The sequence below is a fragment of the Paenibacillus sp. FSL R10-2736 genome, from assembly GCF_038000245.1.
Taxonomy (GTDB): domain Bacteria; phylum Bacillota; class Bacilli; order Paenibacillales; family Paenibacillaceae; genus Paenibacillus_AQ; species Paenibacillus_AQ phytohabitans.
In genome coordinates this window covers 4,322,624-4,437,966 of record NZ_JBBOBN010000001.1, presented here as the reverse complement: position 1 = coordinate 4,437,966, position 115,343 = coordinate 4,322,624, and the positions used below count along the sequence as shown (strand labels likewise).

Sequence of the window (115,343 nt, the reverse complement as noted above, 5' to 3'; positions counted from 1 at the left end):
CCGCAAGGTTGCACAGAGAGTTGCCGAGGTTGCGGCGAACCGTGGACTTCCCCGCGCACAGATTGCCCTTGCCTGGCTGCTGCACAAGGAGGAGGTTACCGCTCCGGTCATCGGTTCGACCCGCATCAGCCAGCTTGAAGATTCGGTTTCGGCATTGTCTGTTCAATTGACACCTGAAGAAATCACAAGCCTGGAAGAACTTTATATCCCTCATCCAGTGATCTAAATAGCCTGAAGTTGTAATAAGAATGTGATTCTCCTATATAAAAAAGAAGAAGGGCGCCGGAGCTGCGCCCTTTTTTCCTGTTTGTAACATTTTTAACGCGACAGCTCTGCAAAAGCATGTTATTCTATAATCAATTACCGACAGACAGTCGGTCGGTACAACTTAAGGAGAACTAAACCATGAGAATTGTAAAAGAAGCCGAAATACGCAGAAATGAAATTCTTGACGCAGCGGAAGAGCTTTTCGGCCAGAAGGGCTTTGACGGAACCAGCACGGGCGATATTCTGGGCAAGGTCGGGATTGCACGGGGGACGCTATATTATCACTTCAAGTCCAAGGAGGATATTATGGATGCGCTGATTGAACGGACGAATGCCAATATTCTGGGGGCTGCGCAGCACATTGCCGCTGACAAGAGCATACCTGTCATTGACCGGATTCTCCGCGTGGTTATGGCATTGAACATTAGCGGCGGAAACGGAAGCAGCACGGAAATCATGGAGCATATCCACAAGCCGCAGAACGCGCTTATGCATCAGAAGATTCAAAAAGCGATCATCAGCGGTGTTCCGCCGATCCTGACACCGATTATCTGCGAAGGCATTGAGCAGGGAATATTCAACACCCAGTACCCCTATGAATGTATGGAAATGGTTGTGATCTATGCGAACACGATTTTTGATGATGACATGGTTGAAATGACGGATGAGGTACGCATGTCACGGGTACTGGCGTTTATTTCGAATGTAGAAAGGCTGCTCGGGGCCGAAAGCGGAAGTCTGATGAGCGTAATGCAGATGTTCGGTAACGGAGAGGAAGCCAGAGATGAAGACGGCGAATAGATCCGGCAAAGGGTTCAGTAAATTTCTGCTGCTCTGGTCAGGGCAGCTGATTTCAGCAATAGGAAGCGGGCTTACCTCGTTCGGGCTGGGGATTTATATTTTTCAGCAGACCGGTCAGGCATCCGCCATGGCACTGGTAACTTTGCTGGCGTTTATGCCTTCGCTGCTGTTGAGTCCGCTAGCGGGGGTGCTGGCGGACCGCTATGACCGCAGGCTGCTGATGGTACTGGGCGACAGTCTTTCCGCAACAGGACTTATTTTCATTCTAATCTGTTTACTGAACGGAGAAGCGCAGCTGTGGCAGATTTGTATAGGAGTGACTATTAGCTCGGTGTTCTCCTCGCTGCTTGATCCGGCTTACAAGGCTACGGTTACGGATCTGCTCAGCGAGGAGCAATACACGAAGGCTAGCGGTTTAGTTCAGGTGGCCGGTTCGGCCAAATATCTGATTTCGCCTGTCATCGCCGGATTTCTGCTCGTGGTTTCAGATGTGAAGCTGCTGCTGATCATCGACATCTGCACATTTTTCGTAACTGTTGCTGTAACACTTGCTGTACGCAGCGGTCTTTCCCCGAAGAGCTCCGGGCAGGCACAACCCTTTATCCGTGAATTCAAAGACGGCTGGAGAGCTGTTTCCGGTAACCGGGGCGTGCTCGTGCTTGTGGTTATGACCTCTGTAATGACATTTTTTATTGGTTTCATTGAGACCCTGTCCATGCCGATGATCCTGACTTTTTCGGACAGTGCGGTATTAGGTACGCTTGAGACTATTATTGCTTCGGGGATGCTTGTGTCGAGTGTGATCATAGGAATGCTGCCGATGAAGAAGGGGTTTGTCAAAATCCTGTCAGTGTCGCTCTTTTGCTCGGGAATAAGTATGGCGGCTTTCGGACTCCGTGAGAATATTGTGCTGCTTGGCATTTCAGGATTTCTCTTTTTTGCCATGCTGCCATTCACGAACACAGCCCTGGATTATCTGGTCCGCACCAACATCGATAATTCCATTCAGGGAAGAGCCTGGTCACTGATTGGACTGGTGTCACAACTCGGGTTTGTCGCCGCTTATTCGCTATCCGGTGTGCTGGCAGATTATGTGTTCACTCCATTGCTGGTTACAGGCGGAGTGCTTGCAGGCAGTGTGGGGAAGGTCATCGGCACAGGCAGCGGACGGGGCATGGGACTGCTTATTATTATCGCAGGGCTGCTGTTAAGCTTAGCCTCGCTCATCATTTATCATTTGAAATCAATTAGAAGCCTTGAGAACAGAGGTGACATATGTACTACCGAATAATCCGCAATGATATTCTCAAAAGCAAGGGGATTACACTGACAACGATGATCTTTGTGGCTGCCGCAGCGATGCTGGTTTCTCTGTCTGCCATCCTTGTCGTCAATCTGTCCGGAGCAATTGATACGCTGATGAAGCAGGCCGGAACACCGCATTTCATGCAGATGCATTCCGGTGAACTGGATAAGCCGCGGTTTACCGCCTTTGCCGAGCAGAACAGCAAGGTTGACGAATTTCAGGTGCTCGATTTCCTCAATGTTGAAGGTACGCGGATTGTAATTGACGGCCAATCGCTTGCGGACAGCGTTCAGGATAACGGCTTCAGCACGCAAAGCGGGAAATTTGATTATCTGCTGGACCTGGACGGGAACGTGATTACGGCATCTGACGGTGAGGTCTATGTTCCGGTTACCTATATGAAGGATGGAACCGCGAAGGTTGGGAGTACAATCACAGTTGCCGGCAAGAATTTCACCGTAGCAGGGTTTCTGCGTGATTCACAGATGAATTCACTGCTCGCCTCGTCCAAGAGATTCCTTGTTAGCCCGCATGATTATGCAGAAATTAAGGATTCAGGAAGCACGGAATATCTGATTGAGTTCAGACTCAAGGACTTGTCCACGCTAGGCGCATTTGAAACAGATTACACCGCAGCAGGTCTTGAAGCCAACGGACCGACCATTACCTATCCGCTATTCAAAATGCTTAATGCCATATCCGACGGACTCATGATTGCAGTCATCCTGCTGGCAAGCGTCCTGGTGGTTGTTATTGCATTTATGTGTATACGCTTTACGCTCCTTGCAACCATAGAAAGTGATTACCGCGAGATCGGTGTGATGAAAGCCATCGGATTACGTGTTTCTGACCTGAAGAAAATCTATCTTGCGAAATACGCAGGTGTGGCGGCGCTGGGCAGTATTCTCGGATTTGCGCTTTCGTTCGTATTCAGAGGTCTGCTGCTTGAGAATATCAGGTTATACATGGGGGAGAGTGAGAACTCTGCGCTTGCCTTAGGCTGCGGAGCTATCGGTGTAGTGCTTGTATTCCTTGCGGTTGTCGGCTATGTGAATAAGGTATTGAAGCGTTTCCGGAAGATTTCCGCTGCTGAAGCCATCCGCTTCGGCACTTCACAGGATCACCCCGCGGGATCGAAACGTTTCAATCTGAGCGGCAGCCGGCTGCTGAACACGAATGTTTTTCTCGGCGTCAAGGATGTCCTGTCCAGGAAAAGCCTGTATGGCACAATGCTCGCTGTACTCGTGATCTCTGCATTTATTATGATTGTTCCCCAGAACCTCTACAACACGATTGCCTCCAAAAGCTTCATCACCTACATGGGAATCGGAGACAGTGATCTGCGCCTGGATATTCAGCAGACCGGCCATATTGCTGAGAAGGCGGCAGATATTGCACAGGTCATGGAGCAAGATGCAGCCATCTCCCGGTATGCAGTGCTGACCACGCAGGCTCTCCATGTGAAGCTGGAGGATGGATCAGAAGAACGGTTGAAGGTTGAGCTCGGCGATCATTCGGTCTTCCCGGTGGCTTATTCCCAAGGAAACGGACCGGCTGCCGGGCATGAAATTGCCCTCTCTGCTGTGAACGCGGATGAACTGGGCAAGAAGCCCGGCGATGCTCTTACCCTGATGATCGACGGGGAGCCCCGGGAGCTCACGGTAAGCGGCATTTATTCGGATGTGACCAATGGCGGGAAAACGGCCAAGGCAATGTTCACTACGAAATCAGCTGAGGTTATGTGGTCCGTTATTTATGCGGAGCTGACGGATTCATCGCTAACCGGCAGCAAGGTAACCGAATATGCGGACCGCTTCAATTATGCGAAGGTGTCAGGCATTGATGAATTTGTTACGCAGACCTTCGGCTCTACCATCAGCTCGGTGGGTAGGGCCTCATGGATTGCCATTGCAGTGATGCTGTTTATAAATGTACTGATTACGCTGTTGTTTATGCGGATGCTTGTGGCTAAGGACCGGCATTCGATTGCCGTCATGAAGTCACTCGGGTTTATAAATTCGGATCTGACTGTACAGTATTTCACACGTTCGGTATTTGTACTCCTTATCGGGATGGTTCTCGGCACACTGCTGGCAAACACGCTCGGGCAGGTACTTGCGGGTGTATTGATATCCTCATTTGGAGCTTCATCGTTCAAGTTCGTGATCAATCCGCTTTCGGCGTATGTGCTAATTCCGCTGATGATGGCAGGTTCAGTGCTGATTGCCACGATTACCGGTACAGCCGGAACAGGACGAATTCAAATATCCGGGAATATTAAGGAGTAGATCATGGAGATGAAGAAGATGATTACCGGCATAAATATAACCAAACATTACGGCAACGGTGCTGACAAGCGCAGGGTTCTGGATGGAGTGTCAATCGATATTGAAGAAGGGGAATTCGTCTCGGTTATGGGACCTTCGGGCTCGGGTAAGTCGACACTGATGTTTGCACTGAGCGGAATGGAGCGGATTGACGGCGGTCAGGTTACTTTTGAAGGCAGGGAGCTGGGGAAACTCGCGGAGAATGAGCTTGCTGACCTGCGCAGAACGGGAATGGGCTTTGTCTTTCAGCAGCCGACATTGATGAAGAACTTGAACATCCTGGATAATATTATTCTTCCGTCCATGCGTGACAACCGGCGTAATGCCGCAGGCATTACAGAGAAAGCTAGACAGCTTATGCAGAAGGTGGGGATTGCGGAGCTGGCGAAGCGGGATATTACGCAGGCTTCGGGAGGGCAGCTTCAGCGTGCGGGGATATGCCGCGCATTGATGAGCAGCCCGGGCATTATTTTTGCTGACGAGCCGACCGGTGCGCTTAACCAGGCAGCGGCTCAGGGCATAATGAACCTGCTGTCTGAAATTAACGCGGAAGGTACTGCGGTCATGCTGGTCACTCATGATGCAACGATTGCTGCGAGGACGGAGCGGATTATGTTCATGTGTGACGGCAGAATCGTCAGCGAGATGCGTCTGCCGAAATATAGCGGCAAGGACATAGAGGGCCGGGTGGAGATGATTACGGCTAAGATGCGGGAGATCGGGATTTAACGATTGCAAATGAACGATTAGGGAGGGCTGGACGTATTATATTTATTTGCAGACACCAATGAAGAGGTGAGAGAACATGCTGACGATTACACATTTTACGAAGAGCTATAAGGGCGGGAAGAAGGCGGTAGATGACTTAAGCTTAGTGGTCGAACGGGGCGATATCTATGGCTTCATCGGACACAACGGGGCGGGCAAAACAACGACCATCCGCGCTGTAGTAGGTGTTCTTGATTTTGAAGAAGGGGAAATAGAAATTGATGGAATCTCCATTAAAAAAGATCCGGTAGCCTGCAAGGCGAATATTGCCTATATTCCGGATAACCCCGATCTGTACGATCATCTTACCGGCATTCAGTATTTGAATTTCATCGGGGATCTATTTCGAGTATCCAAGGCCAACCGTGAGCGGCTTATTCAAAAATACAGCGATGCCTTTCAGCTTACGGCTAATCTGGGCGATATGATCTCCTCGTATTCTCACGGGATGAAGCAGAAGCTTGCGATTATCTCTGCGCTTGTTCATGAGCCGAAGCTGCTGGTGCTGGATGAACCTTTTGTAGGGCTGGATCCCAAAGCTGCGCATACGCTGAAAACCATCATGGCTGAGCTATGCAGCAGCGGCGGGGCGATCTTCTTCTCGACGCATGTGCTGGATACGGCAGAGAAGATTTGTAATAAGATCGCGATCATTAAGGCAGGCCAGCTCATTGCTCATGGCAGCACTGAAGAGGTGAAGGGCAAGAACAGCCTTGAGGAAGTATTCATGGAGCTGATCGACAATGATTAATATCTGGAGATTGACGAAGCTGCAGCTGATGTCCACCTTCGGCCTGAATAAAGCGCTGCATACGAAAGACCCTGCAGAGAGACGCAAGGCGCTGCTGCTCAGCATAACGATTATGGCCGGTGTGCTTATGATTGGGGCGTTCTCCTTCAGCTACAGCTTCCTGATGGCGATGGCATTTGAAGAGCTGGGGCGGATGGATCTGCTGCTGGCGATTATGATGGCCGTTACCTCGATTGTCGGGTTCTTCACCACGGTCTATAAGGCAAGCGGGGTATTATTCAGCTATAAGGATTATGATATGATCATGTCGCTGCCGGTGAAGACGAGTCATGTGGTGGCGAGCCGTGTGCTTCAGCTGTATGTGATGAATCTGTTTTTTACACTGCTGGTTATGCTGCCTGCGGGTGCGGTGTATGCGACACAAGTGAATCCGGGAGTGCTGTTTTATCTGTTCTTTCTAATGACGCTCTTATTCATCACCTTGCTGCCGATTATAGCGGCAACGATCATTGGCGCACTCATCAGCTGGGTGTCTTCAAGATTTAGAGCAAGTAAAATGATTAGTGTGGTGTTCACTTTCGCCGTCCTTATTCTTTTCATGCTGGGTTCATTTAATCTTGATGGAGACCAGCAGGAGCTTGCTGATATGGGAGCAGGGCTGGGTGATGCGATCTTTAAGCTGTATCCCCTAGCGTCCGTGTATGTCGATGCGGTCTGCTCGTACCGTATAAGTTCCTTGATCTTCTTCATTGCCCTGTCTGTCCTTGCATTTGTACTCTTCTCCGCCGTGCTGGCAACCCGGTACAAAGCCATTCACACGGGTCTTATGACCAGCCATGCAGGCAGCAGGTATACGATGAAGCCGTTGCAGGCGAATTCTGCTTTTAAAGCGTTGTATCACAAAGAGCTGCGCCGCTATTTCAGCTCAGCTAATTATGTGCTGAACACAGGCATCGGTATGGTTCTATTGCTGGTTATGTCGGTTTCCTTATTGTTCGTCAGCTCGGAGAAGCTTGGCGTCCTGCTTGATATTCCCCAGCTATCCGAGTATTTGAGCACGCTGAGTCCGCTTGTGGTTTCTTTATTTGTGGTTCTGAGCTGCACTACGGCGAGTTCGATTTCGCTTGAAGGGAACCATTTGTGGATTTTACAAAGCTCGCCCGTCTCTAAACCCGCCATTATACTCAGCAAAGTAGCTGTGAATCTCACCATTACGCTACCGGTCATTGCCGTGAGCTGGGTGCTGCTTATCTATACACTGCAGGCCGGATGGATGGAAAGTATATTAATGCTTGTGATCCCAATGATCTACGCTTGTTATTCTGCCATGCTGGGCGTGATTGTGAACCTGAAGCTGCCTAAGCTGGACTGGACAAGTGAGGTAACGGCGATCAAGCAGAGCGCAGCGGTGCTGGTATCGATGATTCTGGGGTTCATCAGTCTGGTTGTTCCGGCCGCGCTGTTCATGCTGCTTCGTTCGGTGAATGGAAATCTCATATTACTGGGCTATGGAATCCTTATGGCCGTGGTCTGCGCCGGAATGTACAGATATATACAGGTTAGCGGGGAGCGGTTGTTTCTGAGGTTGTAGCCATTGTTGTCTTGAGCAGGATCAACGTGAGCACTTGGGTGGACGCTGCGCGAACGGACTGTTGTTCCAATCGCTGTTGTCCCCAGATTTTATTGATTCTCCTTAGCGGTGAAAATCCGGGGACTGCTGATGCTTCCGAAGCGAGCTTTCCTACGGAAAGCTTTCAGGCGACCGCTGCCGCTTTTCCACAATCATTCCGTCCTCTCCGCTGTTTAAGCGGGAAACGATTTTATACAAAAGAAACCACTCTTAAAATAGGATTAAACCTTTCAAAGAAGTGGTTTCTTTGTGCTATCTATGACAATAGCTCACCAAGACTAAACGGAATGCTATAGTACTCTATTAAGGTTTGGTGCCGCAGGCCATAAAAAATAGCATCATCGCATGCGCATCCGGGGAATGGTCGAATTGTTCATAGGCTCTGTTCAATTCCTCATACTCATATTCCGTAATGATCCCTTTCTTATAGAACCCGGTGAACCGGTTAATATCAAATTGACGTTTGAAGCCTTCTATACCATGCAGATCGCTATGCTGGAGGATGGCATCCATATCTACATCTGTATAGCCGGAGCCGGATAACAGGCGCGGCAGGCTTCGGCCGATATTGCGGTTACCGCCTCTTGAAGCCTGCTGCTGGGCCAGCTTTTGGATAATAGCAGGCATAATCCCGATTTCAGGCTCGATTGCCCCGAAGACACCGTCGTCCACATCAATAATGACCAATTTGCCACCTGGTTTGAGGACACGTCTAAGCTCTGCTGCTGCCTGCTGCGGGTTATGTAGATGAAGAAAGATTAAACGGGCAATAACAAAATCGTATTGATTGTCGGGCAGTCCAGTCTCATACACCGAAGCATGGGCGAAGGTAAGCCGTGATTCGGGGATGTGGCTTAACCTGAGCTTAGCCTCTTCTAGTAAAGCATCATCAATATCAAGGGCTGTGATTTCACTGTGCGGGAAGTGCTCCAGCAATTGGGCGGTAACGAATCCCGGACCTGCACCGGCCTCCAGAACCTTCATCCCGTCTGCCAATCCGAATTGCTGCAAGGTGCGGTACTCTTTGTTCCAGCCCATCAAAGCCTGTTCCTGCAGGCGCAGCAGTTCTGATTCTGCCCCGTTACTGACATTCTGGAAATTATACGTGGAGTTACGTGCGTTCATAGCTATTGCCTCCCAATCGGCTATTTGTAAAAGTTTGGATTTGATGATTTTACCATTTCGTTCGTTTGAGTTAAACTCCGCTCTAGGAGCTTATTTAAAAACGCCCGATCTTCGCTTTGACCTGCGCAAGCAGAGGTGCAGCTATGGCTCTTGCCTTCCGGGCACCTTCACTCAGGATCGCATCGATCTGCGCTGGCGCTGCCATTAATTCATTGTATTTCTTCTGGGGTTCCTCCAGAGCAGCATTGATCACCTGGAACAGCTCCTGCTTGGCCTCCCCCCAGCTAATGCCGCTTAGATATTGCTTCCTGAAATCCTGTACTTGAGCGGGAGCCGCAAACTCTTTGTACAGCAAGAAAATATTAGACGTATCCGGGTCTTTCGGCTCCTGGGGAGGCGTAGAGTCCGTTTTGATTTTGCTGATCAGCTTCTTCAGGTTTTCTGGTGTTTCGAACAGCGGAATCGTATTATTGTAGCTTTTGCTCATCTTCCGCCCGTCCAGCCCTGGAATCACGGATGTGTTCTCATCGACCCTATAATCAGGGAGCTTGAAGGTATCTCCATAAACCCGGTTAAAGCCCTCGGCAATATCTCTGGCGATCTCCACATGCTGAATCTGGTCCTTACCGACAGGGACCTTGTCAGACTGGAACAGCAGAATGTCCGCAGCCATCAGCACCGGATAAGTGAACAGGCCCATATTGACTCCTGCATCTGCATCCACGCCTAATTGAATATTTTGTTCATGAATGGCTTTGTACGCATGGGCACGGTTCATTAGACCTTTGGACGTCAGACAAGATAGAATCCAGTGAAGCTCGAAGATCTCCGGCACATCAGATTGCCGATAAAAGACTACCCGCTCCGGGTCCAGTCCCAGTGCCAGCCATGTAGCTGCGATACCGTAAGACAGATCACGAAACTCGTCTCTGTCCTGAATGAAAGTTAATCCATGATAGTCAGCGATAAAATAAAGTGCAGTACAATCACCGGCCCCGGCGAGTTGCAGTGCAGGCTTGATCGCACCGATGTAATTCCCCAGATGGACTTTGCCGGTAGGCTTAATTCCGGTTAATACAATTTCCTTACTCATGTTATCCCTCCGTTTATGTAATCAAAAAGGGGTCCTCTCATCCTGAAAAGGACGAGAGAACCCCGTGGTACCACCTTAATTAGCCCGAATTGTGATCCGGACCCGCTTGAACGTATCGCGACACTGCTAAGTGCCCTGAATACGCGTCTCTTGTAACGATGAGACCTTCGCCAAAGCCTACTTCCTGAAGGTTCGGTTTGGATGCTCAGAAGCCCACTTCGGCATAATCCCTACACTGATTCGCAGCAATCATCAGCTCTCTGGAGTATTCGTTATGCGTACTCTCTTCGTCATTGCAAAGTTGTATACTATTGTATTACTGTATTTTTACAATACTTTATGGGGATTGTCAATTGGTAGTTAAAACAGGTTAGGGAGTGAGTCAATGCGGACAGTACGTGCAAAGCTGGAGGATTATACGAGTAAGTACCTGAAGCTGTGGGATTTTTACGGCGTTATTCAGGTTATCCGGAAGGGCGAAGTGCTTTTCGAGAGGGCCTGCGGTTATGCGAGTCTGGAGTTCGGGATTAAAAATGATATGTATTCCTGCTTCTCTCTCGCCTCCATGTCCAAACAATTTACGGCTTTTGCAGTTATGCTGCTGCATGACAGGAAGATGCTGGATGTTGATGCAGCAGCACAGCTATATCTACCTGCAGATCTGAAAATTGATGAGTCTATTACCGTACATCATTTATTGTCACACACATCCGGTTTATATAATTTTTATAATTTTGAGAATGATTTTTTCGGCGGATATAACAGAATGAATTACTCACAGACGGAGTACTTCCAGCAGTATATCAACAAGAAGCCCACAAAGCCGGCGGGTACAGAATATGATTATAATAACTCCAACTATAATTTGTTGGCTTGGATTATTGAGCATGTCACTGGAGAGAGGTACGGGGATTTCATTCAAAAGCATCTCTTTCTGCCCTTAAATATGCTTAATACTACTGTCGATGACGGCTGTGTAGCGATTGCGAACAGATCCAGCAATTATGCCAAGGATTTCGCCGAAACGGTCAAAAGTCCATATTATAACGAGAAGTTCAGCATTGGTGCAGGCGGGATTGTTTCGAACTGCGAAGATCTGCATAAATGGTATGCCTGTCTGCGGGACCGGAAGCTTCTGACGCCGGAGGCATATACCCGGTTTTTGAGCGAGAATGATAACAACTACTGCTATGGACTGGAGCATCACCATCTGTACGGCCAAGACAGATATGCCCATGGCGGCGATCACCTCGGGGTCAGCACCTATATGCAGAATTATTTTGCTGAAGACATTTGTATTATTATTTTGTCTAACAACGAAGCAATTAATCAGTACCGGCTAGGCAATACAATCTCAGATATTCTGCATAATGTTGAGGTGAAGGCTCCGGTTCGGCATACTGAGCTTCACCTCAGTGAGCGTAGCCTTCGCATGTATTGCGGAACGTACCTGGAAGACAAAATCCAGATTGAATTCATTAACGGAAAATTATATTTCACGAGATTCTCCGGCAATTTTCATATTGAGCTCTATCCAGTAGGTGAGGGAGAATTTGTCCAAAGATATTATGACCAGACCCATCCCTACAGGATCGCAGAGAACGAACTTGGTGAGATGACTTTTTTCGGGCACACCAGGATTACCTCTTGATATTGCCGCGGCGTCAAGTGATACGATAGCTATGAGATCTCAGAGAGGAGAGCGAATGAACAGATCTGTATTCGGATTACGGCAGTGCTGTGGAAGATGGATATCCCGATCAAAGAAATAAAGTCAGTGATTATTGCGAATTCAGTAGCCGGGCTCAGCAAAGTCATAGTGAATAAACTGAATTCTATCAGGAAGCAAAGGGAAGAGATAGGGGTTGTTGAACGGCAGTTAAACCGGGTCCTGGAATACCTTGAGCGGCAGAACGAAGGCAAGCTGGACCTGGATAATATTCTTACCGAGATCAATTATCGCAAAGTAAGAAGTACCGTTCGGATCGCGGAAGGCTCTGCCTCGAAGAGCATATCCGTAACGATCATCCGGAGGGCAGCGGCAACCTGTATGATCTTAACCTTCTGGAGCCGGTAAAGGCGAAATAAGTGTAAACAGGCGGGCTTCCTTAGTGAAGTTCTGCCTGTTCGCGTCCAAGCACTTACATGCAATATGTCATGGTAGAATGATGTAATTCAATGTAATGTTTGGAAGTGAATTAAAGAGGAAATGGCGAGGGGGCGAGGCATGGGTATTGAATTTAAGAAGGTGAGCAGTTTTCAACGGGGAATATTGTTTGAATTATTGAAAGATGCCTATGCCTTTGATTGCCGGTATGAGCAAAGCTGCCTTGCTGAATGGCGGGAATTTGATAACTTTTTCTTTGACAATCCGCCGATTGCAGATAAATACGGGTTCATCACAACGCTGCACGATGAAGCTGTCGGCTTCGTTTCCTGGGACCCGAGGAACCTGCCTGAGGTTGCGGAAATCGGCCATAACTGCATTGCTTCAGCCCACAAAGGTAAAGGTTACAGTAAAATGCAGCTGCAAGAAGCCGTTCATAGAATCATCCAAAATGAAGTCCGGAAAATTATTGTAACAACAAATGATGATCTGGTTCCTGCCCGGCGGATGTATGAGAGTATCGGATTCACCATGTATCAGACAAGGCCGAATCAACATATTGCAGGGATGGTCGGCGAACACTTGGATTATGTATATTTTGTATAAAATCTGGAGGTACATAGGATGAAAGTTACTTTAAGTAAAGCGGTAGCGGAAGATGCGGCAGTGATTCATGAAATGCAAACCCGGGCATTCCTGCCCTTGCTCGAGAAATATCAGGATCATCATACAAACCCTGCTAATGAGACTGTAGACAGTACGGTAGAACGGATCAACCAGGCTCATGCAGACAATTACATCATCCGGTATTCCGGGGAGGCAGTTGGTGCGATTAGAGTGGTCCGAAAAGAGAATGCCGTATTTCGTGTCGGACGGATATTTATCCAGCCGGAATACCAGGGTCTGGGCATAGCCCAGCGGGTGTTTGCCTTGATCGAGCAGATCTATTCCGAAGCTAAAGTCTGGGAGCTGGATACCGTAATGCAAGAGGAAAGAAACTGCTACTTGTATGAGAAGCTAGGTTACAGAAGAACAGGTGAGACCAAAGAGATCAATGACAAGCTGACTTTGTGCTTTTATGAAAAAAAGCTTGTTTAAGGTTCACATCGTAAAACTATAAAATGCTGTATATATTGCAACTTTGATTCATAAATACCTAAGTATTCGAGAGGATTGTTGTATGAAATGCAGGAATTGTCTCTTTCAGCGGCTTGGAGGAGGCGGAATGCTGCATTCCGTACAACAATTTTCGATTATGGACGTTTTTGGGAGGAGGATGTTGTATTTTGTGCAGGATTGTAAATAGTAAGAGATATAGACAAGTGCTTGACAAGCGGAATAATAAAAAGTAAAGTGAGAATATAAATTATCTTAACTTAAAGATAATATTCAACCTAATATCTTAAAGTAAAGATAAAATATTAATCTAGGCTAATCAAATTTAATTAGGAGTGAATTTAAATGAACAAACAAACTATGGGCATTCATCATATCACCGCAATTGTCGGCCATCCGCAGGAAAATATGGATTTTTATGCAGGTGTGCTGGGACTCCGGCTGGTTAAGCAAACGGTCAATTTCGACGATCCGGGGACATATCACTTCTACTTCGGCAACAATGGCGGCAAGCCGGGGACGATTATTACTTTCTTCCCTTGGGCAGATGCATATCAGGGTAAAATTGGCGGGGGGCAGGTCGGCGTTACTTCATATGTGATTCCGGTAGGGGCGATGGCTTTCTGGAGAGAAAGACTGACGAAGTTCAAGGTTGCTTTTACCGAAATGGAGCGGTTTGGCGAGCAGTACCTGGAATTCGATGATCCCCACGGTCTTCATCTCGAACTGGTGGAACGGGAGGCCGGAGAACGTAACGAATGGACCTTCGGCGGGGTAACTCAGGAGGTTGCGATCAAGGGCTTCGGTGGTGCGACACTGCTGTCCACACATCCGGAGCAGACTGCTGAGCTGCTGGAGAAGGTGATGGGACTTACATTCGCAGGACAAGAAGGCGATATCGCCCGTTACCATTCCACTGCGGACATCGGAAATGTGGTTGAACTCAAGGTAACTGCGGTGCAGCGCGGCGAAATGGGTGTCGGCACCGTGCATCATATTGCGTGGAGAGCGAAGGACGATCAGGATCAGCTTGAATGGCAGGATTATGTGCATGATAATGGATATGGGGTAACGCCAGTTCAGGACCGGAATTACTTCAATGCTATTTACTTCAGAGAGCATGGGGAGATCCTGTTTGAGATCGCCACTGATCCTCCGGGCTTCGCCCATGACGAAACGCCGGAAACGATGGGCAGCCACCTGATGCTGCCGGCACAATATGAGCCGCACAGAGAACAGCTTGAGCAGGTATTGCTGCCTTTTACCGTAAGAGCAGTAGATTAACCGACTTTCAGAGAAGAGGGGATGCTAAGATGATTTCAATTGATCCACTGCAGAATAGCGAGCGGGATAATTATAAGCTTCTGACCGGGAGTATTATCCCGCGGCCGATTGCTTTTGTGACGACGATGTCGGGAGAGGGGATATTGAATGGTGCGCCGTTCAGCTACTTCAATATTGTTTCCTCCAACCCGCCGATGATCTCCATTTCGATTCAGCATGCTGCGGGCAAGTCCAAGGATACGGCGCGGAATATTATGCAGATGAAGGAGTTTGTCGTTCATATTGTGGATCAGCAGAATGTCGGGCAGGTAAATATCACCGCAGCGCCCCTGCCACCGGACCAGAGTGAAGTTGCTTTAGCCGAACTGACGCCTGTAGATAGCCTGCAGATTACTGTTCCGGGGGTTAAGGAAGCGAAGGTGCGGATGGAATGTACACTTGAGCATTGCCTGGAGCTGCCTAATAATGACCTGATTATCGGCAGGATTGTACAGTTTCATATCGATGAGGATATTTATAATCAGGGGAGAATTGATCCGGTACAGCTGGGAGCGGTAAGCCGCCTGGCAGGGAATAATTATGCGGGGATTGGTGAGGTTTTTACCATAGAGCGCCCGGTTTAAGGCTGTGCTGGTAAACAGGCAGCCGTAGGAAGTCTGTTATACTCAGTTTCTTATATCTGAACAACAAAACCCTGGCGCAAGCGCCAGGGTTAATTATGTATCGGGAAGTATTGCATACAAAGAAGTAATATGTTAATGTTAAAGAACTGTTGACTTTTTTAAAAAAAGAACGGAGGTAATGCATCTTACTTATATTTTAATTATAGCAAATGGACATCCGGTTTGTCAACCCGCCAGTTTGGGATTATTGCAGCGGGGAGGATAAGGAATATCATTCAAGAAAAGGGAGTGGTCGGGTGATGGAGAAGATTAGCAGCTGGGAGCAGGAACAGGAGTGGCTGGAGCAGGTAAAAGAAAAGCTGAAATTGGGGATCGCAAACCTGGAGCCGGAGGTTGGCCGGCTAAAGGAGCAGGCAACAGATATCCGCAAAAGATTCTGGGAAGAGGTAACGGTGAATACCAGCACCCAGGAAGACTTCGAAGAGAGCTTCTTCACCATAACTCAGCAGGATGCCGTCTTATCTGAGCGGGAACGCAGCCACGCGCGGAAGCTGCAGCAGTGGAAGAATATGAAGCGGCTGCTGCCGTCCCCTTATTTTGGGCGGATTGATTTTCATGAGGATGGGCAGAGTGCTGAAGAACAGGTCTATATCGGGGTCTCCTCCTTCGTCGATACAGACGGACTGAGCTTTGTGGTCTATGACTGGCGCACTCCAATTGCGAGCCTGTACTATGACTATCCGCCGGGAAAAGCAGCCTTCGACACACCGGGAGGACGGATCAGCGGAACAATGAGTCTGAAGCGGCAGTACCAGATCCGTAACGGCCAGCTTCAGCATCTGTTCGATGCGAATGTAACGATCGGCGACGAATTGCTGCAGCAGGTGCTCGGCAAGGGTGCGGATGCCCAAATGAAAAGTATCGTGGCAACCATCCAGGCGGAGCAGAATGCGATCATCCGCAACGATAACAGCCAGATGCTCATTGTGCAGGGAGCGGCCGGCAGCGGCAAAACATCAGCAGCACTGCAGCGTGTAGCTTACCTGCTGTATAAACACCGCGAGCGGCTATCGGCGGATCAGATCGTGCTGTTCTCACCTAACCCGATGTTCAACAGCTATGTGTCTACTGTTCTTCCCGAACTGGGTGAAGAGAATATGCAGCAGACGACCTTTCAGGAATATCTGGAAACTTGGCTAAGTCCGGAATTCCGGCTTGAAGATCCGTTTGATCAGATTGAATATGTATTGACCGGGGAGCAGGACGGGGGTTATGGGTCCCGTCTTCAGGCCGTTGAATATAAGGCATCGGAAGCCTTCCTCCGGGCACTTCAGGGCTATTCGCAGTGGCTGAAGCAAGAGGGCATGCTGTTTAACGACATTTGTTTCCGGGACCGCGTGCTGATCTCAGGAGAGCAGATCAAGACCAGGCTGTATAGCTATGATCCATCGATTCGACTTCCGAACCGCGTCACCCTGGTGCAGAAATGGCTGCTGGAAGAGCTGGCCAGACTGCAAAAGGAAGAGCAGGGAGCGTCCTGGGTACAGGAGGAGATGAATTACCTCGATAATGAGCAATACGCTAAGGTATACGGCATGCTGCACAGAGAGAAAGGGGTGTTTGACTTTGCCGAGAAATACCTCCGGCTTCAGGAAATGCTGGTGCACAAGCGCGAGCTGGATGAGAGTGATTTTGATTACGCCGAACGGGAGGAAGAGCTGCTGGGCCAGATGATCGTGAAGGAGCAGTTCAGACCTCTGAGACGGGGAATCAAGCGGTTCACATTTATCGACATGAGCGGGTTATACCGCCAGCTGTTCACTGATGAACGGGCCTACAGGGAAATGACAGGTGAAGCGGAGGTGCCGGAGCTTTGGCCGGAGATCTGTGCGCAGACGAAGGAGAAGCTGAGCGGGCAGGAACTCTTTTATGAAGATGCGACACCCTATCTGTATTTAAAAGAGCTGATCGAAGGCGTCCGGACGAACACGCAGGTGCGGCATATTTTCGTTGATGAGGGCCAGGACTACTCCATGTTCCAGTATGAGTTTCTCAAAAAGCTGTTTCCCCGCGCCCGTATGACGGTTCTTGGTGATTTCGGCCAGGCGATCTTCACCCAGGCGACGAATCTGTCAGGTGAGAGTTCACCGCTGGTTCAGCTGTATGGAGAGGCGGAGACTACGCAGTATCAGCTGGTCCGGAGCTACCGTTCAACTTATGAGATCGTGGAGTTCACGAAGCCGCTGTTGCCCGGCGGTGAGGCGATTGTCCCTTTTGAGCGGAGAGGCAGAAAGCCTGTTCTAACTAAGCTGGAGAGCCATGAGATGAAGGCGGAACGCATAGTGAAAGATCTTGCCACGCTTCAGGCGGAAGGGTACACTTCAATTGCCGTGATTACGAAGACTGCGGCTGAGAGTATAGAAGCTTATAAGAAGTTGACCGCCGGAGGCGCCGCTGAGCTGCGGCTGATCACGAAGAACACGCCTACTTTCGAGAAAGGGGTACTGGTGATTCCTGCTTATCTGGCCAAAGGCGTGGAGTTCGACGCTGTGCTGATCTACGATGCTTCTACGCAAACGTATCAGAGAGAGAACGAGCGGAAGCTTTTTTATACCGCATGTACACGGGCGATGCATGTGCTTCAGCTGTACACGACGGGGGAATGGACGCCTTTCATCCGGGAGGTAGACCCGGCATTGTATGAACTGGCGGAGCGCTAAGCGCAGGTTATACCCTGAGATTTCTTGAAAGGAGTGGATGCATGCTTATTTCCAGTCATTTGAACAAGTATAAACAGACGATTCTTGAGCTCCCGGAAGATAAAATGCTGTCCAAAGCGGAATTGCTGGCCAGTGACTTGCTCATGAAGCGCAGCGGCCTGCTTGAAATGTATTATGCTCCGCACAACGAGTATGTCAATCCTGCTGCCAAAGTAGTGATTATCGGAATTACACCCGGATGGACACAAATGAGAATAGCGCTGCAGGCAGCCAAAGCCGGCCTTAAGACCGGACTCTCCGATGAGGCAGTGTGCAGGCTGGCGAAGGAAGCGGCCGGCTTTGCCGGAACAATGAGAACCCATCTAATTGACATGCTGGACGCGCTTGAACTGCACCGATATCTGGGTACCGGATCTTGCGGAGATTTGTTTCAGGATCAGCATGAGCTGCTGCACACCACTTCTCTGCTGCGGTTTCCGGTTTTTGTGGCGGGGAATAATTATAACGGAACCCATCCCAGTCTGCTGACCAATCCTTTTCTGAACCAGACTGCCTTACGCTCATTGCAAGATGAACTCAGTCTCATGAATCAGCCGTTAATCATTCCTCTGGGCAAAAATGTAGAGCAGGTGCTTCAGCGGCTGGTAGCGGACGGGATGCTGGATGCACGAGACTGTCTGTGGGGATTCCCTCATCCTTCCGGCGCCAACGGACATCGACATAAGCAGTTTGCCAGCCAGCAGGAGTCCATGCGAAATAAGATTCGTGCGCTTAGCGGTAAATGAAGAACGCTTTGAATGCCATATCATAGAGAAAATATGAACAGTAACCGACCGGCTGCGCAGCAGCTGGTTTTTTTGATATTGACAATTTCACAACGTTACACTAGACTGTAACCGATACAGTTGACTGTAACTGATGTTTCATTAAGAAGGGTGATTTTATGAATACGTATACCGCGAAGCAATTGGCCGAAGTACTGCAAAGCGAAGATCCGCAAATGAATTTACGGACAGTCAGGTACTACACACAGATTGGTATGCTTCCGCCGCTCGAGCTGGTTGGCAACAAGCGGGCGTATACGGACAATCATCTGCATTATTTACGCGCCATTCTGGTATTGTCCAAGGGCGGCGACACACTCTCCTCGGCTCAAGAGAAATTAGCGGATCTGGGGATGGATGAAGTGATTAAGATTGGTGAGAATCTGCGTTTGTATCAGTCAGACCAGATGATCCAGAACGAAATACTTGTTGTCAATGAAGATGTGATTCTCTCGGTGAGTCCGCGTATCCCGCCAGCGTTGAAAGAAAAGATGATCGAAACCGTCAACCGGTTACTTAAGGAGGAGGGACACTCATGATACAAGTCCGCTATGCCAAATCTGCAATTGAAAATGAAGAAGGCATGAATCATCTCTGGCTTCAGATTGCTCCGCTGGGTTCAGTCCAGAATGTCCGGGTGCAGATTACTCTGCCGGCAGGATTTCACCGGACGCGTAATCTAAATGGTGCCGACGAAGACAACGCCGGGGTGATATCGGTTCTTGAGCCGCTGGCCGCAACGGATCTGTTCCTCGAAATTTATACACTGGAGCCAATCCCCTGCGGGATGCACTATATTACTGTTGAACTGTCATACAAAGACTGTGGAGGATCGGTCACCGGTATCAGACAGACGATCCCGCTTAGGGTCGTATCTGATGAAGAGTCCGGAGATATTCATACCGATGAGGAAGTGGTGCGCAGAATTAAAGAACTGCATCTGCTGCCAGGCAACGGTCAGATGAACGAGAATAATGAGTACCCCCCGGTCAAGCTGATCAGGATTGACTCCAGTACTGTATCCGAATGGGAGAAGAAGTACCGCGTCGAAGGGGCAATTGAATAGTACCGTATTTTTGGAAATCCTGCCCATCATGGCTAAGAAAAGAAGAGCCAGCGGACAAATGACCGCTGGCTGGAAAACCAATACACCCGTTAGGGGATTAGAACGAACTGGATAAGCGCAGAGGGGAAGCGGAATTAGTTGGATTTCCTCCACTTGCTGATGAACGAATGGCAGCATCTAAACCAACAGTTGGAAAAACAACACTTAAATCTGCCCATTTCATCCACAGTAGCGAAAATTAACTAGATTAGATGCTGTTTTTCCACTTGCTTACGTATATCCCGCGGAACTGGGCTAATTAAGATACCTTTATCCACTTGTTTGCCGCTGAAGAGGTAATTCAGGGGTAAAAGTGCACCAGATTCTGGTGGGGGTGGGCTGTTGCACTTAAGCGGCAGCTCTTAAGGATTCATACTGTTCCACAGCGCCTGGAAAGCGCCGGATTCGACCTCGAAGAATACCGGAGCATTGCCGTAGCGTACCAGTCCCTGGCCGAACAGGGTCAGCTCCACCCGGGCCTTGTCATCCAACTGAAGGTAGATGATCTTGCGGTCTTCGCTGTCATAGATGCCTTGCTCCGTCAGCGGCTCTGCTGCCAGTGGTTTGGCGGCATTAAGTGCGCTCAGGAAGCCATCCAGCGCGGCACCCTCCGGCAGCGGCAGGTACTGCTGCTGGCCGTTATTCCAGCTGCTGAAGCTCTCCCACTGGGCGGAGGCAATGCGGCCTTCCAGATTCAGCTTGCCGAACAGATCAGCGCCGCTGCTTACAGTAATACCATTCGTGTGTTCATACAGCTCCGCATATACCTGGCCGTCAATCTCCGTATAGGACATCACCAGGAATCCGGAATCGTATCCCTTTACGGCATAGATATCCGCTTCGCCAATATTGGAGGCCAGCTCGATATACTCATCCTTGCCGCTCCATTCATCAATGCCGCCGGTCGTCCGGCCCAGCTTCTCGCCGCGCAGTGCTGCAGCATCGGCCGCATCGATACGGGTCGCCGCTTGAGTATAGATATTGCCCTTATATACGACAAGGGCGATCATATCTGCTGAAACACCGGAGCTTTTATCCGGCAGCTCTATCTTGGGAATGACGATGCTGGCGGAAGTACCCGCAGCAGGTGTGCCCGGGTCTACCTGAGCCACTTGACCCGGGGAGGCCGTTCCATTCAGCTGCTGCATAATGCTTGGTCCGGCTAAGCCGATTCCGGCGGCGAGCAGCACACTTGCTGCCACATAGACCATTTTACGCGGACGGCGTTTCTGCTCCATTTTATCGGTTAATCCTTGTTTCATGGTTTCACTGGATTTCATTGAATTCACCGCTTTCTTATAGTTTGTGCGAAATTCTTCTTCCTTCACTCCGGTTCCGCTCCTTCCAGCTCCAGTTTTAACAGCTGACGTCCCCGTTGAAGTCTCATCTTCACGGCAGACTCGCTGATTTGCAGAATCCTGCTGATTTCCTGGATGGGGTAATCCTCGTAATAATACAGATGGATCACCGTTTTATACTTTACCGGCATCGCCAGCACAAGCTGCAGGATCGCCATATCCTCGGGGGTGTCGGCCGCAACCGGCTCAGTGCCCTCCAGCTTGACTTCGCGCTTGCGCCAGCCTCTGCCCAGCAGATTTTTACAATGATTGGTGATTACCCGGATCAGCCATGCCTTCTGATGTTCGTCATCCTTAAATGCGGGAGCTTTCTCCATCAGCTTGATGAAGGTATCCTGCGTGGCTTCTTCGGCATCCTGGCGGCTGCCCAGATGGATCAGGGCAATCCGGAACAGCATATCTGAGTAGACCTCGTAACTTTGTATCACATGATTGCCCGGCCGGGTCATGGGTTGCTGCATGAGGTTATGCCCTCCTTTACCTATAACACCCTTAAGGACGGCATTTGGTCACATTTTGTTTCCGCAAAATTTATTTGGGCTGCATTACCGGCCCTTGAGTGAAATTGAACAGGGGATGGGGAAGTCCTAAGACTTCCCCATCCCCTGTGTTAGCGGTCATATGAAGCGGCAATACGTTCAGCCGCTTATCTGTTCCAGGATGCTCTTCCTACTCCGGGGTTCCTTGGGTCACCCCATGCACATAAGTCTGCCATGGGGAATCCAGCGCTCCCTGACCCGGGTTATATGTGAAGAAGTATTCCACGGTATCACCCTGCTGAAGGTTATTTACCGCGTAGGTGTAGTTGCCGTTGCCTGTGGAGGTCATGGCCACGTTCTGTTGTCCGCCGTTATTGATTTTGTAATGCAGATCGGCGAAGGTTGCACCGTTCACATAGAACAGCAGGTTATTGCCTGTTTTCTTCAGGCCGCGCACCTGATCGCCGATTACAATTACAGTTGCAGGCGGGGGCACCACGGTGATCGTGCTGGTGGCTGTTTTGTTGCCATCTGCCGTTGTGGCCGTAACGGTTGCTGTACCCGGGGCAAGACCGGTTACGAGACCATTCTGGTTCACGGAGGCAGTACTGCTGTTCGATACGCTCCAGACAACCTGTTTATTAGTTGCACCAGACGGCGCCACATTGGCAGTTAACTGGACGCTCTGTCCGGCCTGCACCTGGGCGCTGGAAGGAGTTACGGAGACACCGCTAACCGGAACGCTGCCCGGGTTGCCGGGGTTTCCGCCGCCGCTGCCTTCCTTGTAGACCCGTACATAATCTACCTGCATCGTTGCCGGGATATCAGACGGAGCGGGGGAGAGCCCGCCGTCAAAATGTCCGCCGACCGCCAGATTCATAATCAGATAGAAGGGCTGGTCGAAGGGAGCATTCGGATTGTTCGGTGCTGCTACAGAATACCATTGCTCTCTGTTGACCTTGAAGAAGAATTTGCCGTCCACATACCATTTCACATTGTCTTCTTCCCAGACCATGGAATAGACGTGATAATCGTTCGCGAAGGTCTGCCCCTCAGGGAAGTGATATTCACCGGCAATATACCGGTTCACAGGCCATTGTCCGCCGAAATGTACGGCGCCGCTGGTCGTGCCGGGAAGCCGTCCCTTGGCTTCCATAATATCGATTTCACCGGATGCGGCCCATGCCCCGTAAGCAGCGTCTTCCGGAAGCATCCATAGTGCAGGCCAGATCCCATTGCCTGTAGGCAGCTTAGCGCGGATGTCCACCCGTCCGTACTGGAAGGACAGATGATCCTTGGTGTTGATTTTGCCGGAGGAATATTGCGCATACCGGCTCGGGTCCTGCGGGAAGGACTTCGGATCGTTCTTGGCTCTAATGTTCAGTTGTCCATTCTGGACGAATACATTCTCTGTGCTGTTCGTATAATGCTGCAGCTCCGCATTGCCCCAACCCCAGCTATTGGGGTCATTAGTGATATAGTATCCCTGTTCATAATTCCACTTGCCGGTGTCGAGCGCTGTCCCGCTGAACTCATCCTGCCAGAGGAGGTTCATCCCGGCCACAGCCGGGTCTGTTGGTGTTCCCAGCGTAATATCTTCCTGGTCGCTTTCATCGGGACGCGGGGCATTGGGATTACCAGTGAAGGTGTAATAGACATAATTGCTGCCGACATTTCCGCCCTGCTGCCCGTTCAGCGGGTACCCGATGCGGATTTCCATATTCACTTGGATCGGCTGGAACCACAGGCCATAGATGTAATCGGCCCAGTAGCCCCACTGGTTGGCAGCGGACATATTATTATAGCCGTTACCGGCATAGACGAATCCGCTCTGGCCGGAATTGCTCAGATCCACCCACTGGCCGCCCGCCTTGATCTGATAGACGAATTTGCCAAGCTCGCTGCCAACCGGTGCGCCTCCGTCTATTTTAGGGAGAGGGAAGCCGATGGAGCCGTTGTTATCCGCTGTGTAAGCCGTACCGTCATATGCCGATAGGACATATGAATTCCGGACCGGCTGATTGAAGGTAATCGTATAGATAAGACTGGCCGAAGAGGTCTTGGAGGCCAGCTTGACGTTGATGGATTCGGTAACGGTGAACCAGTACCCGCCGCTGCCATCGGTGAACTGGCCGAAGTTGCTGTCATAGATCCAGCCGCTGGCTGCGTTATTATCAATATCAATCCATGTGCTGCTGTTTACAGGCTTCACGTACACTTTCAGATCATCAGCCACAGCTTCATAAGTTAAAGCCGGATCATTATTGAAGGTAGGGTAAGTAAAGCCTGCGCTGCCTGTAAAGCCTGCTGTAATCTGCGGCCCTTGTGTAGGCGCCATAGCCGAGATGGTTGTTGTGTTCAGGTTCTGAAAGGCCAGTGTGTAGTTCAGGGTAACCCCGCTATTAGCCTTGGAGTAGAGCTGAATTTCGGTTGTAGCGGAGAGCGTGAACCAGTAGCCGTTCATCCCGCCGTCGCTCCAGTGCCCCCAGTTCTGGTTGTAGACATAGCCGCCTGCGCTGTCGATGTCTATCCAGTTGCCGCTTACTTTGACTTTGACGCCTACATCATCCGACACATCATTCCAGGTGGCAGAGCCTCCGTTGAACACTGGCATGACGAAGCCGTAGCTCGCTTGTCCAACCCCAGATTTGGAGATGACGGGACCGTCTGCTGCTGAAAAATAGGTCATGGAGCTAACAGTGACGCCTGCTGCTGCTGCTGTCTGAATTCTCGAAGCAGGTACCAGGCCGATGCCGGCCAGCATCACCAAGCTCAGGAACAAACATAATACCTTCTGTTTAAATCCGATATCCGTTAGGTGAAGTCGCTTCATACTTGCCCTCCTTTAATTAAATGGTAGTGAAGGTAACCGCTTACATGTGAGAGAACATCTTTATTCTATCGAATCTATTATCGCGCTTAAAGGGACAATCCTTTTTGTTATGACCCAATTTTTTGGCTTTTGCTTTATAGGCAGACGCTATTGCGCCTACAGTTCAGAACTCAAGAAGTGAGTGTATTCAACATTGAAGCAATTGATGGAGTTCTGTTCTAAGTGAATATTCAGTGATAGCTGTATAACGTGCAATTAAAAACAGTGAAAAGGAATGCGTGACTCTTATAACTGTAGTCTATACAACTAAATCTGCCCGGATAGGTGAGAACCAAGACAAGTGGAGGTTTTAATTGTACAAAATACAGCTAAACGGATAACTGGTAGCAAATCAGCCATTTTAGTTGTACGAAGTACAATTAAGCCGCCTACCGTCTACCGTCTATGCTCATGTACCATAACGATAATCGTGGCACGGCAAACCCTCTGCAAGTATTTTGCCAGCGTGGTTTTCGATGGTCTAAATCTGACACTGTATTGGTGGACTTATTTAGTGGAGTCTTGCTCGATTTGCAGCCCGCTGTCCCGGTAATCTTCTTCCCGTTCCAGCTTCCGGCGGATCAGCTGCCGGTATTCCGTGGGCTGCATATGCATCACATCCCGGAAGGCCCGTGTGAAGCTTTTGTAGCTTTCATATCCGACCATGGAGGCAATCTCGACGATCTTATGGTCAGTTTCTGCAAGCAGACGCCGGGCTTTATCCAGACGCACATCACGCAGGTATTCGGCGAAGCCTTTGCCGATATTCTTCTTGAACTGGTTGGAGAAATAAGCGTAATTCAGCGACACATGGTTGGACACCATCGCGAGATCCAGCGGCTTGTGGTAATTCTCGTGGATGAAACGGATGGCTTCGTTCAAGTCTTGAGAGTTGCGGTAGCTGCACTTGTATTCATAATAAAATTGGTTCAGCCGGAGCAGCTGCTGCTGCAGCGCCTGAATATAATCGCGGATGCCCGGATAGTCGAACAGGTTGCGCAGAGAGTCTAAGTCCAGCGCTTCTTCCCCCATGTACGGGCGGATTACACGCTCATATTCCTCCATCATCTGGACTACGGCCCGGCATAGCTGCTGTGTGTACCGGATGTGATAACGCTGCAGCACATCCTTATGGAATAGACTGGATATCCCTTGGGTGATTCTGCCGCTGTTCTTGGTGCCCGTTAACTGGAACAGGGCATACAGCTCCTCATAGGGGAGCTCCCACTGCTGCTCCAGCCGCTCAATATGCGCGGGCAGGAGGCATCGCTTATCCGGAAACAGGAAGCTGTGGCGGTACAGCTCCAATACCAGCGTATAGCTGCCCGGAAGCTCCCTTAATCCATGCTGCGGGCTGGTCATTGCAGTAATGGCCTCCATCTGCTCGGCTTGGAGCGCAGCAGGGAATACCCCCGGATCTACGGCTGCATCAACCGCCAGGATCAGGTGGGGACGGTGCTGAAGACAGATACAACCCTGTCTGCCATATACGCGGTAAGCAATAGATTCTATGCTATGGCTGCTGCTGGTACCCGGCTGGTTAATCCATAGCTCCTCGCGCAGCAGGCAGAGCCGGTAGCTGCTCCATAGCTCTGCACTCTGCTGCTCAGTCGCGTCAATCCACGTTTCATCACCCGCCGCGCCTTGCATATACATGCGCAGCTCCTTACGGTCGGTCTCCATGGCGCGGCGGGATAATTGCTCGAGATTACGCGAGAGCGACATTCGCGTCTGAATTTCCTGCCAGGCATGCTCCACGGAGGACTGCAAATCCTCCCGTTTCACAGGCTTGAGCAGATAACCCTTAGCCCCAAGCTCAATGGCCTTCTGGGCATAGGCGAAATCGCTGTACCCGCTAATAATCAGATAATCAACCTTAATGTGTTCCTCTTTGGTTTGAGCCATTAGCTCCAGTCCATCCATGTCAGGCATCCGGATATCGGTAATCACCAGCTGGATGCTGTGCTGACGCAATAGCTCCAGTGCCTCAATTCCGCTCACAGCGCTGTATATATGGTCAAGCTGCAGAGGGAATTGGCGCAGCATAGCCTGCAGGCCGTCACGGATCTGCTTTTGATCATCCACAACCAGAATATTGATCATGCTACCATCCTCCAAGATTCACATTTTCCCAAGGGAGCCGTATGGTTACGCAGGTATAGGCGCTCTGTACGCTGTCAATCCACAGACCGCAGCCCTTGCCGTAATGCAGCTGCAGGCGCTTATGCACATTCTCCAGACCCAGCCCGTTCTTGCTGGTAATAATCGGCGTATCCGAGTCGCCCCGCAGCACAGACTGCAGCCTCTCCAGCATCTGCGGATCAATGCCTGCGCCGTCATCGCGGACCTCGATCAGCAGCAGGCTGTCATTCTCTACCCTAACAGTAATTTGGATATGTACACTGCCGCCTGCAGGGGCTGCGTGATGGACGGCATTCTCGACGATAGGCTGCATGCACATTTTGGGAATTGAATAGCGCTGCACCTCCGGGGGAAGAGCGGCCGACAATTCAATGCTTCCGCCTTCCATGAAGTTGATGAACCGGATATAGCTGTGGATGTTGGCAAGCTCTTCACTGAGGGCAACCGTATCGCTGCGCCACTGCATGCTATAACGCAGCAGTGAGCCTAAAGAGACCAGTGCACCAGCCATAGCCGGCTGCTGCTGGACCTCCGCATGCATCCGGATCGACTCCAGGGCATTGTACAGGAAATGGGAATTGATCTGTGAGTGCAGGGAGTGGAGCTGCGCGTTCTTGGCGATAAGCTGTTTATCCACCACCTGTGTCATCAGGTGCCGGATTTCGTCCAGCATATTATTGTAGCTGACGGCCACGTAGTCGATTTCGTCACCGGTTTCGTTATGCCGGAGTCCTGTATCAATCTTCGCATCCAGTTGCCCCCTGCGTACCTTGCGCATGGAGACGAGCACCTTCTCCAGCCGCCGGAATATACGCCGGGTCATCTGTGAAACGAGCAGCAGCATAAGCAGCAGCACACAAGAGGTGACGGCGATCACAATCAGGTACCAGTTCCGCGGGCCTTGCATCAATGCCTGATGGGAGGCAATATCGACCACATAGGCGTTGAGCGGGGCGATGTAGCGATACAGCGCGTAGTAGGTCTGATCCCCCGAATGGATCTTAACCGGGTTATTCTGCTGCAGCACATCCAGCTGTTCGTGAATCCGGCTAAGAATTCCGTCCAGCTTCTCCCCGGCATTCTGCGGGAACTCATGCCTCGGATTGTATACATTCCGGAAAGCACTCGTTCCGTCCATTACAACACTGAAGAAATCACCGCCCGTGTCTTCAAGCAGATCGCTGAAAAAAACACTGTGCCTGGCGCGGATTTCCATAATGGTGGGGAGCTTCTGCTGCTGGCCCTGAGGCCGCACCAGCCTGTAGTAGGATAACGTATCCTCGCCATCCTTAAAAGCGGATAAGCGGAAGGCGGCCCCGCCTTCATCACGGAGCGTCATCCAGTAATCCTGCGGCCAAAACTTGCTGTAATGGTAGATTTCAGGCCAGATTTCGTATACATCCGGGTTATTGACATAGAAGCTTAGCTCACTTATCAGCTCATGGCTTTGAATGATATTATGCATTTGCTCATATTGGTTTTGCTTGAATTTCACGAGCCGCAGGCCGTCCCCGCGCATATTGGTATGAATGAAATCCACAAATGCCTTCTGGGTCAGAGCGGTGGAGGAAGCGTTCTCAAGAATATCCATCCGGCTGCGCAGCCGTTCATTCAGGCGTGCGACATGATTGCTGCCCTCCGCCATAGCTTCCTTGTAGAGCTGGCTTTCCTGGGTACGGATGAATAAAAAGGAGACCACAATCGCAGGTATGGCAATCATGAGGCTGAAGGCCAGAAACAGCTTGGTTGAGATGCGGGAATTCCGGTAAAGCTTCCTCATCGTAGTCAGCAAATACTTCATCTGATTAACCTCCCATCCCTGTAATATACCATATATTACAAACCGGCTGGTAGGTAATAAGGCGCTGCGGCTTAAGGGGGGAAACCCCTCTAAGCAGGGAATGCCGGCCGCCATTCCGGCCGCCGGCATAGTTCAAGACATTATTCCGCCATTTTGGCTTTGCGTGCGTCCAGCTCCGTCTGGCGGTATTCCTTCACCTGCTCGAAGCCGTAGCTGTCGCGGCGGGACAGGAAGCTGTCGAAGATTTTGTCAAAGGCAGCTTCGTCCTTGGCCGTAATCAGCTCAGGCAGTACTTCTTCCCAGTTCTGGGAGATGCGCGCCCAGGCCACCGCTACATCCGAATCGCCAAGCGGGTCCAGTCCTTTATAGATACCGCTGTCGATATCGGCCTGTGCGTTCGCGAAGTCTTCCATCTGCTTGATCACAGGCGCTTTCTCCGGTCTCCACTGGTTGACGATAACAGGGTTGCGCATCATCCAGTAGGTATCCAGTATGCCGTATTCCTTCTCCAGCTTCTCAATATTGCTGCCCAGCATGTCAACGAATTCAGTCTTCAGCTGCGGTTTGCCGTCCACCGTATCCCAGGTTTCGCCTTCCTTGCCGAGGAACAGGTCTCGCTGGCCCTCTTCACTGGCGAGGTAGGTCAGGAAGCGGATCGCACGCTCCGGATTCTCTGTGGATTTGCTGATCATGGTTACCATCCAGCCGTCCATGTTGCCGGGGAACAGCTTGGCACTGTCGCCTTTGCTGTTCTGCGGCCCGTCAACTGCGATGTAGTTGGAGTCCGGATTAGCACCCGCAGCCAGCATCGGATTGACAGCGGTCATGCCGGTCCATTCGCGGATCATCATGAAGTAGCGGGCGTTGTTCGTTTTCTCTTCCACCTGGGTATCGGAATCCACCAGGAAATCCACGTTAATCAGTCCGCGCTCGTAAGCGGTACGGAAGGTTTTGAGCCAGGCGATATAATCCGGGTCGGTCACACGGTCATATACGCTGCCGTCTTTCTCATGCGGAACGGCCAGCAGATTCTGCAGATACTCCGTCATCCCGTAAGGGACATTTCCCTGGGCGAAAAAGGGGCTCATAGGCTGACCCTTATACTCGGAATACTTATCCTTCAGCAGCTGCAGCGCACCCAGGAAGCCCTCCGGGGTACTGAGGTCCGGACTGCCCATTTCCTCGTACAGATCTTTGCGGACCAGGAAGGTCTGATTGGCGGCCGTCATGCCGGTCTCATGCATCAGGTTGGGGCTGTAGGAGTCATTCGGAACACCATACGTGTTGCCGTTCTCCTGGCGGTACCACTTCAGCGTACCGTCACCTGCTACCTTGTAGAAGTAAGGGTCGTACTGATCGGCCAATTCATTGAGGGCATAGACATGATCGCCTTCCCACAGCTTTTTGACAGCGGTTTCCCAGGAACCCATAGAAATGAGATCCGGCAGCTTGCCCGAGGTCATCATTAGAGTAATTTGCTCGTTAGCTTCACCGGAAGGGACCTCCAGCTTGACATTGACACCCGTTTTCTCCGTCACATATTTGGAAGCCAGGCTCTCGCCCCAGGTGTGTGCATACCAGTTCGCTCCAACAAACCAGGTTAAATCGATAGGGCTGGTATCGAGCTTCCAGGCGGGTTCATCGGGATTCTGAGTAGCTTCTGCCTGAGGCGCCGGTGTAGTATCAGCCTGCGGCGCAGCTGTGGGTGCGCTTTCCTTATTCGCGGAATTGCTGCTGCATGCGGCCATAGTTAATGTCAGGATTACGGCCAGAATGATCGCTAAGAATGGTTTGACAGATTTGCTTTTCACGGCATAATCATCCTTTCTGTATGTGTGTAGAATGGTTCATTGCGGCTAGCCTTTAATAGCACCTATCATCACACCTTTGACCAGATAGCGCTGGATGAAAGGGTAGAAGATGAGGATAGGCAGCGTGGCTACCATCATGGAGGCGAATTTGATCGAGTTGCCGGGTAATCTTGCGCCGAATTGCGCCATCGCCTGCTGCTGCATGAAGGACATGGAGTTCTCGGCAATGATTTTGTACAGCATGGTCTGCAGCGGCAGCAGCTCCTGGGAATGGATATAGATGACTCCCTGATAATAGTCGTTCCAGTGATAGACTGCAGAGAAGAGGGAAATGGTGGCAATGACAGCCATGCTGTTGGGCAGGACAATCCGGAACAGGACGCCATAATCCGAAGCCCCGTCCACCTTGGCTGATTCCTCCAGGCTGTCTGGAATGGTGCGGAAGAAGCTCATAAATATAACCATATTAAAAAAAGTATACATCGAAGGAATAATGAATACCCAGAAACTATCATACAGGCCCAGCTTCGTCATGAGAATGAAGGAGGGGATCAGCCCGCCTGAGAACAGCATCGTAATCAAAGAGATTTTGAGATACAGCTTGCGGCCCATCAGATTGGACTTGCTCATTCCGTAAGCTACGATAGCGGTGAACAGCACATGCACCACAGTCCCTATCACCGTACGCATGGTTGTGATGTAGAAGCCGTTCATCAGCGTCTTATCATTAAAGGCTACACTGTAGCTGGCCAGCGAGAGCTCTTTGGGAAACCAATTGACGGTACCCAGCGAGGCCTGCGCCGGTGAATTCAGCGAGTTGACGAGTACAAACCACATCGGGTACAGCGTCAGAAAGCAGACCGCCAGCATCAGCAGGGTATTGCCGACCTCAAAAGCGCCAATCCGCCGGAATCTTCCGCGTCTTGCCATGAATCTGTTATCTCCTTTCCAGGTGGAGTCGGCTTCGCCGCTCATAATCCGTTTCTTCTAAAAAATACTGTCGCCGGTCAGCTTCTTGGAGGTCTGATTGGCCAACAGCAGCAGCCCCAGCGCTACGATTGAGCGGGCAAACAGGACGGCGGTGGAGAAGGAGTGACGCCCGGAGACCAGCCCCATGTTGTAAATGTAGAGGTCGAGACTCTCCGCCATCTTCATATTCATGTTGTTCTTAAGCATGAAGATCTGCTCAAAGTTACTGCCGAGGATCCCGCTGACCGCGAGAATGAACAGAATAGCGATCGTGGGACGGATGCTCTGCACGGTGATATGCCACATCCGCTGCCAGCGGTTCGCGCCGTCCAGCTCGGCTGCTTCATACAGCCCCGGATCAATGCCCGCTATGGCTGCTATGTAGATAATGGCGCTCCAGCCGGTTTCCTTGAGCGTATCGGTGAAAAAGGTAATCCACCAGAAGTACTTAGGGTCGCTGTTAAACAGGATTTCCCGGTCCTGGAACCCGATCGCCATCATCAGCTGGTTAATGACACCGCCCTCCCCCAGCCAGTTGAGTGCGATTCCGCCAAAGATCGTCCAGGCGATGAAATGGGGCAGGTACGAGATTGTCTGCACCGTGCGCTTAAACCGCAGACCCCGGATTTCATTAAGCAGCAGGGCGAATAGAATGGGGATTGGAAAACCTAGTACGAGCTTGATTGTACTCATCCCGAGGGTATTGCGGATCGAGCGCCAAAAACGGTCATCCGTCATAAAATCCTGAAAATGCTTCAGCCCGACAAACGGCGACTCCAGCATGGGCTTCGCGATGCTGAAGTCCATGAAGGCAATGATCAGCCAAAACATAGGGATATAACAAAAGATGAACATCCAGATAATGCCCGGTATTACCATGCTTTGCAGCTGCCACTGCCTGACAAGCGCTTTCATTTGTTCCGTTCTGTATTGGAACATGTGCTGTGCCCCCTTCCTCTTTCATCGTATGAGAAAAGGGCAGAGGAAAAAAGGCCATGATTATTGACCCTATCCCAATTTTTTGGATTCCACCTATCGGGCCCGTAAATTAAGTATGCTGTGATTAAATGAAGGGAGTGTGCGAAGGATGAACAAGCTTGTATGGGAGCAGGATTTCCTGAGCGGAAATGCGGATTTGCAGAGCTGGAATATCCGCCTGGGCAACGACTTATTAGACAATGACGGGAAGCCGGTGTATCCGGGCTGGGGCAACGGGGAGCAGCAGTTTTATACGGGGAATCCGGGGAATCTGTCTATTGGAGAAGAAGGCCTGCAGCTGTGTGCACGCCGTGAAACTGTGGAGCAGGATGGACGCAGCTTCGCGTATACCTCGGCCCGCCTGGATACCCGGGACCAGTTCTCTTTCTGCTACGGCAGGCTGGTCGTACGGGCCAAGCTGCCGGTGGGGCAGGGAATCTGGCCCGCCATCTGGCTGCTTCCGCAGGATCAGGCTTACGGGCCCTGGCCCGCCTCCGGGGAGATCGATATGCTGGAGGCGAAGGGACGCCTGCCCCGGCAGATAGCGGGAACGCTGCATTATGGACCGGATCTTGCGCATAAAGTCGTCGAAGAGTTCACCTATGAGCTGGAGAACGGAACGATTAATGAGTTCCGGGAGTATGCGCTGGAATGGGAAGCCGGTTCCATGCGCTGGCTGGTCGACGGGCAGTGCTTCGCGGAGCGGAGTCTGGAGCCGGGGGTGATGCCCTTTGATCAGCCTTTTTATCTGCTGCTTAATCTTGCAGTGGGCGGCTGGTATGACAATGTGGCGGTGGACGAAGCTGCACTGCCAGCGGTGATGACAGTGTCAAGCATCCGGCTGTATCAGCATTGAGGCAGCTCAAATTCCGGCGAAAATATCCTCCAGTTGGTCCCAGTTGGCGGCGACCCAATTATTTTCGTGGCGGAAACGGATGAGCGGTGTGAATTCATCCTTTTGGGGAACCGCAATCCATTCGGCTTCCCTCCACCACGTTAATTTAATGGAACGGATCAATTTGTCCACGGATAATGGGATATGCTCGCGGTAGCCGGTCACAAAGGCATGGACCCGGTCCAGCCGGAGCTGGCTGCCTGACAAGGCGCAGGACAAGATGGGGCGTGATATATCGAACTCCGGGTACACGAAATGCAGTCTGTCGAAGTCAAGGATAGCGTCCACTTCATCGGCGCTGAACAGAATATTATCGACGAACAAATCCCAGTGCCCCCAGCCCCGTTCGCAGTCTGCAAAGATACCGGTATCCATTCCATCAATAATTCTCCGCTGAATCTCAAGCGCTGCAACCGTTTCGCCATTATGAAGGGTGGTGGCCTGAAGGTATCTTTTGTCCCAGTGCTTCACCATAGCTTCTTGGGTCCGTATATTCCAGTGCAGGGGCAATGGAGTCAGGTCCGTGTTCAGCAGCTTATGCATCCGGCCGACTACGCTCCCGAGCGCATACATTTGGGGCTCACTTGCCGAGCCCGGCTCAATACTGCTTCCGTCACACAGGTTCATCAGCACATACCGTTCCTGCGAAGGCGTTCGTAAGACATATTTCCCCTGATGTGAAAATAACTTCGGAACCGGGATACCCTGCAAATGCAGCTGATCCTGATGAGTCAAAGAAACTTCAAGTCCGTGGGTGAGGTGCTCCGGGTAACGTATCTTGCTGTATTGCTTCACGAATAAACGTCCGTGATCACTTTCAAGCTTCCATTTCAGATTCAGGAAACCCTGATCAATCTGCGTAGCTTCAGTAACGTGCACCCCGAAAATCTCTGAAATGGAGCTTAAGATTTCATCCCGGATGGTTGCGGCTGTGTCGGACATATAATATCTCCTCACCTGGAAATATAAATGATGAATGTATTCAGGGTTAACACTAGTTTAATCTCTGTAATGCTGCTATATGACTTTATTTTCACCGGAGTGAGGGGATATTCAAGATAAATATTTGCTGAGAAACCGAAGGGGGACGCGGCCATTTACTGCCCGGATAGTTCAACTTCATAGACCAGTGAATGCTGAATACGGGTGCTTAAATTTACACTGTAAAAGCTTAAATGTTGTACGTATTGCAACTTGGTTTCGCAGAAACCCGGGTGTGGGGATAGATTGTTGTATGAAATACAACAATTGTGCTGCTAATCCGCTTGGAGAAGGGAAAATGTTGTATTTCATACAACAAAAGATGATTTTGGCCGGAATTATAGGAGAAATGTTGTATTTTGGGCATGATTATTAAAAAATGGTTATTACCTCACAAGCATCCGGCAGAGTAGTTTATTCGCCAGGGCGCATGAGGAGGATTGATGCTCTATTCGTGCGGTGAGGCTTAGTTCAGCAGTTGATGGGCAGGAAATGAGCAAGCGAAAAGAGGTGTCCCAAGCCGCAGAACCGGCTGCCGGGACACCTCTTTATTGAAATATAACATGTTTCACATGCTAACTTATCCTTCTATGCCTCGCTGTTCTGCTTGTGAGGCAACTTAAACGAATGAAAGCGTGAAACGGAACGAATACGGACGGTTAGCAGGCAGGGTGAACTGCTCATGGGTCGGAGCGCCCCAGCTGTCGTCACCGCCGACGCCCATCTGCTTGTAGTTCACGCGCAGCACCGTTTTGTCGGATACAGGCAGTTTGTAGCCGTGATCGCTGGCTTCCAGCTCAGCTGCACTCCAAGGCAGGGCGTTGACTTCGATAGGCAACGCGCCTTCTACATGCAAGCCATGACCTTCGCTGCCTGCAGTAATGGAGGCATATCTGACATCCGTCTTGTTGCCGCATTCCTGCGGACGGAGATACGGTGTGTATTGCCCGCTGACCGTGCCGCTGTAACGTCCCAGCGGAGCTCCGGACTGCCGGTCCCAGTAGTTCTCATGCGGGCCGCGGCCGTACCAGGAGATGGTGTCGAGGCTGCTGTCCAGCTCGAAGGCCATGCCGAATTCCGGAATCTCCGGCAGCTTGCTGCTGCCCGGCTGAAGCTCCTGAACAATCTCTACCGAGCCGTCTGTGCGGATCTCGTATTGAACACGCAGCAGGGACTTCGGCTGGGTATCCAGCAGATACTCAGCGGTCACGAAACCGAGACTGCCCTCTACACGGCAGCTGAACCGGGTGAGCTGACGGCTGTAAGAGACTTCCTTCCAGACTGCGCAGCGCTCGGGATGCTTGTTGCCGAGGTCATTGTCGGTTACCGCTCTCCAGAAGTTAGGTCTTGCCGGTGCAAGCAGATGCTCTTTGCCGGAAGACTGGTAAGAAACCAGGGCGCCGGTTGCCGTGTCGAACGATATTCCGAAGCTGCTGCCTGCAAATGTCACCAGCCCGTCTTGCTCATTGACCTGCAGCTTACTCCCTGGAATAACAGGAGTGGCGGCCGGAATATACGGGGACAGAATGAACTGTTCCCAGGCGACTTCGTGGCCTGCACCTGCCCAGGCTGTTTCGGCCTGCAGGACGAACGAGACCGTAAGTACAGCTTCTTTGCCGGTTTCAAGCAGGCTGTGATCGTACGGAACGGCAATTTCAGCGGTTTCACCGGGTGCTGCGGACAGAGGCAGCGTTCCTTCCTGGACGGCTTCTCCATCCAGCGCCAGCTTCCATTGCAGCTGATAGTCTCCCAGATCCGTAAACAGGAAGTTATTGCGAACCTGCAGACGTCCGGTGTTCAGGTCCAACGCGGTGAGGACAATGCTCTGATAGCATTTTTTGACCTCTAACAGCTTAGGAGTAACCGTACGGTCAGCGAACAGCAGGCCGTTGCCGCTGAAGTTGCCGTCATGCGGATTCTCCCCGAAATCGCCGCCATAGGCCAGATATTCTATCCCGTCCGCGGTAGTAGTGCGGATCGCCTGATCCACCCAGTCCCAGATAAAAGCGCCCTGAATGATGTCATACTTGTCAAACAGCTCGGTGTACAGATGCAGACCGCCGCAGGAGTTGCCCATGGCATGGCTGTATTCGCAGAGAATATACGGCTTCTTGGGATGGTTCAGCGCATATCTCTCGACATCATCCGGTTTGATGTACATGGTGGATTCGATATCACTTGCGGCTTCCGATGCTCTGTAATGGAAAATCCCTTCGTAATGCACCAGACGGGTCGGATCGGCTTCCCGCAGATAGTCGTGCATGGCCAGGAAGTTGTCGCCGCCGAAGGACTCGTTGCCGAGTGACCAGATGATGACCGACGGATGATTCTTGTCTCTTTGCATCATGGAGTTGCAGCGGTCAATGACATTGGCGCGCCATTCCGGCCGGCTGGCAGGGACATTGAACTCATGCAGTTCCTGCTGCCCGTATTGCCAGGAGCCATGGGTCTCCAGATTCGTCTCGTCGATGACATAGAGACCGTATTCGTCACACAGCTCATACCATACGGACTGATTCGGATAATGGGAAGTCCGCACAGCATTGATATTATGCGATTTCATGAGCTTGATGTCGGTGATCATATCTTCTCTGGAGAGCGCCCGGCCGGTGTCACAGGAGAATTCATGACGGTTGGTGCCCTTGAGCACGATCCGTTTGCCGTTGATCTTCATCAGACCATTCTGGAGCTCGAAGGTACGGAAGCCTACTTTGCAGCTGACCGCTTCCAGCACTTGCCCTTGATCATCCGATACAGCAATAACCAGGGTGTATAGATAAGGCTTCTCGGCGCTCCACTTCTTCGGGTTCGTCACTGCTGCGGATAGCTCTAGCTGCTGAACTCCAGCCTGGCCGAAAGCGACAGAGGCGGAGACTGGATGATCCCATAGCGGCTGTTCCTTACCGTCATAGAGCTGCACCTGTACTGAATGAGACTCAATTACCTTGTCAAAATAATTCTCAATCGTCAGATTTACATTCAGTTGCGCATCGGTATACTTCTCGTCCAGCTCTGTCCGGACGAAGAAATCGGCAACCCGCACAGGCGGTGCAGTATACAGATAAACGTCGCGGAATATTCCGCTCAGCCGCCAGAAGTCCTGATCCTCCAGCCAGCTGGCATCGCACCAGCGGTAGACTTCTACAGCCAGCTTGTTGACACCGGGTACCAGATAAGCGGTAATATCGAACTCGGATGGCGTGAAGGTATCCTCACAGTATCCGGCCAGCTCACCGTTCACCCAGACATAGAAAGCGGATTCAACCCCCTGGAAGCTGAGGTACACCGGCTGCCCATCCCAAGTCTCGGGTACGGTGAAGGTGCGGATATAAGAGCCTACCGGATTGTACACGGTCGGGGCAAAAGGCGGCTTCAGCTCCGGCTCGGACACGGCCCATGGATAACGGACATTGGTATATTGCGGATAATCATACCCCTGGAACTGCCAGTGGGAGGGAACGGTAATATCCGCCCAGTCTCCGGAGTCATAACCGGCGGTATAGAAATCCTTAATCCGCGCTTCTGGAGTCTCGGCGAATGCGAATTTCCAGGTTCCGTTCAAGGATTGATAACGGGAGGAGGCTTCTTTAGTTCCCTGCAGGGCTTCAGCCACTGCCGGGAAAGACATCATGGAGGCATGCGCGTCTAACCGGTTCAATTGAAATAGCTCAGGATTATTATTCCACTCCGGATATCCGTTTGCAGGCTGCTGGTATGAGAGCTTATGGCGCAAGTTAACATCTCCTTATATTGTTATATTCATATTATAGAATGGAGAATGACTGGGGTATATATAATGATATTCATCGGATATAACAAAATATGAAACAAGATTGGACTGGAATTTGAAACTGCGGGCCGTTATGATGAAGAGGCGGGACAGGAATACCGGCGGTTAGAACGCGCTGGGTTTTTACAGAAAGGTGGGACGCCAGTGAGAAGTACAATGATCTTCAGCGAAATGGAAGAAACGCTTCCGCTGCCGCTCTATGCCACGACCATCGGGTACTGGGAGCATCAGGAAGAGACGGAGCGTCCGGCGGGGTTTCCCGATTACCAGCTGCACCAGGTGCTTGGAGGCAAGGGGGAGCTGCAGATCCGGGATAAATCCTATGTTGCCGGTCCCGGGGATATCTTCTTTCTCTATCCGGATGTTCCCCATTCGTATGCACCGCTGAGCCGGGAATGGGAGCTGGCCTGGATATCCTTTAACGGGCGGGAAGCGGCCCAGATGCTGCTCTATGCCGGTATACGTGAGTCAGGAATGGGGAGCTTAAGAGCGCAGCCCATCCTAAAACCGCTGGAAGAGATGCTTACCCTTTCATACGGCAATGAGCTTCAGGATAATCTGGAACGTTCGAAGTTATTGTACTCGCTGCTTCTGGATCTGAAACGCAGCCTGCTCCCGGCCTCGAATGAGGATAATGAGCTGGAGCGGATGAAGCCGGTGCTGCAATATATAGAGCTCCACCTGCACCGTCCGCTGCTGCTGAAGGAGCTGGCCGAGGTGGCTGAAGTGTCGCCGCAGTATCTTTGCCGGCTGTTCCAGCGCACCGTCCGCGAGCGGCCGGTCGCCTACATTAACAAACAGCGGGTGAACCGGAGCAAACAGCTCATGTTCAGCAGCAGAGGGCAGAGAGTCTATGAAATCGCCCAGCGGGCAGGGTTCGAGAATGTCAGCTACTTCTGTGCTGTGTTCAAGCGGTTGACCGGTATGCAGCCCGAAGAGTGGAGGCGCCTGCATGGTCTGGATTAGGGGCCGCCAGGCTCCGGATTCGTATCCGTATCACACACTCTCCCTCAGCCGGGCGAACATCCAATCCGCGATTTGACAGTATTCTGCAGCCGGCCCGGCAGACGCTGCGGATTCAACAACCGGCTTAGGGTCATATGTCTGCAGCACCGCCCACATCGCATTCCAGAAGGTGACCACGTAAGACATCTGTTCAAGGCTATGCAGGGTATCCGCATCATAATGACCGAAGTAGCAGGCAAGGAAGATTTCCTTCTGTGGCAGGGAATACGCCGAGCATACACATGCCAGATCAAACATGATATCGCCCATTCCGGCATATTCCCAGTCAATCAGCCGCACCGTTCCGTCATCCAGAAAGTTGTTTGCAAAAGGATCATTATGGCACAGCCCCAGCTGCTGCTGTGAGCTTGACGCCCTGTCCTGCTGAATGGCCGCAAGCTTCTTCAGGAACTCGTCCAGATCTCCGGGAAGACCGAGCTGATGCCGGGCGGCAAATTGTATCCGGTCCGTAATATCCTGATAAGGCGAGAATGTATAGGGAACCGGCGGCAGGGCATGCACTTTCCTCAAAGTATCGGCGATCCGCTTCATATTCACATCGGTGCCGGCATCCGCGTCGGTCCACTTCACGCCATCAATAAACTCTGTGACCATATGACCCGTCTCCGGGGAGAAATACACTACCTTTGCACCTATCCCTATGTCTGCCGCCGCCTGCATAGCGGCAAGCTCTGCGTCCCGCTTAATGCCAAGCCTGCCCGTGTTCCCGCCGCTAATGCGCAGCGCCAGCTTACGGATACCGTTCGTAATAATATAATTCTGATTCGTCAAGCCATCCTGCTGGTATTCAATGGTTGTATCCGCAATATCCCACTTTAATTTTTCCTCAATAATCTGCTTCATGGGTTCAGTCCATCCGCTCATTCTGGTTATTCCTTCCGTTGTGAAGAGTAATAGGCAAAGATCAGGCAAGTTCAAGCTTGAACACAACCGGCAGGGCGCTGGCCACCGCTGTGGTGCGGATCGTTAATGCTTCTGCATCCCGTTCCCAGGCAGGCTGTTCATCGAAACCGAGCACGGACATCTTCTGGATGATACCCTCGAAATAGGGGGATTTCTCCCTAAGTGATGTAATGCGGACCATGCCATCCGCAGGGAACACCAGGACGGTTGCATACAGGCAGCTTCCCTTCACGGTGAAGCGGATGTCCTCAGGGGTGAACACCTTGGCGCTGCCGTCGGTGAACTGTCCCTCTTCAATGCGTGTCGGCCCTTCACCGAACGTGCGCCAGAAAGAGCTCTCATAGATGGCTTCACCATTTGTGCCCAGCCAGCCGCCGATAGCAGCCAAAATCGCTTTATCTTCATCGGCAAAGCTGCCGTCAGCCCGCGGCCCCACATTCAGCAGGAGATTGCCGTTTTTGCTGACGATATCCACCAGATCGCGGATGATCTCAACGGCGGATTTGAAGTCATTATTCTCCGTATAACACCAGGAGTTTCGTGCGGCTGCTGTATCCGTCTGCCAGAAGAACGGCTTCAGCTCCGCGAATTGCCCCCGCTCTACATCGGGAATGGCTGTGCCGAACATGAAGGCATCATGTTTGTAATTAATGGCAGCCGTAGTTCCGCGCTGAACAGCCCGGTTGTAGTAATAGGCGGCGAATTTTTTCAGATACGGCTTGAATACAGCATTCTCAATCCACCAGTCGAAATAGAAGACCTTAGGCTGATACTGGTCAACCAGCTCGCAGCAGCGGATCAGCCAGTCTTCCAGATACTCTTCAGACGGGGGAGAGCCGTAGAGATCATGATGATCGGGTTCCGGCATAGACGGCCAGTAGAAATCGCCGCGTTCCAGCGGCTCATGGATATCGGACTCGAACTCTTTGCCGTGGGACATGAAGAACCAGTGCTCCGCGCGGTGGGAGGAGACGCCCAGCTCCAGATCCTGCTTCCCGAAGGCGGCCTTCAGCTCGCCGAGAATATCCCGCCCAGGCCCCATCTCGTACGTGTTATAATGGGAGACAGCGCTTTTATACATCTGGAAGCCGTCATGATGCTCTGCAACGGGAATGACATACTTGGCGCCGGAGGCTTGGAATAAGGCAGCCCACTCGTCCGGGTTGAACTGCTGCGCCGTGAACAAGGGAATGAAATCCTTATAACCGAAATCCTTGTGGTTCCCGTAGACAGCCAGATGATGCTCATATTCCTTCGTGCCCTGGATATACATATTGCGGGAATACCACTCGTTACTGAAGGCCGGGACAGAATACAGCCCCCAGTGAATGAAAATGCCGAATTTGGCCTGGCGGTACCACTGCGGCACCTCATACATACTTAGAGAATCCCAATCATCCTTATAGGGGCCGTTCTTAATGGTCTCGTCGATAAGGTGCAAATAATCAGTCATATTCATAGTCAGTTTCTCATCCTCCCGCGATTAATATAACGCTTTCATTGTACCGGGCCGCAGGGAGATTAAGAATGTACGGGATTAACTTTCTGATGTACAAAAATAACCTTTAAGGCGGTCTGAACGATGGATCATCAAGCATTGCTTACCAGCTACTTATCCAATCTGAAGGTCGACCTGCTCATGGCGGATTATAACCAGTGCACCACACAGTGGAGGGATCTGGACTATACTCCGGACTACAGCAAGTTCTATTACATCTGCGGCGGTGAAGGTTGGCTGAAGATCGGGGATAAGGAATATTATCCGCAGCCGGGGGAGCTGATCCTGATGCCTGAAGGGGTGAAGCAGTCCTACTCATGCATCAGCGAACGACCTTTTCTCAAGTACTGGTGTCATTTCAGCGCCAAGGTCGGAGAGATTAATCTGTTCCGTATCCTGGAGATGAGCCATTTATGCATTCCGGAGAATCCTGCTGCTGTCGAGGCGGCGTTCAAAGGGATTACCGGGAGTGCCCAATCGGACGCTGTATATGCCCCGCTGCTGGCGAAGAGCAAGCTGCTGGAGCTGATCTCCTATTACATCATGAACCTCAGGCTGGATGAAATCTCTTATAAGAATCTGGGCTCCGCCCGGAAGCTGACAGCCGTTCTGGAATACATCGCTGCGAATATCGAACACAATATTACCATTCATGACCTTGCCGAAATTGCGCATATGCACCCTAATTACTTCATACGCCTGTTCAAGCAGCAGATCGGCGTGCCCCCCATCCAATACATCACCCGGCAAAAGATTGAAAAAGCGAAAGACCTGCTGGCAACCACCTCCGGTTCGGTCAGCGAGATTGCCGACCAGCTCGGCTTCGGCGATCTGTTCTATTTCTCCAGGCAATTCAAGAAGCATGCCGGGCTTGCACCTACAGAATTCAGGAAACAGGAAACTGGAGGCGTTAAACTATGATCAGCGACCTATATAGCGGTTATCAGATCCGGTTAATGGATGAGCCGGCAGCCAGAGAGATTCTGAACTGGAAATACGAACCGCCATATTCTCTGTACAATATGCTGGATGATTCTGCTGGAACGGAGGATATCGAAGAGCTGATGGACGGCTCCTACTTCGGCGTACGCACTGCGGAAGGGGAACTGGCCGGATTCTTCTGTTACGGAAGGAATGCCCAGGTGGGAAGAGGGGTAGAGCTGGGATATTATCTGGATGGTACAGCGCTTGATATCGGACTGGGATTAAGGCCGGACCTGACCGGCGCTGGAAAAGGGCTTGCTTTTCTGCAGTCGGGTATGAAGTTTGCACAGCGGACCTATGACGCGAAGCGGTTCCGGTTGTCGGTTGCGGCCTTTAATCTCCGGGCTATTGCCGTGTATAAGAAGGCGGGCTTCCTGCCCGGGCAGAGCTTCATCAACCGGTATGGAGACAGCGAAACGGAGTTCCTGCTGATGGAGACGCCGGGCCTGTTCTGAGCGTCTATAGCCAGAGTGGAGAATACAGGGCGAAGTCTGTTAAAATAGAATTATGGCATCATACATATCAAAGGAGAACTGAATGTGAACGATAACTTGAAGCAAGCGTACGCGCGGCTAGGATTAACTGAAACCGTAACCAGAGAGGAATTGAACAAGCGGTTCGATTTGCTCCTGAAGCGCAGACGGACTCTTTCTACGGATGAAGAAATAGCGGACTATGAAGCGGATTTCCAGGCGTACAAGCTTATTCTGGATACTTGGGACGAGCAGGAGATTCAGGAAGCTGAAGACCAGCGACTCGCCAAATACGGGCGGTTCTCCGGGACTGCAAGCAAATGGGAACGCTTTATGCGGCTCTACAAAACGCATGTTATCCTGTCCATCGTCGCAGTGCTTGTGCTGATTTTTGGCGGGAAGGCACTGTATGATAACTATCAGCACAGACAGTATCTTGCTTCGCTGCCGCCGGTGGATGCGACCATTATGTTCGTGGGTAATTTCGGGGCCAAGGACAGCAGCGGGGATACAGCGGCATTGGAACAAGCGGTCATTGACGCTTATCCGCAGTGGAAGCGGGTCGAGGCTACCATCGTGTATCTGCCCAAGACCGGAGAAGGCGCTGATACGCTGGATATGAACCATATGCAGAAAGCTGTGGTTGAGCTGGCGGCCAACCGGCCGGATATCGTCATTATGGATGATGCGACCATCGAGTGGATCGGCGGACAGGCCGGATTCCAGAATCTCGAACCCATTACGGCGGACGGCAAGCTGGCTGCTGACGATACACGTATGAGATGGGGAACGAATGAAGATACCGGCAAGCGCGAGCTGTATGGTGTGAATATTATGGATTCTCCGTTTATCTCTGCGCTGCCCATTGACTACAATGTGAAATCGATCATCATTGGTGTGCTTGGCGAAGACAATAAGGATAAGACGATTGAGTTTGTGAAGCATATTGCGGAGGAACAAGCCGCGAAGTAAATAGAATACAGAGATCAGCATCTCTGAAAATAACAAAAACCTCTCTTCGAATGGTTGTTCACACCCATTCCCGAAGAGAGGTTTTTTGCTGCTGCGCCGTGATCCGGCAGACTGGCTGTTCCTAGTTCTCCAGACGGTAGCCGCCGTGGAATACAGGGCCGACATACTGGTTGAAGGCATAACCGTTGCGGATGGCTGCGGACACGAAGTCCTTCGCTTTCACTACGGCTTCCTTCACCGACAAACCGTTAGCCAGGCCGCCGGTAATAGCGGCGGCGAAGGTGCAGCCGGCTCCGTGATTGTGGGCGGGTTCGATCTTGGCTGTCTCCAGAACGAGATATTCGCTGCCGTCGAAGAAGATATCGATCGCCATGTCGCCGCCCAGTGCCTTGCCGCCTTTGACGACAACATTCTTGGTGCCGAGCTGATGGATCAGACGGGCCGCTTCTTTCATCTCTTCAAGAGTAGTCAGCTTGCCCAGTCCGGAGAGGACGCCGGCTTCGAACAGGTTCGGTGTCGCTACAGTAGCCAGAGGCAGCAGCAGATCGCGGATCGCATTGGCGCTCTCCGGATTCAGCACCTCATCTTCGCCTTTGCAGACCATCACCGGGTCAATAACCACATTGGTCTGCAGATTGTTCTTGATTGCCTGCTCGGTAACCTGCACGATCTCGACACTGCCCAGCATACCCGTCTTCATCGCGTCTACGGGACCGCCGGCGAAGATCGTTTTGAGCTGCTCTGCGACGATTGCGGCATCGATCGGATATACATTATGGTGCCAGCCCCGGTCGGGGTCCATGGTAACGATTGTAGTCAGTGCGCTGAAGCCATAGGTGCCGTATTCCTCAAAGGTTTTGAGGTCAGCCTGAATGCCTGCGCCTCCGCTGGAGTCACTGCCGGCAATAGTTAAGGTTTTGATGATTTTTGACAAAGGTAACGTCCCCTTTTTGTATATGAATGGTATGGAGCCTGTTTTGGGTGCAACTTTTTAAAAATATAAGCGTTTATATGTTTCACACGATAACTTATCCTTCTATTTCTCGCTGAAACGGTACCGTCCTTTAAAAGGACGGCAACGCCGTTTCCACTTGCTCTACGACATTATAACAAAAAACACTCTAGCTGTCCGCACGACAGTGCTATTTTCAAAGATAAGAATTGAGAATAACCTATATGTGCAGCCGGGATAGGTGGTGCGGGAGCAAAAGGCCGGCAATATGTTGGCAGGATAGTGAATCGGACTGAGAGGACCTTATTTCCCGCAATAATCACATTTTGAGGCTGAAGCGGACTGAGAATCCCTTATCTTGTTCAATCGGGCATGAATTGAGGGATGCGCAGTCAAATAACGGAATCTCAGTCCGTTTATCGGGAAAATCTGTCTTATTCGGTAATTTAGCGGAATCTCAGTCCGTTTCAGAGGCGGAGCTGCCTTCGAGGCTGCGCAGCGCCAGCTTGATGGCCTTGTCATAAACGTAGGGCTCCGCACTGTCCCCGCCCATCCAATACACCACAAGGAATTTCCCTCCCCTGAAGACATGAGGGTATATCCGAGCTCCTCCATCATTTGTCGTACGGTTAATCTCCAGCTTCAACGCAGCCAGACCTTCGGCACATTCCAGGCTGTCAGCGTAGGTATAGACGGACAACCGGTCCGGCCGGGCCGGTGTATCGGTCTTATCGATCAGCAGCTCTTCAGGCCAGACGCCGGCCAGCTGCTTGTTGAACATGAGCTCTGTGGTATCCGGGACGAGACTGAGCTGCATGCCCCGCTGTTCCAGCGCCAGGTAGAGAGACTGCGTAGTATACTCTGCACTGCCTGCGGCAGATTCCGGATTCTGCACTGCAGGAAGGAGGAGCGGGCCATGATTGGCTGCAAAAAATCCCTGGATGCTGTCAATCACATCCTGCCCGTCAAAGGCTGAAGAGGTGGTCATCTCCAGCTTGCGGAACAGATATCCCCATTCGCCTTCATCGTAGTAGGCTGTTCCGGCTGTTTCATATCCGCTGGCTTCCGAGGGCAGAGAATACCGCACAGTGCGTGCATCCGCTCCTCCGGTTCCCGCCATATACTGTTCGGTGAACGCAGGAGGAATAATGGTCAATCCATACTCATCCGCCCATTCTGCCTTTCCGGGGAAATAGGTCCCGATGCTGCCGACTGCACAGCCCTGACAGCCCCAGGCATTATCGGAATATTGCAAAGTTTGCTCCGGATTTTCCGGGTCCTCAAACGTCGCCCCCAGGGAGCCGTTGGCTCCGGTAACAGCCGAAGCTTTCCAGCCGGCAGGGGCCAGCAGGATATAAGCACTGCCGGTATCGCCCTGGAAGACGAGGGCCGCCTGCAGCTTGTCTTCCATGCCGGCCGGCAGCGGGAAGGTCATCTTGGGCAACGGGGGCGGAGTGACATGTGCAGGACTGTTTCCGTCGTCCAGAACGGGAACGGAAAGTATGGCAGCCAGCGGGATCGATACTTCAGCCCTTTTGTCTTCAACAGAAGGGAAAGGGACTTCAGCATTATAAATGCTGCGGATGCCAACCGCATAATCATTGCTTGGAACGCTTTGGCTATTGCCGGTGGGAGCGGGGGAGAAATCCGCAGCTCCGGTTTCCCGGGGCGGGGGAGCTTCCGATACCAGGGGAGTTATCCGGCCGGCAAGCTTGCCGGGTTCCAGGCCGCTGTAACCGAACCATAGCAGCATGGCCATGACCGGCAGCAGTACCGCTGCGTAAGCTAGAATCTTATAACGCTTGCGCTTGGGCTGATACCCTCCCACACGCTGCTCTACCTTCTTCTGCATTTGTGGAGTGAAATTCATGCCCTCAAAAGGCTTCTCCTTCAGCTGCTGTTCCCATTCCTCGGGTAATTTGCTCATGATCTGTTCAACTCCTTTTCCTTTTCCCAATATTCATTGGCTTGCTGCCTTGCGCGGTGCAGTCTGGATTTGGCTGCAGATAAGGATATCCCCAGCATTCCGGCCAATTCCTCCATGCTGAGTCCGTAGTGGGCATAGAGCATAAGGACCTCCCTGGCGTTGCGCGGCAGCTGCAGGACTACCTTCCACACCTCACTGCTCAAGGATTGCTGCAAAAACACCTCTTCAGCGGATGGGCTTGAGCCGGGTCTGCCAGCGTGAGCTTGTAAGGTTACCCGCCGGATGAAGCTGCTGCTGCGATAGGACAGCCAGCGGTTGCGGGTAATCCGCAGCAGCCAGGTTCTGACGGAAGCTTCGCCGCGAAAAGTATCCCTGTATTTATAAGCCCGGATGAAGGTCTCCTGTGAGATATCATCAGCAGCGCTTCTGCTGCGGGCCAGGTAGTAGGCATAGTTCCATACATCCTCGCCATAGTCTTCCATAAGTGTCTTTAACGCGGCGGCGTTCATAGTATTGGAATCCTTCGTTGCACCGTACATACGGTCCCTCCCTTTTCTCTCTACTGTATTGACCTCTTCATCCTCCGGAAAGTTTCTTTTGTGCTGAAAAATTATATAGCGGGGTGTGGCATTAAGGGCGGCAGATTGGGTAGGAACGGGAGTTCCAATTGGAGGGGGCTGCATATTTATATAGGAGGATAACGATTAGGAGGCTGCCATGATAGAAATCAGCTTATGCATGATTGTCCGCAATGAAGAGAAGAGCCTGCCCCGCTGCCTTACTTCCATTGGAGCGATTGCGGACGAGATCATCATTGTGGATACAGGCTCGACGGACAGAACCAAGGAGATTGCGGAAACCTTCGGAGCGGTGATATATGATTTTACCTGGATCGAAGATTTCTCTGCTGCCCGCAATTTCGCCTTCAGTAAGGCGACCAAGGAATACATCTTCTGGCTGGATGCGGATGACTATCTGAAGGATGAGGATCATGCGCGGCTCAGGGAGCTGAAGCACGCCCTGCCGGAGAATGTGGACAGTGTGAACATGCAGTATAATCTTGCTTTTGACGGGGAGGGGAAGGTCGTTACGTCCCTGCGGCGCAACCGGCTGGTCCGCCGGTCCTGCGGGTTCAAATGGATCGGACCGGTGCATGAATACCTGGAGGTATACGGCCCTTCTTACAGCAGTGATGTCTGCATTACCCATGAGAAAGACAAAGAGTACACGGACCGCAACCTGCGGATCTACCGCAAGCGGGTGGCTGAGGGGGAAGTCTTCTCTCCCAGGGATCAATATTATTATGCCAATGAGCTGCGCGATCATGGAATCCATGAGGAGGCCAGCCGATATTATGAGCAGTTTCTGAACGGGGGCCAAGGCTGGATCGAAGATAATATTCAGGCCTGCCTGCGGCTGGCCGAATGCCGGGAGCGGCTGGGTGACAAGGCAGGAGCGTTTACTGCGATTACCCGGACGCTCCAGTACGATTCTCCGCGTGCCGAGTTCTGCTGCCGGCTCGGTGCCTGGCATGTGGAGCAGGGCCAGCTTCACCCGGCTATCTACTGGTATGAGCTCGCTGTTATGCTGCCGCGGCAGACAGAGTCTATGGGCGTGAAGAATGAAGCCTTCGCCACCTGGATTCCGAATCTGCAGCTCGCACTCTGTTATGACCGGCTGGGCCAGCATGAACGGGCTAATATGTTCAATGAAACGGCACTGCGTCACCTTCCCGGTCATCCCAGCATGCTGTACAACCGGACCTACTTCCAGAAGCTTCTGGGGGACAAATATGTTTCGCTTCAGCCGCAGGAGACCGCCGGGGAGAAGAAGGAATAGCAGGGTTGCTTAACAGCAGTACCGAAGGGGCGAATCAATGCAGACCGCCCATATGAATAAAGGCGCTCCTCAAGCCGTAGCTTGGGAGCGCCTTTATGTGTTTTTATTGGAACAGCAGGGTTTGAATCGCATGGGCCGGAATTGAACCCTCCGCCAGCTGATCCCGGAAATGCAGGGTGTATGGAAGCCCGCTGTCCGTGCGGTTGAGTACGACCACGGCATAAGTGCCGTCTGTATTGCGGAACGCCGTAGTTTCGAATTTGTCGGTATATCTGGAGCTGCCCACACGAACGGCGCCCGGACGGATATACTTGCTGAAATGCCCGATGTAATAGAACGAGCTCTCATAGATTACTTCATCCTGCACAGTATCGCCGATAATCGGCGCATCGCAGAAGTTGCCCACATGGTTCGGGCCGCCCTGCTCATCAAGGACGATATTCCAGTCTGTCCAGCTGGACATCCAGTTGTTCAGGTTGCCGATAATATCATGGCCGTAACGTTCACCGGTGTTCCAGGAGCCGAGGTGTACGCCGCCTTCCTGGCAGCCTTCGCTGAAGAACAGCTTTTTGTCAGGGAATCGCTCATGTACAGCGCTCAAGGCTTCAAAGTGGTCACCGGAATACCAGTGGAAGCAGATGCCCCAGATATATTTTGCCGCCTCCTGATCATTGAAAGTGGTCTTCGCCCGGTCATAGACCCGTTCCTTATTATGATCCCAGATCATGATTTTGACATGGCTGAGGCCGGCTGCTTCCAGGGCAGGACCGAGATAATCGCGTACGAAATCCTTCTCTTCTTCAGCGGTATAAATGCAGGAATCCCAGATCTGCTTGGCTTTGGCTTCATTCTGCACACTGACCGCCCAGATATCGATGCCGGCTTCAGCGTAAGCCTGAATGTATTTCACGAACAGATTAGCCCAGGCTTCCCGGTATTCCGGCTTCAGCTTGCCGCCGTTATTCATCTCGCCGTTCGTCTTCATGAAGGCCGGAGGGCTCCATGGGGAGGAGAACAGCCGGAAGCTCCCGCCCACAGCATCAGCCGCGCGTTTGATTAACGGAAGTATCGACTCCTGATCTCTTGAGATATTGAAAGTAGTCAGCTCCGGGTCAACGCCATCTACATAAGCATAGTTGCCTGTTGAGAAGTCACAGCTCTGGATATGTGATCTGCACAGGGTGTAGCCGATTCCGTGCTCCGGATGGAAGTAGGCATCGATTATTTCCTGCTGCTTCTCCGGACTAAGCTTGGCCAGCGTGACTGCAGAGGCTTCCGTCAGCGCACCGCCGAAGCCTTCAATTTCCTGATATTCCAAATCCTCATAAATATTAATTAACTCCATTTCCTTCTCTTCGGAATCGGCCCGGAAGGACAGAGGCTGTAATTCTGTTAACCGGTCACCGGTTTCTTTGGCTGTCTGGATCACGCGGACTGTAGGGCTGCTCATAGGACTTATGTTACCTCCTGAAAGTTTGTAGGAATAGTCTCATTATAGAAGGTATTCCGCTGCACTTTGAAGAAACAATATGGTTAAGAACCTCAACGATCTGGTCATGAGGCAAGAGTAAGGAAGGGTGATCCAGGATGGGTACAACCGGTGTAGACATTCATCTCAGCTCATTTTCCCGGCATATCCAGCCGTTCTGGCATTTGTTCCGTGAAGGGCTGGATACCTATATCATCAGGCTCCAGGCAGAAGGGGAATGTGAAGCGCTGATTGACGGGGAGATGGTCACGGTGATGCCGGGTGATCTGCTGCTGTTCCGTCCCGGTGAGCTCTACGATCTGCGGATTGGCGAGAAAGAAAGTCCGCTGGGCTTCAGCGCAGACTACTATGTCATGTGTACAGGTGAATGGGTGGATGAGTGGTGGAACAAGCAGGTGAGGGCTAAGAAGTCCAGGATTGCCGAAGACAGCAAGCTGCATAGCATCTGGCAGCAATTAATTCTGGAAAAACGGCGGATCGACGGAGGCAGCCCGGAAATTCTTGAGGCGCTGTTCAAGGCACTGTGCCTGCTGCTGGACCGGGCTATCGCGGAAGCGCCGGCCTCATCCTCCTCTTCACTCCTGCAGGGACTGAAGATCAAGAATTATGTGGAAGAGCATGCGACATCCTCCATCCGGCTGGAGGATGTGGCCCGCCATGCGGGAATCAGCGTCACCCGGGCGGTTCATCTGTTTAAGGAACAATTCGGGTATTCGGTGATGCAATATGCGGTGCAGGTCCGTCTGGCGATGGCGCTGCGGCTGATGGACAACAGCAACTATACACTGGAGCGTATTGCGGAGGAGACCGGCTTCGGCAGCTATACCTACTTCCACCGGGTATTCCGGGAGCGGTACGGCGTTGCACCGGGAGTGTACCGGAGGCGTTCATAGCCTGTGACGATAAAAAAAGGGTGTCCCAATCCGCCGTTGCGTGACAATGGCGGATTGGGACACCCTTATGTATGGAGCCCGCAGGGGCTGCCCTGAAATTTCAGTTGTTAGCTTAACCTATATTCCGCTTGTCCGGAAATCAGTGTCCCGGCAACGCCTGGTTATCCAGCAGAAGCTGCGGTTCGCTTGTGCGGATGAAGTCCATGACCTTATCATAAATAATCCGGTGGCCCTCCCGGTTGGGGTGGATTCCGTCCCGGCAGATAAACTTGGTGTAATCCGGCTGCTGCAGGAATGCGCCCCGGACATCAATGATCTTGGTCTTGGTGCTCTCGGCGACCTTGATAATTGCGGAGTTGTACCGCTCCTGCCACCAGTAAATCTTGGTAACGCTGCCGAGGAATTTCAGAATGTTCAGCTCGGTGTCCGGATTATTGCCGCTGACCCATTTGAAATAGTTGTCCGCATTCAGCGGGGGCAGACTCATCAGAATAGGCGTAATCCCCTGATTCTTCAGGTAATCAATCATATCCAGCAGCATCCGCTCGAACGCCGGGAAATCAGTTTTGGGGTTATGCTCTGCTTCGGGATTGCTTGCAATTTCTTCCCAGTGATAGTCGCAGTCATTGCCTCCGTATTCAATCAGTACCACATCCGGCTTGTCTTTCAGCACATCGCGTTTCAGATTGCCGAAGCCCTTCATCAGCGTATTGCCGAATCTGGCGGTATTACGCATAGCTCCCTTAAGCTTGCCCTGCAGCAGGGACACGTAGTTATCCTCCAGAATGACATACTTGCTTCTTGCTTCATCATAGACAACACCCTTGGAGATCGAATCTCCGCTGACCATGTACTTAAACTCAAGCCCCGTGGCTTCCTTCTGCTCTTCGTGCGAATTCATTGTCCCACCTCCGATAACCCTAGTGTATATAGCTTTAGTGTAAACCATACATGGAGCAGTGACTATGCATAGATGTCATGGTTTCATGCGGGCCGATCCCGATAGGGCAAGCTGCAAGCCAAAGAGATCCGACTCCGAATACTCGAAGTTGGACCTGTAGCTTGCTTGGACTTGTTCCGGAAGAACATTGGTTGCCTTATTTCCTGCGCATTCTGAAGCCGCCGAGTCTTTGCAGGAGCGCTGATTTGGGCGGAGTGTTCACGGAGCTCCCTGTCAGGAAGCCAGCCGTGGTCTGTTCCATAATTCTGACACTGTTCTCCCAGGTCCAGGCCCTGGAGTCAGCTTCCCCCCGGGAGGCAAGGCGGACACGGAGCGCAGGGTCCTGAATCAGCTGGATGACATCCTCGGCAATCCGGTTCTCGTACCGGTAGGACAGCAGGCAGTTCTCTTCGTGGCGGGCATATTCCAGATTCCCTCCCGAGTATACGGACACAAGCGCAGCACCGCAGCGCATGGCCTCAAGGCCCGGCAAAGATCCCGTGTCGAATATACTGGAGCTGACAAAAATATCAGCCCCGTTATAGTGATAGCAGAGTTCATCATCATTCAGGGGAGTGAAAAAGCGGTATTTGCCGCTGGCCTTCATTTTTTGCAGCGAATCCGAACTGTAGAACTCATCCGGCGGACTGATGAAATTGATATTTACCCCCGGGACATTATGCTTCACGATATCAAGCTGCTTCACCAGATAATCCTGTTCACGGTGCCAGGAGAAGCCGTTCTCCACTTTGCGCAGGATGGCGGTAATGTTCAGCGGCTCCTGAAGCTTGTGGCGGATATGCATATTTTGAAAAGAGGAGCTGATCCCTACAGGCACGATGCTTCCGCTAATTCCGTGACCAAGCTCAATTAACTCCTGCTGCCACTGGGACAGGACAATCAGCTTATCAGTGGTATGATAGGAGGGAAAGGATACCTCATTCTGCGGCAGAAACAGCGGTTCGTAACAGAGGGACAGGCGGATATGGATGCCCTTGCCATTCTGGCTTGCAGCCTGTGATACCGGAACCGTTGTATAGAAATTCGAAACGATAATATCGCTGACCGGGAAATCGGATTCACGGAGCAGCGTATAATCGGTAATCAGCAGAGTGGAATGGACTTCATAAGAGACATCGCCTCCAAGCGGCATGAGGATCACGACCTGATGCCCTCTGGCAGTAAGACCATTCGTGAGCTCCACGAGCATGCGTTGTGCCCCGCCATGGCATAGGGTAAGTATGGGGAAAGTGAATCTCATGTATGATCCCTTCCTTTCTGGCTCGAGAATCGCTTGCGAACCTGCGGTATGTATACTATTTTATTCAGCAGTTAGCGAAAAGTACCGGATATACGGCGTTTTTGCAGCAAATGGGGGTTATGGAGTGAGGCTCAGGAAAGGAGGGCTACAGCTGGAGTATATAAAAAATACTGGCCGGTACAGCAGAGGAATCACCCTGACATACCGGCCGGATTGTAGCGCTGCCAAAGTTACTGCAGGAGGATGAAGCATGTCTCCTGAACTGGCAGCTTATGATTAGTGTCGCAGATTGCGCAGCAGGGTAACAGTGTCCTTAATATCTATGCCAGTTACTTCTTCCAGCGAAACGTCGATCATCGGCTTGTGTGCCTCCAGCTTGTTCAGGAACTCTGTGGTGTGGAACAGCCCTTGCCCTGAAGCGCCATGGCGGATCCGGGTTCCGTCCTTATAGATATCCTTGAGATGGGCCAGAATGATCCGGTCGCCGAACAGGCTGAATGCACTGTCTACGATCTCATCCTGCAGATGCACCTCTTCACCAATCAGATTGCAAGGGTCCAGTACCACACCGATGGAGCTGGAAGGAACCTCGTCAAGGATACGGCGCATTTTGGCCGGAGAGGACAGCGTATGGGTGCAGACTCCTTCAAGTGCCAGGAATACACCCCATTTCTCCGCTTCCTCTGCCAGTTCCTCGACCGTTGCCTTGAGGGCCTCCCAGCCAATTTCTTCATACCGGTAAGGATCGAATTCCTGAAAAGTCGTCAATGCGCCGGTCTCTGTAGCGACCATAGGTGCACCGAACTGGCGGGCATAACGCAAATGCTCCTTGAAACGGTCAATCTCTACCCGCCGGATGGCAGGATCGGGATGAATCGGGTTGATATAGCAGCCAAGTACGCCAATGCGGATGCCGGCTTTGTCGAACTGCTCACCGATATAGGAGGCCAGGCCGGGGCTAAGCTTGCCGGGAGACAGGTCGATATCCTGAATGGCTTTGGCCAGGGCGAGCTGTACGAAGTCAATATTGTAGGTCTGCAGCGTAGCGGTCAATTCTCTAAGCGGCAGGCAGCCCGCTGTATGTGCCAAGGTTCCGTAACGAATGAATAACATCTCCTTTGGAATTCTATGGATTTATATTTATAATATTAAATGCGCTTACAGTGACTTGCAATGATAAAGAAGTTTATGAGAAACAGGAGGAACCGATGAATGAATGCTATTGAGCAACGCAAACACGAGCTTGAGAATTGCCGTCCAGAGCCTACACTGGACCCCGAAACGATTGACGAATTCTGGAATGATCTGCTCACCGAAGATGAGGAACTGCCGCTGGATGTTACCATAATCCCTGAAGAAACTCCATATCCGGGCATGGAGGTTAGCAAAGTAAGCTATACAGGTTATGGGGAAACGACCATCCATGCCTGGTACATCCGGCCTGCTGCTGACACAAGTGAGCGGGGAGATCTGCCGTGTATTGTTACGTTTCCCGGTTACACCGGCGACCGGGGGTATCCGGAACGGTATGCTCACTTTCTAATGCTTGGCTATGCTGTACTCGCCGTGGATGTGCGTGGACAACTGGGAGAGACCGGCAATCTGCTGCCGCAGGAAGAAGGTATAGTCAGAGGCTGGATCACCCAGGGGCTGCTGGAGAAGGAACGTTCCTATTATGTGGCTGTAGCGATAGATACGGTTCGTGCCATAGAGACCGCAGCACAGCTGCCGGGTGTTGATCCCGAGCGTATTGCCATCACCGGGGGGAGCCAGGGAGGCGGGATTGCGCTGTTGGCCGGGGCACTGAGCCGCCGGGTTGCTGCAGTGGCTGCAGACATACCGAATCTCTGCCGCCTGGACTTCGGGGTGCTGAATTCAACCAGCTCACTCACAGAGATTGCCGATTATCTGAAGCGCTATCCGGAGCATCTGGAGCGGGTGCTGCAGAACCTGGCGTATTTCGATATTGTTAATCTGGCGCACCGGTTCACCGTACCAGTTCTGATGTCCGCAGGCTGGAAGGATACTGTGTGCATGCCGGAGACCATCTATGCTGCCTATAACCGAATTGAGTCACCTAAGCAGATGATGGATTATCCGTTCTCCGGGCATGAGGTCAGCGAATATCAGCGCAGGCAGACGGTACTCTTTTTCCGGGAGCATCTGGGTTAAAAGATTAATTACCGGAAGGCTGATTAGCGGCGGGCGTTTGGTGTAAAGGTTATAATGAAGCTGCTAAGCTGTTGTCAGAATGCGAAGGCAGTCTAAGGAATGGGAGGGAATGGCAGATGAATAAGGATGGAGACAAGCTTCCCGCGGAACTGGTCGTGGAGAATTTCGAATACAGCCAGAAGAATGAGCAGCTGGTGAAGAAGAGCTTCTGGAGCAAAACGAGGAAAGCGGCGGGCAAAATCCCGTTCACCAAAGATGCGGTTGCCATGTATTACTGCGCCATTGATGCCAAAACCCCGTTATGGGCCAAAGGCATAGCATTCGGCGCGTTGGCCTATTTCATTTCACCCATTGACGCGATTCCCGATGCGCTGATCGGACTCGGTTTCACGGATGATGCTGCGGTCATTGCCGCAGGCATCCGGGCGATTGCCGGACAGGTGAAGGAGGATCATAAGCAGAAGGCCGAGAATTTTTTTGAACAACCGTGAGGTAACGGTACAAAAAAAGTGCAGCGGGTTGCTGCACCGGATTCATTATGCTTCGTCCTCTAAATGTCCATTTCCAGGAGGGCAGCGGTCTGCGGATTGCTGCTTCGCCTGGTATTCTGTGCCCCAATCCCTCATCAGCTTAATGATCGGAATCAGCGTCCGGCCAAATTCGGTCAGCGAATATTCAACCTTCGGCGGAACCTGATGATACACCTCGCGGTGAACCACGCCATCCTCCTCCAGCTCACGGAGCTGAAGTGTCAGCATACGCTGCGTGATGCCGGGACAGATCCGGCGGAACTCGTTGAAGCGTTTCGTTGAATCCATCATATGGTATAAAAGCACACCCTTCCACTTGCCTCCGATGACGTCGAGGGTGAATTCAACAGGACAAGCGGCGCCCTGGCCGTCCGGACAAGCTCCGAAACCGCCTTTACGGTCACGCATAACCGAACTCTCCTTAGTATCATTTTGTATACTACATAACAAAAATGTGCGTACTTCACGAATGGTTATCTATCCAATACTATAAGCATGTGAGCAGGATAACGTCAATTCCAAACCTGAAGGATACACAGAAAGGGAGTATGTGAAATGGATACTACAGTAAAAGAAACCGCAACAACCAAGCAGGAAATTCTGGCCGCCTATGCATACAGACACGCTACCAAGGTATTCGACAGCAGCAGAAAGATCAGCGATGAGGATTTCGGGTTCATCCTGGAAACAGGCCGCCTGTCACCGAGCTCCTTCGGCTTCGAGCCCTGGAAATTCGTTATTGTCCAGAGTATGGACATCCGTGAGAAGCTGCTTCCTTATGCCTGGGGTGCACAGAAGCAGCTGCCGACAGCAAGCCATTTCATGCTGATTCTCGCAAGACTGCCGCGTGATATGGCTGCGGGTTCAGAGTATATTCAGGGTATGATGCAGGATGTGCAGAGTCTGCCGCCGGAGGTTGCCGAGGGTAAGCGGAAGGTCTATGATATGTTCCTGAAATCCGATTTCGGACTGGAAGGCAATGAGCGGGCAATGTTTGAATGGGGTGCACGGCAGACCTATCTGGCTCTGGGGAATATGATGACTGCTGCGGCGCAGATTGGCATTGACTCCTGTCCGATTGAAGGCTTCGACAAGGCAAAGATCGAGCAGGTGCTTACAGAGGAAGGGATAATGGACCCGGCACATTTCGGAATTGCCTGCATGGCGGCCTTTGGTTACCGGGTTAATGAGCCGCGCGGCAAAACCCGTCAAACGGCCGGTCAGGTGGTTCAGTGGGTCTAAACGCAGCCGCGTCAGCAATTTAGGCGAAGTGTGAGCCAATTAAAAACAGATGCCATCCTTATAAGGGCGGCATCTGTTTTTTTGACGAGTTATGAAAATACATAGAAGCTTCGAAAAAAGTTTGAAAACTTGCTGAAAATTCTGCTACTCTTAATAAGTCAGCTTGTTACTTGTAACAGGCTGCTTGTGACCGCCATTTCAAGATTGAAGGGATTCCTGCAATATGAAAATCATCCGCGTTATCGCTGAAGTCTGCTTGCTGTATGTGTTCTTCCTGGCAGGAGATTACTTGCAAAAACTGCTGCATCTGCCGGTTCCGGGCAGTATCGTAGGGCTGTTGCTGCTATTCGCCCTGCTGCTGCTCAAGATTGTTCCGGTGAAGCTGATCGAGAACGGCTCATCCTTTATTCTGGCTTATCTTCCCATGTTCTTCATCCCGGCAACCGCAGGCATTATGAACCATCTGGATATCTTCAGCGGAAGAGGGCTTCTCCTGATTGGCATTCTGGTGGTCAGCAGTGTACTGACCATGGTCGTCACGGCACATTCCAGCCAGTGGATTGCCAGCCGCAGCGCCAAAAGGCTGACACGCCGGACGTATCGTGCGCGCAGCCTGCAAGGGAAGGGGAAGGAAGCATGAGAATTCTGCTGGCCGTTGGTTTTGTCCTGATGAATGTTCTGATCTATCTCTTCATGTCCATGTTATACAAACGCTACCGTCTTCCTGTCCTGCTGCCGGCACTGACCGCAACGTTCACTGTAGTCGTGCTGCTCATGGGCTTCCATATCTCTTATGAGACTTATATGATCGGCGGCGACTGGATTAATCGCCTGCTTGGACCGGCGGTTGTATCCCTGGCCTATCCGCTGTACAAACAGCGTCACGTGCTATGGAAGAATCTCCCGGCCGTTCTTGGCGGAACGGTGACCGGACTGCTCGTCGGAATGTTCAGCGGTCTGCTGCTGGCAGCCGGACTCGGCTTCTCCAGGCTGTATGTGCTCTCCATCCTGCCCAAATCAATCACAACCGCTGTAGCCATCCAGATCTCCAGCAATCTGGGCGGAGATTCCTCGCTTACCTCCGTATTCGTAATGATCGCCGGTTTCACGGGGGCCATCGGCGGGCCGTATATTATTAAGCTGTTCAGAATCCGCGGCGAGTCCGGCATCGGCATCGGCCTGGGAACAGCTTCCCACGCCCTTGGCACAGCCAAAGCCCTGGAGTACGGTGAGCAGTCGGTGTCCATGAGCTCGGTGGCTATGACGGTATGCGCCATTGTCGGCTCCATTGCCGGACCGTTCGTAGCCTGGATCATGTACCATTAATGCAGGGTATTACCCGTTAACACGCAGCCGGATGACATTCCACGAAGCTGCCGGAAGCAGGGCGCTTACACGTCCGCCGTCTGCGGCCGCCGTTCCGCGGTTATGCGGGAGCACATTCGCCGGGTTCGAGCGGGTATTCGCCGCTTGGAGATCCTCATGCTCAAGGATGGTATGCTGGATCACCTCAACGGCACCGAAGCTGCGCAGATCGACGGTCAGCTCCATGCCTTCGCCAAGATGACGGTTGACAGCAAATACGGTAACCTCGTTCACCTCTTCGTTAAATACACTGACCGCTTCCAGATAAGGAACATCGGTGAAATCCTGAGAATCATATTTCGGACTGGTAATCAGCGGGTGCAGCACCGTTCCCCGGCCATAGATTGAAGCGTGCATATAAGGATAATAAGTGGTCTGCAGCCACAGGGGGCCCCCGTTCTCAGTCATAATAGGGGCAATGACATTGATCAGCTGGGCAATGCAGGCCATCTTCACCCGGTCCGCATGCTTCAGCAGGCTGATCAGGCAGCAGCCTACCACAAGTGCATCCTCAAGATTATAGACATCCTCGAACTCCGGCGGGGCAATTTCCCAATGCTGCTGCGCGCGGCTGGTCCCCTGCGTTTTCCACACATTCCATTCGTCCAGAGACAGATAAATCTTTTTCTTGCTTTTCTTCTTAGCCTTGATATAATCACATACTGCTGCTACGCTGTCGATGAACTGGTCCATATCCAGTGAGCGTGCGAGGAAATTGGCCGTGTCTCCATCATTATTGTTGTAATAGGTATGCAGGGAGAGGAAATCTACGTTATCGTAAGTGAGATCCAGCACGGTTGCTTCCCATTCGGCAAAAGTGCTCATGCTGCTGCCCGAGCTGCCGCAGGCGACAAGCTCAAGAGTAGGGTCAACCCAGCGCATGGCTTTGGCGGTTTCATTCGCGAGTCTGCCGTATTCCACGGCTGTTTTGGCTCCGATCTGCCACGGGCCGTCCATTTCATTGCCCAGGCACCAGGTGCGGAAATTGTGCGGAGCCTGATACCCGTGGGAGATCCGCAGATCGCTCCAGTAGGAACCGGAAGGGTGGTTGCAATATTCCACGAGATTCCTTGCGGCATCGATCCCGCGGGTGCCCAGATTGACCGCCATCATGACCTCTGAACCGGCCAGCTTGGCCCAATCGGCAAATTCATTGGTACCCATCTGGTTCGTCTCTGTAGTCCACCAGGCTAATTCAAGAGAGCGCTTACGGCTCTCCTTGGGACCTACGCCGTCTTCCCAGTTATAGCCCGAGACAAAGTTACCTCCGGGATAGCGGATGATCGGCACGCGGAGAGCCCGGATGGCCTGCAGGGCATCACCCCGAAAACCGTTAGCGTCTGCGGTTGGATGTCCCGGCTCATATATTCCGCCATAAACGGCCCGGCCCAGATGCTCGATGAATGATCCGTACAGTCTCGGGTCTACCTCGGCCAGCTTGAAGTCCTTGTCGACAATCATCTTGGATTGAATGCTCATTGTGTTAAGCTCCTTTTGTAGTGAAGTCATGTTACGATTAATGAAAATATTAATCTAGTATCCTGAATTATGATTACATCATACGGATTACAGCGTATACTAAGCAATAAAAATATTTAGGATTAATAAAAATGTTAATTCAAAGAGTGCGGAGGTTAGAGGATGTATTTAACAACGGATTCCGAATCGCTGAAGGTATATGAAGCATTAGCCAGTGAAGTGCGGCTGCGGATTATTGATCTGCTCAGCGCGCGGGAGATGCATATCAAGGAAATCGCTACCCGGCTGTATCTAAGCAGCGCCATTGTCAGCTCCCATGTAGCCAAGCTCCAAAAGGCAGGCATCGTCAGCTCCCAAATGAAGCGGATTGATGGCGGCACGTATAAATACTGCTCACTCTCCGCTAATTTTCTGCAGATTAAATTGTCCGGTGCCAAAGGCATTGCCCGGAAGGTGGTTGAGGTCTCCGTGCCGGTGGGGCATTATACCGATCTTCAGGCTTCACCGACCTGTGGCATTGCCACCACCGAGAAGCTGATCGGATATTATGATGATCCGCGTTATTTCCTGGACCCGGAGCGGGTCGATGCCGGAATTCTCTGGTTCGCCAAAGGCTATGCCGAATATAAGGTGCCGAACTATCTGTTCATGGACCAGACGGTACAGGAGATTGAGATTTCGATGGAGGTCGGCTCGGAAGCACCGCATGTCAATGAGAAGTGGCCATCAGATATTGCGTTTACGATGAATGGAATTCCGCTTGGCAAATGGACCAGTCCCGGGGATTTCGGTGTGCAGCGGGGAAGGCTGACTCCGGCCTGGTGGAATTCCGATGTGAACCAGTATGGCCTGCTGAAGGTGCTGAGGATTAACGCAGGAGGAACTTACATAGACGGCCAGCAGATTTCTGCAGTCACCATTGATGAAGTAGGCTGGCAGCAGGACCAGTGGAGCTTCAGGTTAACTGCAGAAGACACCACCCGAAGGCGGGGCGGCTTAACCTTGTTCGGACGCGGCTTCGGGAATTACGAGCAGGATATTGTTTTTCGCGTGTATTACGAATAGTGAAACTGTATGGATGAAGAGTATGCTGAGTGATAAAATATCTTGCCCGCCGCAAAGAGCTTATTTATTGTTAAATAATGGTCTTTGCGAAGCTTTTTACAGGGGATGTGTGCGGGTTTGAGACAATTGCTCTACGGCTGTATTGCCGTACTTGTTCTGGCAGGAATTATTGCTTACGGCTTCCTGAGTGCACCCAAGGTGATCCGGCTGGACCGGGAAATGCAGGTGACCGCCTATAAGCTGCAGGATGCGGATTATGCGAAGACAGTAACTGTAACACTGAAAGGTGCTTATGCCGAAAAAACCCGGTCCTACACCGGCAAGCTTGCTGTTAACGGGGTTCAGTACGAAAACTGTGAGTTGAATCCGGAGCTGGGGTTCATGTTCTGTGCGCTGGAGGGCGCGCGGGGTGAAATTAAAGTATTGGGTCAGGTATTTGCAGATTCCGGCAGTAAGATATGGAGTCTTGCCCTGCAGAAGGGGGAGAAGGCTCCCGGTTATGCTAGTAACAGCTTCTACTATGCAATTTACGGGGAAGATGATCCTGGTGATGACAGCATTATTCTCACCTATCCGGCAGCAGACAGGGACGCGGCGATTCAGCAGTATGAGTCCCTGCAATCAGTCTGGCAGGATCAGTGGGAGCGCCGGGTGAAATAACCTCCAGCAATAAATGTTTGCAAAACAGGTCAACGGGTAACTATAACTAAGTAATCCAAAACCTGCACAGCTTGCATAAGGAGGAGTTCAGATGCCAGATCATATCGAGAATGAAGCAGACATCCGCAACAAAGAGAATAAAGACGGGGATTCACTCGCGGAACGCAAAAAGATGGAAAACGGTGTAGACATTGAACCGGAAGCCGATGACTGGGTCGCCAAACCGGCCGAATCCGCTCATCCCGACCCGCTTCCGAAGAATTAGAGCGTCAAATACATTGCGCATGGATGCAGCAGACTGTTCCTAAGGGACAGTCTTTTTTCACATAGGCCGGACGCTCTCCTTATGAGGAGGGTATCCGGTTTTTGATTGTTTGCGCTTGTGTACATGGGCATATTGAGCTTGGTTTAGTAAATGCTGTATACTATAGGGAAGTACAACCTCATCACGTCTTGATTCTCCAGATCATCGCAGGTTCACAGGTCTCAGGCAATTCAAATTGCAGGGAGGAAACCTAGTATGCGTAATCGGAACGAGAACGGCCGGTATCGGCAAAAGCGCGGTGATGCCCTGACAGGCAACCTCGAGAAGAAGTACGGATCGAGCTTCGGTGTGCGAAGCGACATGAAGCTGGAAACGCTGAGAAGCCAGCGTGAGGAAGGTCCGCCCTTAATGCAGATGCAGAGAGAACAGCAGCATAAGGAATGAATTCTGAAGGCTAGTGTGGTCGTTATTCGGCCCTAAATCATTAAATCCTATAAATGGCTGCAGTTCCTAACCGGAACCCTGCAGCTTTTTCTTTGTATAGGAAATTACGATATTCGTCAGTTGTGGATAAGCTTCTCTGGAAATTGGAGCAGGTCCGTCTGAAGGACGAATGTGTTTTTGTATCCGGAATTCCACAGAATACCCGGAAGTCGGAGGCTTGGAAAATTAAAGGGATAAATCCCTCTGATTCCGGCGAAAGTGGGCGGTAGGAGGAAATTAAAGGGATAAATCCCTCTGATTCTGCCAAAAGTGGGCGGTGGGAGGAAATTAAAGGGATAAATCCCTCTGATTCCGCCGAAAGTGGGCGGTAGGAGGAAATTAAAGGGATAAATCCCTCTGATTCCGCTGAAAGTGGGCGGTAGGCAGGAATGAGGGGCAAAAGTGCCCCTGAATCCGCCAAAAGTGGGCGGCAGGCGGGTATGGAGGGCAAAAGTGCCCCTGAATCCGCCAAAAGTGGGCGGCAGGCGGGAATGAGGAGCAAAAGTGCCCCTAAATCCGCCAAAAGTGGGCGGTAGGCAGGAATGAGGGGCAAAAGTGCTCCTGAATCTGCCAAAAGTGGGCGGCAGGCGGGAATGAGGAGCAAAAGTGCCCCTGATTTTACCGGAGGCTGCCCCAAACAAAGCAGTCAGAATAGAGCAATGTGAGATGGCTTAAAATCTACATCAGCTGCACAGGCTGCATAGCTCGGGCTGATTCTCCCGTTTAGGGTGATTTTGTTCTTCTTGTGAGGACCGCCAAAAATTACCGTCATAACCTCCGTTTCCTGGAGGCATACTAGCTCCCATTAGTGGAAAAATGGGGCTGGAGGCGGGACCGAATACAATGACAACGGTACTTTTGCAAGATAGTTATAGCGCATTGGCTGCGGTAAGCCCGTATTTGTTCTATTTCACCGTGTATTCGTTTCTGGGCTGGGTGCTAGAAGGCAGCTATAACCTTTACAGTGCAGGCACCTTCCGCAAAGAAGGCTTCTTGAAGGGGCCGTTCAAACCCATGTACGGCTGTGCGCCGCTGCTGCTGCTGACGGGACAGAGTATTGGGCTTCCGCTTCCTGTATTCCTGATGCTTGCCCTGATTATTCCGTCGGCTGTTGAGTTTGTCAGCGGCTGGCTGCTCAAGGGTATTTTTCATAAGCAGTGGTGGGATTATTCGGGAATGCCATATCAGCTGCATGGACATATCTGCCTGAAATTCTCGCTGTACTGGTGGGGGTTGTCTATTGCCTGTATCTATGGTTTGCAGCCGCTGGTCCATTTCCTGTATCTGCATGTTGAGCAGGTATGGACACCGGTGATTCCGCTGGCCCTGCTGCTATTCTCGGCAGATCTGCTGTGGACTTTCCGTACCCGTCGGCGCGGGCTGAGGGAGCTGGACCCTACGGAGCAGCTGGAGCTTGGTGAGGGATGATTAGACTAGGAGACATTTCCGGATGATTCTCCGGGGGGTGTCTGTGTTAATAGGTCAGCCAGAGCAATTTGGTTGGCCTATTTCTGTTGAGGATGAAAAAGAACTCACTCTTATCTGTTCTTAAGTCCCTTTAAGGTTTGATCATATTCATTCATAACCTGAAACAGATAGTCCATGAATTCTATACTAATGCCGGCGGGTAATGAGGACTTCGTGTTTGTTTTGATTACAATCTTACGTTTCATTCCAGTCACCTTTTTCCTCGTCAGATTGATTTGGTTTTTTTAGCTGTTAAAGCAATCATACGATAACCTTAAGACTTAAGAAATATTTTTATCCGAAAATATAAGAAGTGGACTGCGTTATGGAGCTGTTCGGATGACGCTCAGACAAGGAATATCTTACAACCGTGTCAAATATAGAGGTATACGGGTTGCCCAATATACCCCAGGAGCAGGAGGGAATATGAAGAGATTCAAGAGATACTATCCGGCTATTATTATTCTGGAAACGCTGATCATAGTTTTACTCTCAGGGTTATGGATACGGGAAATCAATAAGCCAGTCCCTCTGGCCAGGGATCAGCGTAACTTGATTACGCATTTTGATCAGCTGGATTTGGACAGAATTAGAGAAATGATACATAGATTTAAGGAAGGCAAAGGAGACAATCTTACCATGCTTGAGTGGGGCACCGACAGCGGACCGTATATTCATGATTTCTATGATGATGGCAGAGAGCTGCACTGGACGGTGGACAGCACCCGGGACTGGGCCGGATACAACGGAAAAATCGAATATGTCTGCCGGGAGATCCAGCTTACGGAGGTCGAAGAATTCTACAAGGTAGAATTGTCTGATTGTGAGAATCAGCCGGAAGACTTCAAGGTTAATCCGGTTTCTTTTCGCAAGGATGAGCTTTAGGCCGGAATGAAGGGTTATAATAAAATGCTAAATCAATCTTAGGAGGAATCTTCATGCCAATGTCTGAATATTACCGGGAGCTGCGCGGCAAGACCGGCAACGGGTTATTAATGATGCCGTCAGTAGCGGCGGTAGTGCGGGATGAACAAGGCAGAATTCTGCTGATCCGCAAGAAAGATGAAACGCTGTGGGGGTTGCCCGCAGGGGCGGTCGAACCTGGAGAAACACCATCCAGAGCGCTCCGCAGAGAGGTGTTTGAAGAGACCGGCCTGATGGTGACACCTGAACAGATCATCGGCGTATTTGGCGGCGGGAAATACAGATATGAATATATAAATGGTGATCAGGTGGAGTACACGGTGATTGTGTTTGAATGCGTCATCGTCAAAGGACATCTGAGAAGTGTGGACGGGGAGGCGGAAGAACTGGAGTTCTTCAAGGAAGATGAACTGCCTGAGTTAGCCATCCCGTATCCCCCGAAGCTGTTTGTGAGCGATGCCTCTGATACACGGAAAGTTATTTTTGAGTAGAGCACTGCCATTTAAGCAAAATGAAGATATTGTTCCCATAGGATTCAGCAGTTTCAATACAAAGGAGTAATTCCATTGCATAATCCGGTAATAAGATCCAAACTGGTCTACTGCGGCGCAGTACTGCTCGCTGTTATGCTGGGCCTTGGAACCAGAGCATACGCTGACCAGCTGCCGCGCTTTGTCAGCGGACACTTTGGGGATGCGATCTGGGCAGGGATGATCTACCTTGCCTTCCGGGTGCTGTTGACCCGGTATCCGCTAAAGGTGTCGCTTATACTCAGCCTGTGCTTCAGCTTCGGGATTGAGTTCAGCCAGCTCTATCAGGCAGAATGGATTATACATGTACGCTCGACAACAGCAGGCGGACTGATTCTGGGCCAGGGCTTCCTCTGGATTGATCTGGTCCGGTATACGGCCGGAATTCTGTTCTGCTATGTAAATGACCAAATCTTACAAAATTGATTCTGGAATATACAGGAGGAAGAATATATATTAAGTGAGGCGATGCCGGTATGTAATAATTTGGAATGAGACTGCCGGTAATCAGCCGAACGCTGCCTGATTTGGAGATGAGTAACTGCAAATGACGAACAGTTTAATCGTGGTATGCCTGCTGACCTTGATCATTCACACTGCTGAGACGTTATCGTATTCGGTACGGTTTGCCGGAGTGAAGCTGAATAAGATTGCCATTGCCTTATCCCTGACCGGTATCATTGTGCTGGTCTCCAGAACGGCTAATATGGTACAGGCTCCCTTAACGGCCAAATTCGTAGACTATGGCAAAATAGACGACAGCTTTCCGCTGCTCAACTATCTGCGGATTATTATGCTGGCTTCTTCACTGGGCACCTTAATAGCCATCGCCTTGTTTCCTACCTTCGTAGGGCTGTTCGGAAGAATTATCTCCAAGCTTGAGATTGAAGGCTCCATTCCGAAGCTCCTGACCAGCGTAACCGTTGGCCAGCTCAAGAATACGCGGAAATATATCCGCAGGCCGAAGGTGAGGCTGCGAAGCTTCCGCTACCTGGGTATTCCTAAACGGTTCATCGTGATGAATATATTCGTTACAGCCTTCTATACGGTTGGGGTGTTATCCTCCATGTATGCAGCCAAGCTAATGCCTGATTTAAGCACAACTGCCTCCCAGGCCTCGGGTCTGATTAACGGGTTAGCGACGATCCTGCTGACGGTGTTCATCGACCCGCAGCTCGGGATTATTACCCATAAGGCGACTGAAAATGTGGAGTACCGTGATCAGCTGGGCAAAATCTATGTTCTGCTGATGGGTTCACGCTTTCTGGGATCACTGCTGGGTCAAGCACTGCTTGTTCCGGGAGCCTACATCATTTGCTGGCTGGTGAAGCTGCTCTGATCCTCCGGGATAAGTCACTTCGGCAGCTTCAATTCTGCGGAACGGAGTGCTGTACTGATCTGCTGTTCCCAGCTGTACATACGTCCGGCCATTGTCCGGATCTCACCCATTTTGCTGTAAGACAGCTTCATCGCAGCCGCGGCCTTGGTGGCATCTCCCGCCTTGACGGCGGCTTTGTAGCGTTTGTCGGCTTCACTTCTTTCGGCCTGCATTGCTGAGAACAATTTGTTCTGCGCGGTGATCTGTTTCTTGAGGTTTGCAATGGGTGCAAGGGCATCCTTAGCGGGCTTGTTTCTTGCAGCGGTAAGCGCCTTGGCTTCTGCAAGTGCAGAGGTTGTGACCTTCACTTCAGCCCGTGCTGCAACTGCGGCCGGCTTAAGCTTATTGCGCTTGATCTCAAGGAGCGTGGCACTCTTCAGGTTAGTGGCCTTGCGCGCAGCTGCCGCCTGTTTACCGAGTGAAGTGTATTGCTCAAGCACTGGGGCATGCTTCTTCTGCATGGCTTCGGCTGCAGCACGCAGCTTGGCAAGCTGGGCGGCATCTGTGGATTGCAGCTTGGCATTAACCGCTGTGAGCGCCGCATTATTCTGCTTGCGCAGCTCCTGGTTCCGCTGGATTTCCGACTTTAACACTACTTGCAGTTCCGTATAAGCCGAATAAAGGTTATGGATCTCATCCAGCGCCGAGTCCCACTCTGATGCCGCTAAGACCTGCGGGACAGCACCAGCCCAAAGTGTCAGCAGGATCAGTATAACCGTGATTCTCTTTACAAACTCGCTGGTAAAACGGGTCAATTTCAACATTTCATTCCGCTCCTGTCATCATTAATTTTTGCCAATACAACACCATAGGACACAAAGAAGCACCTCCAAGAAAGGCATGATCTGCCTTTCTTGCGAGGTGCTTCTCCCGCTTAGCGTGTGTTATTGTTAATTTACTATAACTCTGAACTAATGGATAGTCAAGGAAAATGAAGAACGTTAGTTCTTATTTGTGTTATGCTTCTTTTTATATGACTTGGCCAGGAAATCTAGTAGAATATATCTATAGTTTACAATAATATATAAAGTTCGACATCTTAGGTACTCATAGGATAGGGGATGCAGGATGCAACTTAGACATGTAAAAATAAAAGGTACAGGCAAATATCTGCCGGAACGCGAGATTAGTGACGCGGAGCTTGATCTTGTCCTTGGCACACCTGCGGGCTGGGTTAATAAAATTACCGGAGTAGGCGTCCGTCACTATGCCGGTGAAGGTGAAACTGCTTCTATGATGGGGGCAAAAGCTGCGGAAGCGGCATTGGCCGATGCAGGCTTAAGCTTTGAGGATATTGATTGTCTGGTCTGTACAAGCGGGACCAAGGAGCAGCCGCTTCCGAGTACGGCAGTATTCATTCAGCAGGCGATGGGACAGGCAGATTCCGGCGTTCCGGCTTTTGATATCGATGCGACCTGTCTGAGTTTTCTGGTAGGTCTTGATGTTATGTCATATATGGTTGAAGCGGGAAGATACAGGAATGTACTGCTGGTTGCTACAGAAATAGCATCGGCAGGGCTCAACTGGGAGGATAAGGAGAGCTCGGCACTGTTTGGTGACGGGGCGGCGGCAGTCGTTATTGGTCCTGCAGAAGCCGGTGATACCTCAGGGATTCTTCATGCTTCACTCAAAACCTACAGCAGCGGCGCGCGTTATTCGGAAATCGCCGGGGGCGGCACAAGGCTTCATGCCCAGAAATACACTGCGGAGAATGCAGTGCCTTATTTATTCCATATGGACGGGCAGGCCATCTTCCGCAAGGCTTCGAAGCTGCTTCCGGATTTCATCAGTGAAATGCTTACAGCTACGGGTAATCAGATGAGTGACTTCCGTCTGGTCATTCCTCATCAGGGCAGTGCCATGGCTATGCGGCTGCTGCGCAAGAAGCTGGGAATTGCCGAGGACCGGTTCCTCGACAATACAGCAGGACATGGCAATACCATTGCGGCATCCATACCGATGGGACTGCATGAAGCGATAGGGCAGGGCCGGATTACACGCGGAGACCGGATTATGCTGATTGGTACAGCGGCAGGGTTGTCTTTGGGAGGCATGATTATTGATTATTGATCAGAATATTCTGATTACCGGCGGACGCGCCCCGGTAGCGCTGGAGCTGGCAAGGCTGTTCAAGGCAGCAGGCCACCGGGTCTTCGTTGCGGAAAGCGCAGAGTATCATCTGTGCCGGGTGTCCTCCGCTGTCGAGGCCAGCTTCCTTGTGCCTTCTCCCCGGCATCAGCCACAGGCTTATATTCAGCGGCTCGCCGGATTAACGGAGGAACTGAATATTAACTGTCTGATTCCCACCTGCGAAGAGATATTCTATATCGCTGCTGGACTTGAGCATATAACCGGCTGCCGGGTGCTTGCTCCCTGCCGTGAGATCCTGGCGCGGCTGCATCACAAGGGGGAGTTCATTGACTGGGGCCGCTCTCTTGGATTTGCCGTCCCGGAGACTACTCTAATCAGCAGCGCTGCCGAGTGGCACCGGACCCAAGAGATTGCTGCGGCGGACGGTAAACAGCAGGTCTATAAACCGGCCTTTTCCCGGTTTGCCTCTAAAGTGATCCTGCCTGGTAACGGTGATGCCGCAGGGTCCCGGAGCCAGAAGCAGCGACAAATCCCTCCTCCGTCCGGTATTTCCGCTGCTGCACCCTGGGTGGCACAGCAGTATATCAAGGGCAAGGCAGTCTGTACTTACAGTATCGTGCATGAAGGCTCGGTAGTAGCGCATGCAGCGTATGACAGCAGGTACCGGACGGGCCGGAGCGGTGCGAGTGTATATTTCGAGCATCTTGACCACCCAGCGGCACAGGAATGGGTGCAGCGGTTTGCCGGAGCTATCGGCTTCAGCGGCCAGATCGGGTTTGATTTTATAGAGTCGGAGGATGGAATTCTGTATCCGATTGAATGCAATCCGCGTGCGACCAGCGGGATTCATCTGTTCACCCCGGAGGATGGGCTAACGGAGGCTCTGCTGAACCCCGGTATGCTTGTGCAGACCGGAGAGGTATTGATTCCGCGCTCAGACCGAAGAGCTATGCTGACTCTGCCGATGCTCGGCTGCGGACTGAAGCCGGGGCGCGGGGGCTGGAGCAATTGGCTGCGGTCATTTCGCGGGGCAGAAGATGTAATCTGCCGGAAGGATGACCAGCGTCCTTTCCGCGAGCAGTTCCGTGTGGTCTATGCCGCACAGAAGACTGCCTGGCGGCACCGGATTTCAATTACAGAAGCGCTGACAGAAGATATAGAATGGAATGGTGAAGGATGACAAAAGCACTGGTGACAGGGGCGACCGGCTTTCTGGGGCAGCATACCGTACGCAGACTGGTTAAGCTGGGCTGGGAGGTCTACGGGCAGGGACGGAATCCTGAGCTTGGGAGACGGCTTGAGAAGGAAGGAGCGGTATTCCTTCCCGGGGACCTGCGGAATGCTGAAACGGCAGACCGTGCCTGTCAGGGGATGGATTTCGTATTCCACTGTGCGGCGTTGTCTTCGCCTTGGGGGAAATACCGGGACTTCTATGCATGCAATGTGGAAGCGACAGGCCATATTGCCGAGGGATGCAAGCGGCAGGGTGTAGGGCGGCTGATTCATATCTCTACACCAAGCGTGTATTCCAGCCAGCGTCACCGCTTCGGAATCCGGGAGAGTGACCCGCTGCCCAGGAAGCCGGCCAATGCTTATGCCGCGACGAAGCTTATGGCCGAGCGGGTAGTGGAGCAGGCAGCAGGGCACGGGCTTACAGCATTTATGCTCCGGCCGAGAGCGATCTTCGGCCCGATGGACAATGCCCTCTTCCCGCGGCTGCTTGCGGCTAATGAGACCAAGGGTGTTCCGCTGATGAACGACGGAACGGCAAGAATTGATCTTACCTGTGTGGAGAACGTAATCGATGCCATGCTGCTCTGCTGTGAAGCCCCTCACTCTGCCTCCGGGCGGGCCTATAACATTACCAACGGTGAGCCGGTCATGTTCAGGGACCTGATGACCAGCTTGTTCTCCCTGCTTGATATTCCTCTGCATACCAGGCGGCTGCCGTATGCTGCCGCTTATGCCGCAGCAGGGATGATGGAGGGTGTCCACAGGCTGCTGCCTTTCCTGGGAGAACCGCTGCTCACCCGTTATTCGGCAGCCGCGCTGGGAATCTCCCAGACACTGGATATTTCGGAGGCCCGGGAGCAGCTTGGCTATCACCCGCGCGTGACCTTAGACGAAGGTCTTCGTAACTTCGCAGAATGGTGGAGGGAACAGCAATGATTACAGAGATACCGGTTGGATTATCTATATTGTCTGCGGGATATTGCCTGCATCCTGAACTGCTGACACTGCGGGGAGGTTCGCTTAAGCCCGCCCGTTTTCCGGCAGGCTATGCCTTGATCCGGCATCCACAGCATGGCCCAATCCTGTTCGATACGGGCTATAGTGCCCGGTTCTTTCAGGAAACAGCGCGTATGCCGGCTTCGCTCTACCGCCGGATCACGCCAGTAGTGTATACAGATGAAGAGAGCGCTGCGCGGCGGCTCCAGGAAGGCGGGATTGCTCCGGAGGATGTTCGTTATGTTGTGCTGTCGCATTTCCATGCCGATCATATCGGCGGGGTGCAGGATTTCCCGCAGGCGAAGTTTATCTATTTGCGTAAATCCTACGATGCCGTAAGCAGACTGGGTCCGGTCCGGGCAACGAAGGCAGGATTTCTGCCGGGACTGCTGCCGGATGACTTCAACGTCCGTTCGTTGCCCGTAGATGAGTATTCGGCTATGCGCCAGCTGCCGGAAGGGCTTCCGTTCACGGAGGCGTATGATCTGCTTGGAGACGGAAGCCTGCTGGCGGTGGAGATGTCAGGCCATGCCGCCGGCATGATTGGCTTGTTCGTCTCCACCGGGGAACATGATTATCTGCTCTGCGCGGATACGGTCTGGTCCAGCCGGGCGTTCCGGGAGAACCGCAAGCCGCATCCGGCAGCCGGCCTGATCATGTCCAGCCGTGCGGAGTACAAACAGAATTTTGAACGGCTGCGCCAGATCCATGAGCGGTTTCCGGATATCCGGATCGTACCGAGCCATTGCCGCGAGGCGCTTGCGCTCTGGGGAACGGGAAGTGTGAAATGAAGCGGATGAGGCTAGTCATTACACATTATATTCTCACCAAATGGGGCCGGCGCTGGAAGAACCGCGCAGAGCTGGAGCAGTGGCAGGAGCTGCGCATCCGGCGCCATGTGGACAAGGTAAGGGAGAGCTCACGGTTCTACAGGGAACTGTGGGGAGGCATTCCGGCGGCTGAATGGCGTAAGTTTCCTGTGATCGAGAAGTCACTGATGATGGGGAATTTCGATGACCTGAATACAGCGGGTATCACGAAGGAACAGGCGTTTGCCGAAGCCTATGAAGCGGAGAACAGCAGGGATTTCAAGCCTACCCTTCAAGGCGTCACTGTTGGTTTGTCCTCAGGAACCTCAGGCAGCCGGGGAATCTTTCTAGTCGGAGAAGACGAACAGGCAGCCTGGACCGGCACTGTGCTGGCCAAGCTTTTGCCTGGGGGACTGTGGAGACGTGCGCGGATTGCCTTTTTCCTGCGGGCAAACAGCAATTTGTATGAATCCGTGGAGCAGGGCCGGCTGCAGTTCCAGTACTTCGACTTGCTGGAGCCGCTTCCGCAGCTCCTCGCCCGGATGGAGCAGTACCAGCCGGATATCTGGATCGCACCGCCTTCCATGCTGAGGCTGCTGGCCGAAGCACAGCAGTCAGGCGTCCTGAATCTGCAGCCGCGCAGAATTATCGCTGTCGCGGAAGTGCTGGACCCGCTGGACCGGGAGCATATTGAGCGTATTTTCGGACAGAAGGTGCATCAGGCTTATCAATGCACCGAGGGCTTTCTTGGCGCTACCTGCAGTCATGGGACACTGCATCTCAATGAGGATATCGTACATATTGAAAAGGAAGTACTTGATGAGGAATCCCGGCGGTTCGTACCGGTCGTGACCGATTTCTCCAGATCCGTGCAGCCTATTATCCGCTACCGGCTGAATGATATTCTGACCGAAGCGGCTGAGCCTTGTCCCTGCGGTTCACTGTTTACAGCGATCGAGCGGATTGAAGGCCGCTGTGACGATATCCTGTATCTGCCGCATGTTTCAGACGGCCAAATGGTCACGGTGTTTCCGGATTTCATCACCCGGGCAGTGCTGGCAGCCTCTGCAGATATTGAGCATTACCGCGTTATCCAGCATAGCCTGCTTGAGCTGGAGGTCTCGTACCGCACACGGCCGGGCAGCACGGAGGATACCGAGCCGCTGATTGCCGGCGAGCTGTCACGTCTGTTCACGCGGCTGTCCTGTATTCCTCCTCAGCTGAAATTCACAGCGTACAGCTTCACTCCCGGTAGGCAGAAGCTGCGCCGGGTGGAGAGGGGCTGGAAGCTGTGAACAGCAGAGTAATTCAATATGACCGCCATTCGGTGGATCAGCTGGAATGGCCGGATACAGAATATGGGCGGTATGCCCGCGAGTATATTACTCCGCTGCTGGAACGGGATACGGAATATTATATCTCCAACGTCCATACCATCGTTAAGGTGCTGACAGTGGACGGGATCCCGGTTCCGGTTACGGTCAACGATGGCAATTATGATAATTCATATGTGTGTTCCCCCTATACGCATTATGTCAGTTATGCGCGCGAGGAGCTTGCTCTGCTGAACAACCGGATGCTTGAAGGCGCATTATCCATCATGCTGGGGGGAATGGGCTGGCTGCTGAGACAAGGACGGTTCAACCGGGTGATTCAGGTTAATAACTGGCTGCTGTCCACCAATCTGTATCCTGCGCTCAGCGCCAGTCAGCTGACGGAATTGCTGGAGTATCTCCGTCACGCCTATCCCGGCTATACGATTATGTACCGCTCGCTCAGTGTAGAAACTTCAGGAGACCTCATCGGTAGTCTGCGCGGGTACGGCTGCAAGCTGGTGCCAAGCCGGCAGATTTACCTGCTGCAGCAGAACAGCACCGGCTCCAAAGCCAGGTGGCTCGTTAAACGCGACCATAGTCTGCTGGCCAAACACGGGTACACCGAAGTATCCCCGGCTGGAATTACACCAGAGGATATTAACCGGATTGTGGAGCTGTACAGGCTGCTGTACATTGACAAGTATTCGGCGTATAACCCGCAGTTTACAGAAGCTTTCATTGCCTTGGCACTGGAGCGGGGGACGCTGCAGATCTACGGGCTGCGGCATGAACAGGAAGGAAGGCTGGATGCGGTACTTGGCTTCTATGAGCGGGATGGCGCAATGACAGCGCCGCTCTTCGGCTATGACACAGCTCTGCCCCAGTCTGTCGGACTCTACCGTATGCTGTCTGCCGTTCTGATCGGGCTTGCCGGAAGCCGCGGTCTACTGCTGCATGAGAGCTCCGGTGTAGGCCAGTTCAAACGCAACCGGGGAGCGGTGGGGGCCATAGAATATTCTGCCGTGTACGACCAGGACACTTCCTGGCTGAACCGCTGCGGCTGGTCATTTCTGGAGCTGCTGCTCCGGCGGATCGGCATGCCGCTGATTCAGAAGCTGAAGCTGTAGTCTGGATCAACAAATCGTAGGAGGCAAAAAATGAATCTCGCTAACCGTATCACCTTATTCCGGATACTGCTGATTCCCGTGTTCATTGCACTCTTTCCCATTTATCCTGAAGCGTTAATCAGCAAATCGGTGATCCTGCAGCATCCGGATCGCCGCTTCAGCGCAAAGGATAGCTCTCTCAGCTGATAGATATGGCAAGTGGAAAATGGTGCTGCAGGTTGCGGCCATCTCGGCAATCCTGTTGAATGATGCTCCGTTCAGTCTGTTCACTTCGTTTCCGGTCGGCCAGACACTGATGTATGGCGCTTTGGGCATGACTGTATACTCGGGCTATAACTATATTAAGAACAACTATCTGGCATTGCAGCTGGGCCGCTAATAATCACCTAACTAAAGGAGTTGCTTATGGAACCTATTCCCAATCTGCCCCATGGTCATGATCCAATCGCACTCATTACCGGCACTTCCAGCGGTTTCGGGCTGCTGACTGCACTTACACTGGCGCGCAAGGGCTATAAGGTAATCGCCACCATGCGGGATCTCAGCCGCAAAGACGAGCTTGTACAGCAGGCTGAACAGGCTGGTGTTCTGGAACGTATTCATCTGATGACGCTGGATGTGACGGATGAATCTTCCGTTGCTTCAGCAATCCACGCGGTTACTGAGCTGTTCGGAAGAATGGATGTGCTGGTGAACAATGCCGGATTTGCTGTAGGCGGCTATGTGGAAGAAGTAAGCATGGAGGCGTGGCGGCGGCAGATGGAGACGAACTTCTTCGGCCTGATAGCAGTAACCAAAGCGGTACTTCCCATCATGCGCATGCAGCGCACGGGACTGATTATCAACGTGAGCAGTGTCAGCGGGCTGACCGGTTTTCCCGGATATGCACCGTATGCCGCCTCCAAGTTTGCAGTGGAAGGCTTCAGCGAGAGCCTGCGGCAGGAGATGCTTTCTTTTGGCGTCCGCGTAGTACTGGTTGAACCCGGCTCATTCCGCACGCCGATCTGGGGAAAAGGCATTGCCGGAATCCATAGCAGCGAAGGCTCTCCTTACCAGGCCAGGCTGGAGGAGGTGCTGCGCTACTCCCGGCGGACTGCTGAGACGGCGCCGGATCCGCAGGAGGTTGCTGAGCTGATCGGGCGGATTACAGAGAAGCGCGCACCCAAACTGCGCTATCCTGTCGGCAAAGGCTCGCGAATCCTCATGCTGGGCAAAATGCTGCTTCCCTGGAAGGAACTGGAGGGCATCATTGCAAGGTCATTGCGCGCGATGAAATGAATGACTGCCTGAAATAGCTGGGAGCCGCAGCCCAAGGATGAGGATTGCGTTCTGCCGGAATTTCCCTTACAGTTTAGCTATGGCGCTGACGCCGGGAATTGTCTGGAAGATCACATTTTGAACTTGAACAGAGGAGAATGGTCATGCATGAGCTGAATGGAGCTAATCAATGGCATATCAGCATTGGCGGAGATTACGGGTTGAACTTCGCATCGTATGTAGGCTGTTCCGTTGGGGCATTGCGCGGACCTGGAGGGCAGCATGTGTGGCCTGCTTCCGGCTCTGACCCGGGTCTTCCGGACTCCGATTCGCTGAAGTTGGCTTATGAACAGTGGTGGCTCGAGCTGGTGCGTTATAAAACGGATTGCATCCTGGCGGGAAAACATCCGCTGCTGCATCAGCCTCCGGGGTTTGAGACTGTGGCCGATCCGGCACTGCGGCAGACCTGTGCCGGACTGTGGCCGGCTTTTATAGAATGGTGGGAGATGGAGGTGGGGGGGCAGACCGCTATGCGCTTCTGGGAGGCTGCGCCGGACATCTACAATTATATTAACGAGTTTGAGGTGCAGACAGGCAGAAGCATCAGCACCTTCACACTCCGGATTGATCTGGTCTATGGTATTACGGAACCCGTGAAGCCGGTCCATGGTTATCTTCTGCTGCCGCCCGGTTATAAGTATCTGGTGAACAAGCAATGGTGGATAGCGCTTTTGGAGGAGTATTGTTAGCTGAATTTCTTATCTTTGCAGAAGCAGAACTGGGGTGTATGCATTGCCGGGAACAGTAGGATTACATATTTGCTTTGATGAGCGTGGCCGTGAGATTGAGGTTCTTGATGTGACTCCGGTTGCCCCGGACAAATACCGGATTGAAGAAACGCCGATTTTTAACCCGGGGATTGCTCTTGGTGACATTATCAGAGTGAGAGAACAAGAGGGCATTGCCTATTATGTAGAAACGGTGCAGAAATCCGGGTTCGTCAGGTATGCCTGGCTGCTTAGCAAAGAAGCGGCTGCTTCGCAGGAGATCCGCAGTTTCACAGAACGGGTTACGGAGCACGATGGGAGATGGGAGCAGATCTTCGGCGGCTTGCTTGTGATTCATCTGCCTAAACATTCTGCTGTGGATGCAGAGCTGGAAATGTCACGGATTATCGGACGTTTTGAAGCCTAACTATACTAATTCGAGGTGGCAATATTATGAAGAAATTCTTGAGACAATGGGTGCCCAGTATTGCAATCGGCATTATTCTATCCTTATTTATCCGGACTTACGTGGCTGAAGCGATGAGAGTACCGACCGGCTCCATGATTCCGACCATTGAGATTAACGACCGCCTGGTTGTGGACAAAATGCTCTGGAACTCCTCGCTGAAGCATGGCGACATTGTTGTGTTCTATCCACCGGTAGCCGGAGATGAGCATAAAAGATATGTGAAACGGCTGATTGGGCTGCCGGGAGATGAGATTGAGATTAAGGACGGTACCCTGTACCGTAATAATGAGGCGGTTGACGAGCCGTATCTCCAGGAAGCGATGACCTACACCTTCGGACCAGTCACCGTTCCTGCAGACCACTATTTCTTCCTTGGCGATAACCGGAATGTCAGCTATGACGCGCATTTATGGAGTACTCCGTTTGTAGACAAAGACAAACTGATTGGTAAAGTGCTGTTTGATGTGAATAATCTTTTCTAATTAAAAGCTACGGGCGAACCGGGTAATCTACCACGACGACATTCTCCAGAATCCCCTCCAGCCTTGCCACAAAAGCACGGTGCGCCGGATGCGGCCCGTATTGACGCAGGGCTTCCTGATCTGTAAAGGTCACGCGAAGCCCCAGCGTATAGCCGTGGATATTCTCCGTTTCCTCAGTCATGTTCACTCCTGCTGTAATCTCCACAATTCCCGGAATTTGATCCTTCAGCCCCAGCAAGGCTGCAATCAGGCCTTCTTCACTGCCCGGTTCGAAATGCTCATTGAATTGGAAAGCTACCAAATGCTCGTACATAATTGATCCTCCTAAAAGTTTTGTAAGCATAAGCTCCCTGTGATCACTTCGTCAAAACTGACTACGGAAGCATAAGCATCGTTTTGTAAGCATAACGGAATTATACTATAAATTTGTTCAATGGAAGGGGAACACAATGCCTGAAAACTCCGCCGGCAGCAGAATCAAGGCCCCCATGGCCCTTCGGACATTAATAGGTATCCTTCTCCCGGGGCTGCTCGTGGCTCTGACTCCCATAACCAACGCAGATAGGCATCCGTATATCTACTATCTCCGGGTGTTCTGGTTGAGTGCCAGCCTCCTGGCTTTTCTGTTCATTCTATTCAACGCTTTGCGGAAGGCCGGGAGGCTGAAGTGGGGGACAGATGCACTTATTGTTCGCAACCGGAGTTACTCCGGCAAGGAGATTAAGGCAATATACATAGATGGTCCGTTAGTAGGAATATTGCCCGAAGGTAAAAGGATTGTCCCGGTTAATCTGTGCTTCAGGTTCATCGAAGACCGGGAGGAGGACATGAAAAGACTGATGAACTGGACGGAAGCCAACGGAATCAAGCTGAAATATAAGAGATTTGTGAAGTGGATGTGAATATTTAATGGAAAGGCGGCTTAAGACAGGGATTCATTTGAACTATATTAAGGGCAGATTGTGACTTTCACCGGATTGTTACTTTGGGGTCTATTGACTATGATCAAGTGGAGCATAACGGAATATTCCTATAAACTAAAGGGGTGCTGAAACTTGAAAGTACATGTCACGGATCTCAAACACGGCGATTGTCTTATGACAGACACTTTCAACGGTGTAGGTCTGCATGTTCTCCCCAAGGGGACGCATGTTGAACGGGAGGAGATTAGTATCCTCATCCGGCACAAAATTCATTATGTGGATATTGAGCCGCGCAGTATGCAGCAAACGGGCAGTGAAGAAGAGCAAAGTCACGGATTGCATGATGATTTCGATCACGCTATCCTGAATTATGAATCTATTTTTCTGGAAGCGTTGACCCAGGGGAGCTTCTCACTGTCCATGGTCGATGATACATTGAAACCGCTTCTGGAAACATTGGAGGGGCAAAAGGACGTAGTCTCCCTGCTGCTTCTGCTGGACCGGGATGACATTGATACATACCATCATTCTTTACAGGTTGGCTTACTATCATATTATATTGCATTATGGATGGGCTACTCCAAGGAGGAGCGTTATCTGATCAGCCGCGCGGGCTACCTTCATGATATCGGCAAAAGCCAGGTTCCCCTGTCTATCCTGAACAAACCGGGTATTCTAACCGGTTCTGAAATAGAGGAACTGGCACGCCACACCTCCTATGGTTATGATCTAATCCGCGGCTCCAAGCTGGATGAGGTTACAGCACTCGTGGCGCTGCAGCATCATGAATATGAGGATGGCTCTGGATATCCGAAGCAGCTGCTCAAAAATAATATTCACCCTTACACCCAAATTGTTACCGTAGCCAACATATATATGTCCTTGACCACTTCAACCTTGAACCGTCCGAAGCAAGGACTGGTTACAGTACTGCGCAAGGTACATGAGATGGGCTTCGGCCAGTTGAACGGAACGGTTGTACAGGCACTTACCGGACATTTGCTGCCAAGCTTCGTAGGTAAGAATGTTCAGCTCAGCAACGGCGAAATGGGTATGATTGTAATGAATAACCCGCTGGATCTGTTCAAGCCGCTGGTAAAGGTAGACGAGGGCTTCAGAGATTTGTCCCGTGAGCGCAGCCTGTCTGTAGTTGAAGTCTTTAATTGATACGCCGGATAAGCGGCCTCTCTGGAGAGCGCCCGGTTCTTATGAACGGATATACCGTCCCCCCGGGATGGTGTATCCGTTTTTTGCGCAACTAGAAGAAGGTATAGCTTGCCGGTTTGTATTCCGGGAATAGATTGGCTATGATTAATGAGAGATTACTATAGCAATTCTGTGCAGCAGCATAAAGGAGAAATTACAATGAATGCCGACAATCAATTAGAGAAATTCAAGCAGATTAAATATGAGCTTACCCGGTTTATGATGATTTACAAATTCGCCCTCGCCGAAATGGAGACCAAAATTGAGATTCTCAAAGAGGAATTTCAGCTGCTCCACGACTACAGTCCGATCGAGCATACCAAGTCGCGGATTAAATCCCCGGAGAGCATTATGAATAAAATGCTGCGCAAGAACAGTGAGCTGTCACTCGCACAGATCAGATCCAGCATCAAGGATATTGCCGGACTGCGCATCACCTGCTCGTTCATTTCGGATATTTATCAGGTCAGTGCCATGCTGCAGAAGCAGGACGATCTCAAGGTGCTGGCGGTCAAGGATTATATCAAGAACCCGAAGCCGAATGGTTACCAGAGCCTGCACCTGCTCGTAGAGGTTCCGGTATTTATGTCTGACTGCCAGGAGCATGTCTGTGTAGAGGTGCAGATCCGTACGATTGCCATGGACTTCTGGGCCAGTCTGGAGCATAAAATTTTCTATAAATACAGCCAGGCGGTTCCCGAGCACCTGACACGTGAACTCAAGAATGCGGCAGACAAAGCGAACGCACTCGATTTGCAGATGGAACGGCTGCACCGTGAGATTCAGGAAATCAAGGATGCCCAGGAGGACGAGGATTCCTTCTCCGGACTGCGGGAGATTATCCTCAATAATCAGCAGTTTAACCTGCCGGCAAACTTTATTAAGCTGTTAGGGGAATAGCCATTCGATAGTTGAAGGGTGGAAGGCTCATGCACAGAAAGGCCTACGGATCTGGATGGAACCCTGCTGAACTCGGAACAAAAACTCTCTGCTTACACAGTGCGGGTAATAACGGAAGCGATGGAACAAGGAATGATAATCAGCTTCGCTACAGCGAGAGGGTTCATCAGTGCAGACATCGTAGCTGCGGATATTTCCTGGAAATATCCGCTTATTCTTTATAATGGGGCACTTATCTATGACAGCATGACGCACAAAGTGATTGCCGGTTACTGGCTGGACCCCGTTATTTCCGGGGAAATCATTAACACCGGACGGCAGGAGGAATTGGCCCCGCTGCATCAGAAAGTGCTTGACCGGTTCGGTTCAAAGGTACATATTCATTTCATGAAGGATATATACATAAAAGATCATTATTTCCTGGAATTTAGCCATCCGGATGCGAATAAGAGCCAGGGGCTGAAGCTATGGGCACAGCATATGGGGCTGGATACAGCGGATGTTGTTGTCTTCGGCGACCATTTGAATGATCTGGGGCTGTTTGCTGCAGCGGGAACAGGTGTCGCGGTGGAGAATGCCCATGAGGATCTCAAAGCTGTCGCACATCGGATTACCGCATCCAACAATGAGAATGGTGTTGCAGTGTTTCTGGCAGAAACTATGAACAAGGGAGAGATGACAGGTGAGTGAACAGCGTCTTCGTACCATTACAGTGAACCAGGCGGGTTATTCCAGTGCAGGGGAGAAGCTTGCCCTATTTACCGGAGAGGTGTCCCGTTTCCGGGTAGTTGATCTGCAGACTGGAAGCGTTGTATTTAGCGGACAGACAGGGGAAGGAGTGGAGGATAAGCCAAGCGGGAGCCGTGTACATACCGGTGTATTCTCCGCCGTGACGGCTCCGGGCAAGTACCGGATTGAAGGTGAGGATGGACAGGCTTCGGCTGCGTTTATGATTGCAGACAAGCCTTACGGGGAGCTGCAGCAGGGTTTATTGAAAGCCTTCTATTATTACCGCTGCGGAGTGGAGCTAAGCGGAGAGTACGCCGGACCCTGGGGACATGAGGCCTGTCATCTGGCAGCAGGAACGGTAATCGGCCAGCCGGAGCTGAAGCTGGATAGCTGTGGCGGCTGGCATGATGCGGGCGACTACGGGAAATATTCCGGGCCCGGAGCCAAGGCCGTTGCCGATCTGCTGTTGGCCTGGGAGCTGTATCCTGCGGCATTTGCCGGTGCATTTACACTGCCGGAGAGTGACGGCGTGATGCCGGATGTACTGCTAGAGTGTAAAGTGGAGCTGGACTGGTTGTTCAAAATGCAGGTGAGCGGCAGCGGTGCTGTGTACCACAAGCTGACCACTCAGAACTTTCCGGGGCTTGATGTGATGCCGGAAGAGGATACGGCGGAGCTGTATTTCTCCCCGGTGTCTGCTGCGGCTACAGGTGACTTCGCCGGTGTAATGGCGATGGCGGCGCGGGTCTATAAGCCGTTCGATGAAGTCTATGCCGCCCGGTGCCTTGAAGCTGCGGTGGCTGCCTGGAACTGGCTGGAGGCACATCCGGAAGAGCCGGGCTTTACTAATCCGCCGGGCATTACAACCGGGGAATACGGTGATGAGGAAGATCGCGACGAGCGCTTCTGGGCAGCGGCGGAGCTGTTCCGGACTACAGGCGGTGAGCAATACCATAGCGCAGCCAGAGAATTGGCGAAGCTTCCATTCCCGAAATACAGCCTCGGCTGGGCGGACATGGGCGGCTATGGCACACTGGCTTACCTGTTGAACGGGGAAGAGCAAGCAGTGGCTTCTCTGTATGTGGAGCTGAAGGAGGGGCTGGTGGCTGAAGCCGCGCGCATCCTCCGGCAGAGCCGGGAGGATGGTTACAGAATCTCGCTGCGGGAAGAGGATTATATCTGGGGCAGCAACATGCTGGTCATGAACAATGCCATGCTGCTGCTGGCGGCGGAGCATTTCAGCGGGGAGACTGAATATGCGGCTTGTGCACTGGATCATCTGCATTATCTGCTCGGCCGCAATGTGCTGGGCATCAGCTACGTGACCGGCTTCGGTGAACACGCGGTCATGCATCCGCATCACCGCCCGTCAGTCGGAGACAATGTAGCAGAACCCGTTCCGGGTCTGGTCTCAGGGGGACCTGACCGCGGGCTGCATGATGAATATGTGCAGGAGCACTTGCAAGGCAAACCGGCAGCCCAGTGTTTCGTTGATCATGAAGACAGCTACTCGACGAATGAGGTCACCATTTATTGGAATTCACCGGCGGTGTTCGTGACGGCAAGGTTCAATTCCTGATCAGAAGAGGAGACGGGTCCATGCAGACATTCAAGGTTATTAGTCTGGATATGTTCCAGACTCTGGTGAATATTCAGGGGAGGCGGGCAGAAGTGTGGAAGCCGATCCTTAAGCAGGATTTCAGCGAAGACAAGTCCCGGGAGCTGGGCAGCCAGCTGCTCAGCCACTATTTCGCCGTATCAACCGAAGCACGGGAGGCGGGCAGCTTCATCAGCAGCAAGGAAATATACAGCAGAGGATTTCAGCAAGTATTCATGCAGTATGGCTTGGACTATGATTGCTCTCAGGCTGTTGATAACCTGTTTGCCCAGCACCGGCTGTCCGCAATGTATGCGGACACCGAAGCCTTCCTACAGCAGATCTGCGGGGAGTATCAGGTCTGCATTGTCAGTGATACCGATGAGCTTATGCTTCCGGACTTCTACCGGAGTTATCCTATCTCTTTATTCACTTCCGAAAGGTACCAGTCTTATAAGAATGACAGTCATAACCGGATGTTCACTGAGGTTATCGCCCATTATGGTGTGGAGCCGGAGCAGATTCTCCATATCGGAGACTCGGCATCAGATGTGCTGGGAGCAGCCCGGGCGGGAATCAGGTCCTGCTGGATCAACCGGGAGCAGCTCGTCTGGAAGCATGGGGTGAAGCCGGATTATACAGTGGGTACCCTGGAGGAAGTCTATGAATTGATATCAACAGTGAGTAGTCCGATATCCATTGATTAATAATGAAGGAGCCGTGAGGGAAATGAACCACAAACTGACAGAGCAGGACCTGGAGTTACTGAAGTATCCGATCGGGAAATTCACAGCTGTGGAGAACCGCACGGAAGAAGCGCGGCAAGAATCCATACGGATCATGAAGCTGCTGGCGGCTGAACTTAGGGAGGCTGTAGGGCCGCTAACGGCGGAGCAGTTAGACACGCCTTACCGTCCGGGCGGCTGGACAGTGTGTCAGGTCGTGCATCATCTGGCGGATACCGGCATGTATGCCTATCTGCGCTTCAAACGGGGGCTGACAGAAGAAGCACCGCAGGTACCAAGCTACAGACAGGATCTCTGGGCGGAGCAGAGCGATTATACGGATGAACCGGCGGAGTCCTCACTTCAGCTGGTGGAGCTGCTTAACCGGAGATTCGCAACCCTGCTTACTTCACTGAAGCCGGGTGATTATGATCGAAGCTTCGTAAGTGCCGGTCTGGGCACGTTGACGCTGGATGCCGCAATTCAAAGATATATCTGGCATAGCCGCCATCATCTGGCCCAGATTACTTCACTAATCCGGCGGAACGGCTGGTAAAACATATTCATATTCATCAAAAAAAAAGCAGATGGAATGGGGTAGCCCCTTCCATCTGCTCTTTTTCAGTTGTTCGTTATCTCTGCATCATACGGTATCCTAATGAAATCTACTCCCGGCTGGCTTGAACGATTTTGCCGGCAATGGCCGCAGGCTTGGTATGCACAGTAGTCAGATGGTCTCCGGTTCCCTCTATATAGCGGAACATACCCAGGTGGCCGGATTGACCCGGATGCCAGCCTCCCGCAGCTCCCTGCGGCAGGACCATATCCTCGGTCAGGAACAGATAGCTTTTGGGAAGATCGAGACTGTAGAACTTCTTCAGATCCAGCTTCTGAAAAGCCGGACCGGCAGGCTCGGGAATGACTTTTTTATACAAAGCCTGTGCTTCTTCAGTAGTAGCTGTATTCACAAACACATCACGGAATAAGGGGTAAGGGAGCATAATCGTATTGTTTCCGGAGGCTTTCAGTAATCCCTCGAACAGCAGCTGCACCGGAGCGGGGAACTGGTCGGCCACACTCTGCCCGTCCAGCGGTACAAAAGCATCAAAGAACACAAGCCGTTTAATCCGGTCCGGAACCAGCTCAGCGGTCTTCTGAACAACAGAACCGCCAAAGCTGTGTCCGAGTAAAATAATATCATGCAGATCCTTCTGCTTAATGAAATCCGCTACGGACTTCGTTACCTGTTCGTGCGTGACCATGGTATTCTTGTCCCCGCCGTGACCCGCATATTCCGGAGTATAGACGGTATGGCCCATTTTGCGGAGTTCTGCCGCCGTTTCATCCCAGAAGCTGGCATCCACCCATGCACCGTGGACAAGCACGAAGGTTAAGTTTTGCTGATCTCCCGGCGTACCTTTTGCCGCTGCTCCTGCTGGTGAAGGGTGGAACGGCAGTAATACGAGAAGGAAGAGCAGGGCAACCGTCCCGGTTAGCGCTTTTCTGATTCGTTGATTATTCATATCGACTCTGGCCTCCCGCAATGTGATCGAACCTAATAGACAGGATGCCCGGATCCATGCGTAAAGATGTAATTTCACGGAAGAAAATGGAACTCAAACTGGTTGTGTACTCCATTTCCCAATCGTTTATAATTAAACCATATGGGCTCAGGCAGACAAGGAGGTTGAGGAATGCCTACACCAAAAGGAGCAGAACATAAACCTAAAAGGAAACTCAGTCTAACATTGCTGCTCATGGCCCTGGTGACCATGGTGTTTCTGCTCACAACAACGATTCTGTTTGTTGGCTCTTACCAATCCAAGAAGAAATCCCTGATGGCTACCACGCTTAGTCTGAATTACTCCAATGCAGACAGAATGAGTAAAACGGTGGATTCGCTTATCCTTTCAATGCGCAGCAGCTTGATTTATGGTGCCGACAAAATCTCCGGCATGGAGTCAGCAGGGCCGGAAGCTATAGATGAATATCTTGATTTAATGCGCAACAGCAGCAATTACTTTAATTCAATCATCCGGGTAGATGCCGAAGGGAAGGTGCTGAATAATTCACCGTCTGCCCTTGGAATGATAGGCAAGCAGATTATGTCACCTCCGGTGCTGGAAGCGCTGCGGTTGAAGAATGAGTACCTGTCACCTTCCTATACTTCGTCCACGACCGGCAGAATTCTTTTTTTCATGAGTGAACCGCTGTATAACCAGGACAAACAATATCTGGGTCAGCTCGGGGGTACAGTCTATCTCCAGGATTACAATATCCTGAACATGATATTCGGGAACAATACCGTCGATGAATCGGGTTCCTATTACTATATTGTCAGCTCGGAAGGGCATCTGCTCTTCCATCCCGACAAAACACGAATGAACGAGGATGTAAGTGACAACGAGGTTGTGCAGCTGATGATGCAAGGGAAGAGCGGGGAAATGATGGGGCGCAATACCAAGGGCGTGTTGATGCTCGCTGGTTATTCGGCAGTTCCGGCTAACGGCTGGGGTGTTGTTGTGGTGTCACCGGTCAAAGTCATCAAGGATCAGCTGCTGGCCCATTTGCGCAAAATCGTAACGTATACCGTGATTCCGTTTATTATCCTGCTGCTATGCGTATTTGTGCTGGCTCACCGGCTGGCGAAGCCTTTTGTGGTGCTTGCAGATCTGGTGAACCGTATAGGCAAAGAGAATGTTGAGCTCCCCGATCTGAAGCCCCATTGGAACCGGGAGGTGGACCTGCTGACCAAAGCGGTGGTCATTGCCTGGACGGATATCCAGAAGCAGACGAACCAGCTCACCCAGGAGGCCATGACGGACCTGCTGACAGGACTTACGAACCGCAGATCCCTGGACCTGAGCATGAGCCAATGGATTGCCGCCCGGGTACCTTTTTCCGTCATTGTTCTGGATGTGGACAAATTCAAATTCGTTAACGATACTTACGGCCATCTGGCCGGGGATGAGGTACTGCGGCAGGTCGCTGAAGTTCTGACCGCAAATATCCGCCCGGGTGATGTGTGTGCCCGTTACGGGGGAGAGGAATTTGTGCTGCTGCTTCCGCGGACCAGACCCGAGGATGCCTACAATGTGGCCGAACGGATCCGCCAGACGCTTGAGAAAAGCAAGGTCCCCTTGCCGATGCAAGTGACCTCTTCCCAGGGGATTGCCCATTATCCTACGAATGGCCGTACGCGCGAAGAGCTGCTGGGGAAGGCGGATGAAGCTTTATATACTGCGAAGCATACCGGCAGGAACCGGACTGTGATTGCCCGCGAATAGGGAAAAGGAGCATCTCCATCATGGGGGTGCTTTTTAGGTTCCTCTCTGCAGCTGAAATTAATCGTCACCTGGGCCTGGGCGGATACATATCCTACCTCAGAACGATAAAAAACGGCCCCGATGAAAGGAAGGATTCGCGTGACCTCTTATATGGATTACACGTCACCTAATACACAGTTTACGTTTGACATGAATTGCAACACATTGTTTAAGAAGGATGACTGCAATTATATCAATGTACTGGGTATCAAGAATTTGAACACCCTGGAGAACACCTCGCTGCTTGATATCTATCTTAGTAAATCCAATGTGGTAGAACCGCATTATCATCAAAATGCTGCAGAGCTGGTGTATTGTATATCCGGCTGTGCGGTGGTATCTCTGATCAACCCGTTCACAAATGAACTGCTGCATTTCCCCATATCACCGGGCCAGGTAGCCAATGTGCCGCAGGGCTGGTGGCATTATGAAGTGGCAACGGTGGATTGTACCCATCTGCTGGCTATATTCAATGCGCCGACGCCGGAGGTCATTCTGGGCTCGGATATTCTGAGCAAGACACCGGCCAATGTCCTGGCTCATACGTACTGTCTGAATGAAGCACTGGTTAAGGAAGCGCTGGCTCCCGTTAAGCCCCAGACCTTCATTGGTCCGCCGGCAGATTGCTGCGATCCCTCGCAGGTGGCTGCTGCGAATATGAAGGGTACGAAGCTGGCTCCCGTCAATATGGCGCCTATGATGGACAATGCCAATATGCCTCCGATGATGGCAAATGCGAATATGGCGCCTTATAGTTATCAGCAGGCTCCGCAGCCTTTCGGATACCAGCCTATGCCGGTCCACGGCTACTATACCCAGCCGTATGCCCAGCCTTACCGCCAGCATCCATATGTCCAGTTCAATCCGAATGCGGGAAATGCCGTAAATGAAGCGGGAATCGAATAACAGAACAGGGAATGAAAGAAGACGGCAGCGAATTCTGAGGATTCAGAATACACTGCCGTCTTGTTATATATATTAAACTGAAAAATTAACGAGGGAACAGCGCCGGAAAATTATGGAACCTAGGACAGGCGGACAAGCACGCGGCCCCGTGTATTCGACTTCAGAATATCCTCGAGTGCAGCAGGCAGCTCCTTCAGGGTAATCTCGCGGTCCACCAGCTCCTCCAGTACGGCAGGCTTCATGTCGCCGGCCATACGCTGCCACAGCTTCGCCCGTTTCTCCGCAGGGCAGGAGACGGAATCGATGCCAAGCAGGCTGACTCCGCGCAGGATGAACGGTAATACCGTTGTTGGAACGGCGGTTCCTGCTGTTAAGCCGCTTGCGGCAACTGCACCGCCGTAAGCGATCTTACTCAATACAGCCGCTAGCGGTGAGCCTCCAACGGAATCTACAGCAGCCTGCCACAGCTGCTTATCTAGCGGCTTAACCGTGCTGCCGGCTACATCCTCGCGCGAGATTACTTCAGCTGCGCCCAAGGCTTGCAGATAACTAGCTTCGTCTGTTCTGCCGGTGCTGGCGGCTACCTGGTAGCCTTGCTTCGCCAGAATGGCCACAGCAGCACCTCCGACACCTCCGGTTGCACCGGTGACGAGCACTTTTCCGTTATCCGGAGTTAGTCCGTGAGCTTCCAGCGCTTCAATAGACATTGCAGCCGTGAAACCGGCCGTTCCGTAGATCATCGCTTCCCGCAAAGTTAAGCCCTCCGGCAAAGGAACAACCCAGTCTGCAGGAATACGTGCATATTCACTGAAGCCGCCGAAGTGCGATACGCCGATGCCATAGCTGGTGGCAATAACGGACTGGCCTTCCTGGAAACGGCTGTCGGCAGAAGAGACCACGGTCCCTGAGAGATCTATGCCGGGAACAAACGGATAATTTCGCACAATGTTGCCATCCGGGATACCCGCTAGTCCATCTTTATAGTTTACACTGGAATAGGCTACCTTAATTAGGACTTCACCGGCCGGCAGGTCTTCGAGTGACAGCGGCTTGACCTCTACAGAGAAAGTGTCAGTCTTATCTACTACCAAAGCTTGAAAAAGGTTAGTCATATCTTATATTCTCCTTAACCGAACTCTATTTGTACATCTGTTATATAATATTTATTCTGACCGGTCAACTTTTTATTGACTATGATATAATACACATTATTCTTAATTCGCGGAGGTTCTATGGTACGTTACAAGAAATCTGAAGAGAAGCGCAAGCAGATCCTGCACGCTGCGTTTCGGGCATTGTCCGAGCGGGGCTACGATGCTGTAACCCTGCAGACGATCGCCGATCATGCGGAGGTCAGCAAGGGCGTTGTCCATTATTATTTCGAGAGCAAGGAAGCGGTGCTGGTTGAACTCCTGGAATGGCTGACCGGCAGAATCTCTGCCAAGGAGCAGGCCGCTGTGGCGGAACAGCATACCGCAACGGGGAAGCTGACGGCATACATCGGGTCTGCATTTCCCGGTCCGGCGCAGAACCGTGCCTTTTACCGTGTCTACCTGGATTTCCTGGCACGGGCCAGCCGCATTCCGGTGTACCGGGAGATTAATCAGCGTTTCTATGACAGCTGTGCGGGAATTAGTACGGAGGTGCTGACACTCGGGCAGCAGGAAGGGATTTTCTCCAAAGAGCTGTCGCCAGACAAGACTGCCCCGGTGATCCGGGCGATTATTGACGGCTGCCTGATCCAGTGGCTGATGGCCGATAAGGACGAGCTGCATGAGGTATTCAAGGATTCCTGTTACACGGCAATTATGAAGGTGCTGAGTGTGTAGAGGGGAAGATGAAGAAACTGGAGAAAGGTGGATAGCATTTGGGGAGAAAATGGCGAAAGATCGTACTTATAGCTGTGGTCTGCTTTGTTCTGGGCGGGGGAGTGTTGTATTGGCTATACGGCACCGGATTCGCTCCTGGTCACAGCAGACTGCGGATTAGTGAAGGTGAACCTGTACAATATCTGCAGGGAAATGGGGTAGTGGTTATCGATCAAATGGAGCTGTCACTTGGCCATCAGAGCCAACCCGACGGCTACATCAGTATCTATAATCATTCGGAGATATTGTGGAAGAAACCGGTCACGATTCCGGCAGGAGAAGGGCAGCTGATCAAGTTCACACAGGAAGGGAGTGCTGTATTTCCTGCTCCTGAGGTTATTTATTATTGGCTATGTATTCAGCGTCCCGGCAAACATGCGGAGGATAACCTTGTAACCTACTATATTGAAGCCAAATTACTTGGTGGAGATGAAGATGCTGCGGAAAATAAGCTGCTGAAGCTTGCGGAGAACTGGGAGGTTCCGGATTGAGCAGGAATTATTATGTACAATCTGTGAACTGTAGTATATTGGACTTAGATTCGTCTGATGAGGGAGGCATATTCTATGTCAATTGCAACAACGATGATTATCCGGCTGGAGATCCGCAAGTCTGAAGCGTCTTTCGGGGATGTGGCAGCAAGGCTCGCGTCTGCGGGCGGCGATATCGTGGCGATAGACGTCATCCGTGGCGGCAAGGACGTGACGACCCGGGATCTTACAGTAAATGTGCAGGATGCAGCCAATGAAGAGATTATAAGTGTGCTTAGGAATATGCCGGGTATAAAAGTCATTAACGTCTCCGACCGGACCTTCCTGGCCCATCTCGGCGGCAAAATTGAGATTACTCCGAAGATGCCGATCAAGAACCGGGAGGATCTGTCCCTGGTCTACACACCTGGTGTGGCCCGTGTCTGTATGGCGATTGCCGAAGATCCCGCAAAGGCCTATTCGCTGACGATGAAAAGAAATACGGTAGCTGTCGTTACCGACGGCACCGCAGTGCTCGGGCTTGGTGATATCGGACCGGAGGCGGCGATGCCGGTGATGGAAGGGAAGGCCATGCTGTTCAAGCAGCTGGCGGATATTGATGCTTTTCCGCTGTGTCTTGACACGAAGGACCCGGATGAAATCATCCGGATTGTGAAAGCGGTTGCTCCCGGCTTCGGCGGAATCAATCTGGAGGATATCAGCTCTCCGCGCTGCTTCGAGATTGAGCGGCGGCTGTCAGCCGAGCTGGACATTCCGGTCTTCCATGATGATCAGCACGGCACCGCAGTGGTAGCGCTGGCCGGTCTGCTGAATGCACTCCAAGTAGTGGACAAGGTTATTGCCGATTGCAGAATTGTTGTCGTTGGCATCGGTGCGGCGGGCGTGTCGATCTGCCGCCTGCTGCTGGCGGCGGGCGCGAAGCAGATCTATGCCGTGGACCGGGCAGGGATTCTGAACCGGGACGAAAACTACTCCAATCCCGAATGGAGCTGGCTGGCCGATGCAACGAATCCGGAGAATCTGAGCGGAGGCCTTGACGAAGCGATTCGCGGTGCGGATGTATTCATCGGCGTCTCCGGTGGAGGGATTCTACAGGTGAAGCATCTGCAGACCATGGCCCCGGACAGCATTGTGTTTGCTATGGCCAACCCCAACCCGGAGATTGAACCGGAGCTGGCTGAGCCTTTTGTCCGCGTGCTGGCTACCGGAAGAAGCGATTATCCGAACCAGATTAATAACGTCCTCTGTTTCCCGGGGATCTTCCGCGGAGCGCTGGACTGCCGGGCGAAGACCGTGAATCTGGAGATGAAGCTGGCGGCGGCACAGGCCATCGCTGCAGTTGTCCATCCGGATGAGCGGAATGAGCAGTACATTATTCCGAGTATTTTTAACGAAAAGGTAGTGGAGCAGGTACGTCTTGCTGTTATCCAGGCAGCCATCGCTACCGGGATAGCGCGGCGTATTCCGCCGGATATTAGCTGAGCGGAGAGTGCTAACCCGGATAGCAACTTGAATACTGACAAGGCAAATGAAGCTGCGGCCACTATGGCTTGCGGCTTTTTTGTGTTGGTTGCGGAGATATTTATGTTAAATTAACAAATTTCGACAAATATCTCGGTATTACTGTGGTACCATTCGTCTGATAATCAATAATCAGCTGGCTGTTGCATATGGAGGTCTATGATGCACGATGACAATAACTATCGGGTAAGAGAAAGAAGAGTTTCTAAAGATGGTAAACAAGCGGGATTCGGAAAATACGGCTGCGCAAGCATTATACTGCTTATTATGATTGGGCCATTCCTCATTTTGGGATTGAGTCAGCTGATTGATACGATCAAAGTAAGCAATCGACATGAAAGTAAACTTGCCATTCAGTATCTCCAAAGCAAATATGGCGAACCGTTTAAGGTAGTGCGTGGAACCGTGAATTATAACACTCCTCTTCAAATGATAACGCTGAAGGCCTCTTCGGAGGCTGAGCCGGACATCATATTTTCAACTAAAGCCTATATAGGGGGAAGTGAGCGATTTTACTGGGATGATCTCCCTGTCCAAAGAGGATTCGACCGGATTATCTCCCATTATTTTAATAGAGATGAGTTCTTCTATACAGTGAGTTCATTTAATGAAGACAATTTGGGGAGTTCAACGTTAGCGCAAGAACCGAAAAAGTATGTTGACGAATGGACAGGATATCTTGAAATGTTTAGAGACAAAGAATTCAACGTTTCATTATACACCTATTGGAGCTCTGATCCGGTTGTCAATACAGCAAAGTTTGCAGACATGAACAGCTTCTTTCAGGCGCTGAAAAAATATTCATTAAATGATTCTAACATTTTATTAAATTACGATTATAGAAATACTAGTGGAGATAAGGGGGAATTCGATCGGCTTGTAGAATATTTGAGAAAAGAGCAAAAACATATGAAAGTGAAGAATTCAGAAGTAGTTGAATACGAAAGCTGTGATATTCCAATTACATATATTAATAGCAAAAATGATCTTGAAAAATATATACTGGATAACTGTTCTTATGTTCGGACCAACATCAACATGGTAAAATATACAATTGAAAACATCTATTCAATTATTCAGGAGGCGCTATGAACCGCAGAATTCATATTATGGGAGCTTCCGGAGCGGGGACTACCACACTTGGTAAGGCGCTCGCGGCAAGGCTTCCGCATGTTCATCTGGACAGTGACGATTATTTCTGGGAGCAGAAATATAGTAAGCAAACTCCGGTTGCAGCGCGGCTAAGCAGATTGCGTGCCGATTTGGAGCGGCAGGAGCCGTGGATTCTGTCCGGTGCGGTCTGCGGATGGGGAGACGGGCTGCGCGATACTTTTGATCTGGTGATTTTCCTGTGGATACCTGAACAGCTCCGGCTGGAACGTTTGCGGGCGAGGGAATATGAGCGATATGGCGATGAGGGGCTGCCTGGGGGAAGCAAATATGAGGATGTGAAGACCTTCATGGAGTGGGCGGCGCTCTATGATACGGCTGGACCGGAGGTCCGGAGCCGGGCGCTGCATGAGGAATGGATGGCGGGGCTGAATTGTGATGTTATGCGTTTGGAAGGAGATATGCAAGTGGAAGAACGGGTGGCGGCTGTACTGCACCATATGTCCCGGTAAATCCGGCCATGACCGGATCAGGCTTGTTTTTTCACAATATAAGCAATGGAAAAGAGGGCTAAACATGAAGAAGATCGTGCGTGCGCTGCTGCTTCTCGGAGTCATGCTTATGCTGCTTACGTCCTGTAATACGGAAACTACTCATTTCAATTATACGTTCAAAGGCGAGAGTGAAACCTGGTCGGCTGTATATGAGCAGACAGCAAGCCAGAAGCTGACCATCAAAAATGACCGCGTGAAGAATTCCGAAACCAGCAAACGGTATACATTTGATCTTCATTACAAAGGAGAACAGTCAGACCTCGGAGAGATCAAACAGTTCAAATACAGCTATAAAGGGACAAGTGGCGGTGGCAGTCGGACTCAGGAAGGACCCGTTAGCCTCGACATGCTGCATTCAGGAGGGGATGGAACCGGTGCATTTGAGTGGGAGGATTCCGTCATTAAAGTAAATGTGGAATGGGACGGTCACAGTGAGGAGTTTGAACTCAAAAATGATAAGCAGGGCAATTAAGAGCTAATTCCACGGGGAACTGATTAGGAGAGGCTGCCCATGATGAAAAAAGAGAGGGTTGCAGTGGAATGAGCTTAGGGCTGGTTAGGCATTTCAGAGTGCAGCACAAGCCGGAGCGGACCTGGCTGACTGGAGAGCAGTTCAATCTATGGATACAGGGATATGAGACAGCCCCAATTCAGCAACCGGGACATAAGAGCAATATGCAGAAGTGGGATATTTGTCTGTGCAGTGATCAGGCGAGAGCGGTACATACGGCAAGTTATTTTGATGCTCAAGAGTTCGTATATACAGAGCAGCTAAGAGAAATTGGTATAGCAGCCCTGCAGTTAGGTGAATTAAAGCTAAGCGGACTGCGCCTGCCTCTCTCCTGCTGGCTCGTACTTGCACGTTTGTCCTGGACTGCCGGTCATCCCTCTCAACCGGAGAGCAAAGCGGCTGTTCTGCAGCGTGCCCATACGGTAATTGATTCTCTAGCGGCAGAAGCTGAAGCAGCTGCACCGGAAGGGCGTGTGCTGATCGTCAGCCATGGAGCGTTCATGAAGGTACTGGACAGGGAACTCCGGCGCAGGGGATATAAGGCAGAACGGATGTTTTTTCCGCGTAATGGGCAGTTATTTCTGTATGAGAAGAACTAAAGGATTCACAAATATATGAAAGCGGGGCACACAGACTATGGTAACAATCGAAGAAATCGGCATTGAATCGCTTAAGGCGCTAAACACGCTGTACGAAGAACTGATTGGCGGACCGACAGATCCGGTGAAGCTGGAGACGGCATTCCGGTCCATCCGGGAGGATAGCCGGTATGTGTTAATGGGTGCTTTTGTAGACGGGGAATTGCTGGGCTCTATGATGGGGATCGTCTGCCAGGACCTCGTTGGGGATTGCCGCCCGTTCATGGTGATTGAGAATGTAGTGGTCTCTTCGCGTGCACGCCGTCAGGGCATTGGCAAAAAACTGATGACCGCCCTCGAAGACATCGCCCACGAGCGGGACTGCTACTATATTATTTTCGTGTCGGGAGAGAAGCGGAAGGAAGCGCATGTTTTTTATGAGAAGATGGGCTACAAAGAAGAGCGGGTGGAGGGCTACCGTAAGCATTTGAGCTCGCATTAGGTGGATAAGGTGCAAACGAGTAGAGGGAAGCTCACAAGCGTAGGAAATCATAAATTGTATAACATTATCGAAGGTAACAATAAGGGTCTGCCCCCCGTAGTATTTGAGCATGGCTGTGGTTCATCTGCTTTGTTATGGTCGCTTGTAGCCCCCGAAGTTGCCAAGGTTACACAAGTCATCGTATACGATCGCGCAGGTTACGGATGGAGTGAACCAGGGCCGTTCCCGCGTACCAATGAGCAGTGTATATCAGAGCTTTATGAGCTGCTGCTGCAAGCTGGAGTTGAGGGTCCTTATATTTTTGTGGGTCATTCCTTCGGAGGATTAAATGTTAGGCTGTTTACCGGGAAATATCCGCAGCTCGTGGCAGGGGTTGTGCTGGTTGATTCCATGCATGAAGATGAAATAACAGACCGTTTTCCGGAAGAACATGTTAAGGGACAGCTTATGGCTGTTAAGTTCTATTCTGTATTAAAAGTACTGTCTAAGATCGGAGTATTGAAGATTCTTTCGAGTTTCAAAAAAAGACTATTGCGGCCATGCATAGTGAGTTCTCCAATGTGCAGGATGGTTACCGGAAAGTCAGGGAGTTGCCCGCAACAGATATTCCCTTGATTGTCATCAAATCAGGTGTAGTCAATGACTTCTATCCCGGGACTTCAGAAGATACGAAGAGAATAATCAGAGCGAAGCTCCTGGAAGCGGCAAATGATCTGAAGAACTGGTCAGTCAACGGGAGGCTGGTTGAAGCGTCGGGCAGCGGACATAACATACATATTGAGAACCCGCAGGTTGTTATAGATTCAATTATTGAGATCCTCGGAAATACATCTCTGACTAAGATTCGATGAAGCCTTCGAATCAGTCATAAATGAATTATTCAGTAAAGCTGGGACGTACACGTTCCAGCTTTAATTGTATTTGATACAACTAAAAAGAAGTATTGGGCTTACAATTGTAATTTAGTTGCATTCTCTACAACTAAAAACCTGCTTATTCTCTTAGGGAGCACTTTTCTTATTTTTAGTTGTACTGAATACAGTTAAACTTGGAAAATCCGGCTTTGCCTCGTTTTTAACTGTATGAAATACAATTATCCCGCTAAGCTACACTTTGTATTAGATTTCATCCCCCGTAGTAGTCTTAATATACTTCTCCAGAGTGCATTATCACCTCTCCGCCCAAAATTACCGTTTGACCATCCTGATGACAGCGCTTTATAATCCCTTCATGAGTGGCGGACCAGTGGTCATGACTACAGAAGGCGGGGGACAGCTGTGAATCAAATATGCAAAGTGCTGATTGTGGACGATGAAATTCTGGTCCGGCAGGGGATTAAATATGTGCTGGACTGGGAACGCGAAGGATTTCAGATTGTAGGTGAAGCGGCCAACGGGCAGGAAGCGCTGAATTCGCTGCAGACCCTGCAGCCGCATATCATCATTACCGATATTGTGATGCCGGTGATGGACGGTGAGGAATTAACACGCCTAGTGAAGCGGGATTATCCGGCTACAGAGGTAATCGTGCTGAGCAGCTTCAGCGAGTTCCATTATGTGCGCTCCACGTTCCAGAACGGGGTGGCCGATTATATTCTGAAGCCGAAGCTGGAAGCCGGGTCGCTGCTGCAGGTGCTGCAGAAGACCCGGGAACGTATACCGGGACTGGGCGCTTCCGCGGCTGGAGTTCAGCCGGAAGCGGCACCCCAGCGGCTGGATGCCCTGCTCAGCCGGATGATCTCAGGCTACCGGCTGCAGCCTGAAGGCGAGGAGTTCGTGAAGCAGCAGCTTCCGCAGGACTGCTTCAGCTTCCTCGGCTGGGAGACCGGGCGGACCGGACCAGCCGGTGTTACCGGTGCTGACAGCAATGCAGCCACCGCTGGTGCTGATAACGCAGACAATGACGCAGACGCATTGGCAGCCATCACCGCAGCTGTAACCGGGGAACTGGAACGTAGTGTTCCAGGACTGATGCAGTGCATCATCCCTGGCGGCGAGCCGAACGCGGCACTGATGCTGGTCAACCTGCAAGAAGAGCAGTGGCCGGCGCTCTTGCGGGCTGTGAATAAGCTGGCCCAGGCCTTGGCGGGACAAGAGCCTGAGCTGCGCCTGACTCTCAGCCGGGCCTTCGGTTCGCTCAGCGGGGTGGCAGCGGTCTATCAGGAGAGTGTTCTGAAGCTGCGGCAGTACCGCTTCTTTTTGCCGGATCAGGTACTGCTGGTCCACGATGAGCTGCCGCAGAGGGAAGCACAGCTGCCGAAATTCAACCTGACCCAGTTCACGGAGCAGCTGAAGCGCCAGCAGCTGGAGGAGGCGTTCGGCGATCTGCATCAGCATGTCGATGCGCTAAGCCGGCAATATGACGGGGATGTGTTTCAGTTCAAGTCCTTCCTCGGCAATATTATCTTCAATGTGACGAATCAGTTCAGCCACCTGGGAGAGCTGGAGGAAGGGAAATACGGGCTGTTCCGGGCCATAGATGAGGCGGGCTCAGCGGATGAGGCCGTGCAGGTTCTGGATCATTTTCTCGCCCGGGTCATGGAATTGACTTCATCGGCAGCACTGACCCCGGGCAGTAACGCCAATATGACCAAGCTGCTCCAGTATATGGAGGAGCACTACGCCGAACCGCTGAGTCTTACGGAGCTGGCCCGTCATTTTCATTTCAACCCTTCTTACCTGTCCAGTCTGTTCACGACGTATAACCAGGAGGGCTTCAAGGAGCATCTCAATACGATCCGTACGGGCAAGGCGGCAGAATTGCTGCGGGCAGGCGAGGCGCCGATTTCCGAGATTAGCAGCATGGTCGGATATGGCGATCACAGCTATTTTTGCAAAGTGTTCAAGAAATACACCGGCTTGTCCCCGAGCGGCTACAGACGTCAGCATTACGGACAGGAGTAGAGCCTATGCGCAGATATTGGGACCGCTTCAAATTCCACAGCCTGTTCATCAAAATATTCATCGTGATGCTGGTCAGCATTATTGCTGTAGCCATCGCTTCTTCATGGACCACCGTCCGCATGTCGGAGAAGCTGTTCATGAACACCTTCAGCATTACGAATACCAAGGTGATCAGCCAGATTAAGGCGAGCTTCGAATCGTTTCATTATTCCATCGTTACTGCCACCAACAACACACAGCTGAGCGGCACAATTAAGAGCTTCCTGACGGAAGAGGACTCGAATTCCCTGCGGGTGCTGCGGACCTATTATAATATGACGACCCAGATGAAGAAAATCCAGTCTACTCTGGACTCCTACCAGGTCGGGATCAAAATCATGGGCAAAAACGGACGAAGCTATTCCACCAATACGAACAATCTGCTGATGAGTGACCAGGAGCTGCAGCAGCATGAGCTGACCAAGAATACCTTGGCAGAGCCGAAACGGCTGATGTACCAGTTCTATGAGGAGAGCAGCAAGGATTCCCCGCAGAAAGAGGCTGTGATCGTAGCCAGCAAAGCGCTCATGGAACGCACAACGGGCGATATTTACGGAACCTTGTATTTTACCATTCATGAGCAGGACTTCCGCCCCTTCTATGCAAGCTTTGTCAGCACCGGGAATGATGTGGCGATTCTGAACAGGGATGGAGTCATTGTCTCCAGCAACCGCAGTGATCTGATGGGCCAGCAGGCGGAGGATTTACTGCGGTTTGCCAAGGAGATCGAAGAGAAGCAGCTGGATTACAAAAATGTTGATTTCCGCGGCACAGATTCCATTCTGATTGCGGATTATCTGTCTTCCTATGATTTCTATATTGTGAATCTGATTGATAAAAAGACGGCCCTCGGCCAGATGGTCAACGGTAAAATGGTGGTGCTGATCTGCTCAGCCATCGTCATCGTGGCCCTGATCGTCGTGTTCCTGATCTTCAGAAGGCTGACCCGGTCGCTAACCCTGCTGACCCGGCAGATGTCCAAGATTACCCAGCGGAACTTCCATAATTACATTACGGTAACCGGCAGCTTTGAATTTCAGGAGCTTGGACATGCCTATAACTATATGCTTGATGAGCTGAATGATTATGTAGAGAAGCTGGTCGAGACACAGAAGGAGCAGCGGAATGCCGAGCTGGCGGCCCTGCAGCATCAGATTAACCCGCATTTTCTGTATAATACGCTGGCCTCGGTCAACTTCCTGGTGCAGCAGGGCAGCCAAGAGAAGGCGGTTCACACGATTCATGCCCTGATCTCGATGCTGCAGAATGCGCTGAGTAACGTCAGTGAGAGCATCACGGTAGCGCAGGAGCTGGAGAATCTGAAGTCCTATGTGTTTATCAACCATGTGCGCTACGGGGAACGGATCAGAGTGAATTTCTTCATCTCACCGGACTGTATGGACTTCCATCTGCCGAAGCTGATCATTCAGCCGTTTATTGAGAATGCTTTTTTCCATGCGTTTACGAAGAAAAGCGGCGGGTATATTCATATCCTCATCTCCCAGGATGCCGGTTCCCTGCTCTGTGAGGTTGTTGACAATGGAGACGGTATGGATACCGGAGAAGCGGATCTCTCCATGTCCGGGCCTGCGAGCAAGCGCCAGCTGTTCACCGGGATTGGGATCAAGAATGTGCATGAACGGCTGGTGCTGATGTACGGCGAAGAGTACGGGATTACTATTAAAAGCGTCCCTGGTGAGGGGACAGCCATTAGAATCCGTCTGCCGCTGATCCCGGGACAAAAATAATACCATTATCTAAAAAAAGAACAAATTGCAGATAGGCAGCGCTTACAATAAGGCGAAAAAATGACAAATCCCTATAAAGTAAGTTCTAACGGGTCCTCTTACGCGGATGATAAGATTACTTATGTAATAAATAAGCGCTTACATGGAAGCGGACTCATAAAAGCGCATCAAAGGGGAGGATTACAAATGAAAAAAGGCATTGCGTTATTGCTGATTTGCCTGCTTATGCTTACAGCCTGCAGCTCCAATTCGAACTCAGGTTCCGGCTCCAAGAACACAGGGAATGCAGCTGCGGATACCGGAACAGCCGGAAACACAGCAACCACAGAACCTGCTCAGGCAAAAGAAATTACAATTTGGGCCTGGGACCCTGCATTCAATATTGCCGCACTGGAAGTGGCCAAAGCGGAATATGCCAAAACCAACCCTGATGTAAAAGTCAACATTGTAGAATATGCACAGGCTGATATTATCCAGAAGCTGAACACTGGGCTGAACTCTGGAACAACCAAAGGCCTGCCGAATATCGTACTGATTGAGGACTACCGTTCCCAGAGCTTCCTTCAATCGTATAAGGATTCCTTCTACGACCTGAGCGGCTCGATCAAAGGCTCTGACTTCGCGGATTACAAAAGCGGACCGACCAGCCTGGACGGCAAGCAGTACGGAATTCCTTTTGACTCCGGCGTAACCGGACTCTATGTCAGAACCGATTATCTGGAGCAGGCAGGCTATAAGCTGGCCGATCTGCAGGATATTGACTGGAACAAATATATTGAAATCGGCAAAGCCGTGAAAGAGAAGACCGGCAAGGCGCTGATTACACTGGACCCGAACGACCTTGGACTAATCCGTGTGATGATTCAATCCGCCGGTGAATGGTATCTGAAGGAAGACGGCAAGACGCCGAATATTGCCGGCAATGCGCCGCTGAAGGAAGCTTTTGAAATCTATAAACAAATTATGGAATCCAATGTGGCTAAGGTGCATGCGGACTGGAGCCAGTTCGTAGCTGCTCTGAACAGCGGGGACGTCGCTTCGGTACCGACAGGTAACTGGATCACTCCATCGATCACCGCTGAAGCTACACAATCCGGCAAATGGGGGATCGCACCGCTTCCCAAGCTGACTGCGAATGAATCGGTTCATGCCTCGAATCTCGGCGGAAGCTCATGGTATGTGATGAATGTGGACGGCAAGGAAACTGCAGCTGACTTCATGGCAAAGACCTTCGGCTCCAATGTGGAAATGTATCAGAAGCTGCTCACAGACATCGGTGTTATCGGTACCTTCAAAGCGGCAGCGGGCGGAGAAGCTTACAGCCAGGCCAATGAATTCTTCAGCGGCCAGAAGATTGTATCGGATTTCGCCGCCTGGACAGAGCAGATTCCAAGTGTCAATTACGGTATCAATACTTACGCAATTGAAGACATCCTCATTGTAGAAATGCAGAACTATCTGAACGGCAAGGACATTGACAGTGTGCTGAGCGATGCCCAGGCCCAGGCTGAATCACAGATTAAATAGCTGAGTCTTGCACACAGGTAAACCTTGGGCGTGGCCGGCGGCTTCCGGGCTTTCAGGAGGGCGGGGCAGCGTCCGGGGTTTATTTTAAAAGATAAGAATTTATATGCTCCGCGCATAAATTATCCTTATCTTTCTCGCTGAAACGGTACCGTCCTAAAAAAGGACGGCAAAGCCGTTTCTACTTGAATACCATGAAGGGGCTGGGCCGATGTGAAAAAAACAAATTCGAGCGTGAGTATCCGTACCAAAAGCGTATTGACCGGATGGTCCTTCGTCCTGCTTGCGGTCATTCTGATCTTCGTCTTCTATTTCTACCCGATGCTCCAGGCGCTGATTCTGTCGTTCCAGACAGGAACCGGCAGCAATCTTACCTTCACCGGATTCGACAACTATACACGGCTGCTCTCAGACAAAACATTCCTTACTTCCGTGAAGAACACCTTCATCTATCTGCTGGTTCAAGTGCCGCTGATGATTGTACTGGCGCTGTTTATCTCAGTGCTGCTGAATGACAGTAAGCTGAAATTCAAAGGGTTTTTCCGGACGGCGATCTTCCTGCCCTGTGTAACTTCGCTGGTTGCCTATTCCGTAGTGTTCAAATATTTGTTCGCCGGCAATGGACTGGTAAACACCATGCTGCTGAAGCTGCAGCTGGTCAGTGCCCCGATTGAATGGATCACCGATCCGTTCTGGGCCAAAATTACGATTATTATCGCGATCACGTGGCGCTGGACGGGCTACAATATGATTTTTTATCTGTCCGCCCTGCAAAATATTGACAATTCAATCTACGAGGCCGCCAGAATTGATGGGGCTTCGGCGTCACGGCAGTTCTTCGGAATTACTGTCCCGCTGCTGAAGCCGATCATCCTGTTTACCTCGATCACATCCACCATCGGTACCCTGCAGCTGTTCGATGAGGTCATGAATATTACGAAGGGCGGTCCGGGAAATGCAACACAGACGATCTCCCAGTACATTTATAATTTGTCGTTCAAATATTCAGCGGACTTCGGCTATGCAGCCACTGTATCGTATTCCATCGTGATTATGATTGCGCTGCTGTCGGTCATCCAGTTCAAAGTGGCAGGTGATAAAAATGGCTAAGAGCAAACGTTTCTTCATGTATCTGTTCCTCAGCATCGCGGCCATCGTCTCGATCTTCCCGTTCTTGTGGATGGTGGTCAGCTCCACGAACAAGTCGGTTGACGTCACCCGCGGGCGGCTGCTGCCCGGAACACATCTGCTGGATAATTTCCAGAAGCTGCTGGACACCACAGATCTGCAGTTATCCCTGATCAATTCTGCTAAAATCTCGATAACCACCACCCTGCTGGCGCTGCTGATTGCCTCGCTGGCCGGTTACGGCTTCGAAGTCTTCCGCAGCCGCTCGAAGGATATTGTGTTCAACATCCTGCTGCTGTCGATGATGATTCCGTTCGCCGCGCTGATGATTCCGCTGTACCGGATGTTCGGCAAAATCTCCAATGTGTTCCCGTGGATGGGCATTGATACAATGACTTCGGTCATTCTGCCTACGGTGACTACGGCGTTCCTGATTTTCTTCTTCCGGCAGAGTACGAAGATGTTCCCGAAGGAGCTGCTGGAGGCCGGCCGGATGGATGGGCTTAGCGAGGTGGGCATCTTCCTGCGCATCTATCTGCCCACCATGAAAACCACTTATGCCGCCGGGGCAATCATCACATTCATGTCGAGCTGGAACAATTATCTCTGGCCGCTGATCGTGCTGCAGACCCCGCAGACGAAGACGATGCCGCTCCTGATCTCTACTCTGGGCTCGGGCTACGCCCCGGACTACGGCATGATTATGATCGCGATTGTGATCGGCACGATCCCGACGGCGCTGGTGTTCTTTGTGATGCAGAAGCAGTTTGTGGCTGGGATGATCGGGTCGGTGAAATGAACAGAAGAGTTCACTTGGGGCGGGGCGTAGCTACGGTGGATATTTTGGACTTCCGGCCGCTGTTGTCTCCAGATTTCTTGATTCTAGCCGCTTATAGCGGATGAAATCCGGAGACAAAGGCGGACGCTACCGCTCCTACAGTTCCAAAAATCCCCCTCCGTACGCAAGCCCTGTTGTGAAATTCTTAAGTTCATTTATGTGGGGTGTGGCAGGGGAGAATCGCGAAAGAGGCAAGCAGCAGAATGGATGCTGCTTGCCTCTTTCGCTTGCTTATTTTACTAGACGAGGGTTAAATTAGGGGGAAGGAGAGGGATAAGATGAGTTGCTTAACTGCGGACATTCATCCCGAATGTGGCGGCTGGAGCGGTGTTCGTTCAACAATGCAGCAATTGATGTATTCAGCCCCAAGCGGAATTCAGCAATAGTTGTATTCTGTACAATTAAAAACAGCGAAAAGGTAGACTCGCCTCTTTTAAGTGTAGTTTGTACAACTAAATTTGCTTGAATGGGTGAGAACCCATATACATGGCCTCTTTAGTTGTACGAAATACAACTAAACGGAGAATCGTTTGTAAATCAGACGTTTTAGTTGTACAAAGTGCAGTTAAGCGTAACGGAGGTGTACCGTAATCGGGTCACGGCAACCCTCAGCAGGCGATTTACCAAGGTTTTGTCATTAGGTTTAACCTGATACGGGTACTAGTTTAATCGTTGCATGCGTTAACTTAACAAGAGCCGCAGTAGCGGGAGCGCTACATTATTTCAACCGGAGCAGAATGAGAGGATGATTTATACTATGAAGCAGACAAAGAAGCTACTGGCGGGGCTGCTGGCAGCGGGAATGAGCTTAGTATTGTTAGCAGGAGGGAATCCGGGCAAGGTACAGGCAGCGTCCAAAGAATACCCGGTATTGCTGAAGATCAACGATTATTGTGTGCTATATACGGCACCGAAAGCTCCATATGTGGATTCACAGGGACGAATGATGATTCCATTGCGCTCGATCAGCGAGCTGCTCGGGGCGAAGGTCAGCTATGATGCCAAAAGTAAAACTGCTACAATCGGAATGGATGATGTAACGGTTATGTTCACGATTAGGTTGAAGTCCGTTTCGGTTAACGGGGTTGCCCGCTCCATGGATACGATTCCGGTATTGGAGCAGAATTCGATGTTCATCCCGGTCAGTGTGCTGGCGGGCAGTTTGGGCATCGTGAGTAAATGGGATCAGAGTAATCATCTCTATACATTGACAGGGGACACTCTGATGCAGACGGATATTATTAAATTAGCGATAGAGGATTTGGAGAGAAGCGCCTTTGGAGCACCGCCGGGGGCGATTATCAGCAACGATGCTTTCCGTCCTGTCTCGTACACGTTTGACGCGGCAAAGGGCAGCTTTACTGTCAAGTCGCAGAATATAACCGGAAATGATATTCCGGCAGGAGCAGCGGATGTGGCAGCATATGTGGTGTTTAAAGATTCGGTCCAGTTCCCGGTGCAGAAACGGGACAGACCGGCTGTCGGGAAGGACGGGTTCACCTTGGTTACCGCTCAGAAGCAATCGCCCTATCCCCCGCTTTATTTGCTTGTCAAAGGGAGGCTGCTTGACCGCTCCCCCATATAATTACCTGAACAAAGGTGGAATCAGATGATGAAAGATATGCAGGAAATCGTAAACGCTGTTAGCGGCTTGAAGGAAGATGAAGTACACTTGTATTTCATGCGGATTCTGGCGCAGATCAAGCGGTTAAAGGAACAGAGTGAGCGGCATGAAGCACCGCTTGATGAACATATCGCGGGACCGGTTGCCAGCCTGCTGGGATACTACACCAGTCTGATGGATACTCCCAAAAAGCGGGAATTATGGGACCCCTCACCGGATTGTACCCATGTGCATATCGTATGCGGTGATTCCTTCGCCGGAGGCATGAAGCAAGCGTTGACAGGGCTAGGCTGGACAGACTCGCACAAGCTTGTTACACTGCGGGAGAATTATGCCATAGGTCCGCTGGGCCAGCTGGATTCGCCGTAGGGAAGGATGGCCCGGAGTGAATGGTTCTTCCAGAATATCGTAGGATACACTACCGCTTCTGATGAGTGCGAAGAAATGTATTCGGAGCTTATGGACAAGCTTGTGCAGATTCCCGGACAGGCCGAGGTCGTTATCTGGACCAGCGGTAATGCTAATGAGCAGACCGGGCTGCGTCTTGCTGTTCATCTGCTGGGGAGCAGACAGAGCGGGATTGTGGTATGTGATGCCTGTGCAACTTGTGAAGAGCTGTACAACACTCCGGATGCCTCCATCAAATACCGTAGTTCCGGTGAGATTCCGGCCGATAAGCTTCGGGAGGCGCTGCTGCGCATTCAGGACGGCAACAAGCTTACTGCTGCGGATATCACGCGGCTGGACCTGGAGTGGCAGAACATCTCAGAACAGTCCCAGGTATTGCGGATATGGCAAGAGGATGCTGTGCTTGAGGTTCCGGCTGATTATTATGACAGCTACCTGCTGGAGAAGCTGGACTATCTGAAGCCGCCTTCCGGAGATGACGGATTCCTGAAATCAGCCCGGTTAGTCGGAGAGGCGCTGGGATATTGCGACCAATATATCGGGGACGCTTTTTTCGAATATAGGGTGAGAGAACTGATCTATAGCGGTATCCTGGAGATTAAGGGCGTTCCGACAGCGCTGAGATTCTACAGTGTCAGACGCAAAGCAAACTGAGCAGGGAAACAGAACGTTGAATGCCGGAAGTTAAAAATTACATTACAATTCAGGAGGCAGCCTATGCAAACATTATTCCGTTATAACTGGATGGTCCGCGAGGAATGGTACAAATGGTGTGAGGAGCTGCCGGAGGAAGAACTGCTGAAGGAACGGACTGGCGGAATGGGCGGAATCCTGAAGACGCTGGTTCATATTATCGATGTGGAATTGAGCTGGATCCGGGATATGGAGGGTAAGCCTGATTTTCGGGCGGATTTCCTGGAGTATGGCACACTGCAGAAGATCAGGGAGCTGGATGCAAGGTTCCGGCCGGAGGTGGAGCAGTTCGTGCTGGCCTGGCATGAGGGGCTGGAGCAGAACATACTGAAGGATGAGCGGGCTGATGGACGGGTAATTGAGGATGCCTGGGGTGAGATTATGCGCCATATTATCGCTCATGAGATTCATCATTCCGGCCAGCTCTCTATATGGTCCAGGGAGCTGGGCAGGAAGCCGGTATCCGCCAATCTGGTGGGCAGAGGGCTTGCGGGCAGTTTGCCCGGCAGAGAATAAAGGATGCTTTTAGTCCTCTTTCAGACTTAATTTTACACTGCCAGCAGGCATGAACAAGATACAAATCTGAGTGTTGAAAAGGCCGCATCCAAGGCGGGCGAAGCTTAGATTAGCTTTACAGCTCCGGCGGAAACCAAAGGTGACGCAGATCCACCCAGCCCTGGCTGTTGAAGGTAACGCCACGGACAGAGGGCAGATAAGCCGTCTCGGCAGGCTTCTCGTACAGGATGTGCAGCTGATGATCCCGGGTCAGGCTGTCCTCGATAATCCTGAAGCCTTCTGTCCGGGCAGCGGCGTCAGGCTCGCGGGAGATCATATGCAGTCTGCCTTCAATGTCGGCGCGGGTGCGCGGCTCAATATGCTGCGATAGTGTCAGATACAGATCGTACAGCCGCAGCTGTTCATCCTGATCACGGAGCAGGGAGAAGACAATCAGATCCGATTGCAGGCGGATCGGTCCCTTGAATTCCTCCGGGGATACGGAGACCACCTTACAGGCATACCCGTGCTGCTTCAGCCTTGCTGCAATGTATTCAGCGTCCCCGGCATACTGCGGAATGGTGGCAATCTGCAGTGCTGCCGCCGGAAGACCGGCTGAATGCGTGAAAGGTTCACGGGGAGCTTCATGCAGACAGGACAGAATATCGGCACGGAGAAGGGGATCGCTTAGCGGTCCCTTTTTTTTGGTGTTGCAGGTGACGAATTTGCGTACCGAGGATTCGGAATGAATCTTGCTCAGGGAGCCGGTACCCGCTGCCTGCGGATTCGGAATGACATGGAAGCCCGAACCCGTCTCGGAGGGTCCCGGCGCAAGCCCCCAAGGTACATAGATGATTTCCACACGATCCAGATGGGCCCGCCCCTGAAAATAATAAGGGAACACCTCCAGCACGCAAGTATCCTCGCTCATCTCCACTACCTTGAAAGGCCCCGTTCCCGCAGGTCTTCGTCCAAATACATTCTCACCGATGGACTGCAGGTCACGGGGGACGATCGCCGCCCGGCTGGTGCAGAGGAACGGGAGGAAGAGCTCGTTCGGCTTCTTCAGCAGAATGCGGACGGTGGAGGCATTCAGTGCTCTAACTTCCTGAATTTCCTTGAAAATATAGCTGTACAGCGTCCGCTGCGAGGTAGACATCATCCGTTCAAACGAGTAGACCACATCCTCGGCGGTCAGTACCTTGCCGTGATGGAACAGAACTTCTTTGCGCAGATGGAAGGTCCACGCGGTACGGGCTTCGTCAATCTCCCAGGCATGGGCCAGACCGGGGATCACTTTGCCGCGTTCGCCGCTGCGGCCGACCAGACCGTCAAAAACATGGCTGGAAACAAAAGACTCTGCCAGCAGATTCATATACAGCGGATCGAAGGTATGCAGCTGCTGCGTGACCGGCAGCCGCAGCGTATCAATCCGCTTGTCGCTCTGCATCTCGGCGTGATGCCCGAAGTAAGCCAGCAGCCAGCCCTGGAGTGTATCCTGCAGGGCGGAGGTGCGCGCATGTCCGCGGATTCCCTCCAGAGCGCTGCTGATATCCTTGCTGCTGATGGCCTGCATCATGGATTCCAGGGCAATATCCTCGGAGGCTGCGAGGAACACCAGCTTGGAGCGCCGCCCCCGTCCCCGGCTGGGCGTCCAGGTGATCCAGTTCATTTCTACCATTTTGCGGATCACATGCAGTGCATTGCGGTGGGTACAGCCGAGGGTCAAGGCCAGCTCATCGAGAGTAACAAGGACCTCTGCCGGGCCTCCATGATGCGAATGCAGCTTCAGAAATTGACTGTGTAGCTTCATTTATAGGGTTCTCCTTTCACAAAATAGGAAATTAATAATAATATATTTCTCTTTTTCTTCTTATTTTATCAGCTAGAATCAGGGTAGGAAAGTAAAAAGATGGAGGAATTTACCATGGACAATCAAACCGTATCCAAACCGGGGTTTGCGCGCGTTGTTTTGTTGGCCGCGTTTCTGCTTGCGCTTGTGCATCAGTTCCTGTTCTACGGCAAGATGCCCGGAATCTCTTACCCTATTTTTGTAGTGCTGTTCTACGCCTTTATGTTCTATTTCGGCAAGGAGAAGCTGCGTAAGCACAACTGGTTCAGCTATATGTGGACGGGTTCAGTCTTCCTTTTGTCGCTGACGTACGCACTGTTTGGCAACTGGTTTTTCTTCGGGCTGAATTTTCTTGTCATTCCGGCGCTGATTCTATTACATATGACTTATATGTTCAGTTACCGCCTGCCCTCCTGGAGCGGCTTCGGGCTGATCGGAGCGGCTTTGGAGCATTTCTTCCCCCAGAGCCTGCGCCACTGGAACACAGCGGTGAAGCTGTTACGCCGTAACCAGGGCGGGGTGTCTAATGCACGCAAGCAGGTTCTGATCCGTATAGTAATCGGGCTGCTGATTTCCGTTCCGCTGCTGCTGATCGTCACCTCGCTTCTCTCCACGGCGGATGGGGTATTCAACCGGCTGCTGTCAGAGCTCCCGGGTTACTTTGACAATATCTCCTTTGGCGAATGGATCAGCAGGGCGTTGTGGATTATCCTGCTTGGCCTCGGGATGTTCGGCTTTGTGTGGGGATTCATTGACAGTAAGTCCTATATCCGGACCTATCCGCCTGGAGGGCTGGATACTCTGACAGAGCAGGATGTGAATGAACCGGAGGAGGAAAGCATCGGCGTTGATGATCCGATCATCATTACTACGGTTCTGGCGGTGATCAATGCCGTATACATGCTGTTTGTGAGCGTGCAATTCTCGTATTTGTTCGGAGCCTGGGAAGGCATTCTGCCGGATGACAAGACCTATGCGGATTATGCACGGAGCGGATTCTTTGAGCTGATTCTGGTGACAGCGATCAATTTCGCTATTCTGCTGCTCTCCTTGCTGGCGGTGCGCAAAGCAGGCGGCGGGCTAAAGCGGGTAATTCAGATTCTGCTCTATATTCTGGTTCTGTGCTCGATGGTTATGCTCTACTCTGCCTACTCACGGCTGACATTGTATGAAGAAGCGTATGGCTATACCTATATCCGCTTCCTGGTGCATGCCTTCATGATCTTCCTCGGGCTGCTGCTTGTTCTGGCTGCGGTACGGATCAGCCGGGCAGAATTCCCATTGCTTAAGTGTTACATCGTGCTCGGTTTGCTGTCTTATGTGCTGATGAACTATATCGGGATGGATCATATTATCGCCAGGCAAAATATTCAGCGGTACGCCGCAAGCGGCACCCTGGATGCCAATTATCTGGCCGGATTGTCCGCGGATGTGGTTCCGGAGCTGATTGAGTTCAGCAAGCAGGAGAAGGGTATTCTTGACGAAGCGCTGCACAGCCGTTTGTCTGACCGGTCAGAGCCGCTGAAGAGCTGGCCATCCTTCAATCTAGCCAAGTTCCAGGAGCGTAGGGAACTGGAACATTATTTTGAGAAGGGCGTTGCACACTAATATGGGGATAAAACGGATAGTATTTATTCTGATTGCGGTGATCATTGCGGGTTTCGGTGTCTATCAATTCTCGGCATATTCCGAAAAGCTGACGCCTTCCACAGACCTTGCCCGCGAAGCGATCGCCGGTGTGAACCTGCATGACAATATTAATGACAGTTACCTGCTTAAGCAGTTAGGCAGCCCGTTAAGTAAAGAGGATAATGATCTGTATGATTACTATCATTGGGAGGACGGTCTTGTCACTGCCTCTGTCCATTCCGGCCCTGACGGCGGTCTGATTAAGCGGATCATGATCACCGCCACGGATAATAACCGTTCGGATGATCCGCTCCATACAGCCTTAGGCATCGGACTGGGAGACACCAAACAAAGTGTGCTTGACCTGTATGGAAGCAAATATTACAAAAGCAATGAGCAGACCGCAGATATTATCGGATACATTGATCATAAACAAGGGGTAACTTTGGAATTCTGGTGTTCTCCGGATGCAACTGTAGCTGAAATCCGCCTGGACGACGCCGATATGAAGTAACGCCGGTTAGCCCTTTGCCCTGGAGCTGTGGTACAGTTTGAACATAAGATTGACTTTACACGGCGGGAGAGGAAGAACGGCATGAATTCGATAGTAAATCCGGAGGCGGTACGCAGTCTTGCGGAGCAGAATAATCTTACGGCAATGTTCAGCAGCGGCGCAATTGCCCAAATGGAGCTTCGGCGCTACAGCGACGGGGACGCAGTGTGTTCGGTGGGCGACCGGCTGGAGAGCATGTTCATTCTGGTGCAGGGCAAGCTGAAGATTCATACGCTGCTGCCTAACGGCAAATCAATGCTGGTCCGGTTCGCCAGGCCGATGTCGGTGATCGGGGATGTGGAGCTGCTGCGCCAGTATCCGGTTAAGAATGAGGTGGTATCGGTGGGGGACAGCCTGCTGCTGGTGGCCGGAAGAAAGCTGCTGCTAAAAGAGTTCGAAGACAATACGGCGCTGCTGCGCTTCCTCGTCGGGGAGCTGAGCCATAAGCTGTATACGCTGGGCCAGACCTCGGCCATGAATGTGCTGTATCCGGTGGAGAACCGCTTCGCCAGCTACCTGATGTCACTCTTCTCGGACAACACCGGCGCTCAGCGCGTGGAGGAGATCCGTACCTCCAGCCTGACAGAGACTGCCGATCTGCTGGGGACAAGCTACCGGCATCTGAACCGGGTGGTGCGCCGCCTGATCGAAGAAGGGATCATTGAACGCAGGCGCGGCCGGCTGATCGTGCTGGATGAAGAGAGGCTGGCCATGCTGGCGAACGGGAATTTGTATGAATGAACCTAAGTGAAAGTGAACTCTAGTGAGACTGAGTGAACCTGGGTGAATGACAGCAGCCTACTTACATAGCTATAGAAGTTTAACGCATAGAGTACTCTTCCAGAAAACCGTCATTTCCTGCCTTCTTTGGCCGGGGTGGCGGTTTTTGTGTTTTTTTTGAAAATATGGTGTTTATGTTCTTGCATCAGGAATCTCACTGAAACCCACGGAGCCGGGCCAAAGGAGAGCCAATGTATGCGAAAAACCGAATACAATGTGCTGCCATGAAGGTATGTTACTGTAATTCATCATTCTTACAGCCTTGCCTGCATGTTTCAGCGAATGCTCAGCTCCATTTCAGATTGGTTTAAGGATTGGAACGTAAGATACAGGCATGAGGAAAAGATTAGCAACACGCTTGAGGAGGGACGGGCCAGCGCCAGACGCATGGAGCGTGCATGCAGGTGGATATACGCAGGATACATAGTGTACAAGCCCCTAAGGGCAGGGGTTATGCAGTATAGCTTACATATGGAGTGGAGGAGTTCATGATGTTCAATAGACTTAGAGGGATACGTGCCAAAATCATGTCCGGCTTCGCCGCCGTTATTATCGTGTTCATTATCGCAATCGCGGGCAGCACATTATTTCAGGGGAAGGTAACCATGCTTACGGAGCAGATCAACCATAATTACAGCAAACTGTCACTGGTGCAGGGGTTAACCGATGATATCCGTACAGCAGATGGGCTGGCGGCGAGGTATGTCATGAGCAATACGGATGAGGAAAGAACGGCCAACCTGACTGCTTATGAAGCGATGATCCCGCAGATTACGGCGGCGGCTGAAGAACTGAAGGGTGCGGGCCTGAACGAAGCTGAGCTTGCGGGAATTACGAATCTGGAGAGTGAATGGGGCAATTATCTTACCGTGCTGGAGGAAACTTTTGCCTTAGCCAAAGACGGGAATTTCCCGGAAGCCCAAAAGTCGTTTACGACGCTCTCTCTGGATACCATTATCGATTCACAGCTTGTATTTGAGAATATGCTGCATGAAGAAATTGCGAAGGAGCAGAGTCAGGCGGCTACCCACCGCAGCTCGTCTATGGTTACGAGTATGGGAGTCACGGGATTATCTGTCCTGCTGGCTGTGCTGATCGCGTTCGTGATGTCGGCACGGATTCTGAAGCCACTGAGTGATGTGAACAAGCAGCTCAAAGAGATTGCAGACGGCGATGCCGATCTGACCCGCAAGCTGAGTGTGCGGACGAAGGATGAGATCGGTGATCTGGCCCTGAATTTCAATAAAATGACCGATAATCTGGCAGCGATGATCGGCCAGGTGAATGCTTCTGCCAGCGGCCTCGCCGCTTCTTCGGTCAAGCTGACCGCTGATAGCGGGATGACTGCTGAAGCGACTGAGAAGATCGCCGGGATTATGGGCGAAGTTGCCACCGGCACGGGCCGGCAGATGAATGATCTGCAGACCAACATGAACACGATTATTGAAATGTCAGCCGGGATTCAGCAGATTGCTGCCAGTGTACAGGATATTTCGGAAGCCTCGCTGCGCTCTGCCGAATATGCAGTTGCAGGAGATCGATCGCTGCAATCCGCCGGCCGTCAGATGGATTCCATCAACGAATCCATTCAGTCCCTCTCGCACCAGGTCATGGGCTTCGTGAAGCGGTCACAGGAAATTGGCAGCATTGTCGGAGTGATCAAGGGGATTGCCTCGGAGACGAATATGCTGGCGCTGAATGCGACGATCGAAGCGGCGCGGGCCGGAGAGCAGGGCAGAGGATTTGCGGTAGTGGCCGATCAGGTACGCAGACTAGCCGAACAGTCAGCTGAATCCGCCAATCTGATTGCAGAGATGGCCGCCGGAATCCAGTCCGATGCCGACCATGCAGTGAAGGTGATGAAGAACAGCATGAACGAAGTGCAAAGCGGGACTAATATCATTGAAGAGGCCGGACATTCCTTCCATGAAATCCGCAGCTCGATTGATTTGCTGGCCGGACAGGTTCAGGAGGTATCCGGAGCCGTGGAAGAAATCACGGCGGCAACGGAGGAAATCGTAGACTCCATCCGCACGGTTACGCAGATTTCGGAGACCACTGCTGCGAATACGCAGCAGGTATCCGCTGCCTCGCAGGAGCAGATGGCTTCGGTAGAACAAATTGCTTCATCTGCCAGCGCGCTGAGTATGCTGGCGCAAGGTTTGCAGGGTCTCGTGGCACGTTTCAACGTGTAGATTAACCGGTCTTCAGCTTATTTTCAGCTTGATCGTGCAGAATAATAGAGAATTCTCTCCCAGAGAATATAACATAGACCCTCGCCGGAAACGGCGGGGGTCTTTGCATTCAGCGGGTAGAAGCATTCATAATCATTCATGCCCGATGGATGAATATACTATTTCGCCATCTTTCTCAGGTAGGCTTCCTCAAGAATCTGAAGTAACCCTTCAGTCCGTATATGAATGAACGTCTCCCAGAACAGCCTGCCTTTCTCACTTAATTCTTGATCGGTGTAGCTGCCTTCTTCAAATTTCCCCCAGCAGCCATCTTCGGTAAGCTTGTCCCATCCCATATAATCTGCATACAACCGGTTCTCGGCAGGGATATTGGAGCCCATAGACTTCGTCTGAACCCGTTCAGGACATAACCACATGGCGGTGCACACCGACAATAACCCGGCATGCATTTCATCTACCTCCTCCAAACCAGCTTGCGTCGCTGCTTCTGTCCAGGCATGAGGAGTGTTGTGATTTGGGGCGATCAACAGAAGCTCGGGGTACTTGTAATTGATATGCTTAACAAACGCCGCTTCCCAGTACGCTCCACCATGTCCATTGCAAACTACGAACTTGGTAAATCCCTGTCTTGCTAAATTCATAATAATATCTTCTAACATTGCAGTTAAAATATTCGGGCTGACCGTTCCCGTTCCCTTACAGTTGGCATGCTCTTCTGAAGTGTTAAACGGGAGGGTAGGCAGAACGTAGGCATTTAATGCTTTTCCATAGGATTCAGCATACAACTCTGCAATTAATGTATCCAAATGCATTGGAAGAAAGGGTCCGAATTGCTCGGTTGCACCAACGGAGATAATAACAGTATCAATTCCGCTGGCTGCAACTTCGGTCGTTGTATTTTTATAACTAAGCATAATAACCTCCTGATCATCTGGTCAATTAATTATCCCGTAGAATTACCTAAACCTTCATATATTGACTATACAGCTCCTCAAAAGTATCATAGCGTTCGACTGAACGCCCAGTCCGGTTATATTCTTCCAGATATTCATCCATCGCCAGCAGGAACTGCTCCTTAAATCCATCAAGCTGATCCGCATCGAAGTGTTGCAGCAGATCAAACCTCCGGGTTCCCCGCGACTCTGTCATTTCATCCAGGAACTGCTGTGCCCCCATTGCGGTATAGAAAGCATAGGATTTGTCTTTCATTTCGCTGCTTGCAATAACCTTATGGCGGTAATTACACCATAGCTCTTCATAGGTGCCCGCCAGATTATCGTAGGCCGGTACAGGCTGGATTACATATTTTTGATACAAGGTATTGTACAGATCATGGATGCTTCTTAGAAGGGTATAGGTGGTGCTTCGTATGTCATCCATAGTCTTGGCATGAATCACATCCATATATATCGTTTCAAAATCCTCAGGAATATACCGGTAGGCGGCAATTTCCTCCAGATATCGCTTAAGCCCTCTTTTAAAATACGTATTATTCAAATTTGTCAGTGCATAGACCAGATTGTAGACCACCTCGCATGAAGCCAGCCTGACGGTTCCGAGATCCTCAGCAAGCATGGTATTCGCATACTCCTGCTTGGCACTGTCGATCCACTTCTTCGCTCTGCCGATGCATTCGCTCCCGATAGGCTTAGCTAAAGTGTCCAGCGCCCTCTGTCTGTACGCATTGAATTTCTCCAGATATTCCGGTTTGGCACAATAGAGCACCTGCAAATCTATCAGACTGGAGGTCATCGGACTCTCAAGCGCAGCCTGCTCTTCAATCCGGGTCTCCCATGGAGTGCAATAGATATCGTATCCGACATCCCCCAGTATGAAGCAGGAAGAGATGCCCCAGCCCTGATGGTTGTTATTGATGATAATTAGATCCAGATCGCTTTTGTCATGGAAATCTCCGGTACGAAAAGAGCCCGTAAGCCCGATCATTGCAATCTCCTCCGGATAATCCCGCTTGGCCCGCTCAATAACCATGTTAATGAGTTTCTCGTTTTTAAGGAATAGTTCCTGTTGGTCAGCTTTATTCATGTGTAGTTCCCCCTTGGCCCGTTCCTTGTGTATCCATTGTATAGGCATCTTGCCTGCGGGGGTATGCCGACTTTAATTAGGTTTAATCTCTCCCGGTGTTGTTCAGAGGAAGGGCTCCAGTCAACATCACTTAGCGTGCTGCATAAAAATATGAAATCCGTATTTATGCACACACTAATCATAGAATAAGCCATCGACCTCAACCTAGTGATATCTTATATTATTACCATAATTAGTTAGTTCATAGGCTCACTCCG

Annotated in this window: 111 protein-coding genes, 1 pseudogene and 1 other annotated feature (1 of these 113 cut by a window edge); of the genes and pseudogenes, 82 read left to right on the top strand and 30 right to left on the bottom strand. The window is 51.5% G+C overall.

Features of this window, described 5'->3' with window-relative positions:
• The 7 genes from NSQ73_RS19415 to NSQ73_RS19385 all read left to right on the top strand — a co-directional run.
• Positions 1-226, top strand: partial view of an aldo/keto reductase gene (locus tag NSQ73_RS19415; RefSeq protein ID WP_340987754.1) — the 3' end only. 746 nt of this gene lie to the left of the window's left edge; 226 of the gene's 972 nt are visible here — the last part of the coding sequence; its start codon lies off the left edge, out of view; the stop codon is at positions 224-226.
• A 179-nt stretch (positions 227-405) separates the two neighbouring features.
• Complete coding sequence (locus NSQ73_RS19410; RefSeq protein WP_042136024.1) at positions 406-1,068, top strand: TetR/AcrR family transcriptional regulator; 663 nt, start codon at positions 406-408, stop codon at positions 1,066-1,068.
• The gene (locus NSQ73_RS19405; protein ID WP_340987753.1) at positions 1,052-2,359 is read left to right on the top strand and encodes an MFS transporter; all 1,308 of its coding nucleotides are present in this window, start codon (positions 1,052-1,054) and stop codon (positions 2,357-2,359) included. Before NSQ73_RS19410 ends, NSQ73_RS19405 begins: the two co-directional genes overlap by 17 nt.
• A complete protein-coding gene (locus NSQ73_RS19400; protein ID WP_340987752.1) occupies positions 2,344-4,662 on the top strand; it encodes an ABC transporter permease in 2,319 nt (772 codons plus the stop codon). The genes NSQ73_RS19405 and NSQ73_RS19400 overlap by 16 nt, the downstream gene beginning before the upstream one ends.
• Positions 4,663-4,671: 9 nt before the next feature.
• Positions 4,672-5,430: an ABC transporter ATP-binding protein gene (locus NSQ73_RS19395; RefSeq protein ID WP_340989326.1), complete on the top strand. Its 759-nt coding sequence runs from the start codon at positions 4,672-4,674 to the stop codon at positions 5,428-5,430.
• A gap of 76 nt (positions 5,431-5,506) precedes the next feature.
• Positions 5,507-6,220 (top strand): ABC transporter ATP-binding protein, encoded by a 714-nt coding sequence (locus tag NSQ73_RS19390; protein ID WP_340987751.1) that lies wholly within the window; start codon positions 5,507-5,509, stop codon positions 6,218-6,220.
• Positions 6,213-7,811 carry a hypothetical protein gene (locus NSQ73_RS19385; RefSeq protein WP_340987749.1) on the top strand — a complete coding sequence of 533 codons (1,599 nt, stop codon included), beginning with the start codon at positions 6,213-6,215 and terminating at the stop codon, positions 7,809-7,811. Before NSQ73_RS19390 ends, NSQ73_RS19385 begins: the two co-directional genes overlap by 8 nt.
• A 342-nt stretch (positions 7,812-8,153) precedes the next feature.
• Here NSQ73_RS19385 and NSQ73_RS19380 read toward each other — a convergent pair whose 3' ends face one another.
• Positions 8,154-8,975, bottom strand: a complete 822-nt coding sequence (locus NSQ73_RS19380) for a class I SAM-dependent methyltransferase (protein WP_340987747.1) — start codon at positions 8,973-8,975, stop codon at positions 8,154-8,156.
• A 94-nt stretch (positions 8,976-9,069) separates the two neighbouring features.
• Positions 9,070-10,068 (bottom strand): tryptophan--tRNA ligase, encoded by a 999-nt coding sequence (locus NSQ73_RS19375; protein WP_340987745.1) that lies wholly within the window; start codon positions 10,066-10,068, stop codon positions 9,070-9,072.
• 44 nt (positions 10,069-10,112) lie between these two features.
• Positions 10,113-10,371 (bottom strand) — a binding site (T-box leader).
• Positions 10,372-10,453: 82 nt separating this feature from the next.
• Here NSQ73_RS19375 and NSQ73_RS19370 point away from each other — a divergent pair.
• The 10 genes from NSQ73_RS19370 (at position 10,454) to NSQ73_RS19325 (ending at position 19,808) form a co-directional block, all read left to right on the top strand.
• Positions 10,454-11,719, top strand: a complete 1,266-nt coding sequence (locus NSQ73_RS19370) for a serine hydrolase domain-containing protein (protein ID WP_340987744.1) — start codon at positions 10,454-10,456, stop codon at positions 11,717-11,719.
• A gap of 84 nt (positions 11,720-11,803) precedes the next feature.
• Positions 11,804-12,145: a hypothetical protein gene (locus NSQ73_RS19365; protein WP_340987743.1), complete on the top strand. Its 342-nt coding sequence runs from the start codon at positions 11,804-11,806 to the stop codon at positions 12,143-12,145.
• Between the two features lie 150 nt (positions 12,146-12,295).
• Entirely contained in the window at positions 12,296-12,781 is a 486-nt protein-coding gene (locus NSQ73_RS19360) for a GNAT family N-acetyltransferase (RefSeq protein ID WP_340987741.1), read from the top strand.
• 18 nt (positions 12,782-12,799) lie between these two features.
• On the top strand, positions 12,800-13,273 hold the full coding sequence (locus tag NSQ73_RS19355; protein ID WP_340987740.1) for a GNAT family N-acetyltransferase: 474 nt from the start codon (positions 12,800-12,802) through the stop codon (positions 13,271-13,273).
• A gap of 363 nt (positions 13,274-13,636) precedes the next feature.
• Positions 13,637-14,575 (top strand): ring-cleaving dioxygenase, encoded by a 939-nt coding sequence (locus NSQ73_RS19350; protein ID WP_340987739.1) that lies wholly within the window; start codon positions 13,637-13,639, stop codon positions 14,573-14,575.
• Positions 14,576-14,604: 29 nt separating this feature from the next.
• A complete protein-coding gene (locus NSQ73_RS19345) occupies positions 14,605-15,198 on the top strand; it encodes a flavin reductase family protein (protein ID WP_340987737.1) in 594 nt (197 codons plus the stop codon).
• 299 nt (positions 15,199-15,497) lie between these two features.
• Entirely contained in the window at positions 15,498-17,918 is a 2,421-nt protein-coding gene (helD, locus tag NSQ73_RS19340; RefSeq protein WP_340989325.1) for an RNA polymerase recycling motor HelD, read from the top strand.
• 41 nt (positions 17,919-17,959) lie between these two features.
• Positions 17,960-18,703: a hypothetical protein gene (locus tag NSQ73_RS19335; protein WP_340987736.1), complete on the top strand. Its 744-nt coding sequence runs from the start codon at positions 17,960-17,962 to the stop codon at positions 18,701-18,703.
• 158 nt (positions 18,704-18,861) lie between these two features.
• Positions 18,862-19,281 (top strand): MerR family transcriptional regulator, encoded by a 420-nt coding sequence (locus NSQ73_RS19330; protein ID WP_340987735.1) that lies wholly within the window; start codon positions 18,862-18,864, stop codon positions 19,279-19,281.
• A complete protein-coding gene (locus NSQ73_RS19325) occupies positions 19,278-19,808 on the top strand; it encodes a hypothetical protein (protein WP_340987733.1) in 531 nt (176 codons plus the stop codon). The genes NSQ73_RS19330 and NSQ73_RS19325 overlap by 4 nt, the downstream gene beginning before the upstream one ends.
• Positions 19,809-20,209: 401 nt before the next feature.
• Here NSQ73_RS19325 and NSQ73_RS19320 read toward each other — a convergent pair whose 3' ends face one another.
• The 8 genes from NSQ73_RS19320 to NSQ73_RS19285 form a co-directional block, all read right to left on the bottom strand.
• Complete coding sequence (locus NSQ73_RS19320) at positions 20,210-21,175, bottom strand: hypothetical protein (protein WP_340987731.1); 966 nt, start codon at positions 21,173-21,175, stop codon at positions 20,210-20,212.
• The gene (locus NSQ73_RS19315) at positions 21,172-21,666 is read right to left on the bottom strand and encodes an RNA polymerase sigma factor (RefSeq protein ID WP_340987730.1); all 495 of its coding nucleotides are present in this window, start codon (positions 21,664-21,666) and stop codon (positions 21,172-21,174) included. Before NSQ73_RS19315 ends, NSQ73_RS19320 begins: the two co-directional genes overlap by 4 nt.
• Positions 21,667-21,874: 208 nt before the next feature.
• Positions 21,875-24,517, bottom strand: coding sequence for a family 16 glycosylhydrolase (locus NSQ73_RS19310; RefSeq protein WP_340987728.1), 2,643 nt, complete (start codon positions 24,515-24,517; stop codon positions 21,875-21,877).
• Positions 24,518-25,063: 546 nt separating this feature from the next.
• On the bottom strand, positions 25,064-26,659 hold the full coding sequence (locus tag NSQ73_RS19305; RefSeq protein WP_340987727.1) for a response regulator: 1,596 nt from the start codon (positions 26,657-26,659) through the stop codon (positions 25,064-25,066).
• 1 nt (position 26,660) lies between these two features.
• Positions 26,661-28,499, bottom strand: coding sequence for a sensor histidine kinase (locus NSQ73_RS19300; RefSeq protein ID WP_340987726.1), 1,839 nt, complete (start codon positions 28,497-28,499; stop codon positions 26,661-26,663).
• 140 nt (positions 28,500-28,639) lie between these two features.
• Positions 28,640-30,310 (bottom strand): extracellular solute-binding protein, encoded by a 1,671-nt coding sequence (locus NSQ73_RS19295; RefSeq protein ID WP_340987725.1) that lies wholly within the window; start codon positions 30,308-30,310, stop codon positions 28,640-28,642.
• Between the two features lie 45 nt (positions 30,311-30,355).
• A complete protein-coding gene (locus tag NSQ73_RS19290) occupies positions 30,356-31,240 on the bottom strand; it encodes a carbohydrate ABC transporter permease (protein ID WP_042136063.1) in 885 nt (294 codons plus the stop codon).
• 57 nt (positions 31,241-31,297) lie between these two features.
• Positions 31,298-32,218, bottom strand: a complete 921-nt coding sequence (locus NSQ73_RS19285; RefSeq protein ID WP_039297276.1) for an ABC transporter permease — start codon at positions 32,216-32,218, stop codon at positions 31,298-31,300.
• Between the two features lie 148 nt (positions 32,219-32,366).
• Between NSQ73_RS19285 and NSQ73_RS19280 the strand changes: the two genes are divergently transcribed.
• The gene (locus NSQ73_RS19280) at positions 32,367-33,113 is read left to right on the top strand and encodes a glycoside hydrolase family 16 protein (RefSeq protein ID WP_340987724.1); all 747 of its coding nucleotides are present in this window, start codon (positions 32,367-32,369) and stop codon (positions 33,111-33,113) included.
• Positions 33,114-33,119: 6 nt separating this feature from the next.
• Here NSQ73_RS19280 and NSQ73_RS19275 read toward each other — a convergent pair whose 3' ends face one another.
• The gene (locus tag NSQ73_RS19275; RefSeq protein WP_340987723.1) at positions 33,120-34,094 is read right to left on the bottom strand and encodes a phosphotransferase; all 975 of its coding nucleotides are present in this window, start codon (positions 34,092-34,094) and stop codon (positions 33,120-33,122) included.
• Between the two features lie 658 nt (positions 34,095-34,752).
• On the bottom strand, positions 34,753-37,866 hold the full coding sequence (locus tag NSQ73_RS19270) for a glycoside hydrolase family 2 TIM barrel-domain containing protein (protein ID WP_340987722.1): 3,114 nt from the start codon (positions 37,864-37,866) through the stop codon (positions 34,753-34,755).
• A gap of 201 nt (positions 37,867-38,067) precedes the next feature.
• On the opposite strand from NSQ73_RS19270, the gene NSQ73_RS19265 reads away from it, so the two are divergent.
• Complete coding sequence (locus tag NSQ73_RS19265) at positions 38,068-38,889, top strand: AraC family transcriptional regulator (RefSeq protein ID WP_340987720.1); 822 nt, start codon at positions 38,068-38,070, stop codon at positions 38,887-38,889.
• A 30-nt stretch (positions 38,890-38,919) separates the two neighbouring features.
• Here NSQ73_RS19265 and NSQ73_RS19260 read toward each other — a convergent pair whose 3' ends face one another.
• Positions 38,920-39,813 carry a choline/ethanolamine kinase family protein gene (locus NSQ73_RS19260; RefSeq protein WP_340987718.1) on the bottom strand — a complete coding sequence of 298 codons (894 nt, stop codon included), beginning with the start codon at positions 39,811-39,813 and terminating at the stop codon, positions 38,920-38,922.
• A 40-nt stretch (positions 39,814-39,853) separates the two neighbouring features.
• Entirely contained in the window at positions 39,854-41,311 is a 1,458-nt protein-coding gene (locus tag NSQ73_RS19255; protein ID WP_340987717.1) for an alpha-L-fucosidase, read from the bottom strand.
• A gap of 123 nt (positions 41,312-41,434) precedes the next feature.
• Between NSQ73_RS19255 and NSQ73_RS19250 the strand changes: the two genes are divergently transcribed.
• The 3 genes from NSQ73_RS19250 (at position 41,435) to NSQ73_RS19240 (ending at position 43,779) form a co-directional block, all read left to right on the top strand.
• Entirely contained in the window at positions 41,435-42,271 is an 837-nt protein-coding gene (locus tag NSQ73_RS19250) for an AraC family transcriptional regulator (RefSeq protein ID WP_340987716.1), read from the top strand.
• Positions 42,268-42,789, top strand: coding sequence for a GNAT family N-acetyltransferase (locus NSQ73_RS19245; RefSeq protein ID WP_340987714.1), 522 nt, complete (start codon positions 42,268-42,270; stop codon positions 42,787-42,789). The genes NSQ73_RS19250 and NSQ73_RS19245 overlap by 4 nt, the downstream gene beginning before the upstream one ends.
• Before the next feature lie 84 nt (positions 42,790-42,873).
• Positions 42,874-43,779: a hypothetical protein gene (locus NSQ73_RS19240; protein WP_042136074.1), complete on the top strand. Its 906-nt coding sequence runs from the start codon at positions 42,874-42,876 to the stop codon at positions 43,777-43,779.
• A 121-nt stretch (positions 43,780-43,900) separates the two neighbouring features.
• Here the strand turns inward: NSQ73_RS19240 and thiD are convergent, their stop codons facing one another.
• The 3 genes from thiD to NSQ73_RS19225 all read right to left on the bottom strand — a co-directional run bounded on the left by thiD (position 43,901) and on the right by NSQ73_RS19225 (position 47,197).
• The gene (gene thiD, locus NSQ73_RS19235; protein WP_171719713.1) at positions 43,901-44,713 is read right to left on the bottom strand and encodes a bifunctional hydroxymethylpyrimidine kinase/phosphomethylpyrimidine kinase; all 813 of its coding nucleotides are present in this window, start codon (positions 44,711-44,713) and stop codon (positions 43,901-43,903) included.
• A 475-nt stretch (positions 44,714-45,188) separates the two neighbouring features.
• Complete coding sequence (locus NSQ73_RS19230; protein WP_340987712.1) at positions 45,189-46,658, bottom strand: DUF4850 domain-containing protein; 1,470 nt, start codon at positions 46,656-46,658, stop codon at positions 45,189-45,191.
• On the bottom strand, positions 46,655-47,197 hold the full coding sequence (locus NSQ73_RS19225; protein ID WP_340987711.1) for an RNA polymerase sigma factor: 543 nt from the start codon (positions 47,195-47,197) through the stop codon (positions 46,655-46,657). Before NSQ73_RS19225 ends, NSQ73_RS19230 begins: the two co-directional genes overlap by 4 nt.
• Before the next feature lie 178 nt (positions 47,198-47,375).
• Here NSQ73_RS19225 and NSQ73_RS19220 point away from each other — a divergent pair, with 178 nt between their 5' ends.
• Positions 47,376-48,497, top strand: a complete 1,122-nt coding sequence (locus NSQ73_RS19220; protein ID WP_340987710.1) for a glycosyltransferase family 2 protein — start codon at positions 47,376-47,378, stop codon at positions 48,495-48,497.
• A gap of 103 nt (positions 48,498-48,600) precedes the next feature.
• On the opposite strand, the gene NSQ73_RS19215 is transcribed toward NSQ73_RS19220, so the two are convergent.
• Positions 48,601-49,947, bottom strand: coding sequence for a glycoside hydrolase family 30 protein (locus tag NSQ73_RS19215; RefSeq protein WP_340987708.1), 1,347 nt, complete (start codon positions 49,945-49,947; stop codon positions 48,601-48,603).
• A gap of 137 nt (positions 49,948-50,084) precedes the next feature.
• Here NSQ73_RS19215 and NSQ73_RS19210 point away from each other — a divergent pair, with 137 nt between their 5' ends.
• Positions 50,085-50,879: an AraC family transcriptional regulator gene (locus tag NSQ73_RS19210; protein ID WP_171719718.1), complete on the top strand. Its 795-nt coding sequence runs from the start codon at positions 50,085-50,087 to the stop codon at positions 50,877-50,879.
• Positions 50,880-51,018: 139 nt separating this feature from the next.
• Here NSQ73_RS19210 and NSQ73_RS19205 read toward each other — a convergent pair whose 3' ends face one another.
• From NSQ73_RS19205 to NSQ73_RS19195, 3 genes are all read right to left on the bottom strand, one after another.
• Positions 51,019-51,780 (bottom strand): SGNH/GDSL hydrolase family protein, encoded by a 762-nt coding sequence (locus NSQ73_RS19205; protein ID WP_171719719.1) that lies wholly within the window; start codon positions 51,778-51,780, stop codon positions 51,019-51,021.
• A gap of 196 nt (positions 51,781-51,976) precedes the next feature.
• Positions 51,977-53,080 (bottom strand): glycosyltransferase family 4 protein, encoded by a 1,104-nt coding sequence (locus NSQ73_RS19200; RefSeq protein ID WP_340987707.1) that lies wholly within the window; start codon positions 53,078-53,080, stop codon positions 51,977-51,979.
• A 276-nt stretch (positions 53,081-53,356) separates the two neighbouring features.
• Positions 53,357-54,193: a sugar phosphate isomerase/epimerase family protein gene (locus tag NSQ73_RS19195; RefSeq protein WP_340987706.1), complete on the bottom strand. Its 837-nt coding sequence runs from the start codon at positions 54,191-54,193 to the stop codon at positions 53,357-53,359.
• Positions 54,194-54,292: 99 nt separating this feature from the next.
• Between NSQ73_RS19195 and NSQ73_RS19190 the strand changes: the two genes are divergently transcribed.
• Together NSQ73_RS19190 and NSQ73_RS19185 are read left to right on the top strand one after the other, a co-directional pair.
• On the top strand, positions 54,293-55,252 hold the full coding sequence (locus NSQ73_RS19190) for an acetylxylan esterase (protein ID WP_340987705.1): 960 nt from the start codon (positions 54,293-54,295) through the stop codon (positions 55,250-55,252).
• Between the two features lie 116 nt (positions 55,253-55,368).
• Positions 55,369-55,743: a YkvA family protein gene (locus NSQ73_RS19185; protein ID WP_340987703.1), complete on the top strand. Its 375-nt coding sequence runs from the start codon at positions 55,369-55,371 to the stop codon at positions 55,741-55,743.
• A gap of 45 nt (positions 55,744-55,788) precedes the next feature.
• Here the strand turns inward: NSQ73_RS19185 and NSQ73_RS19180 are convergent, their stop codons facing one another.
• Positions 55,789-56,190 carry a winged helix-turn-helix transcriptional regulator gene (locus NSQ73_RS19180; protein ID WP_042136096.1) on the bottom strand — a complete coding sequence of 134 codons (402 nt, stop codon included), beginning with the start codon at positions 56,188-56,190 and terminating at the stop codon, positions 55,789-55,791.
• Between the two features lie 147 nt (positions 56,191-56,337).
• Here NSQ73_RS19180 and NSQ73_RS19175 point away from each other — a divergent pair, with 147 nt between their 5' ends.
• The 3 genes from NSQ73_RS19175 to NSQ73_RS19165 all read left to right on the top strand — a co-directional run bounded on the left by NSQ73_RS19175 (position 56,338) and on the right by NSQ73_RS19165 (position 58,350).
• On the top strand, positions 56,338-57,024 hold the full coding sequence (locus NSQ73_RS19175; protein WP_171719723.1) for an NAD(P)H-dependent oxidoreductase: 687 nt from the start codon (positions 56,338-56,340) through the stop codon (positions 57,022-57,024).
• A 223-nt stretch (positions 57,025-57,247) separates the two neighbouring features.
• Positions 57,248-57,664, top strand: a complete 417-nt coding sequence (locus tag NSQ73_RS19170; protein ID WP_171719724.1) for a CidA/LrgA family protein — start codon at positions 57,248-57,250, stop codon at positions 57,662-57,664.
• Positions 57,661-58,350: an LrgB family protein gene (locus NSQ73_RS19165; RefSeq protein WP_340987702.1), complete on the top strand. Its 690-nt coding sequence runs from the start codon at positions 57,661-57,663 to the stop codon at positions 58,348-58,350. Before NSQ73_RS19170 ends, NSQ73_RS19165 begins: the two co-directional genes overlap by 4 nt.
• A gap of 9 nt (positions 58,351-58,359) precedes the next feature.
• On the opposite strand, the gene arfA is transcribed toward NSQ73_RS19165, so the two are convergent.
• Entirely contained in the window at positions 58,360-59,868 is a 1,509-nt protein-coding gene (gene arfA / locus NSQ73_RS19160) for an arabinosylfuranosidase ArfA (RefSeq protein ID WP_340987701.1), read from the bottom strand.
• A gap of 162 nt (positions 59,869-60,030) precedes the next feature.
• On the opposite strand from arfA, the gene NSQ73_RS19155 reads away from it, so the two are divergent.
• From NSQ73_RS19155 to NSQ73_RS19115, 9 genes are all read left to right on the top strand, one after another.
• On the top strand, positions 60,031-60,933 hold the full coding sequence (locus NSQ73_RS19155) for an ArsR/SmtB family transcription factor (RefSeq protein WP_340987700.1): 903 nt from the start codon (positions 60,031-60,033) through the stop codon (positions 60,931-60,933).
• Positions 60,934-61,050: 117 nt separating this feature from the next.
• On the top strand, positions 61,051-61,593 hold the full coding sequence (locus tag NSQ73_RS19150; protein ID WP_340987699.1) for a hypothetical protein: 543 nt from the start codon (positions 61,051-61,053) through the stop codon (positions 61,591-61,593).
• Positions 61,594-61,684: 91 nt separating this feature from the next.
• Positions 61,685-61,858 carry a hypothetical protein gene (locus NSQ73_RS19145; protein ID WP_179093583.1) on the top strand — a complete coding sequence of 58 codons (174 nt, stop codon included), beginning with the start codon at positions 61,685-61,687 and terminating at the stop codon, positions 61,856-61,858.
• Positions 61,859-62,113: 255 nt separating this feature from the next.
• Positions 62,114-62,302, top strand: a complete 189-nt coding sequence (locus NSQ73_RS19140; RefSeq protein ID WP_340987698.1) for a hypothetical protein — start codon at positions 62,114-62,116, stop codon at positions 62,300-62,302.
• An 882-nt stretch (positions 62,303-63,184) separates the two neighbouring features.
• Complete coding sequence (locus tag NSQ73_RS19135; RefSeq protein ID WP_340987697.1) at positions 63,185-63,769, top strand: putative ABC transporter permease; 585 nt, start codon at positions 63,185-63,187, stop codon at positions 63,767-63,769.
• Positions 63,770-64,234: 465 nt separating this feature from the next.
• On the top strand, positions 64,235-64,693 hold the full coding sequence (locus NSQ73_RS19130; protein ID WP_340987696.1) for a hypothetical protein: 459 nt from the start codon (positions 64,235-64,237) through the stop codon (positions 64,691-64,693).
• A 53-nt stretch (positions 64,694-64,746) separates the two neighbouring features.
• Positions 64,747-65,223 (top strand): NUDIX domain-containing protein, encoded by a 477-nt coding sequence (locus NSQ73_RS19125; protein WP_340987695.1) that lies wholly within the window; start codon positions 64,747-64,749, stop codon positions 65,221-65,223.
• A gap of 75 nt (positions 65,224-65,298) precedes the next feature.
• Positions 65,299-65,688, top strand: coding sequence for a ribosomal maturation YjgA family protein (locus tag NSQ73_RS19120; protein ID WP_340987694.1), 390 nt, complete (start codon positions 65,299-65,301; stop codon positions 65,686-65,688).
• Between the two features lie 121 nt (positions 65,689-65,809).
• On the top strand, positions 65,810-66,601 hold the full coding sequence (locus NSQ73_RS19115; RefSeq protein ID WP_039297192.1) for a lipid II flippase Amj family protein: 792 nt from the start codon (positions 65,810-65,812) through the stop codon (positions 66,599-66,601).
• Between the two features lie 14 nt (positions 66,602-66,615).
• On the opposite strand, the gene NSQ73_RS19110 is transcribed toward NSQ73_RS19115, so the two are convergent.
• Complete coding sequence (locus tag NSQ73_RS19110) at positions 66,616-67,404, bottom strand: hypothetical protein (protein WP_340987693.1); 789 nt, start codon at positions 67,402-67,404, stop codon at positions 66,616-66,618.
• A gap of 304 nt (positions 67,405-67,708) precedes the next feature.
• Here NSQ73_RS19110 and NSQ73_RS19105 point away from each other — a divergent pair, with 304 nt between their 5' ends.
• The 12 genes from NSQ73_RS19105 (at position 67,709) to lepB (ending at position 77,187) form a co-directional block, all read left to right on the top strand.
• A complete protein-coding gene (locus tag NSQ73_RS19105; protein ID WP_340987692.1) occupies positions 67,709-68,710 on the top strand; it encodes a beta-ketoacyl-ACP synthase III in 1,002 nt (333 codons plus the stop codon).
• A complete protein-coding gene (locus NSQ73_RS19100; RefSeq protein ID WP_340987691.1) occupies positions 68,700-69,911 on the top strand; it encodes an ATP-grasp domain-containing protein in 1,212 nt (403 codons plus the stop codon). The genes NSQ73_RS19105 and NSQ73_RS19100 overlap by 11 nt, the downstream gene beginning before the upstream one ends.
• The gene (locus NSQ73_RS19095; RefSeq protein ID WP_340987689.1) at positions 69,908-70,900 is read left to right on the top strand and encodes an NAD-dependent epimerase/dehydratase family protein; all 993 of its coding nucleotides are present in this window, start codon (positions 69,908-69,910) and stop codon (positions 70,898-70,900) included. The genes NSQ73_RS19100 and NSQ73_RS19095 overlap by 4 nt, the downstream gene beginning before the upstream one ends.
• A complete protein-coding gene (locus NSQ73_RS19090) occupies positions 70,897-71,751 on the top strand; it encodes an MBL fold metallo-hydrolase (RefSeq protein ID WP_336103034.1) in 855 nt (284 codons plus the stop codon). The genes NSQ73_RS19095 and NSQ73_RS19090 overlap by 4 nt, the downstream gene beginning before the upstream one ends.
• Positions 71,752-71,756: 5 nt before the next feature.
• Positions 71,757-73,064, top strand: a complete 1,308-nt coding sequence (locus NSQ73_RS19085) for a F390 synthetase-related protein (RefSeq protein ID WP_445669679.1) — start codon at positions 71,757-71,759, stop codon at positions 73,062-73,064.
• A complete protein-coding gene (locus tag NSQ73_RS19080; protein WP_340987687.1) occupies positions 73,061-74,212 on the top strand; it encodes a GNAT family N-acetyltransferase in 1,152 nt (383 codons plus the stop codon). Before NSQ73_RS19085 ends, NSQ73_RS19080 begins: the two co-directional genes overlap by 4 nt.
• A 30-nt stretch (positions 74,213-74,242) precedes the next feature.
• Complete coding sequence (locus tag NSQ73_RS19075; RefSeq protein ID WP_340987686.1) at positions 74,243-74,398, top strand: hypothetical protein; 156 nt, start codon at positions 74,243-74,245, stop codon at positions 74,396-74,398.
• A gap of 19 nt (positions 74,399-74,417) precedes the next feature.
• Complete coding sequence (locus NSQ73_RS19070) at positions 74,418-74,591, top strand: hypothetical protein (protein ID WP_340987685.1); 174 nt, start codon at positions 74,418-74,420, stop codon at positions 74,589-74,591.
• Between the two features lie 26 nt (positions 74,592-74,617).
• Positions 74,618-75,490, top strand: a complete 873-nt coding sequence (locus NSQ73_RS19065) for an SDR family oxidoreductase (protein ID WP_340987684.1) — start codon at positions 74,618-74,620, stop codon at positions 75,488-75,490.
• A 143-nt stretch (positions 75,491-75,633) separates the two neighbouring features.
• Positions 75,634-76,218 carry a hypothetical protein gene (locus NSQ73_RS19060; RefSeq protein ID WP_340987683.1) on the top strand — a complete coding sequence of 195 codons (585 nt, stop codon included), beginning with the start codon at positions 75,634-75,636 and terminating at the stop codon, positions 76,216-76,218.
• A gap of 43 nt (positions 76,219-76,261) precedes the next feature.
• Positions 76,262-76,663, top strand: a complete 402-nt coding sequence (locus tag NSQ73_RS19055; protein WP_340987682.1) for a DUF4265 domain-containing protein — start codon at positions 76,262-76,264, stop codon at positions 76,661-76,663.
• A 26-nt stretch (positions 76,664-76,689) separates the two neighbouring features.
• Complete coding sequence (gene lepB / locus NSQ73_RS19050; RefSeq protein ID WP_039297176.1) at positions 76,690-77,187, top strand: signal peptidase I; 498 nt, start codon at positions 76,690-76,692, stop codon at positions 77,185-77,187.
• Between the two features lie 7 nt (positions 77,188-77,194).
• On the opposite strand, the gene NSQ73_RS19045 is transcribed toward lepB, so the two are convergent.
• Entirely contained in the window at positions 77,195-77,500 is a 306-nt protein-coding gene (locus NSQ73_RS19045; protein ID WP_042136136.1) for a Dabb family protein, read from the bottom strand.
• A 136-nt stretch (positions 77,501-77,636) separates the two neighbouring features.
• Here NSQ73_RS19045 and NSQ73_RS19040 point away from each other — a divergent pair, with 136 nt between their 5' ends.
• The 7 genes from NSQ73_RS19040 to NSQ73_RS19010 all read left to right on the top strand — a co-directional run bounded on the left by NSQ73_RS19040 (position 77,637) and on the right by NSQ73_RS19010 (position 83,823).
• Positions 77,637-78,089, top strand: coding sequence for a hypothetical protein (locus NSQ73_RS19040; protein WP_340987681.1), 453 nt, complete (start codon positions 77,637-77,639; stop codon positions 78,087-78,089).
• 153 nt (positions 78,090-78,242) lie between these two features.
• Positions 78,243-79,277, top strand: coding sequence for an HD-GYP domain-containing protein (locus NSQ73_RS19035; RefSeq protein ID WP_340987680.1), 1,035 nt, complete (start codon positions 78,243-78,245; stop codon positions 79,275-79,277).
• A 198-nt stretch (positions 79,278-79,475) separates the two neighbouring features.
• Complete coding sequence (locus NSQ73_RS19030) at positions 79,476-80,216, top strand: GTP pyrophosphokinase (protein WP_340987678.1); 741 nt, start codon at positions 79,476-79,478, stop codon at positions 80,214-80,216.
• 18 nt (positions 80,217-80,234) lie between these two features.
• Positions 80,235-80,906, top strand: coding sequence for an HAD family hydrolase (locus tag NSQ73_RS19025; protein WP_340987677.1), 672 nt, complete (start codon positions 80,235-80,237; stop codon positions 80,904-80,906).
• Entirely contained in the window at positions 80,899-82,524 is a 1,626-nt protein-coding gene (locus NSQ73_RS19020) for a glycoside hydrolase family 9 protein (protein ID WP_340987676.1), read from the top strand. The genes NSQ73_RS19025 and NSQ73_RS19020 overlap by 8 nt, the downstream gene beginning before the upstream one ends.
• 20 nt (positions 82,525-82,544) lie before the next feature.
• A complete protein-coding gene (locus NSQ73_RS19015; protein WP_340987675.1) occupies positions 82,545-83,249 on the top strand; it encodes an HAD family hydrolase in 705 nt (234 codons plus the stop codon).
• 22 nt (positions 83,250-83,271) lie between these two features.
• Positions 83,272-83,823, top strand: coding sequence for a YfiT family bacillithiol transferase (locus NSQ73_RS19010; protein WP_340987674.1), 552 nt, complete (start codon positions 83,272-83,274; stop codon positions 83,821-83,823).
• 109 nt (positions 83,824-83,932) lie between these two features.
• Here the strand turns inward: NSQ73_RS19010 and NSQ73_RS19005 are convergent, their stop codons facing one another.
• Complete coding sequence (locus NSQ73_RS19005) at positions 83,933-84,790, bottom strand: alpha/beta hydrolase (RefSeq protein ID WP_340987673.1); 858 nt, start codon at positions 84,788-84,790, stop codon at positions 83,933-83,935.
• 171 nt (positions 84,791-84,961) lie between these two features.
• Between NSQ73_RS19005 and NSQ73_RS19000 the strand changes: the two genes are divergently transcribed.
• Entirely contained in the window at positions 84,962-86,554 is a 1,593-nt protein-coding gene (locus NSQ73_RS19000) for a sensor domain-containing diguanylate cyclase (RefSeq protein ID WP_042136150.1), read from the top strand.
• 138 nt (positions 86,555-86,692) lie between these two features.
• A complete protein-coding gene (locus tag NSQ73_RS18995) occupies positions 86,693-87,499 on the top strand; it encodes a cupin domain-containing protein (RefSeq protein WP_340987671.1) in 807 nt (268 codons plus the stop codon).
• Between the two features lie 119 nt (positions 87,500-87,618).
• On the opposite strand, the gene NSQ73_RS18990 is transcribed toward NSQ73_RS18995, so the two are convergent.
• Positions 87,619-88,611: an acrylyl-CoA reductase family protein gene (locus NSQ73_RS18990; RefSeq protein ID WP_340987670.1), complete on the bottom strand. Its 993-nt coding sequence runs from the start codon at positions 88,609-88,611 to the stop codon at positions 87,619-87,621.
• 120 nt (positions 88,612-88,731) lie between these two features.
• On the opposite strand from NSQ73_RS18990, the gene NSQ73_RS18985 reads away from it, so the two are divergent.
• The 19 genes and pseudogenes from NSQ73_RS18985 to NSQ73_RS18895 all read left to right on the top strand — a co-directional run bounded on the left by NSQ73_RS18985 (position 88,732) and on the right by NSQ73_RS18895 (position 106,055).
• Positions 88,732-89,328: a TetR/AcrR family transcriptional regulator gene (locus NSQ73_RS18985; RefSeq protein ID WP_340987669.1), complete on the top strand. Its 597-nt coding sequence runs from the start codon at positions 88,732-88,734 to the stop codon at positions 89,326-89,328.
• Between the two features lie 38 nt (positions 89,329-89,366).
• Complete coding sequence (locus tag NSQ73_RS18980; RefSeq protein WP_340987668.1) at positions 89,367-89,858, top strand: hypothetical protein; 492 nt, start codon at positions 89,367-89,369, stop codon at positions 89,856-89,858.
• 75 nt (positions 89,859-89,933) lie between these two features.
• Positions 89,934-91,340, top strand: a complete 1,407-nt coding sequence (locus tag NSQ73_RS18975; protein WP_340987667.1) for an NAD-dependent malic enzyme — start codon at positions 89,934-89,936, stop codon at positions 91,338-91,340.
• 198 nt (positions 91,341-91,538) lie between these two features.
• Positions 91,539-92,471, top strand: coding sequence for a hypothetical protein (locus tag NSQ73_RS18970; RefSeq protein ID WP_340987666.1), 933 nt, complete (start codon positions 91,539-91,541; stop codon positions 92,469-92,471).
• On the top strand, positions 92,468-93,001 hold the full coding sequence (locus tag NSQ73_RS18965; RefSeq protein ID WP_340987665.1) for an AAA family ATPase: 534 nt from the start codon (positions 92,468-92,470) through the stop codon (positions 92,999-93,001). The genes NSQ73_RS18970 and NSQ73_RS18965 overlap by 4 nt, the downstream gene beginning before the upstream one ends.
• A 64-nt stretch (positions 93,002-93,065) precedes the next feature.
• Positions 93,066-93,515: a hypothetical protein gene (locus NSQ73_RS18960; protein ID WP_340987664.1), complete on the top strand. Its 450-nt coding sequence runs from the start codon at positions 93,066-93,068 to the stop codon at positions 93,513-93,515.
• Positions 93,516-93,583: 68 nt separating this feature from the next.
• The gene (locus tag NSQ73_RS18955; RefSeq protein WP_340987663.1) at positions 93,584-94,153 is read left to right on the top strand and encodes a histidine phosphatase family protein; all 570 of its coding nucleotides are present in this window, start codon (positions 93,584-93,586) and stop codon (positions 94,151-94,153) included.
• Positions 94,154-94,190: 37 nt separating this feature from the next.
• On the top strand, positions 94,191-94,634 hold the full coding sequence (locus NSQ73_RS18950) for a GNAT family N-acetyltransferase (protein ID WP_076246598.1): 444 nt from the start codon (positions 94,191-94,193) through the stop codon (positions 94,632-94,634).
• 54 nt (positions 94,635-94,688) lie between these two features.
• Entirely contained in the window at positions 94,689-95,249 is a 561-nt protein-coding gene (locus NSQ73_RS18945) for an alpha/beta fold hydrolase (RefSeq protein ID WP_340987662.1), read from the top strand.
• Positions 95,246-95,485: a hypothetical protein gene (locus NSQ73_RS18940; protein WP_340987661.1), complete on the top strand. Its 240-nt coding sequence runs from the start codon at positions 95,246-95,248 to the stop codon at positions 95,483-95,485. Before NSQ73_RS18945 ends, NSQ73_RS18940 begins: the two co-directional genes overlap by 4 nt.
• Positions 95,486-95,911: 426 nt before the next feature.
• Positions 95,912-97,537 carry a response regulator transcription factor gene (locus NSQ73_RS18935; protein WP_340987660.1) on the top strand — a complete coding sequence of 542 codons (1,626 nt, stop codon included), beginning with the start codon at positions 95,912-95,914 and terminating at the stop codon, positions 97,535-97,537.
• Positions 97,538-97,542: 5 nt separating this feature from the next.
• The gene (locus NSQ73_RS18930) at positions 97,543-99,324 is read left to right on the top strand and encodes a sensor histidine kinase (protein ID WP_340987659.1); all 1,782 of its coding nucleotides are present in this window, start codon (positions 97,543-97,545) and stop codon (positions 99,322-99,324) included.
• A 186-nt stretch (positions 99,325-99,510) separates the two neighbouring features.
• Positions 99,511-100,851, top strand: a complete 1,341-nt coding sequence (locus tag NSQ73_RS18925) for an ABC transporter substrate-binding protein (protein WP_340987658.1) — start codon at positions 99,511-99,513, stop codon at positions 100,849-100,851.
• Between the two features lie 210 nt (positions 100,852-101,061).
• Positions 101,062-101,958 carry a carbohydrate ABC transporter permease gene (locus NSQ73_RS18920; RefSeq protein ID WP_340987657.1) on the top strand — a complete coding sequence of 299 codons (897 nt, stop codon included), beginning with the start codon at positions 101,062-101,064 and terminating at the stop codon, positions 101,956-101,958.
• Positions 101,951-102,775: a carbohydrate ABC transporter permease gene (locus tag NSQ73_RS18915; RefSeq protein ID WP_340987656.1), complete on the top strand. Its 825-nt coding sequence runs from the start codon at positions 101,951-101,953 to the stop codon at positions 102,773-102,775. The genes NSQ73_RS18920 and NSQ73_RS18915 overlap by 8 nt, the downstream gene beginning before the upstream one ends.
• Before the next feature lie 796 nt (positions 102,776-103,571).
• Positions 103,572-104,399 carry a stalk domain-containing protein gene (locus NSQ73_RS18910; protein WP_340987655.1) on the top strand — a complete coding sequence of 276 codons (828 nt, stop codon included), beginning with the start codon at positions 103,572-103,574 and terminating at the stop codon, positions 104,397-104,399.
• Positions 104,400-104,423: 24 nt separating this feature from the next.
• Positions 104,424-105,008, top strand: a pseudogene (locus NSQ73_RS18905) (DUF1835 domain-containing protein); the annotation flags it as partial.
• Positions 105,009-105,020: 12 nt separating this feature from the next.
• On the top strand, positions 105,021-105,500 hold the full coding sequence (locus NSQ73_RS18900; RefSeq protein ID WP_340989324.1) for a DUF3658 domain-containing protein: 480 nt from the start codon (positions 105,021-105,023) through the stop codon (positions 105,498-105,500).
• A 63-nt stretch (positions 105,501-105,563) separates the two neighbouring features.
• Complete coding sequence (locus NSQ73_RS18895; RefSeq protein ID WP_340987654.1) at positions 105,564-106,055, top strand: DinB family protein; 492 nt, start codon at positions 105,564-105,566, stop codon at positions 106,053-106,055.
• Positions 106,056-106,170: 115 nt separating this feature from the next.
• On the opposite strand, the gene NSQ73_RS18890 is transcribed toward NSQ73_RS18895, so the two are convergent.
• Positions 106,171-107,847 (bottom strand): ABC transporter substrate-binding protein, encoded by a 1,677-nt coding sequence (locus tag NSQ73_RS18890; RefSeq protein WP_340987653.1) that lies wholly within the window; start codon positions 107,845-107,847, stop codon positions 106,171-106,173.
• A 114-nt stretch (positions 107,848-107,961) separates the two neighbouring features.
• Here NSQ73_RS18890 and NSQ73_RS18885 point away from each other — a divergent pair, with 114 nt between their 5' ends.
• The 4 genes from NSQ73_RS18885 to NSQ73_RS18870 all read left to right on the top strand — a co-directional run bounded on the left by NSQ73_RS18885 (position 107,962) and on the right by NSQ73_RS18870 (position 113,043).
• Positions 107,962-109,494, top strand: coding sequence for a DUF4153 domain-containing protein (locus NSQ73_RS18885; protein ID WP_340987652.1), 1,533 nt, complete (start codon positions 107,962-107,964; stop codon positions 109,492-109,494).
• Between the two features lies 1 nt (position 109,495).
• On the top strand, positions 109,496-110,029 hold the full coding sequence (locus NSQ73_RS18880; RefSeq protein WP_340987651.1) for a hypothetical protein: 534 nt from the start codon (positions 109,496-109,498) through the stop codon (positions 110,027-110,029).
• An 81-nt stretch (positions 110,030-110,110) separates the two neighbouring features.
• Complete coding sequence (locus NSQ73_RS18875) at positions 110,111-110,809, top strand: Crp/Fnr family transcriptional regulator (protein WP_171719768.1); 699 nt, start codon at positions 110,111-110,113, stop codon at positions 110,807-110,809.
• A 527-nt stretch (positions 110,810-111,336) separates the two neighbouring features.
• Positions 111,337-113,043, top strand: a complete 1,707-nt coding sequence (locus tag NSQ73_RS18870) for a methyl-accepting chemotaxis protein (protein ID WP_340987650.1) — start codon at positions 111,337-111,339, stop codon at positions 113,041-113,043.
• 158 nt (positions 113,044-113,201) lie between these two features.
• Here NSQ73_RS18870 and NSQ73_RS18865 read toward each other — a convergent pair whose 3' ends face one another.
• Positions 113,202-113,957, bottom strand: a complete 756-nt coding sequence (locus NSQ73_RS18865; RefSeq protein ID WP_340987649.1) for a creatininase family protein — start codon at positions 113,955-113,957, stop codon at positions 113,202-113,204.
• A 46-nt stretch (positions 113,958-114,003) separates the two neighbouring features.
• Positions 114,004-115,086 (bottom strand): nucleotidyltransferase domain-containing protein, encoded by a 1,083-nt coding sequence (locus NSQ73_RS18860; protein WP_340987648.1) that lies wholly within the window; start codon positions 115,084-115,086, stop codon positions 114,004-114,006.
• Positions 115,087-115,343: the final 257 nt, after the last annotated feature.

Bases quoted from the DNA above. Each gene is read 5' to 3' on its own strand.
- NSQ73_RS19200 (WP_340987707.1), bottom strand. From the start codon at position 53,080: ATGAGATTCACTTTCCCCATACTTACCCTATGCCATGGCGGGGCACAA.
- NSQ73_RS19335 (WP_340987736.1), top strand. From the start codon at position 17,960: ATGCTTATTTCCAGTCATTTGAACAAGTATAAACAGACGATTCTTGAG.
- NSQ73_RS19090 (WP_336103034.1), top strand. From the start codon at position 70,897: ATGATTACAGAGATACCGGTTGGATTATCTATATTGTCTGCGGGATAT.
- NSQ73_RS19370 (WP_340987744.1), top strand. From the start codon at position 10,454: ATGCGGACAGTACGTGCAAAGCTGGAGGATTATACGAGTAAGTACCTG.
- NSQ73_RS19215 (WP_340987708.1), bottom strand. From the start codon at position 49,947: ATGAGCAGCCCTACAGTCCGCGTGATCCAGACAGCCAAAGAAACCGGT.
- NSQ73_RS18950 (WP_076246598.1), top strand. From the start codon at position 94,191: ATGGTAACAATCGAAGAAATCGGCATTGAATCGCTTAAGGCGCTAAAC.
- NSQ73_RS19000 (WP_042136150.1), top strand. From the start codon at position 84,962: ATGCCTACACCAAAAGGAGCAGAACATAAACCTAAAAGGAAACTCAGT.
- NSQ73_RS18975 (WP_340987667.1), top strand. From the start codon at position 89,934: ATGTCAATTGCAACAACGATGATTATCCGGCTGGAGATCCGCAAGTCT.
- NSQ73_RS19255 (WP_340987717.1), bottom strand. From the start codon at position 41,311: ATGAATATGACTGATTATTTGCACCTTATCGACGAGACCATTAAGAAC.
- NSQ73_RS19345 (WP_340987737.1), top strand. From the start codon at position 14,605: ATGATTTCAATTGATCCACTGCAGAATAGCGAGCGGGATAATTATAAG.
- NSQ73_RS18985 (WP_340987669.1), top strand. From the start codon at position 88,732: ATGGTACGTTACAAGAAATCTGAAGAGAAGCGCAAGCAGATCCTGCAC.
- NSQ73_RS19190 (WP_340987705.1), top strand. From the start codon at position 54,293: ATGAATGCTATTGAGCAACGCAAACACGAGCTTGAGAATTGCCGTCCA.
- NSQ73_RS19260 (WP_340987718.1), bottom strand. From the start codon at position 39,813: ATGAGCGGATGGACTGAACCCATGAAGCAGATTATTGAGGAAAAATTA.
- NSQ73_RS18875 (WP_171719768.1), top strand. From the start codon at position 110,111: ATGAATTCGATAGTAAATCCGGAGGCGGTACGCAGTCTTGCGGAGCAG.
- NSQ73_RS19070 (WP_340987685.1), top strand. From the start codon at position 74,418: ATGGTGCTGCAGGTTGCGGCCATCTCGGCAATCCTGTTGAATGATGCT.
- NSQ73_RS19130 (WP_340987696.1), top strand. From the start codon at position 64,235: ATGAAGAGATTCAAGAGATACTATCCGGCTATTATTATTCTGGAAACG.
- NSQ73_RS19170 (WP_171719724.1), top strand. From the start codon at position 57,248: ATGAAAATCATCCGCGTTATCGCTGAAGTCTGCTTGCTGTATGTGTTC.
- helD (WP_340989325.1), top strand. From the start codon at position 15,498: ATGGAGAAGATTAGCAGCTGGGAGCAGGAACAGGAGTGGCTGGAGCAG.
- NSQ73_RS19085 (WP_445669679.1), top strand. From the start codon at position 71,757: ATGAGGCTAGTCATTACACATTATATTCTCACCAAATGGGGCCGGCGC.
- NSQ73_RS18885 (WP_340987652.1), top strand. From the start codon at position 107,962: ATGGACAATCAAACCGTATCCAAACCGGGGTTTGCGCGCGTTGTTTTG.
- NSQ73_RS18960 (WP_340987664.1), top strand. From the start codon at position 93,066: ATGAAGAAGATCGTGCGTGCGCTGCTGCTTCTCGGAGTCATGCTTATG.
- NSQ73_RS19175 (WP_171719723.1), top strand. From the start codon at position 56,338: ATGGATACTACAGTAAAAGAAACCGCAACAACCAAGCAGGAAATTCTG.
- NSQ73_RS18865 (WP_340987649.1), bottom strand. From the start codon at position 113,957: ATGCTTAGTTATAAAAATACAACGACCGAAGTTGCAGCCAGCGGAATT.
- NSQ73_RS19220 (WP_340987710.1), top strand. From the start codon at position 47,376: ATGATAGAAATCAGCTTATGCATGATTGTCCGCAATGAAGAGAAGAGC.
- NSQ73_RS19075 (WP_340987686.1), top strand. From the start codon at position 74,243: ATGAATCTCGCTAACCGTATCACCTTATTCCGGATACTGCTGATTCCC.
- NSQ73_RS19030 (WP_340987678.1), top strand. From the start codon at position 79,476: ATGAATGCCGACAATCAATTAGAGAAATTCAAGCAGATTAAATATGAG.
- NSQ73_RS19060 (WP_340987683.1), top strand. From the start codon at position 75,634: ATGCATGAGCTGAATGGAGCTAATCAATGGCATATCAGCATTGGCGGA.
- NSQ73_RS19040 (WP_340987681.1), top strand. From the start codon at position 77,637: ATGCCTGAAAACTCCGCCGGCAGCAGAATCAAGGCCCCCATGGCCCTT.
- NSQ73_RS19315 (WP_340987730.1), bottom strand. From the start codon at position 21,666: ATGCAGCAACCCATGACCCGGCCGGGCAATCATGTGATACAAAGTTAC.
- NSQ73_RS19165 (WP_340987702.1), top strand. From the start codon at position 57,661: ATGAGAATTCTGCTGGCCGTTGGTTTTGTCCTGATGAATGTTCTGATC.
- NSQ73_RS19355 (WP_340987740.1), top strand. From the start codon at position 12,800: ATGAAAGTTACTTTAAGTAAAGCGGTAGCGGAAGATGCGGCAGTGATT.
- NSQ73_RS19105 (WP_340987692.1), top strand. From the start codon at position 67,709: ATGCAACTTAGACATGTAAAAATAAAAGGTACAGGCAAATATCTGCCG.
- NSQ73_RS19145 (WP_179093583.1), top strand. From the start codon at position 61,685: ATGCCAGATCATATCGAGAATGAAGCAGACATCCGCAACAAAGAGAAT.
- NSQ73_RS19095 (WP_340987689.1), top strand. From the start codon at position 69,908: ATGACAAAAGCACTGGTGACAGGGGCGACCGGCTTTCTGGGGCAGCAT.
- NSQ73_RS19400 (WP_340987752.1), top strand. From the start codon at position 2,344: ATGTACTACCGAATAATCCGCAATGATATTCTCAAAAGCAAGGGGATT.
- NSQ73_RS19065 (WP_340987684.1), top strand. From the start codon at position 74,618: ATGGAACCTATTCCCAATCTGCCCCATGGTCATGATCCAATCGCACTC.
- NSQ73_RS18910 (WP_340987655.1), top strand. From the start codon at position 103,572: ATGAAGCAGACAAAGAAGCTACTGGCGGGGCTGCTGGCAGCGGGAATG.
- NSQ73_RS19125 (WP_340987695.1), top strand. From the start codon at position 64,747: ATGCCAATGTCTGAATATTACCGGGAGCTGCGCGGCAAGACCGGCAAC.
- NSQ73_RS18890 (WP_340987653.1), bottom strand. From the start codon at position 107,847: ATGAAGCTACACAGTCAATTTCTGAAGCTGCATTCGCATCATGGAGGC.
- NSQ73_RS18930 (WP_340987659.1), top strand. From the start codon at position 97,543: ATGCGCAGATATTGGGACCGCTTCAAATTCCACAGCCTGTTCATCAAA.
- NSQ73_RS19300 (WP_340987726.1), bottom strand. From the start codon at position 28,499: ATGAAGTATTTGCTGACTACGATGAGGAAGCTTTACCGGAATTCCCGC.
- NSQ73_RS19395 (WP_340989326.1), top strand. From the start codon at position 4,672: ATGAAGAAGATGATTACCGGCATAAATATAACCAAACATTACGGCAAC.
- NSQ73_RS19390 (WP_340987751.1), top strand. From the start codon at position 5,507: ATGCTGACGATTACACATTTTACGAAGAGCTATAAGGGCGGGAAGAAG.
- NSQ73_RS19155 (WP_340987700.1), top strand. From the start codon at position 60,031: ATGTATTTAACAACGGATTCCGAATCGCTGAAGGTATATGAAGCATTA.
- NSQ73_RS18895 (WP_340987654.1), top strand. From the start codon at position 105,564: ATGCAAACATTATTCCGTTATAACTGGATGGTCCGCGAGGAATGGTAC.
- NSQ73_RS19005 (WP_340987673.1), bottom strand. From the start codon at position 84,790: ATGAATAATCAACGAATCAGAAAAGCGCTAACCGGGACGGTTGCCCTG.
- NSQ73_RS19280 (WP_340987724.1), top strand. From the start codon at position 32,367: ATGAACAAGCTTGTATGGGAGCAGGATTTCCTGAGCGGAAATGCGGAT.
- NSQ73_RS19115 (WP_039297192.1), top strand. From the start codon at position 65,810: ATGACGAACAGTTTAATCGTGGTATGCCTGCTGACCTTGATCATTCAC.
- NSQ73_RS19230 (WP_340987712.1), bottom strand. From the start codon at position 46,658: ATGAGCAAATTACCCGAGGAATGGGAACAGCAGCTGAAGGAGAAGCCT.
- NSQ73_RS19245 (WP_340987714.1), top strand. From the start codon at position 42,268: ATGATCAGCGACCTATATAGCGGTTATCAGATCCGGTTAATGGATGAG.
- NSQ73_RS19135 (WP_340987697.1), top strand. From the start codon at position 63,185: ATGACAACGGTACTTTTGCAAGATAGTTATAGCGCATTGGCTGCGGTA.
- NSQ73_RS18970 (WP_340987666.1), top strand. From the start codon at position 91,539: ATGATGCACGATGACAATAACTATCGGGTAAGAGAAAGAAGAGTTTCT.
- NSQ73_RS18955 (WP_340987663.1), top strand. From the start codon at position 93,584: ATGAGCTTAGGGCTGGTTAGGCATTTCAGAGTGCAGCACAAGCCGGAG.
- NSQ73_RS19275 (WP_340987723.1), bottom strand. From the start codon at position 34,094: ATGTCCGACACAGCCGCAACCATCCGGGATGAAATCTTAAGCTCCATT.
- NSQ73_RS19225 (WP_340987711.1), bottom strand. From the start codon at position 47,197: ATGTACGGTGCAACGAAGGATTCCAATACTATGAACGCCGCCGCGTTA.
- arfA (WP_340987701.1), bottom strand. From the start codon at position 59,868: ATGAGCATTCAATCCAAGATGATTGTCGACAAGGACTTCAAGCTGGCC.
- lepB (WP_039297176.1), top strand. From the start codon at position 76,690: ATGAAGAAATTCTTGAGACAATGGGTGCCCAGTATTGCAATCGGCATT.
- NSQ73_RS19360 (WP_340987741.1), top strand. From the start codon at position 12,296: ATGGGTATTGAATTTAAGAAGGTGAGCAGTTTTCAACGGGGAATATTG.
- NSQ73_RS18880 (WP_340987651.1), top strand. From the start codon at position 109,496: ATGGGGATAAAACGGATAGTATTTATTCTGATTGCGGTGATCATTGCG.
- NSQ73_RS19015 (WP_340987675.1), top strand. From the start codon at position 82,545: ATGCAGACATTCAAGGTTATTAGTCTGGATATGTTCCAGACTCTGGTG.
- NSQ73_RS19185 (WP_340987703.1), top strand. From the start codon at position 55,369: ATGAATAAGGATGGAGACAAGCTTCCCGCGGAACTGGTCGTGGAGAAT.
- NSQ73_RS19305 (WP_340987727.1), bottom strand. From the start codon at position 26,659: ATGATCAATATTCTGGTTGTGGATGATCAAAAGCAGATCCGTGACGGC.
- NSQ73_RS19290 (WP_042136063.1), bottom strand. From the start codon at position 31,240: ATGGCAAGACGCGGAAGATTCCGGCGGATTGGCGCTTTTGAGGTCGGC.
- NSQ73_RS19210 (WP_171719718.1), top strand. From the start codon at position 50,085: ATGGGTACAACCGGTGTAGACATTCATCTCAGCTCATTTTCCCGGCAT.
- NSQ73_RS19045 (WP_042136136.1), bottom strand. From the start codon at position 77,500: ATGTACGAGCATTTGGTAGCTTTCCAATTCAATGAGCATTTCGAACCG.
- NSQ73_RS19205 (WP_171719719.1), bottom strand. From the start codon at position 51,780: ATGAATTCGCACGAAGAGCAGAAGGAAGCCACGGGGCTTGAGTTTAAG.
- NSQ73_RS19380 (WP_340987747.1), bottom strand. From the start codon at position 8,975: ATGAACGCACGTAACTCCACGTATAATTTCCAGAATGTCAGTAACGGG.
- NSQ73_RS19110 (WP_340987693.1), bottom strand. From the start codon at position 67,404: ATGTTGAAATTGACCCGTTTTACCAGCGAGTTTGTAAAGAGAATCACG.
- NSQ73_RS18965 (WP_340987665.1), top strand. From the start codon at position 92,468: ATGAACCGCAGAATTCATATTATGGGAGCTTCCGGAGCGGGGACTACC.
- NSQ73_RS19180 (WP_042136096.1), bottom strand. From the start codon at position 56,190: ATGCGTGACCGTAAAGGCGGTTTCGGAGCTTGTCCGGACGGCCAGGGC.
- NSQ73_RS19385 (WP_340987749.1), top strand. From the start codon at position 6,213: ATGATTAATATCTGGAGATTGACGAAGCTGCAGCTGATGTCCACCTTC.
- NSQ73_RS19285 (WP_039297276.1), bottom strand. From the start codon at position 32,218: ATGTTCCAATACAGAACGGAACAAATGAAAGCGCTTGTCAGGCAGTGG.
- NSQ73_RS19350 (WP_340987739.1), top strand. From the start codon at position 13,637: ATGAACAAACAAACTATGGGCATTCATCATATCACCGCAATTGTCGGC.
- NSQ73_RS18925 (WP_340987658.1), top strand. From the start codon at position 99,511: ATGAAAAAAGGCATTGCGTTATTGCTGATTTGCCTGCTTATGCTTACA.
- NSQ73_RS19330 (WP_340987735.1), top strand. From the start codon at position 18,862: ATGAATACGTATACCGCGAAGCAATTGGCCGAAGTACTGCAAAGCGAA.
- NSQ73_RS19310 (WP_340987728.1), bottom strand. From the start codon at position 24,517: ATGAAGCGACTTCACCTAACGGATATCGGATTTAAACAGAAGGTATTA.
- NSQ73_RS19010 (WP_340987674.1), top strand. From the start codon at position 83,272: ATGAACCACAAACTGACAGAGCAGGACCTGGAGTTACTGAAGTATCCG.
- NSQ73_RS19140 (WP_340987698.1), top strand. From the start codon at position 62,114: ATGCGTAATCGGAACGAGAACGGCCGGTATCGGCAAAAGCGCGGTGAT.
- NSQ73_RS18860 (WP_340987648.1), bottom strand. From the start codon at position 115,086: ATGAATAAAGCTGACCAACAGGAACTATTCCTTAAAAACGAGAAACTC.
- NSQ73_RS19410 (WP_042136024.1), top strand. From the start codon at position 406: ATGAGAATTGTAAAAGAAGCCGAAATACGCAGAAATGAAATTCTTGAC.
- NSQ73_RS19250 (WP_340987716.1), top strand. From the start codon at position 41,435: ATGGATCATCAAGCATTGCTTACCAGCTACTTATCCAATCTGAAGGTC.
- NSQ73_RS19325 (WP_340987733.1), top strand. From the start codon at position 19,278: ATGATACAAGTCCGCTATGCCAAATCTGCAATTGAAAATGAAGAAGGC.
- NSQ73_RS19405 (WP_340987753.1), top strand. From the start codon at position 1,052: ATGAAGACGGCGAATAGATCCGGCAAAGGGTTCAGTAAATTTCTGCTG.
- NSQ73_RS19375 (WP_340987745.1), bottom strand. From the start codon at position 10,068: ATGAGTAAGGAAATTGTATTAACCGGAATTAAGCCTACCGGCAAAGTC.
- NSQ73_RS19195 (WP_340987706.1), bottom strand. From the start codon at position 54,193: ATGTTATTCATTCGTTACGGAACCTTGGCACATACAGCGGGCTGCCTG.
- NSQ73_RS18990 (WP_340987670.1), bottom strand. From the start codon at position 88,611: ATGACTAACCTTTTTCAAGCTTTGGTAGTAGATAAGACTGACACTTTC.
- NSQ73_RS18915 (WP_340987656.1), top strand. From the start codon at position 101,951: ATGGCTAAGAGCAAACGTTTCTTCATGTATCTGTTCCTCAGCATCGCG.
- NSQ73_RS18870 (WP_340987650.1), top strand. From the start codon at position 111,337: ATGATGTTCAATAGACTTAGAGGGATACGTGCCAAAATCATGTCCGGC.